Source organism: Psychrobacter proteolyticus (assembly GCF_003350005.1).
GTDB classification, from domain to species: domain Bacteria; phylum Pseudomonadota; class Gammaproteobacteria; order Pseudomonadales; family Moraxellaceae; genus Psychrobacter; species Psychrobacter proteolyticus.
Window position 1 is genome coordinate 1 of record NZ_QLKS01000007.1, and the last position, 90,364, is coordinate 90,364.

The window sequence follows — 90,364 nt, forward strand, 5'->3', positions numbered from 1 at the left end:
GTGGCTTGTTACGTTCAAACTTGGCCTTTGCCATGGGTATTTCCTCTTTTTTTGGGGTTCAAGACTTAACTCATATAAATATGATAATTAAGACGATTTTGACCACATTAAGATAATTGTTAAAAGGTTACACATACTAATGTGCAGATATTATAAGAAAATCGCGGCCAATAACAAGTCTTTTAACAAGTTATTGGCGTATTCTTTAGTGACAATACACAGACGTACTCTATATTGTCACTTTCAGTAAGTTCTATTTACTCGTCATCATCTTTAGAGTTGAACTTAGAGATGATTTCAGCAGCAACTGATTTTGGAATTTCAGCGTACTTTTGGAATTCCATTGAGTAAGTTGCACGGCCTTGTGACATAGAGCGCATTTGAGTGGCATAACCAAACATTTCCGCTAATGGTACTTCAGCACGAATCTGTTTAGTACCGCCAGGTAGATCTTCCATACCCTGTACCAAACCACGACGACGGTTAAGATCGCCCATGATGTCGCCCATGTAGTCTTCAGGTGTTTCAACTTCTACTTTCATTACTGGCTCAAGTAGCGCTGGATCAGCTGCTAAGAAACCTTTTCTGAAGGCCATAGAACCAGCCATCTTAAATGACAATTCATCAGAGTCAACGTCATGATAAGAACCATCATACAAGGTCGCTTTTACGCCAACTACTGGGTAGCCTGCAAGTACGCCGTTTTTCATGCGTTCTTGGATACCTTTATCAACAGCACCGTGGAATTCTTTTGGTACAGTACCACCAACAACTTCTTCAGCGAATTCATACTCAGTGTCGCCAGCTGGATCAAGTGGCTCAAGACGTAACCAAACGTGACCAAACTTACCACGACCACCTGTTTGACGTACGAATTTGCCTTCTTGTTCAACAGTGTTACGAATCGTCTCACGATAAGCAACCTGAGGTGCACCGATGTTTGCTTCAACGTTGAATTCACGCTTCATACGGTCAACAAGAATCTCTAGATGTAGCTCACCCATACCACTGATGATTGTCTGACCAGATTCTTCGTCAGTGTGTACACGGAACGATGGATCTTCTTTTGCCAAACGGCCAAGAGCGATTGACATTTTTTCTTGGTCAGCTTTGGTCTTTGGCTCAACAGCTAGAGAGATAACTGGATCTGGGAATTCCATACGCTCAAGAGTGATCACGTTGTCTTCATCACATAGCGTATCACCAGTAGTCACATCTTTCATGCCGACTAGAGCTGCGATATCACCAGTACGAATCTCTGCAAGCTCTTCTTGAGAGTTTGCCATCATCTGTACGATACGACCAACACGCTCACGCTTCATCTTAACTGGGTTATAAACACTGCTACCCTGCTTCATTACACCAGAATAAACACGTACGAAGGTTAAGTTACCAACGAATTTGTCGTTCATGATTTTGAACGCTAGTGCTGAGAAAGGTGCTTCATCTGATGCTTCACGGCTGCCTTCGCTTTCGTCTTTGTCATCAAGAATACCTTTAATAGCAGGTACGTCGATTGGTGCAGGTAGATACTGAATAACGGCATCTAGCATCTTCTGTACACCTTTGTTCTTAAAGGCAGTACCACAAAGAAGCGGGATGATTTCGTTATCGATAGTTAACTGGCGAATAGCACCGTGAATTTGTTCTACAGTCAATTCACCGTTTTCTAGGTATTCGTTCATCAACTCTTCGTTTGCTTCAGCAGCGCTTTCTACAAGGTGCTCGCGGTATTCTGCTGCTTTTTCTTGTAGTTCAGTTGGGATTTCGCGCTCATCATACTGCATACCTTGAGACGCTTCGTCCCAATAGATAGCTTTCATGGTCACTAGATCAACAACGCCTTCGAAGTCATCTTCTTTACCAATTGGGATAACCAATGGTACAGGGTTACCACCTAAGCGAGTTTTGATCTGTTCGATAACACGATAGAAATCAGCACCAACACGGTCCATTTTGTTTACAAATGCAAGACGTGGTACTTTATATTTGTTCGCCTGACGCCATACGGTCTCAGACTGTGGCTGAACGCCGCCTACTGCACAGTAAACCATGCAAGCGCCATCAAGTACACGCATAGAACGTTCAACTTCGATCGTGAAGTCAACGTGACCTGGGGTATCGATGATGTTGATACGGTGTTCGTCAAACTGTTTAGCCATACCTGACCAAAAACAAGTTGTTGCCGCTGAGGTAATAGTAATACCACGCTCTTGTTCTTGCTCCATCCAGTCCATAGTGGCTGCGCCATCATGTACTTCGCCAATTTTGTGGCTAACACCGGTATAGAATAAAACACGCTCTGTAGTGGTTGTCTTACCAGCATCGATGTGCGCTGAGATACCAATATTGCGATAGCGTTTTAGGGGAGTTTTACGAGCCATAGTGTTTTCCTAGGAAAAGTCGTGTATATAATAATGTATTGTGTCTCTACCTCATACTCTATGACAAAGCGTTCAGCTTCGTAATATTACTTACTGATTATTGAGCCTAATACGGACAAAAAAAGAGCAAATACTAAGAATAGTGCGGCATCAAATTTGGGATGCTCTCCAGCAAAAACTGTATTTGTTAAGAGAGACATCTGGATAGATGTCCGCCACCTCAGTCATCAATAAATAACATTTATATATGACCGAATGATGATGGCGGCATTCAATAGAATGAACAACAATGTAAGATTAAATGGCATGAGCCTCTAATCTCAAGCTACTATTAAAAAGTAGCTTAGAAACGGTAATGAGAGAATGCTTTGTTAGCATCTGCCATGCGGTGAACTTCGTCACGCTTTTTCATAGCAGCGCCTTTGCCATCAGCAGCATCATTCAATTCGCCAGCTAAACGCAAAGCCATTGATTTTTCAGAACGTTTAGCAGCAGCTTCAGCTAACCAACGCATAGCCAATGCAGTACGACGGGAGGGGCGTACTTCCATTGGTACTTGATAGGTTGCACCACCGACGCGGCGAGCTTTTACTTCTACCATTGGGCGTACATTTTCTAGCACTTCTTCGAAGAAAGATACTGGATCTTCAACTTTACGCTTCTCACTTACTGTCTCAAGTGCACCGTAAACGATACGCTCAGCAGTAGATTTTTTACCATCACTCATTACATGGTTGATGAACTTTGCAACAGTTTGGCTACCAAACTTAGGATCCGGTAGGATCTCACGGGCAGCAACGACGCGACGTCTTGGCATAATAAATTTCCTTATCTTCAGGAGTGTCTAACATTCACAACATCGACTACTTATCACTAGGATATAGCAGTGAGTTATCAGTTAGCCTTACTGCATGGTGGTATGTTTTAAGAGTAAATCCCAGATATATATTTATATAAAAGCGATATTACTACTGACACCAAACCCATGCACAGTTATTGGGTAGTGCAAAAAGCTTATCTAATAACGTTTAGTTATTAAACTTTAGGCTTCTTAGCACCGTACTTAGAGCGACCTTGCTTACGGTCTTTAACGCCTGCGCAATCTAATGCACCGCGAACAGTGTGATAACGTACACCTGGTAGATCTTTTACACGACCACCACGGATTAGAACAACACTGTGCTCTTGTAGGTTATGACCTTCGCCGCCGATGTAGCTTGATACTTCATAGCCTGAAGTCAAACGTACACGACATACTTTACGCATGGCAGAGTTAGGTTTTTTTGGCGTGGTAGTATATACACGAGTACATACACCGCGACGCTGTGGGCACGCTTCCAACGCAGGAACTTTTGACTTTTCCTTGATGGTTTTGCGACCTTTACGAATCAATTGGTTAGTTGTTGCCATAAGGCATCCTTCTCCCGTTTGGTATAAAACAAAAAAATGGGCCAATGCACCATCTATCTGACAATAATTGCAGATTTCGGGGGCACCCATTTTTAGGACAGTGTATTATAAAGAGTTGTTGCTGCTATTTCAACCACTTATGAATGGTTTCGCTTTACAACATTTGACAGATATGCATTCAGCCTCTCATTGTATCACTTTATAGATTTTTCGCCGAAAAATAGCGTAATAAATAAAGTACACAAAGCGAGCTCAAGCATCATTAAGAAAAGATGTTTAACATTGAAATGGTACTTGATAGTAACTAAGTGGTGGTATTTATCCTAATTTTCAAGTCGTGTTGCTCAATCAAACTAAGATAAATACCGTTGTACTTATGAATATATAACCCCACTAGCAAACAATATGACTATTACTTGGCTTTTTTATCAGACGTTTGCTTGTCTGAGTTTTTCTCACTGCTAGTTTCTTCTTTACTATTTTCTTCTTTATCAGTGACTTTTTCTGAATCACTGCTTTTTTCTTTGCGCTCTGTAGATTTTTTTGCATCATCCGTATCAGCCTTTTCTACTTTAGCCTCACTGCTACTGTCATCAGTAATAGCACGATTGGCCAGTTTTGCCTCTGGTGCAAAGGTCGCTTGAGCAACGCCAATAACTTCGTCGATCAATTGGCTGTTATAGTGCATGCCGATCGCTACTGCGGTGACAGGAATAAAACGACGAACCCATGATAAGTTGATCTGATCTAAATCTACACCTACCTGACTGGCGACTTTGTCTATTTGCTCAGCATAGAAATTTACATTTTTATTTTTTAGACCGAGATTTTTAAGTTCACTATGTAATCCGTTGCTCTGAGCATTATCGAGCAAACCTTTACCGATACCTAGACCAGCTAGTAGCGCTTGTTTTTCTTGCATCTTGCTCAGATCAGCGTTTGATAGTAGTTCGTACGCCATCTTGACGCCTTGCTTACCTGTCAGCGGCTTATTATATACAGCAGCAATCTGATAAACCGTCCGTAATGAAACCAGTAATAGCCATAATGTATCAGCGAGCAAACCTGGTAGACCTGCTAAACCTGTCAAACCACCCATCATTGCAAGTGCACGGTTTTGGTTAGCAATATCAGTAGCTAGCGCATAACGCTCTTCGTCATCTAAAGTAGCAATATTGGCAAAACGATGCTCATTAGGTAAATCTAGTTGACTCCAATTAGCAGCAAGTTTGGCCACTTGGGCAAATGCACCATCAACTGTCGATTGAAAAAAACTGTTCGGCACGACTTTTTTGGCGTATTTACCATAAGTAGCAAAGCGTGGTCCTAATAATTGCTGCGTAGCCTTCAGCGTTTGCTCACGAAACAAATCTTGTTGGTAATCTTCATCGCCTAGGTCTACTGCTTTATATTGATGCGGTTTGCCTGTTTTAGCGTTTACGCTATCAATCATAGCCCCTACACGCTCTAGATTGTTTCGAGTAAAAGATCCAATAGTATTGATGCTTTTAGAAAGAGTACTACGCTTTGCCATCGTGATGTCCTTAATATGATGAGTTGGTTTTTAATATAGTTGTATTTTAATATGATAGTTAATTATTAATAATAATGAATCTATTATCTTAGCCAGTTATCGTAACTGGTGTCAGTGCGAACAATGTTATTAGAATCACAAATTTTGTATCTAAAGTATAATTCCGTCCATAGTCAGTAGCTAGTCTTACTTCTCATCTCTTTACTCAAAACTCAGTCATAAGTGTTATTTTGTCGTTATTTTACACTTGTCCAAAGATTTCCAGTGCTTGATACGTTATCATGTGCCATAACTGAGAGCATAATTGTACACTGAATTTATATTGCCTCTGATAGACCGTTAACAGAATTTAGTTACCTAAATTCATGCTATCGTTATCTACATAGACTATTTTTTCATTATAATGCTCGAATTAACTCATAGTTAAACATCATATATAGATTTACCACGATTATTGCAACCAACTGCTAGCAAGTCGTTACTTATAAGGAATAGCATATGCGCCGCGTCGTTATTACTGGAGCAGGGATTGTCTCTTGTATTGGACATGATTTAGATACTGTCACCACTGCCCTCAAAGAAGGTCAGTCTGGCATCACATTTAATGATTCTTATGCTGAGCACGAGTTTAAATCACACGTGAGCGGTAGTATCAATCAATCAGAACTGGATACCAGTGGTATCGATCGTAAGCTGAAACGGTTCTTTAGTGACGCCAGTCTTTATGCTTATGTTAGTGCGCTAAATGCGATTGAGCACTCTGGCCTGTCACTTGATACTATCAATAACAACCCACGAGTGGGTGTAGTGGCAAGTTCAGGCGGCGCATCAACAGAAAACATCGTCAATGCTATCGATGCTATGCGCGAAAAAGGTCTACGCGGTGTCGGCGCAATGGCAGTACCAAAAACAATGGGTAGCTCAGTGTCAGCCGCTTTAGCAACCGGTCTCAAAATCCAAGGCGTCTCCTACTCGCTCGCTTCTGCTTGCGCGACTTCAACGCACTGTATCGGTCATGCTGCTGAGCTTATCCAATTGGGTAAAGCCGATGTGATATTGGCTGGTGGTAGTGAAGCTGAGCATTGGACGCAGTCTTGTATGTTTGATGCCATGGGCGCAGTTAGTACTCAGTATAACGACACACCAAAACTTGCCTCAAGAGCCTATGACAAAGACCGTGACGGTTTTGTGATTGCTGCTGGTGGCGCGATGGTGGTTGTAGAGAGTCTAGAGCATGCTCAAGCACGCGGTGCCAATATTTTAGCTGAAATCGTTGGCTACGGTGCCAGCTCTGATGGTGCAGAAATGGTTGCGCCAAGCGGTGAAGGTGCAGTTCGCTGTATGCAACAAGCCTTGGCTGAAGCGGGGCTAGAAAGTGTCGATTACATCAACAGCCATGGTACTAGTACACCACTGGGCGATATTACTGAGCTTAAAGCGATCGCTAAAGTATTTGATAATGACGTCAGTAAAGTACCTGCTATCAGCTCAACCAAATCAATGACAGGTCATAGCTTGGGCGCTGTTGGTGCACAAGAGCTGATCTATTGTCTACTAATGCTACAGGACGGCTTTATCGCTCCAAGTATCAATGTTGACAACTTAGATCCTGCTGCTGAAGGTTTCGATATCGTCACCGAAATGCGTGAAGCAAATCTTGAAACTTTGATGAGTAATAGCTTTGGCTTTGGTGGTACTAACGCTACGCTGATTATCAAAAAGTTTGACGCTTAACCCATGCTTGTATCAAATCACAATGCAACTGAGCAGACAGATTCTGCGCCATCGCCAGCTAGCAAACCTAGCTGGCGTTTTGGTGATTTGTCTGCTGCAGAACTGATGCCGCAGCTACAGCGTCACTTGCTCGCTCAAGATATTAAAGCAAACTGGCAACTTGTTTGGCTTAATAACGATGGTCGACCAGTAATCGGCTTACTCCCAAAAGTCAGCTGGTCTGTATATCCCAATGATGAGCAAGCGTCTAGTGACTTACCCAATATTTATAAGGTGATTAAAAGTTGCCGTGGCAATGGCGTGCGTCGCGATACTGAAGTAAATAGCGATAACAATAGTTATGCTAGCACGACAGCTTATATGAGCTATCTAGAATGGCAAGAGGAACTAATCGCTTATAGCAATACTCAAAAAGCCAATCACGACACGTCATATATCAATAGCGAAGAAAGCTCGAAACCCAGTTATCATCATGGGCTAATCGGTTTTATTGGTTATGATATTGCAGCTCTCGAACTAAGTCCTGCCGATAGGATTGAATTGGCAATGCAGCCGTCTGCTTCGTTGGGACATTATGATATTTATCTAATGCCTACAGCACATGCTGATACAGGTTGGGCGTTAAAGACTCATCTAACTAACGATGATGCTTCTGAGAATACCGATCATAAGACAAGCGATATTCTTATAAATACTCTTACCTCTTACCTAGACGAACTGGATCGAAAACTGTCTGATAAATATCTCAATCAACCACAGTTTGAAGATGCATCAAGTATCACTCCCCTAGTTTTAAGTCCTCGATGGAGTAAGCTTGATTATCAACAAGCATTTAATCGCACACAAGACTATCTACAGCAAGGCGACTGCTATCAAATAAACCTGACACAGAAATGGTCTGGCAGTTTAGCGCGCGAAAATAACGATGTTCAATCAGCCTTTTCGCTTATTAACTATTTGCCTGCGCTATATCGCAATACAAAAGCGCCTTTTGCAGGATATGTGAGCGTTGATAGCAATGATGGTGATTACCTAAATAGAAGCGACAGCTTTGTCGCAGACAGCAATCATTTTGAATTGTTAAGCTGCTCACCTGAGTTATTTTTTACATTCACTAGAGAAATCGACACTGGCAAACACTCTATTCGCACCAAGCCTATAAAGGGAACCATGCCGCGAGGTGTTACTAACAAGCAAGATGCTCTGTATAAGCAGCAACTGGTCAATAGCGAAAAAGACCGCGCCGAAAATGTCATGATTGTAGATTTACTGCGTAATGATTTGGGCAAATACGCCAAAATTGGCAGTGTGAAAGTACCACAGTTATTTGCAATTGAGAGCTTTAGCAACGTCCATCATATGGTGAGTACTATCACCGCTGAGCTAAAAGCTGATAATCATCCACTAGCTGTATTGTTTGGTAGTCTGCCTGCTGGTTCTATCACTGGCACACCAAAAAAACGCGCTGTCGAAATCATCGCTGAACTGGAATCTACGCCACGCGGTGCTTATTGCGGCACTATGGGTTATATGAATTTTGATGGTAGTGGTCAATGGAATGTACTCATTCGTACATTGCAAGCCAACGCTTTATCAAATGATGACTGTAATAAAGAAAGACACGTTAATCTATGGGCAGGTGGCGGTATTACGGTCGCGTCTGATTGTGATGCTGAATACCAAGAATGCTTAGATAAAGTAGGTAACTTATTATCAGTCTTGGCTCAGAATATGTAGCCTGCCAAAGTGAAATGTCATTACTAATTTAGAATTAAAAAAGCCTGCCAACGTTACGTTAGCAGGCTTTATTTTTAAGACTTATCGATAGTGCTTTACGTGATGAGTAAAGGGACTAACCTATTCACATTCTACATTAAGCTATCAATATAATTTTATTCAGCAACAACGCTAGCATCGACTTGCAAGGCTTTTAGCGCATCAATCAAACGGTTGTTCTGCTCTGCCGTACCGATAGTAATACGCAAGTACTCTGCAATACGCGGCTTATCAAAATGGCGAACGATAATGCCTTGCTCGCGTAACGCACTCGCGACAGCACTTGCATCGCCATCTTTTGGACGAGCAAAAACAAAGTTGGCATGTGACGGTAGGACCTTATAGCCCAATGTAGTCAACTCTGCTGTCAGCGACATACGTAAATCAATGACTTGCTGACGAGTTTGCTCAAAATACTCAGTGTCTAACACACTCGCAGTCGCCCCAGCCTGAGCCAACTTATCCAGTGGATAGCTGTTAAAGCTATTTTTCATCCGTGTTAGTGCTTCAATCAATGATGCATTGCCAAAGGCCATACCAACGCGCAATCCAGCAAGCGAACGTGATTTTGAAAAGGTTTGGGTCACGATAACGTTATCACACTCATTGATTAAACTCACCGCTGAGACTGGAGCGTCTGCATTGCTCTCATCTATCTGAGCAAAATCGATATACGCTTCGTCAATCACAATGACCGCATTAGAATGCTCACTCGCAAGTTTACGGATATCAGCAAGCGACAGCAGTAAGCCTGTTGGTGCATTAGGATTAGCGATGATAATACCGCTACAAGGCTGACGATAAGCATCAGGGTCAATGCTAAAATCTTCCTCTAGAGGAATCTGTACAAGCTCTACACCGAACGTCTGTGCATATACAGGATAAAAACTATAACCAATATCAGGTGATAACAGCGGACGCTCTTTTAGAAAGAAGCTAGCAAATACTAACGCCAAGACTTCATCCGAACCATTACCAACGAATACTTGATTGATATCAAGATTGTATGACTGTGCTAATGCAGCACGTAGGTCATTAGATTCAGGAGCAGGATACAAACGTAACTCATCAGCTTGCTGCTCCAAAACCTTGGCAATAGCCTCCCCTACTTTTGGCGAGGGTGGAAATGGGTTTTCATTGGTATTTAGTTTGCATAGATTGTCGTGTTGCGGCTGCTCACCTGGAACATAAGGTGATAAGTTGCGCGCTTTAGACGACCACAGTCTGGTGTCTATCTTTGACTCACTCATAAATTATCCTACTATTAGCCACAAAGACTATTAAAAATAAATATCAAAAGTAAAAGCTAAAAATTCAAAATCAATTACTGATAACGATAACGAGCTGAACGCGCATGGGCTTCTAAGTCCTCACGCTGCGCTAAAATATCAGCTGTCTCAGCCAAAGGCTTACTGCCGGACTCACTGCAATAAATGATGGATGATTTCTTTTGAAAATCGTAAACACCCAACGGCGAAGAAAAGCGAGCAGTGCCTGATGTTGGCAGTACATGGTTCGGCCCCGCACAGTAATCCCCAATAGCTTCAGGCGTATGACGACCCATAAAGATAGCGCCGGCATGACGAATATCGTTTAAGAGTGCGTCAGGGTTATCAACAGATAACTCTAAATGTTCAGGAGCGATACGATTGATAAGTGCCATACCTTCACTACGATCTTTTACCAATATCAGTGCGCCCCGATTTTGCAGCGAGTCACGCGCGATATCTGCTTTTGGCAGCTCAGTCAGTGCTTTTTCTATCTCAAGTGCTACTTCGTTGAGCTGCTCTTCACTAGTCGTCACAAAGATAGCTTGTGCAATACGATCATGTTCAGCTTGAGACAATAGATCCATCGCTAGCCAGTCCGCTCTATCTTGTGCTTCGCCTTCTGCATATACCAATACTTCTGAAGGTCCAGCAATCATATCGATACCAACTTGACCAAATACTGCGCGTTTGGCTGCGGCGACATATTTGTTGCCTGGTCCTGTAATTTTGTCCACGGCTGGAATCGTTTTAGTGCCGTAAGCTAAAGCTGCTACTGCTTGAGCGCCACCAATAGTGAAGACGCGATCGACTTGGGCCAAATGAGCCGCTGCCAATACTAACGGATTGAGCACGCCTTTAGGCGCTGGCACCACCATGATGACTTCAGTGACGCCAGCCACCTTAGCAGGAATAGCGTTCATCAATACTGAAGAAGGATAAGAAGCTAAACCACCAGGCACATAAATCCCAACGCGATCAAGTGGCGTTACTTTTTGACCCAATCGGTTGCCTAGCTCATCCTCATATTGCCATGTTTCTTGTACTTGGCGCTCATGGAATGTCTGTACCCGAGTTGCGGCTGTGGTCAACGCTAACTTTACTTTTTCATCAAGATTGGCAAACGCTTCAGCAAGCGCTTCTTTAGACAACTCTAACTCTTGCATCGAAGTTGCTGGATGCTTGTCAAACTGCTGAGTCAATGCCAACACGACGTTATCACCATCAGCACGTACTTGCGCGATGATATCGTCGACGGTATGTAATAATTCAGCATCATTGACTGTTTCAAAGGCAAGCAACTGTGTCAATTGACTATCAAAATCGGCATTTTGGGTACTTAACTGGCGCATGACCTAATCCTATATCTGAGCATAAAGTAGTGCTAAAAATGAACGGTTTGGAACTGAGTAAAGTAGGTTTATCTTTCAAAGTATTGCGACTTATTCGATGTCTTCTTGTCTGAATTTTACGGTGATTTTATGTTTTCGCAAGCTAAGACAACAAAACCAGTTTAGCACGCTACGTCACTCATAGCCTGCTAAACTGGTTTAAAAATTTGTATAACCGTGCTTTATTTTACCAATGACTTGCACTGGATGATTAGCTATTGGCGATACTATTTTTAAAGCTATCTAAGATTGGTTCTAGTAGTGCAAATTTGCGCTTATAGCTGACTTGATTGACGATCAAACGTGAGGAAACATCGCAAATGTGATCGCGTGCCTCAAGTCCATTGGCACGCAGTGTGTTACCGGTGTCGACCACGTCGACGATCAAATCGCCCAAGCCGACCAATGGCGCAAGCTCCATCGAACCGTAAAGTTTGATGACATCGACTTGTTGACCTTGGCTTGCAAAATAAGCACGAGCGACATTGACATATTTGGTCGCGATACGCAGGCGACGATTTGGCAGCGGTGCATCTTTCACACCCGCAGTCATCAGTTTACACTGAGCAATCTGCAAATCGAGCAATTCATAAACATGATTGGCACCATGCTCAAGCAGCACATCTTTACCCGCCACCCCAAAGTCAGCAGCGCCATGTTCGACATAGGTCGGCACGTCACTGGCACGCAAAATCAATACACGTACATTTGGATTTGAGGTCGGAAAAATAAGTTTACGTGAGGCTTCAGGATCTTCTAAAAGATCAACACCAGCTGCACGTAGTAGTGGCATGGTCTCTTCTAGAATGCGGCCTTTTGATAAAGCCAAGGTTAGACCTGAAAACTCATCGTTTACTTCGTTTAATAAACCGCTGGCTGGTAAAGATTTGCTTGTCTCAGTCATAATGACATCGTGTCCATGTGCAGTCCCCTACTCAAAGGGGAATTTTTAATTTATAACTTAATATGGGTAACAGTCGATATTGAGTCAATCAATACTAAGCGTTGGTATTAATACGCTCGATGTTCACGCCTAAGCTACGCAGCTTGTCTTCAACATGCTCATAACCACGGTCAATGTGGTAAATACGGTCGATTAAGCTCTCGCCTTCAGCAGTCGCCGCTGCCATTACCAATGACATAGACGCACGTAAATCCGTCGCCATTACTGGTGCTGCGGTAAAGTTTTCGACACCTCGTACTACCGCAGTGTGACCATCAACCTGAATAGACGCGCCCAAACGATTGAGCTCTGGCACGTGCATATAGCGGTTCTCAAAAATGTTTTCAATAAAAGTACTTGTACCGTCAGCTAAGCAAGCAATAGCCATAAGCTGAGCTTGCATATCCGTTGGGAAACCAGGATGTGGCTGTGTACGGATATCAACCGCCTTCGGACGGCCTTTCATCTGCGCGCGAATCCAGTCATCACCGCTCGTGATAGTTGCACCCATGTCTTCGAACTTCTCTAGCACTGGCGTCAATAATAGAGCAGATGTTTTTTTAGTCAATACATCGCCACGTGTCATCAAGGCACCAGCAAGGTATGAGCCTGTTTCGATACGGTCAGGGACAACTGAGTACTCACAGCCGTGTAGACGCTCTACCCCTTCGATGGTCATCGTTGATGTACCGATACCGCTTATTTTGGCACCCATTGCAACCAACATATTGGCCAAATCAACCACTTCTGGCTCTAACGCACAGTTGCCTAAGACAGTTGTACCTTTGGCCAATGCTGCTGCCATGATGACGTTTTCAGTACCGCCGACGGTAATCATATCAAATGAGAAATTACAGCCTAATAGCTTGCCACCTTTTGGCGCTTGAGCTTTTACATAGCCATTTTCCACACTGATTTCGGCACCCATGGCTTCAAAAGCTTTTAGATGCTGGTCAACAGGGCGTGAACCAATCGCACAGCCACCTGGCAATGAGACTTCAGCTTCGCCAAAACGTGCAAGTAACGGCCCTAGCACCAAGATTGACGCGCGCATGGTTTTTACCAAATCATACGGGGCATAAAAGTTATCGATACTCTTGGTATCGCAAGTGACGGTATCATCTTGCTTCTGGATTTTGATACCCATGCCACCGATCAATTCAATCAACGTTCGCACGTCTTGTAGTGACGGCACGTTATGCAGTGTCGTTGGGGTCTCAGCCAATATCATAGCTGCGAGTAACGGCAAAGCGGCATTTTTGGCGCCTGAGATGGTGACTTCCCCTGCGATACGACTACTACCAGTGATTAAAAATTGATCCATAAAGGTGACAACCTAGCGATGAGTATAGAAAATTATGAAAACCAGAACTACAACTCTCAACCATGCATATGGCCGATTCAGTAATATCCAGTCATATAGACAGCTATTTGATTAGCCTTTTGATTGAACGTCCCACTCAGCAGGCGTCAGCGCTTGGATATTGAGTGCGTGAATATCGCCACTCGCAATCTTATCATTAACTAACGCATATACTGCTTGCTGACGTTGAACCGCGCGTTTGCCTTCAAAGCTGGCATCGACCACGCGTACGTCAAACTTATTACCTTGGTTGGCAGCTTGAATAAAAGCGTCTGGGAAGTGAGTCTGTAAAAATGCGATCAAATCGTCAGCGTTCATGCTCATAGAATAGTCTGCCTTAAAGTTTAGAATAGGGTATAGATTTAAAGTGATGACATTATAACAAGAGTTTGCATATCTTACAGTACTGTCTTACTCAAGTGTGTTTAAGCATTGAGACAGTACTATAAATTAAACAGTCAAAAATCGTTGATATACATAGTAATAAGTTATTTGAGCGTTTTATCCAAGTACGTCAGCACTTGCGCACGCACATCATTGACCCAGCGTAGCGGCGGTGCCATTGCACCAATACTGGTTGCGTGACTGGCCCCTTCTATTTCGCCCGTTTCAACGGTGACGCCTGCTTCTTTAAACGCTTCTGTCATTTTGATTGTATTAGTCGCATGTACAATTTTGTCTTTTTCTGCCGTTAACAATAAATAGGGCGGCTGCGCACCTTTAATCTGACGATCTGGCATCACCTCATCAGGTGTGGCATTGGGTCCAAACGCTGTTGCACTACTGAACTTGCGGAAATCATAGCTATAAGGACCCGCAATCCCAATAACGGTTGCAATATCTATTGGCTTAATACCATAAGGTGCTAAAAAGTCTTCGTTGGCAACGGCTGCTACTGCATTAAACGCGCCAGCAGAATGCCCCATCACCGCTAGGCGTGACGGATCTGCATGGAGACTGGTCGCATTTTCAATACTCCAAGCAATTGCCTGAGCTGCATCTTTGACATAATCAGGATAGACATGCTCAGGCGCTTTACGGTAATTAATCACTGCGGTGACATACCCTGCTTTGGCTAAGCTCTGACCGACAAAGGCATATTGTTCTTTATTGCCGCTCTCCCATGAACCACCATGGACAAATACCACCATAGGATAGCTAGTGTTGATAGTACTCTGAGATTTCATTGCTTGTGCTAGCGGTTTTGGATAATAGATATCTAGGTCTTGAGAAGGCTGATCACCATATAAGATATCCTTACTTACCCCAACGCCGCCACTAGAAGTAATGCCATTGACGATAGCCAGCGGTGATAATGCCTGTGCGTTTTGCGTGGCTAACGCGATACTGCCCAATGCCAATATTGCCGCACCACCAAATCTCAACGTTCGTGTTTTCTTATGAGCAGGTTTATTGTGTATGCCTATATTACCAATGACGCTTGTTTCTTCATTTGGTTGTATATTTGCCTGTGAATCCTTCATGACCAGTATCCTATTATATTTATTTATCAATCAGTAGTAACAGACTCACAGCGATAATGGTTCATCCATTAGCCAATGATGTGTTTGATATTAGTATCGTTGGCTAATGCGCTGACTCTGCTACATTTTACTATTGATATAGTACTCACTGGCTGAAGATTTCTCGTGCCTTTACTGTTATCACTATTTAGGCTTATTGTGATTGACGTCATTTATCGCTTGGCGAACTAAAAGTTCTTATTGATTCTGATAAAGGTCGATATAAGGGCTTGAAGACGGCTGCGTAGTATTGGCCTCTTCTTCCGTTATGACAATAGGCGTTGCCGTGCTGATAGTAGTATCTTGGGCAGCTGGCGCTACTGCAGGATTGGCCAAATTATTCTCATACATGATGTCATCATTATTTATTTTGACACCTCTATCGTCGACGACAGTTGTCAACAATACCAACTCAGTGACTCCAACAGTACCATTGGCGATATCAATCAAATGACTCTGCTGAGTGGGTGTCATACGGCCCATAATATAGACCACGCCATTATTAGTAACGGCTTTAATTTGTGAAGCACTCACACCATCGCTAGCGGCTATTTTCGCCAGTAGCTTTGAAGTGATATAGCCATCATGAACTGTTGAGCTATACCCTTTTGACGCACTGACTTCCATCTCATTGTAGACACGGCGTACATCTGGCATAGAGCTAACGACTTTTTCTACTTCTGCTTTGAGCGTTTCAGTTGGCACTTCACCTGTGAGCAGTACTTCGCTATTGAAACTATCGATACCCATACGACTGGTTTGCTGCAAGTCTTCTTTTAGCCCATATACATTGATTTTGGCAGTATGTTCAATACTACGATCGAGCAGACGCTGCGGAATCGTGCGCTCAGTCATTGGCACGCCGTACGTTCCTTCTGTACTGTTGGTCAGATAGTTGGTGGCACAACCTGTACTGACAACGCAGGCAGCAATCATAATGCCAGTCGTAATACGGCGTGATGAACCAAAAATAGCAGTGCGCAAATGCATCCGTGTCATTATTTACCTCTTAAAACATGGTTGTGACAATTTTATAAATTAAGCAAATCTTAATCTAGGTCATATCTTCATTTTAAAGAAAACACGCTCTAGTAGTGACGAGCTAAACGTAGCTGTAAGCTAATACTGTATCTGATTTATAGAAAGTTGACTATAACCGCTACTTTACTTAATTTTGGCCATCAGCGGTTAGCTTTTTAGTAACGAACCTTACTTGTCAGATGTGGTTAAATGCTTCATTTGGCAGCATCTATCTTATTTACCCTATTACCATGCACTGGCTATAAAAGCATTTTGAATCCATTCTGGTTGATGGTCTAACGGCTCATTTCTTGAATTTGACTCATTCATCGTGTTGTAAGCAATGACATCAAACCGGCAATCATAATGAGCATACTCAGGATACTGCTGCAAAAAGGACTGTGCTGTCTTAATAACTTTGCGCTGTTTGCTTGCTGTCACGCTGAGTGCCGCATCGCCATAATTCGAGGACTTGCGCTGGCGAACTTCAATAAATACTAGTGTTAACCATGCTGAACCTGTCTCAATCATGACCAGATCCAACTCACCTACTTTTGGCTGTTGCCAATTTTGTGCGACCAACCTCAACCCTTGCGCTTGTAAATACTCACACGCCTGCTGCTCAAACCGACTACCTTGGCGTTGTTTTGGTGAGGTTAAGATTAAGGGCTTATGGTTCGGCATAAGGTTAATTGGTCTGATTAACATTTGAGAATTATCATAGCACAACATGCTAAACTAGCCACTTCTGCGCGTTCTACTCTCACAATCTATCGATTGCCTCATTCATTATTTGACTGAAAAACCATAGATAACGACTGTACATACTAGCGCACTATTATTTTTTCACGTCTTTTTAACCACCCGAGGTTTTCATGTCTACCCCTACTGCGATGCCAGCTTGTCTCTATATCGTTGCCACGCCGATTGGTAATATGTCCGACATGACATCGCACGCAATTGATGTCTTGAAGCAGGTCGCCATTATTGCCTGTGAAGACACCCGCACCTCAGGTAAGCTACTGTCACATTTTGGCATCGATACTAAAGGCAGTAAAGCTGACGAGACAAAAGACTCAGAGACTCGTCCTGCCAAAAGCAGTATCGAAAATGATGATACGACGACAAAGCAAAAAGGTCACAATAAGCTATGGGCCTATCACGAACATAATAGCGCCATTCAAACACCCAAAATTATTGAAATGATTGAGCAAGGTCATTCGGTTGCCTTGATTAGTGATGCGGGTACACCTCTGGTCAGCGATCCAGGTTATCAACTGGTACAAGCCGCGCATGAAGCTGGCGTGACCGTATCACCTATCGTTGGGGCTTCTGCTGCAATTGGCGCATTGTCAGTAGCAGGACTACCATCTGATCGATTTAGCTTTATTGGGTTCTTGCCTGCCAAAACGCACGGTCGTCAAAAACAGCTGAGCGATCTAATCGCACGTACCGAAACTTTAATCTTTTATGAAGCGCCGCATCGCATCGTATCTAGCCTAGAAGACATGGCAACGATATTTGGTGCAGACCGCGCGGTGACTTTTTGCCGAGAATTGACCAAGACGTTTGAAACGGTACACAAGAGCACCCTTGGCGAGTTGGTTGAATTTGTCAAAGCAGATGACAATCAGCAACGCGGCGAGATAGTCGTGGTCGTCGCTGGTATCGGTGTGGCAAAAGATACTGACGACATCAGCACTCATGATAAATTGCTACAGCGTTTGCTAGAGGACTTATCAGTCAAAAAAGCAGCCGCACTGGCCTCTGATATCACTGGTGTGAAGAAAAATGCGCTTTATCAGCGTCTACTAGAGTTGCAAGCAGACTAATTTTTAATAATAAAAAGATAACCATTTACAAATGAATTGAGGAGAGATAAGCAATGTACGATGTAATGGCAATAGGCAATGCGTTGGTTGATCACGAGTATGTGCTATCAGATGCGGCACTAGAAGAGACTGAGCTGACCAAAGGTAATATGACGCTGGCTGGTATTGAAGAGCAGCAGCAACTACTGGCTTATTTTAAGCTGGCTGAGATTGAGCCATCAAAACAAGCAGGCGGCGGATCAGCAGCCAACACCATGTTTACCTTTGCCAGCTTAGGCGGTAAGCCTTTTTATGCTTGCCGCGTCGGTGATGATGATCAAGGGGCATTTTACCTTAGAGACTTGCATGAAGCAGGTGTCGCAACTTCAGACAAATCTATTCATGCAGGCGGTGTGACCGGCTCATGTGTGGTTGCCGTTACCGAAGATGGCGAGCGTACCATGCAGACCTATCTTGGCACCTCAAGTGAGATTGTCGCTGACAATGTTGATTTTGACGCGTTGACTCAAGCAGATTGGCTATATATCGAAGGCTATCTAGCAATGTCTGAGAGCATCCAGCCAGCGATGACTCAATTACGTCAACAGGCCGGTATCTATAATGCCAAAATCGCAGTGAGCTTTGCTGATCCTGCGGTAGTAAAATTTGCCAAAGATGGCTTGCTTAATATGCTCGGCAACAAAGTCGCAGTGATATTCTGCAATAGCGAAGAAGCCAAGCTGTTTACGGATAAAAAACAAGTCAAAGCAGCGGCGCGTGCCCTGCTTGAATACTGCCAAACCGCAGTCGTCACTGATGGTGCCAATGGTGCGGTCATTGCCCACCAGCCTAATGATGAAGCAGAGGTTGAAGTCTATGACGTTGCAACCCCAGCAGTGGCCAACGTCATCGATACCAACGGTGCAGGCGATAACTACGCTGGTGCTTTCTTATATGCATTATCGCAGCAGTATAGTCTGCCAGAATGCGGTCGTCTTGCCAGCGAAATATCGGCACAAGTTATTCAGCAGTTTGGACCGCGTCTTGCCTCGCAGGACTATCGAGATATCGCGCAGCGCGTACTTTCTGCTTAATTGTTAAACACATCTGTTGAACGCAAAAAAAAGCCCATATCAAATCGATATGGGCTTTTTTTATATTAGACTTGCTTAAACAGTTTGCTCAACTTAATAAGCGCTTTTTATTAAGCAGAAGCTAATGCTTGGGCGAGATCGGCTTTAATGTCTTCGATATGTTCGATACCAATCGATAGTCGTACCATATCCGTACTAACGCCTGCATTTTCTAGCTCTTGCTCATTTAACTGACGATGGGTGGTCGTCGCTGGATGACAGGCCAATGACTTTGCATCACCGATATTTACCAGACGAGTAATCAGTTGCAGCGCATCGATAAAGCGCGCTCCTGCTTCTAGTCCGCCTTTTACACCAAAGGTCAAAATAGCAGAAGGCGTGCCTTTCATGTATTTTTTGGCAAGCTCGTGCTCAGGATGGTCAGATAGACCTGCATATTTCACCCAAGCAACTTTATCATGGTCACGCAGATATTCTGCAACGGCTTGTGCATTTTGCACGTGACGCTCCATACGCAGACTTAGCGTCTCCATACCTTGCAAGATACCAAAGGCATTTAGCGGGCTAAGTGCTGCGCCAGTGTTACGTAGTGGCGCAACGCGGGCACGGGCAATAAAGGCTGGCGCGCCTACGTCTTTTACGAAATTTACCCCATGATAGCTATGATCTGGCGTATTCAACAGTGGGAAACGCTCAGGATAGTCTCCCCAAGCAAACTTGCCACTATCGACAATCGCACCACCGATTGACGTTCCGGTTCCACTCATATATTTGGTCAATGAGTGAATCACGATATCTGCACCGAACTCAAAAGGACGGCATATCGCAGGTGTCGCCACCGTATTATCAATCACGACAGGCACACCGTATTCATGAGCGACATCACTGAGCGCTTGAATATCGACAATATTACCTAGTGGGTTACCGATACTCTCTGCAAAAACCATCTTGGTTTTATCATCAATTAAGTCACGAATGGCTTCAGGGTTTTTATGATCGAAGAAACGCACTTCGATACCTTGACGCGGCAATGCATGGGCAAATAAATTGTAAGTACCGCCATATAACGTCGATACAGCAACGATATTGTCACCTGCTTCACAAATGGTCTGAATGGCATAAGTAATGGCAGCCATACCAGAGGCTACGGCAAGCGCACCGATACCGCCTTCTAACGCAGCCACACGCTCTTCTAACACCGCGTTGGTCGGATTCATGATACGAGTATAGATATTGCCTGCTACTTTTAAATCAAACAAATCTGCACCATGCTGAGTATTATCAAACGCATATGAACTGGTATGATAAATAGGCACGGCGACTGCTTTAGTCGTTGGCTCTACACTATAGCCGGCATGAATCGCTAAAGTCTCAAGACGTTGAGGGATTCCTGATGATTGGGGCGTCTGCTGGGCTGCTTGTTCATTACTCATAATACATTCCTTTGTATTCATCAAAAGTTAATTATTAAAAAGTTAGCATTTAAAAGCCATTTCAAAAAAGCGATCTACTAAATCATAGCAATAAAAAAAGCCGAGTTCATCAGAACTCGGCTTTTTTGTTAAATATTATGCTTGGGCTGTTAACTGAACATCCACAGTATGCATGGATTTCAAGCTTTTATTTATAGTAAGCATTCTCTGTACGAGTATGGTCAGTCTCGTCAACCACTTGGGTCAACTCTGGAATTTGCTGTTTCAGCTGTACTTCAACGCCTTGACGTAAAGTCATATCAACCGCTGAACACCCTTGGCAACCACCGCCAAATTTCAATACAGCGGTTAGACCAATGCCTTCTTCATCAATCAGCTCAAGCAACTGTACGTCACCGCCATGCGCTGCCAAGCCAGGGTTGATCTCTGACTGCAATACATAGTTGATGCGCTCTTCAACACTGGCATCAGCGCCTACTTTAGGTACTTTAGAGTTTGGTGCGCGGAAAGTCAGCTGACCACCGAAGCGGTCTTTATTATAATCGATAACCGCGTCTTCTAGATAAGGTACTGACGCCGCCTCAATAAAGGCAGAGAAGTTCTCATACGTAAACCGCAAATCAGCGCTGTCTTCTTCGCCCGGCTGGTTATAAGCCATGCAGCACTCTGCACGCGGCGTACCAGGATGCTCAACGAAGATACGCACACCGATACCATCAGTATCTTGCTTAGATAACAAATCTGCTAAGTAGCCTTGAGCTGACTCAGTAATAGTGATGTTACTTTTCGCTTCGACTTGCTCAGTATCTAGGGCTGATTCATAGCCAGCAGTTTGGTCTATTTGGTTATCAGCTTGGTTTTGCTCACTCATAATGTTTCCTATGCGTTATGACACAAACGCTATATCTATTATGGCTACTGTGTCGTGAATTTGGATTTTTAAAATGTTTACGATTTATATAAGACATGCAGACTGGCAATGATTGATGTTTATTATTGTATGACATTGGCCAACATGAGTATAAAGTTTAATCAGTCTATAGCAGTCATTATACCTGAATCACGCATCAATTCCGACCACGCTACTGTGAATTGAACTGAGGCTATTGCAAATGGTCGTCATTGGTTTTTTTAATGATGCTAACAGGTCGCAAAGTAATTTCATATCTAGACGAGAAACCACAAACACGCTAAATGACTATGTTGGCTGCCAAGTTATTCTCTATATAAAGACAGCGGTGCCATTTATCAAGCGCACTCAGCATTTTCGATATGCCATACCGTTCACATCTAGTCCGAGCAAGTCATCTGGTTTTGACGTAGTATTGATAATTTGAATGATTTTGCGCAGTAGCGTTATGAGCATGGTAGCTTTTAATTGTCTTGTATAAACATCAGCTTGTATAAATATCGACTTGTATAAAGATTATGTGTTTTTTGGATAGGACTATTTTATGATGACACGGACGTTGCACCTAGTAACCACTAAGGATGATGAGAAAATTGCCGTTTGGAAAGTAGTTGATAATCCAGAAGAAGATACGATAGCTAACACGTCAAAAAACAGCCTGCCTGACATCACACCGCAAAACATATTTTTGACGCATGGTACGTTTTCTGACAAGCAAACTTGCCTCAAAATCGCCGAATATTTTGCAGGGATTGGTCATCATTGCTACATCATGGAATGGCGCGGACATGGTGATAGCTCACTACCGAAAGAAAAATTCAACTTTGAGACTGTCGCCACTTACGACTATGAAGCGACTTTTCGTTATTTCTTTGAAGAATTAAAGATCGATAACCTGCACTGCGTTACTCATAGTGGTGGCGGTGTTGGTTTGACCATGTTTCTCATCCAAAACCCAAGCTATATCGATAAGGTCAATAGCATCAGTATGTTTGCCTGCCAAGCTTTTGGGGCGGTACAAGACTCGACCAGCTACGTGAAAATCCTTACGGCCAAGGTACTTACTCGATTGGTCGGCTTCATACCCGCTAAGCAATTAAAGGTAGGCCCTTTTAACGAAAGCTACTATACGATGACCCAGTGGTACGATTGGAATTTGCGTAAAAACTTTAAAAGTAGCTTTTTGAAAAACGCTAATTTTGATAAAGGTAGGACGAATATAGACGGAATGGACGAAAGCATTAGTCAGCAGAAAAGTACTGGTGATGACTTTATCGACTATCGTCATCATATGGCTCAGATTACCATTCCTGTTTATTCTATCAGTGCAAAAGGTGATACCTTCATCTCCCCTACTCGCGGCTGTCGTTTGTTTTTTGATGGCTTTGATAATTCAACTAATATCTTTCGAGAGTACTCGCTCAGTAATGGCGATTTAGATGACTATACGCACAGTCGCATCATGATCAGTCGTAACGCAGCCACAGAGATTTGGCCAACGGTGACGGCATGGATAGAGAAGCATGCCCGTTAAAGCATATGTATCGATTGGACGGTTTCGATAATGACACACCCCTAAACATCTTTATACTTGTCAGAAAGTCATAGGCTGTGTCAGTATTAGCGTCATTAATTTTTAATCAATAAAAATAAGTCGTAGGAAGTTGGCGTCTATGAGTGAATTATCAGAGCAACAGTCAGATAAGCAAAACCTAGATCAAAAAAGCAGTAAACACTACCGTTATCTAGTCTTTATCGGACGCTTTCAGCCGTTTCATGCTGGCCACAAAGCCGTCATCGATGAGGCGCTAAAACGCTCAGACGAAGTGATTATGCTGATTGGCTCAGCCAACTTGCCACGCAGTTTACGCAATCCGTTTAGCGTCGCTGAGCGTGCCGCAATGATTAAAGGCGCTTACTCTGAAGAAGAAGCCGCACGCATTCACTGTGTTGGTCTAGACGATGCACTTTACAATGACACCCGCTGGCTACAGTATGTGCAAGCAGGTGTAAAATCTGTCACTGGTGACTTGCAGACAGATATTGGCTTGATTGGTCATTCAAAAGACAGCTCATCTTACTATCTGTCATTGTTCCCCAACTGGGACTCTGTGTCAGTACCCAGTTATCATAACTTATCAGCCACGCCGATTCGCGACAGCTATCTGATGGGTGCCACGCCGACGCCCGAGCGTACGCCCGAGTCAACACGCAACGTCCTCGATGCATTCAAAAAAACTGAAGACTATCATCAGCTGCATGAAGAAGCAGACTTCATCGATAAATACAAAAGACAATGGGAATCAGCACCATACCCACCTACCTTTATGACGGCTGATGCGTTGATTGTACAGTCGGGGCACATCTTGCTAGTCGAGCGACGTAGTATGCCAGGGCGCGGATTGTGGGCGCTACCGGGTGGATTTTTAAATCCAAAAGAAACGCTATTTGACGCTTGTATTCGCGAGCTGCGTGAAGAGACACGCCTCAAAGTCCCTGAGCCTGTATTGCGTGGTTCTTGCCACAGTCAGCATACTTTTGATGACCCGTATCGTTCAGCACGCGGACGCACTATTACCCAAGCGTTTTATTTTCAGCTCAAAAACGATCCGAAAGGTTTGCCAAAAGTAAAAGGTGGCGATGATGCGACCAAGGCATTTTGGCTACCATTGGCTGAGCTCGATGCGAAGATGATGTTTGAAGATCACTATGCGATTATTACTAAGATGGTGGGCTTGTAGTTCGCTAATAATCGTTTTTCTAGTAGTCTTTTTTAGTAGCTTTTCTAATAGCTACTTGAGCAAATTATTATCAATAACAGCTATCACTAAATATCGTATTAATAATTTGATACCAATGCCGATAGACGGCAATCAACCGCCGCCACCGTTCTTTCATTAAAGCATTTGCGGCATTTCAAAGCAGAGGAGTTCTGTGATGTATACCAGTAACCTAAACAATTTAATCTTAAATAGCGACAGCTATAAAACCTCACATTGGGTGCAATACCCGAATGGTAGCGAGTATCTGTCAAGCTACATTGAAGCGCGCAAGGGCGACTACGATGTGGTGTTCTTTGGTCTACAAGCCTTTATCAAAGAGTACCTAAGTACGCCTATCACTCATCAAGATATTGATGAAGCCGAAAAGGTGATTCAGGCGCATGGCCTAACCTTCAATCGTGCTGGCTGGGAGCACTTGATCGAAAAACACAACGGCTATTTGCCACTACGTATCCAAGCCGTAGCAGAAGGCAGCATCGTGCCCGTGTCCAATGTAGTCTGCCAAGTGATCAATACCGATCCTGAATTTTACTGGCTACCCAGCTATATCGAAACAGCGCTATTGCGTGCAATTTGGTATCCATCGACGGTCGCTAGTATTTCTCGCTATTGCAAAGACATTATCCGTCAAGCGTTAGAGAAGTCAGCGGACAATACAGAGTCCCTGCCTTTTCGCTTGCATGACTTTGGTGCGCGCGGTGCATCGAGCCAAGAAACGGTTGCGCTTGGTAGCTTAGCGCATTTGGTCAACTTTGCTGGTACTGACTCGATGACAGCGCTTATTGCTGCTAGTCGCTGGTATCAGATGGGTGATGATATGCCGGCATTCTCTATTCCAGCAGCCGAGCACAGTACGATGACAGCTTGGGGACGTGATGGCGAGACTGCTGCTTTTCATAATATGATCGAGCAGTTTGGCGGTAAGGATAAAGCCTTTTCGGTCGTTTCAGATAGTTATGATTTATGGAATGCCATCGACAATATCTGGGGCGACGCCTTAAAAGACGAAGTCAAAAATATGGGCGGTACCTTGGTCATTCGTCCAGACAGCGGCGAACCTACCAAAGTCGTCCGTGAAGCATTAGAGCGCTTGGCAGTGAAGTTCGGTACGACCGTAAACAGCAAAGGCTATAAAGTGCTACCCGACTACGTACGCATCATCCAAGGTGATGGCATCAGCTCGCAAAGCTTAAGCAAAATTATTGATGTGGTCATTAAAGCGGGCTTTAGCATAGAAAACGTGACGTTTGGTATGGGCGGTGGTCTATTGCAGCAAGTCAACCGCGACACCATGAGTTGGGCGATGAAATCTAGCGCTATTTGTATCGATGGCGCATGGAAGGATATTTATAAAGATCCTGTCACCAGCCGCTCGAAGCGCTCGAAAAAAGGACGATTGGCACTGGTAAAAGACGACAGTAGCCAGCTAACAACCGTCAAAGAAAATGAGATAGGCGATCCAACTGACAATTTATTACGCGATGTCTACGTCGATGGTCAATTGTTAATTGAAGACAGTCTTACGACTATTAGGGAACGTGCAGGATGGTAGACACTAATAAACTAACATCTATCGCAAAAGATGTATTATTTGCTCCCGTTTATCTTTATCAGGGGCGTAAAATCAAGCGTGAAACCGTCCGTTTGCCGGAGCCAAACGGCGAAAGGCATGGTATGGTTGATCTATCAAAAGCAGATATTAGACTGTCATCTAAAAACCAAGAAATGCTCAACTTAATGGTCGTGGGCGACTCAGCAGCAGCGGGCGTCGGTAGCCAAACCCAACAAGAGGCCCTGGTTGGTAATTTGATTCCGATATTGGAACAGAATGAGGTTATTCGATCGAATTTTACACAGCTCAATTGGTCATTACAAGCGACAACAGGTCATACCAGCTTTGATATTTTGCGCAGATTATATGTCCTCGCTACTCCTGACCAACCTATCGATGTGATGTTGCTAAGCGTAGGAGTCAATGACACGACGTCTAATGTCTCTGTGCATAAATGGCAGCAGCAAATTGAAGACATTATCAATATTGCACAGCGTAAGTTTGGTGTACGCGAGTTAATCTTCTTGAGCTTACCACCGATGGCGCAAATGCCTGCGATCCCTACTCCACTTAATAACTTTGTGGGGGCAAAAGCCTCAATACTTGATGAGATATTGCAGCAGGTCTGTGCTGCTCATGACGGTGTCAATTATATGGCAACTGACTTTGCGCGTATGATATCAGAGCATGGCAATGGTCAGCCTATTGATATTTCCGTGATGTTCGCCAGTGATGGCTTTCATCCTAGTAGCCTAATGTACGGTTATTGGGCACAGCAGATCGTGGAGAACATTACCCAACTATTAGACTCATCCGCTGCTCAGAGGGATTGCTAAAAACACGCAAATATTGATCTATCTACACAAAAAAACCGCTGAATAATCAGCGGTTTTTTATTGCTTAGCAAAACACATTTATACCATAAGTATAAATTATTCAGCAGCGTCTGCAGCTTTCTTGCTACGGCCACCAAATGCGCCAAAGCGTTTGTTGAAGCTTGCAACACGACCTTCAGTAGACGTTTTACGTTGCTCACCAGTATAGAATGGATGCGACGCACTTGAGATATCAAGTGGGTAGTATGGGTATTCTGTACCTTCGTATTCACGAGTCGCTTTAGTCTTAACGGTTGAACGAGTCAAAAAGAACACGTCCGCGTTCGTGTCATGAAATAAAACTTCTTGGTAGTTAGGATGGATATCTTTACGCATAATATACTCTCTAGGTCCGATGTATGTACAACGTCTAAATACAACACCATCGATGATGTATCAAACAAATAATGACATACGTAACTGAGGCACTAAGGACATTATAAGTATGGCAACTGCGTCACTAGCTTATTCCAGCACAAAGCACCACTCTTCTGCTCACTTAGCCTTTCCCCAGCGGGAAAATTAAACCGCGATTTTAACGGTTTTTGTCACCCAACGCAAGCCACAGTTATGATAGATATATGTGATAAGTTGTCACTAAAAGAGAAATAGTGTTGAGATGTATGAGTTAACCCAGTACAATATTTTGGTTAGTTAAATTAATCAATTATACAGATATATGTAGTTAAGCTAACGAGATTTAGCTTAACTACATATATCTATCGAACTTTTAGGTGATATGGCTAGTCAGTTTTCTACAAAAAATATCGCACTCTTTATTCATCGGTAAGCACAACTTCCCTAACACTAAATAAGGACTATTCAATGATAAACACTACAAAAGCCCTATTGATCAGCTCAATACTTTCTATCACTACCATGGCAAGCGCTGCACTGCCGACTCAGTGGCAACTAGATAACTCTCACACTCGTGTCGGTTTCTCAGTTGATCACATGGGATTTTCTACGGTCATGGGACACTTTAGCGATGTAGACGGTACCGTTAAATTTGATCTAAAGAACCCTAACCAAACCCAGCTGAACTTTGTCATTGATACAGACAGTATCGATACTGCTTGGGCTGCCCGTGACAAACATTTAAAAACGGAAGAGTTCTTTAACGTTAAAAAACACCCTACTATGAGCTTTAAATCTACTCAGGTTAATTTTGTAAATCCGCAGCAAGCAAAAGTAACTGGGGACTTTACTTTACTGGGTCAAACCAAGCCGCTAACTCTTAATTTAACGCTGAACAAAATCGATAACAGCCCTCTTACCAAAGAGCCAGTCGTTGGCTTCCGTGCTACTGGCACTATAGACCGTGCAGCTTATGGTATGACAGCCTACTCTGCTGGTATTACGACCAATGTTCCTATTCAAATTGATGGTGAACTGGTAGAAAAGAAATCAAAGTAATTCTTACCACGTTCTAATATTAGTATGTTTCAATAAAACCAAAAAGCAGCCCTATTATAAAGGCTGCTTTTTTCTCAAAAAATTGTTATACCGTACTATTTGGTTGGAATGACATGCCAAACGCCAAACTTGTCATCACCATCTTTGTCACCAACTTTTGTATCATTAGCATAGAAGTATAAAGGCTTACCACTCATTGCCCATTGATACTTACCATCTTCACGCTTGAATGCAGAAAACTGACCAGAAGCTTTAGCATTGCTTGGTGCCATAAATATCGGCCACACAACTTGGCAAGCTGCGCCGCAATCTGACTTATTCATTGAATCTTTATCATAAGTGTAAAGCGTCATATGGTTAGTAGCATCCACTAACATCCCATTCTTGCTAGTGACTGGCGCTGTATTACTGCTCGTTGCCTGTACTTCATGCGTACCCGACATATCATTTCCAACTACACTCTTTAGGGTTGTACAGCCTGTCAACGCTAGTACACCTGTTAATGCAGATAACATCATCATATTTTTCATCATAACTTCCTTGTAATTTTAGTCATATATTTTATAGCGGTAAGCTTGTTGTCGTTTAATTTATCAACCGTCCCTACTGTTAATTTCGACATTTGTAATTTTGAACAGTCATCAAAACAAAACCTACGCTTCTTGTTAAGCAAAATAAATATAGCATATGGCTTTATATTATCTTGGCAATCAACATACACGCTTACAAAAGTAATCGAATTTTACAAAACAATAAAACGAGCTTATTTTCGATTTCACAAGTTTGCCACCTCTTCTGTTTACTCTATTTCTAAACAGACTTATTCGTCTGTATAACTTCACACGTATAGCGCCTCGTTGACAAAAAACATGTATGTGCTTACGTATTTATCCTCATACTGCCTGTAGTTCTTCGTACAATAGACTTATAGAAGTGAAGAATGGCTAAACAATAGAAAAGATGACTATTGAAGTTCAGGTTTATGTGTTGAACTTAATTAGCTTCGCACGCATATCAGGAAAGATAAAACATTCAATACATATACAGAGCACGGCCTAATACAGATGCTATTAAGGATACAACGACGACAATGACTCAGTCTTTTGATAAAAACTACGCTCAACCCTTTAATCGTGACGATCATTCTGGGGTGTTGTCTTACGGGGCACAAAAAGATCAACCTAAAAAGCGTGTTGGTATTTTGGGCGGCGGTACTGCGGGATCGACGATTGCGATTCGACTTGCTGCGTTAGGATTAGAGACCTACTTGTTTGAGCAAAAAAAATCGCTCATTGATGGGCCTCCTATGTGTCATTTGCATGCAGGTGGTAACTTGTACCGTGAAATACCGGACGAGGATTGCGTGGCACTGCTCAAGCAATGTATCGATATTTTGCGTTTATATCCGCACACTATTGACGTTCGTCCTACTGTGTTTGCTGTACCAACACGCGACGAAGGATTACCTGAAGACTTACTACCACGTTTGGATATTTTGACTAATGCTTATCAAGAGCTGATCGAGCAAGATGCTAATAATAAAGTATTGGGTGAGCCTGAAGATTACTATCAACTTTATAGCCATGAGCAATTGATTGAGCTATCTGAACGTGAGCAAGTCGCTGTACCAAGTACGGTTGATGAATGGATGATTCCAGTCGCTAGATACTTAGATTTAAACAAGGTTAAATTTCCATTAATTGTCGTTCAAGAATATGGCTGGAACATTTTTCGTTTAGCAGCCTCTGCTAAGCTTGCACTTGAGGAATACGATAATGCACATGTATTTACCGAAACCGCTGTGCAAAAAGTCGTACCAGTAGATTGTGAGAATTGTACCAACGCTGACCATCATGTCACCAAATGGCGTATCGACTATCAACAAACCCATAGTCAAGAACACGCCTCTCAGCTTGAGTCTATCGAGGTTGATTATCTAGTCAATGCTTGCGGATTCCGCACTGGTGTCATCGATGATATGGTCGGTGTCGATGTCACGCGTATGGTTGAGTTCAAATCGTCTTATGTGACCCATTGGGACGATGCTGGTGGTCAGATACCAGAGATTATCGTCTATGGTCAACGAGGTACGCCAGAAGGCATGGCGCAGCTTACTCCCTACCCTGGTGGATACTTTCAGATTCACGGTATGAGCAAAGCCATTACTTTGTTTGATGATGGTCTTGTCGCATCAAGTACAGACAGTGCGCAGCCTAAACTGCCACAGCAATATGTGCACTATATTGAAGATGGTTGGGATAAAGCGCCCTTACAAGCACGTAGCCAACAAGCGATTGAATATGTCGCTGAGTTTGTACCGACATTTAACAGCGCGCGAACTGTTGGCAATGCTCTATACGGTGGGCAGCAGATTCCTGGACAGGATGATACCCTGCGAGTCGCTGATGTGAGCTTATACTCTAACATACGTTATGCCCGTGCAGAAAACGTCAAAGCATCCTCGACCTTGATTGCCGCTGATCAAATAGTTAGTGAGCTGACAGATCTAGGTTTGATAGAGAACGATACGCCTATGAATCGTAGCCGCTATGCCCATGAATGGTCGTACCTTGTCCATAATGATAGCCTCACGGTTGATGAAGTTGCACGTGAGCTTGCTGAGCAGCGTGGATTCCCGATAGCGATGGCTCATGTCAATCATAGTATTCGTGAAGTAGCATTGGACGATCTCACGCCTGCTGATCCCTGCTGATAGATTTTCAATAGATACAAAAAAGGAGCAGATCACCAAATTTCGGTTATCTGCTCCTTTTTTTGTAATGGCCCTTAATATTCTAACAGTTACTACTACTGATAAAGGTTGGTAAGTTCTATATACCTTAGCGATTACTACCAGCCATCTTTTCTGTATCCACAGCATCATCTATGGTCACTACTGTCTGTAACATATCAATTGCTTCGCTGATGGTATTGCACACCACTAGACGATCCAAATCTTGCTGCTTCATAAAGCCTTGCTCAGCCGTATATTTTAGATGCTCAATCATACGGTCATAAAAACCATTGATATTTAGAATGATCATTGGTTTTTCGTGCTGATATAGCTGACGCCATGTGGCGATTTCCATAATTTCTTCTAACGTTCCTAGCCCACCTGGTAGCGTGATAAAAGCATCTGCATACTCTGCCATAACAGTCTTGCGCGTGTGCATAGTGTCAGTCAGGTGCAAGCGAGTCAGCTGCTCATGAGCGATTTCGTGCTTGAGCATAAAGGTTGGTATCACGCCTACTGCCTCAGCATCACCTTTAATTACCTCATCTGCAACTGCACCCATCAGACCGATACTAGCGCCACCATATACTAGCCCCATGCCATTATTTGCTAAGGCACTACCTAGCTCACGTGCTGCCTGCTCATACACCTTATCATTGCCCAAACGTGAACCGCAATAAACAGCTACTAGTGGCATAGTAAGTATTGACTTATCGACTGCTTTTTCAATATTTGTAATGTCTTTGCTCGTGATTACGTCATAAGTATCATCGTTAATTTTCATTTGCATATAGTTTCCTTCATTTATCGGTTTGTTCTTTATTGAGTATTTATTATGTAGGACTAGCAACTGCCGACCTCTATTATTTACAGGGTGATGTATATAGTTTATATGACGCCCTAAGCCAAGCTATATAGAACTTGGAAGTCACATTTGCCCAACTGTCCCGTCCTTAATTATCTTAACATAAGCAATGCTACCACATAGTCACAATGATTTATCACTACGCAACGACTACACTTTCAAGATGAGCATTTATTGTTCATCATAGCCCGATATTCATTATCTACTAATAAAAATACTAAGGTATAGCCATGGATAATCACAATGCCTCTTCTACTGCCGAGCCATCAGTCTCTGTGGTTAATAGCAATCTCACTAGTAAAAGTAATATGAATGACGCGAGCAATACTGATACTTACTCATTAAGCATCATGACCGATCGCAACCAAGCATTGGCAGCCACTGTCTATCGCCCTAAAGATGCGACAAAAAAAGCAATCATGATGGCACCAGCCACAGGTATTAAGCGCCATTTTTATCATAATTTTGCGACTTACTTAGCAGAGAGCGGCTTTGGGGTGCTGACCTTTGATAACGAAGGAATCGGTGAGTCACTATCGACCGATCTGGCAAAATGTAGCGCTTCCTTGATCAGTTGGGGTCGCCATGACATGCCAGCTGTACTTGATGCCTTACAAGATGAGTTTCCTGATGCCTCTTATCATCTCATCGGTCATAGCGCAGGTGGTCAGCTCATTGGCTTGATGCACAACTATCAGGCGATTGGCTCAGTGTTTAATGTCGCTTGCTCGTCAGGACGTATCAAAAATATGGGCATGCCATATAAGCTCAAAGCCATGGGTTTTATGGATGCGTTTATTCCATTCACTAATTTAACACTAGGCTATACGCCGTCAGACAAAATCGGTATGGGTGAGCCACTGCCACGCGGCGTGGCTCGTCAATGGCGTGAATGGTGCAATGGTGCGGGCTATATCAAAACCGCATTTGGCAAAAGCATACACACACATTTCTACGATGAGCTCAGCATGCCGGCATTGTGGCTTGGCTTTAGCGATGACGATATCGCCAACAGTGAAAATATGGACGATATGATAAGGGTATTTACAAAAATGCCTGTCGAAAAGCGATTCTTAGACCCTGAGGATTTTGGACTAAATCATATCGGTCATATGCGCTATTTTAGCAGTAAGACCAATATCAAAGCGCCGCAGCTATGGCAAATGGCGGTGACATGGTTGCACGACCAACCATAAGCTTATCGTCATGTAGCCTCTTATATTAGCTACGTAACAAATCAAGTTAATTTTCTGCATTTTCTGCTTCATCCAGTTTTAAGCGTTTAGCCAGTGCCGAATACAGCGATGGCTGCATATTATGAATATTGCCTATCATCCATTTAACATAGCTGATAGGCACATCTTTGATCGGTTTGCCTTTATGCTTACCAAACGGCATCTTGTTCACAGGAGTCGCTTTATTAGAGATAGCATGTGCCGCTGCAAAATCTGTCGGCGCAATCTCTAGACGCTCGCAGCATGCTTGATACAGCAAATAGCACATTCGAGCATCGCCAAGCGCGTCATGAGCGGCAATTGTCATTGCACTCGCCTCACCTTTGCCCAATAACTGCTCGATACACTTAGACTGGCCGTAAGCGCGCCATTCTGGAAAAGCTGCCCGCGCAAGTCTCACCGTACAAATCAGCTTAGCAGAAGGACTGCCAATCACTCGCCAATCAAAACGTACGTTATGACCAATCAAGTACTCTGGCAATTCAAACTGCTCCAACTCAAAACGCTCAAGTCCAGCCACATCATCATCGGTAATACCATGCACCTTTATGACAATGGGTGAAATAGATCGACCACTGTTAAAGTATTTCATCCACTCAAAACCAGTTGCTACATTGATAGTTGCAACTTGGATAGGTCTGGGATCACTACCCTGATCTGTTTCGGTATCGATAACCAGTGCTGTTTCGCCCGTGGCAGAAATATCAGCAGGCTTAAAAGCATCATTCATAAAATATTAACCATCAGTAGCAACTGTCTATGCTCAGCAGAAATGTTAAGTAGATAAAACTATATTTGCTGTCTATATCCTTAACCATAAGAATAACTATGGGGGTAAAAACGATAGATAACAATGCGATACATACGTTGTTAGACGAAGCTTTTATAATAAAAACTCAAATGACATCAAATATATATGAGACATCAATGCTAGCAGATGGAAATAACCAACCTCCCAGACCTTATTTTTTTAGTCGTTTAATAAGCCTATTGATTAACGCTGTTGTATTGCTTGCACTGTTATTTGTCTTAGATAAGCTACTACCCAGTATCAGTCAACAAACGCAATCATTTGTGGTTGCCAAATGGCAGCAATTAAGTCTATTGCAACAAGAGCTACCAACCGAAAACAGCTTGCCCAGTCCACTACCAGAACGAAACCTGACAGACACTTGGGGCGCTGCACGTAGTCAAGGCCGCTCCCACGAAGGCATCGATATCTTTGCGCCGCGCAATACTCCCGTACAGTCGACCACGCAAGGCATAGTAAGCAAGGTTGGTGAGAACACATTGGGTGGGCGCGTAGTCGTGGTGGTAGGGCCTGGTGGCGCAGGACATTACTATGCTCATCTAGAGGACTATGCTGACATCTCCCCCAATGACTGGGTCAATCAGGGCGATGTGATAGGCTTTGTCGGTGATAGCGGTAATGCAAAAGGGACACCGACACACGTACATTATGGCATCTATATTAATGGCAGTGCAGTCAACCCTTATCCACTTTTGCAAAACAATTAGCGGATACAGAAAAGTATGTCGTTATCCTAATTTGAAGTCGTGATAGGTTTATATTAACCAAAAGATCGAAGCCGAAAAACCAACGCTAATACAGACCAGAAATCATATTAATTGGCTGTGACGGATCTGACGTAATTTGAGGGAAATACCACACTAAATGTCGATCCTTCCCCTTCTACTGAATCGATTTGCAATTGTGCTTCGTGCTGGTGTAGTACGTGCTTTACAATCGCTAGTCCCAACCCTGTACCACCTGTTGCACGGCTACGACCTTTGTCGATACGATAGAAACGCTCTGTCAAACGGGCGATATGCTCTGACGCAATACCGATCCCATCATCTTCGACCGCGAAACGGCAGCCATCAGACGTCCTTGTCCAGCTGATAGTAATATTGCCACCCTTTGGCGTATATTTGATTGCATTGATTACCAAATTGGATAGCGCACTATTCAAGTACATCTCTGACCCGTACAGCCCATCATACGTATCTATATGCAAATGAATGATGTGTTTGTACGCTTGGTTGTAGGCCTGTGCATCGTCGTAGATATTGGTCAGTAGCTTAGTCATATCTATATAATGCAGCTCGTGTGATTCTTCGATTTCAATCTTAGACAACAGTAATAAGTCGTTCACAATTCTGTTCATACGTGCAGTTTGCTGCGTCATCAGCTCAAAACCGCGACGCCATTGCGGCGGCATATCTGGCTGATCAGAGAAATTTTCTAGGTAGCCCATCATCACAGTTAATGGTGTTCTAAGCTCATGCGAGACATTCGCCACAAAATCCTGACGCATTTGCTCTAAGTGCCGCAGGCGAGTCACATCATATACAAACAGCAACTTTTCATCACCGAAAGGGGTCAGTTCGCACTTTAAGTAGCGACTAGGATCTCGCCATGATTCTATATGGACGCCATCGTTAGGTATCGTTGTACCTTCATAATACTGGCGGAACTCAGGTACAGTAATAAAGTCAAAGATGTTCTGACCTTTGTCCTCTGGCTGTAGCAGCAATAAGTCTTGTGCCGCCTGATTCCACCATTCTAGACCGTCATTATTGTTGAGCAAAATCACTGCATCGCGCAAGGCTCGTAGTGCACTGCCGATTTTTTTGAGTTGCTCTGCTGTACTTTGAGTAGATATTTGCTCTAGTAAAGCTGATTTCTCACGTTGTGCTGGCGCTATCTTGTCCATCTCTTATCCTTACCACTATCCGCGGCCTTTATATTGCTGCGGCATTATTTGTACAAGATTAACTTGGCTCAATCAGGCTAGAAAATCGGTAGCCTGTTCCACGTACCGTCTGTATCAATGTATCACAGTCATAAGGACGTAGTAATTTACGTAGACGTTTGATATGCACATCGATGGTTCGGTCTTCGATATATACATTGCCGCCCCATACCTGATCGAGCAGCTGCGTTCGTGTATAGGCGCGCTCAGGGTGACTCATAAAAAATGCCAATAGGCGATACTCTGTGGGGCCAACATCAACGATTTTACCTGCAGCTGTCACGCGCTGACTCTTGGTATCTAAACTTAACTGCCCAATTTCGATAGGTTTGTCGCTGCTCATTGCGCTACTGCGGCGTAGTACAGCTTTGATTCTAGAAATCAGTTCACGAGTCGAAAAAGGCTTGGTCATATAATCATCTGCGCCTGCATCAAGACCATGCACCTTACTGTCTTCTTCACTTTTTGCTGTTAGCATAATGACTGGTATTTCAGAGAGTAGCTCATCGTTTTTGAGCATGCGACAAAAATCCACACCGCTCTTGTCACCTGGCAACATCCAGTCTAACAGTATCAATGACGGTCTATGATCGACCACTTGCTGATGCGCCTCTGACACATCTGCCGCTTGCAAGCTATCAAACCCAGCCATCTCTAGCGTCATGACAACCATTTCACGAATCGCAGGCTCATCTTCAACAATCAAAATTTGCTCATTATACATAGGACATTCTCGGTGTTAGAGGACAAAATCTAGCATGTAAAAAGGCGATATATACTCACCAGTCTCTACCTATTAAACGGATTAATTATGACAGCTTGATGACACTCTAAAATCAGATTTCTAGTAAAAAATTGAGCGGCCCATCATTGACGCTCGACACTTGCATATCAGCACCAAACTGACCAGTTGCCACGTTCGGGTGCTTAGTTTTGGCATAGTCGACCAGTTGTTCAAATAGCGCTTGCGCAGCAGCAGGTGCCATCGCACCACCAAAGTCTGGTCGGCGACCTTTGTCTGTTTTTGCCATCAAGGTAAATTGTGAGACCAATAATAGCCCGCCACCGACCTGCTGAACGTTTTTATCCAGTTTACCAAATTTGACAGGATCATCGTCATTTTCAAAAATGCGATAGGTTAGTATTTTGTCAATCATACGCTGGGCAGCGGCGAAATCGTCTTCATGCCCTAAGCCAATATATGCCAATACCCCATGTTCAATCTCACCAATACACTGTTGATCGACGACCACACTAGCGTGCTTCACCCGTTGTATGAGTGCTTTCATTTACTGATTCCTTAACAGATTATGGCCATACAATAATATGCTGTCCATGATAAAATACCGTCATTAACTTAACTATTATTAGGGCGTGTTTGATATTGACAAATAGGTACTGCGGAGCGCTAAAACTTTTCCAGACAAGGCGTAAAACGACGATAATGCTCATGCCTTATTTAGATTTACAACGTAGTATGGCGCAATTTTAGCCACTGTCAGTGCCATGGTCGAATCTCCAACATGCCCCTATTACATTACACCTTATTTTGGTAGCCTTATTATGAATGTATTTACCACCTTACAACAGCTTGTGCCGCAGCAAAAGCTCAGTAAAGTCGCTGGGCGTTTGGCCGCCAGTCGCCACCCTTATGTCAAACGCACCTTTATCCGTAGCTTTGCCAAAGCTTATAATATCAGCTTAGACGAGTACGAGCGCCAAAGCCTTAACGCTTATGAAAGTTTTAATGACTTTTTTACCCGTGAGTTAAAAGAAGACGCTCGTACCATCGACGCTACTGTAAACGGCATCGTGAGTCCTGCGGACGGTATTATTTCTCAGCTAGGACAAATCGAAGACCATAAACTATTACAAGCCAAAGGTCGTCACTATGATGTTGGCCAACTACTTGCTGACAGTGAAGATGGCAGTTATTTCGCTGATGGTAGCTTTGCGACTATCTACTTGGCGCCTAGTAATTATCACCGTGTGCATATGCCATTTACTGGCACATTGACCAAGACTCGCTATGTACCTGGCACCCTGTTTTCGGTCAACAATACTACGGCGGCTAACGTGCCAGACTTGTTTGCGCGTAATGAGCGTCTGGTCTGTATGTTTGATACCAAGTATGGCAAAGCAGCTGTCGTAATGGTTGGCGCTATGATCGTCGCTGGTATTGAGACCGTCGCCACTGGCAAAATTGCTCGTACTGACGACATATTCGAATCTGATCATGACATGCAGTTTGCGGCAGGCGAAGAGCTTGGACGCTTCTATCTAGGCTCAACGGCTATCGTGGTATTACCAAAAGCAGCAAAGGCTGACTGGCTAGGTAGTATGCAAGCCAACAGCGTTGTGCAAATGGGTCAATTGTTAGGAATGGCAAACGCTCAATAACATGCTTGTATGAGAGTACTGAAAGTATCAGCCCAGTTAAGCGTAAATCATCATGCTTAGTTGGGCTTTTTTTATGCCTGCTACTTATGTAAATTTACGCATCAATCAGCCAGCCTTGCTGAGTTGCGTATTCAATATTATGTGAGAGCCAATCATGAATAGGAGGGAAGCTGTCTTTAATAAATGCATGCGCACCCGCCACTTGCGAGCGCGTAACACCAAGCTCAATCCATGTCTTACCATTGGTATTTAGATTGAGTAGAAATGGCAATAAGCGATCGACCACTCTGAGTAACTGACTCTCTTTGCTGCTTCCTGTTTCTTGCGCTTCCCAAACCTCGCTTAAATCACTAATGCCATTGCCTCGCTCACGTTGCAATCTGGCAATGCCTGCACGCTCTTCGACGTGTGCATCAGTACGCGTATCAGCATACAAAAAAGTATCGCCCGCATCAATCTCACCCAAATCATGTACCAACGCCATCTTCAGCAACTTTTCATGATTGACGTCTAGCGCAAATAATTCAGCAATCGACCAACAGGCCATCGCTAAATGCCAAGAGTGTTCGGCAGAGTTCTCTTTGCGAGTAGTCTGTGTCACATAGCTGCGGCGATTCACGCGCTTGAGCGCATCTAACTCCAATAAGAAATGAGTGACATCGTCGATGTGGATATGTGAAGTAGATTCGGAATGAGTGAGTGATATAGAGCTGACTTGCGACATTATTTTTCTCTGGTTTTCTTTAGTTATTGGTTTTAATGCTTATAAGTTCTAGCGATTTTAAGTTTCATTGCTCAAGGTATTATAGTTAGTTTGCTATCTAGCAATGGTTAAAAAACTATTACCGTTATCAAAAAATAGCGCTTATTTTACCAAGCGCTATCTATTATAAGTTAGAAGATAAATGGTTAAACTGAATCCCTATTTATCCAAGTCCTTAAGCACCTAAATATTAACCACCTACTTGATCAAATTAATAATGGTTTTGAACGCAGGATCTTCGCTGCTACGGCACAGCTCAAACAAGATTGATTCGACAGTGCTAATTACACCGCCCGCACGGCGAATACGACGAATGGCTTGCTTTTTATCATAAGGAAAACGAGAACCCACCGCATCCCCAATAATGACAGGTTGCATACCGTTGTCCAATAAATCCAGTGCTGTCTGCATAATACAGACATGAGCCTCAGCACCAAAAAGCAACACAGTACTACGGTTCTGCTGCGCTAGATGGTGCCATGAATCATTATTATCGCAGGCACTAAAGGTAACCTTTTCAAAGCTCTTGGCATTGTCTCCTTCGAGTACGTCGCGCAGCTCTGGCAAGGTATCGCCCAATCCTTTTTTATATTGTTCATTGAGCATGATTGGAATATTGAGCGCTTGTAACCCTTTGATCAAGGTAACGGTTTTTTTGACGATATTTTCGTGATCATAGATATGCGGCGTTAAGCGCTCTTGCACATCGACAATCATTGCTTGGGTATTCTCACGAGCGATTCGATAGGTGCGATCATTAATCATAGTAGACATAGTACACTCCTTGTACGGCTGACAGTTGCAACTAAAAACTATTTTAGAATTATCATAAACAGTGCCATGGTTCATCTTCCTCTTATTTAGTCATAGTTTCATGAATGCGTCAATGGAGATAATTTTTAATCGCCGTAATACTGTGTTTTTCGACTCTGTGATTTACTAACAACCATTAGTTTTACCCATAAAAAAACCTCTAGCCATGATGACTAGAGGTTTTTTATTAGCGAGTAGCTATTTATTAAGTGTTCAAATAATCTTGTTTATATAAATAAGACTAAACACGCTCAATAATAGTAGCGATACCTTGGCCAAGACCGATACACATCGTCGCTAGACCGATTTCAGTATCTGACTGCTCCATCGCGTTTAGCAATGTCACTGTGATACGAGCACCTGAACATCCTAGTGGATGACCTAGAGCAATGGCACCACCGTTGATGTTAACGATGTCTTGCTTATCAGATAGGTTTAGACCTTTTAATACTGATAGACCTTGAGCAGCAAATGCTTCGTTTAGCTCGATGGTTTGCATGTCATCGATGCTCATGCCAGCGCGCTTCAATGCTTTTTGGGTAGCAGGTACAGGACCATAACCCATGATAGCAGCATCACAACCAGCAACAGCCATACTACGGATACGGGCACGTGGCTTTAGACCTAGATCTTTGGCTTTTTGTGCGCTCATTACTAGCATCGCTGACGCACCGTCAGATAATGCAGATGACGTTGCCGCTGTTACTGTACCGCCTTTTGGATCAAACGCTGGACGTAGTTTTTGCATTTGCTCCATCGTTGCGTCTGGACGAATTACTTCATCAACCGTACATAGTTGCAGACGACCAGCAGCATCATGACCTTCGATACCGATGATTTCATTGTCAAAACGACCTTCAGTGGTTGCAGCCCATGCACGGCGATGTGACTCAAGACCAAACGCATCTTGCTCTTCGCGCGTGATGTTGTTCATACGACCTAGCATTTCAGCAGTCAAGCCCATCATGTTTGACGCTTTTGCATAGTGCTTAGAAGCAGCAGGGTTCAAATCAACACCGTGCATCATGCCGACGTGACCCATGTGCTCAACACCACCGATGATGAATACATCACCTTGGTTGGTCATGATTTGTGCAGCAGCAGTATGTAACGCCTGCATAGAAGAACCACATAGACGGTTAACCGTTTGGCCACCAGCAGTTTTTGGGATACCAGCTAGCAAACCGATGTTACGACCGATGTTCAAGCCTTGCTCTAGTGTCTGGTTGACACAGCCCCAGATAATGTCTTCGATATCATTGGTATCAAAGTCATTACGTTCTACTAGCGCACGTACTAGTTCCGCTGACATGCTGTCAGCACGTACATGACGGAACATACCGTTTTTGGTCTTGCCCATTGCCGAGCGTACGCCATCTACGATGACCACATCTTTTGGACTTAAAGTTGTCATACCATATTCCTTTTCAATTTTTATTGTCAGTGTAGTCAACCCAATTTACGACTATTACCTTGTTAATCACGCTCAAAGTACAATAGGTACATTTGCGCTTGATTTACTCGTACTAGCCTTAAACTGAACCAACTATAATCGTACGTTCGCTATTGGAGACGATTCATGTCTCAATTGCTTTCATGCAAAATAGCAAACGTACTGCACTTCATCCTAGTAATGACTGACTATTACGCTGTTGCGTAAAAAGTCTCGCCTGCGGCTGCCATGTCGCGAATCTTTTGTGGCGCTTCATAAGCTTTGCCAAGATGTGCGTATTTTTCACATAGTGCCAAGTAGTTATCTAGACCCATTTGGTCGACATAACGGCAAGGGCCACCACGGAATGGCGGGAAACCTACGCCCATAATCATCGCCATGTCGGCCTCGCTTGGGGTGCTTACGATGTTGTCTTCTAGGCAGCGAACCGTTTCGTTGCAGAAGGCAATCATAGTGCGATCAATGATTGCTTGATCGTCGAAGGTTTGCTTTTCACTGTCAGTCGTGGCTTTTAGCAACTCGTAAGTGGCTTCATCAGCAACTTTCTTTGGCTTGCCGCGCTTGTCCATTTCGTACTTATAGAAACCGATACCGTTTTTCTGACCCAGACGCTCATTGTCATATAGATGCTGGATAGCACCTTTATAATCAGGCTTCATGCGATCAGGGAAACCATCAGCCATCACTGCTGCGCCATGTACACCTGTATCTAGACCAACTACGTCGATTAGGTATGCAGGGCCCATCGGCCAACCGAATTTTTCCATAACTTTATCGACATGAGCAAAATCAGCACCTTGCTTAAGTAGCAAGTCAAACGCGCCAAAGTATGGGAACAATACACGGTTTACCAAGAAACCTGGGCAGTCGTTAACTACTACTGGCACTTTACCCATTTTAGAAGCAAGGGCAACCGTAGTCGCGATGGCTTCTTCAGATGATTTCTCACCGCGGATAACTTCGACCAATGGCATACGATGTACTGGGTTGAAGAAATGCATACCGACGAAGTTTTCTGGACGTTCAAGCGCTTCTGCTAGGAACGTAATAGAGATGGTCGAGGTGTTTGACGCTAGGATACAGTCGTCTTTTACCAAGCCTTCTACTTCTTTTAGTACCGCACGCTTCACGTTTGGATTTTCTACGACCGCTTCGATAACGATGTCAGTCTCAGCAAAATCACCGTAGTTCAAAGTAGGACGGATACGGCTTAAGGTTTCACCCATTTTTGCTGGAGTCATCTTGCCGCGTTCTACCATTTTGCCAAGCAGTTTGCTTGCTTCGCCCATACCAAGGTCTAATTGCTCAGACTTGATATCTTTCATGATGATTGGCAAGCCTTTGCTGGCTGCTTGATAAGCAATACCGCCACCCATGATACCAGCGCCTAGTACAGCGGCTTCACTGATGTCGTGTGCTAGTTTGCTGTGTTTTTTGGCCAGTTTTTTGACTAGCTGATCGTTTAAGAATAGACCGACTAAACTTTCTGCTTGTGGGGTTTTCGCTACTTTAGCAAAACCAGTAGCTTCCACTTCAATCGCTTTATCACGTGGTAAATTAACATGCTTTTCAATGGCTTCGATCGCGAGCGCTGGTGCCGGGTACTGCTTAGGATTGGCTTTGGCAAAGATCATACCTTTAGCACTGTTGAACGCCATTGCTTGCTCAAGCTGGTTTAGCTTAACTGGAGCCAGTTTCTCTTCACGTTTTGCTTTCCAATCAAGCTCACCTGAGATACATTTTTTGACTAGGTCAATTGCTGCATCTTGCAAGTCATCAGCAGGAACCGTCGCATCAACCAAGCCTAGTTTTAATGCTGCCAATGCTTTCTTTGGGCTACCAGTCGCGATCAGCTCAAGTGCGTTATCGATACCGATGATACGCGTACTACGAACTGTACCGCCGAAACCTGGGAAGATACCTAGCTGAGTTTCTGGCAAACCGATGATTGCTTTGTCACTCATGACACGGTATTCACAAACCAATGTCATCTCACAACCGCCTCCCATTGCCGCGCCATTGATAGCCGCAACTTTAGGGAATGGTAGGTCTTCAAAACGATTGAAAGCATCATTGACTTGCACGACCCAATCTTTGATCTCGCTTTCTGATTTTTTGAAAGAACCGACGAATTCTGTGATGTCAGCACCAGCGATAAACACGCCTTTGGCTGAAGTAACGATAAGACCTTTTACGTTATCGGCTTTTTCTAACGCACTAACTGCTTCACCAAACTGTTTGTTGGTTTCGGCATCAAATTTGTTCACGCTCTCATTTTCGGCGTTGTACTGCATGTTGGCGATGCCATCCTCTAGCATTGTCACCGTGATGCGATTTCCTTGGTATACCATTTGAAACTCCTTTCTATATAACGAAAGCTACGTTTTGAATTAAAATAAATAGCCAGTTACTGTTAGTAAAATGGGTAATAGCACTGTGCGCTTGTCATGTTATAAAGACAAACATATAACCAGCTCACAAGTGAAGATGTCTTTATTATCCAGCGTTCATCATGATGCACGTATTTTGCGTCTCTTGCATGACATCATATGACGCTTCATTTATATACTGCTGTTGCAGGTACTGATGTTCAAAATATTGACTGAGACTTGGTCTAACACTCGGTATCGACGATTGAACATCCTGAGAAAAAACCCAATAGGGTCACCATCAGACCATTTTCACGTCAATTAGTGTAGGGGATTATGCCCCTAACTGTCACAAGCTAATACCATACTCGCAAGTCACTCTTAAATCACTTGCAGGCATTTACCTTACGCTAAAAGTGTTTTAGTGAATAAATGTATACTGAATTGTTAATTTAGATTTATTTCGTGTTGTTGGCTCAATGCACGACATCTTTAGAATGACAGTCCGTTAGCGCTACTTAATAAGTGCCAATTGATCGATGCTACTTGGTCAGTGCTAGTTATTCAGTACCACTTTTCTATGGTAATAAAATTAACGTGCCAGCCTAGCTTGCTCTTTTATCAGAACATATTCAACCAGAGAGTGACATCATCCATCGGTAACGAAATCTTGTCGTTATATTGCAGCTAAGATTGCACTGTTTTTGAATAAACTTCAGCAGAAAAATGCAAAAAACAATCAATTGATACCGTGTGTCACATAAGCGATATGACCGATCATGCTACACTAATAGCGTTTTTTCCTTATCCCTAATAAGTTTTACTGTATCTCTGATAAATGGTTGGATTATGACTGTTTCCCTTACTTCTAGCACTACCTCTACTGGCGTTATCCCTTCTAACTTTGTCTCTTTTCAAAGCACTGAGCAATTCCATGGTGCTGTGCGTGCCCAATTAGCGCAAGATATCGAGGTCTTGTTTGCTTATGCCAAGCTGCCTAGCCCACTGGTAGATGCCTGCCGTTACGTAATGACGGGTCAAGGTAAACTGGTACGCCCACTGATGGTTGCCAGCGCTTTTGCCAGTATTAATAGCAGCAATAATGCACGTACAGACGAGCCTAATGACGATATCGATACTATCGATGCTGATCTGGACGCGCTACTAGAAAACGACTCAGACTATGATATGTCGCGCCGTGCCGCATTGGCGGTAGAGCTGCTGCATACTTATTCGTTGGTGCATGATGATTTGCCCTGTATGGACGATGATGAGCTACGCCGTGGGCAACCGACTGCGCATATCGCCTTTGATGAAGCGACGGCTCTGCTGGCAGGAGATGTATTGCAGACGCTAGCCTTTGAAGTATTAACCGCAGAGATGCCAACCTTTGCGCCATTTGATACAAATATTGCAAGTCAGCTCATGGCAATATTTGCGCCGCGCGCCAGACGCATGGTGTCGGGTCAAATGTTAGACCTCAATGCCGAAGCCAGTGTCAGTATCGCGCAGGATGATTTGGAAGCCATTCACCGTGATAAGACAGGCGCGTTGATTGAAGCAGCGATGCTCATGGGCGGTGTCTGTGCTGGTGCAACGGCTCCGCAGCGCATGGCACTACAAGAGTGCGCCCAACATATCGGTCTCGCCTTTCAAGTCCAAGACGATGTGCTAGACGTCACGATGACGACTGATACACTTGGTAAGCCTGCAGGTAGCGATGAAAAACTAGACAAATCTACCTACGTAAAACTGATGGGTGTCGATAATGCCACCAGTTATACGCAATCGCTATTTAGTGACGGACGCGCAGCCATTTCTCATGAACTAAATAGTCGTGAGCTTAACGACAATGAAGATGTTATTGGCACAGACAATGATGCGCTACTGGCACTGATTGAATGGCTCTGGTCACGTAAAAAATAGCTTGTCGAATAGCAGTCGAAAGCAGATATCGTAGTAAATTCCCTTACCCAAAACGGCAGTGAGTGGTCAACATGGACAGTTCCCCTACCCCGCGCATTTACCTCGGCACTGGCGGCTATAGCGACACCGACTTGCTCGGTACGCTGTATCCCACTGGCACCAAAAAAACCGATTTCTTACGTGAATACGCCAAACAATACGGCGCAGTCGAAATCAACAGCACATTTTATGCGCCCATCGGACAAAAAGCCTTTGCTGGGATGGTTGATAAAGCTTATACACAGGCAGACAGTCAGTTGAAGTTCGCCGTCAAGCTGCACCAAGACTTTACTCATGCACGCAAAGGCACGCCCGAGCACGCACAGGCATTTCTAAACGCCTTATCTCCACTTATCGAAGCAAATGCTTTAGCGCCATTATTGCTCCAATTCCCACACGGCTTTGATCGTACTCGCGAGCATCGACTCTATTTGGCCAATCTCGTCAGTTGGTTTCAAGACTATCCACTCGCCATTGAGTTTCGTCATAACGGCTGGCATACCCCGCAAGTGGTCGATAGCTTTCGGCAGCAAGAACTCATTTGGTGTAGCGTCGATTATCCCAAGGTTAGCGGACTGCCACCATCACGATTGATATTCACTGAACGCACTGGCTATCTTCGGATGCACGGTAATAACCTAAACTGGTGGGATGCGATGAGTGCGGCTGACCGTCATGACTATCGCTATAGTGAGGTGGAGATGCAGGACTGGGCGCAAGCGATTGCCAATCAGCGACAGCATTTTGATACGCTCTATATTTTCTTTCAAAACACCGTCAACGCCCATGCTTATTATAATATCGCGATGCTGCGAGAAGCGTTGAGTAAGTTTGGGTTTGAGGTGTTATAGGCCTAATAATACAATAATATATAGTTGAAACATTAGTCTAAGGATTGAGAAAAATGCCCCATCTACATGATATGGAAGAATTGATAAGTAGCATCGAAGACAATCAAGTTAAAGACTACATGAAAGAAGCTATGTCTTGTTATATGGCTAATGCGTATAGAGCTTGTATTGTACTAACATATTTAGCTCTTTTTGATGATATTGTTAAGAAACTCGGTGAGCTTGGTAAAGTAAATAAAAAAGCAAAAAGAATATATGATGAAGCTCAAAATAAAATTCATGAACAAGACGTTTATGAGAACTACTTAATTGAGCAACTAGCTTCAAACTCACTAATTCCTAAGCTCGACACTAGTTTTCTTAATATTCTTCGACAGCTTAGAAATAAGTCAGCTCATCCGTCTGGGCATAGTGCCTCAGCAGAAGAAGCTAGATTTGTATTCTATGAATCTATAAATCGTTTTTTATCTAAGCCTATACTTACAACCACTCAGTTGGTAGACGATATTTTAGCTCGCTTAGATGACAAACATTTTTTCCCATCAATGAATATAAGAAAAATATCTGATATCGTAAAAAAAGAAATATTGAATATTCATCACGAAACATTTCCGTACATTGTTAATAAACTTTTAGAAAAACACTTAAATTCTAGCTCTGAAGTCAAGAAGAATGCTGGTTTTTTCTTAACTGGACTTGCCTATCTGAAAGATGACAAATCATCAAATTGCTTGAGAAAATATGTCATAGATTCGAAATGTTCAGACTCAAAATGCTCACACCTGATACTACGAATAATATCAGCTAACGGTTCTCTGTTATTAAACTTAGAACCAGTTACTTATGATAGATTAAAATCCGTTATTTCAGAAAAAATAGAAAATATAGGTTTGACTGATAATGATTCGAAATTCTCTCATCCATCTATAGTGTTAAGCTCTATATTAAGAAGTTGCGGTGAAGACTTTATAATTACTCATTTCAAAAGTCAATTGACTCAACTCCTCCGAAAGAATATTTTTAGTCTCAGTTTCATCGCGCATATGTCCAACCATCCTAAAATAATAAAAATCTATTTAAGAGAAGCTGTTAAAAAAGCTGGGTCACTAGATTTCGATAAAGCAAACCACTTTTCTAGTAATATATTTGACATTGATAACTATCTAGCAGAATCGTTATCAGGTTCACAAGCTTTTTTAGTTATAGCTAATATATCTAAGGCAGCTGATAATGGCGCATACGAAGCAAAAGCACTACGAGCCTCTAACTTTTCTTCAATTCCCGAACTAAAGGAAATTATTGTTAAATATATCGAGTCTAACAAAGCAGAAGCTAAATCCATTTATGAAAGAGTTGCAGGAGATGATGAAGGCTTCGACATTCTAATAAGTAAATTTCCTTCAACACAAATAGATATTATCTAGCTCTAATAAAATATATTAAACCAAAAAAAGGACACCTCACGGTGTCCTTTTTTATCAATCAAATACTTAGTCGTTAAAGCTTATGCTTCAACGCCAGCATCTTGACCTTTATATTTTGCGTTTGCGTAGTCCCAGTTCACTAGCTTGTCTAGGAACGTGTCAACATAGTCAGGACGACGGTTACGGTAGTCTACATAGTACGCGTGTTCCCATACATCACAAGTCAATACAGCTACTTGGTCATGTGCAAGTGGAGTGTCAGCGTTAGCCGTTTTGGCGATTGACAATTTGCCACCGACTTTATCAGCAACTAGCCATGCCCAACCTGAACCAAACTGAGTCAATGCTGCGTTTTTGAACTCTTCACGGAACTTGTCGTAGCTGCCGAAATCTTCTTCGATTTTTGCTTTTAGATCGCCAGTAGGTTCGCCGCCGCCGTTCGTTGGCGTCATGCAGTTCCAGTAGAACGTGTGGTTCCATACTTGAGCTGCTTGGTTGAACATACCTTGCTTGCTGTCATCTTTAGCAGTCGCTACGATGATTTCTGGCAAAGTTTTGTCTTCTAGACCAGAACCTGGCAACATGTCTTTTAGCTTGTTTACATAAGCAGCATGATGCTTGTCATGATGATACTCTAGCGTTTCGGCACTGATATGTGGCTCTAGTGCGTCTTTTGCATATGGTAGGTCTGGTAAAGTAATGTTTGACATAATTATTTTATCCTTGCTGTTTAGCCGTTAGTTTATAAAAACTTGCTTATAGAAACTGAATTTTACGCTATTTTTACACCGCAAAAAACACTATAAAATAGCGGACTAAATTGGCTGAGTTTATTGTTTGAAATGAACTTTATCGCTTGATACACGGTACTGCTCAATACAATATCACGTATCATTATGAATCCAAAATTAACCTAGCGGTTACTTATTGCTATTATTCTTCGCCAAAAAGCCAAGTGTCTGACTTTATAGACTTTTATTAACTTAGTATTCACAAGCTATAAGATATAATTCACTGTAGCTTGGTATCTATTATAGCAATAGTGACCAATAATATCAGTTACCAAATGTTATAACCCGTACAATCTGTATAGCGATTGGTTATTTATTAAGCAGTAACTGCATTCACTCCAAACTCATGCGTTATCATTGTTAGTATAACTACTTCAATCGACAAACAATTTATCGATTAGCACTGCAGAAGATAAATAAAGCCTACTCGAATAATAGCTTTTCATCATCTTTATATAACGGACTGACTCTATGAGCACCACTGATACCTCGTTAACTGCTACCCATCCGACATCTGGCAACCAATGGGTACTGGCCAGTAACAATAAAGGCAAATTGGCTGAGTTTAAACGGCTATTTGCCGAAGCGAACTTGGACGTGACGATTGTCCCGCAAGGTCAGCTCGATATTGAAGACGCCATCGAGGATGGTTTAAGCTTTGTAGAAAACGCCATTATCAAAGCCCGTCATGCGAGCCGTATCAGTGGACTGCCTGCGATTGCTGATGATTCAGGACTGTGCGTGCCTGCACTAGGTAATGCGCCAGGTATCTACTCTGCTCGCTATGCTGGTGAGCACGGCAACGATAGTAAAAATAACGCCAAGCTCATCGCCGACTTGCAGCCTATCCGCGCAGAGAAGCCAGATACTCCGATCAAAGGTATGTTCGTTTGCGTACTGGCAATGGTGCGTCATGCTGATGATCCGCTACCGATTGTCGCCCAAGGATTATGGCATGGCGAAATTTTGGATACGTTACATGGTGACGGTGGTTTTGGCTATGATCCACTGTTTTGGTTACCTGATTTGCAAGCCAGTGCAGCTAGTCTGAGCGCTGCTGATAAAAACAGCATCAGTCATCGTGGTCAGGCAATCCAGCAGCTATTGGCGCAGCTACCTTTATAAGTACCTTATAGCTGTTCTATTTATAACTATCTACAAGTGCACTTGATACTCATAATACGTTTACAACCTTATCGCTGTTTCTTGTCCGTTATCTTATTTATTGATTATCAACATGGTCAAATCTTTATATAAAATTAAGCCATACAAGAGCAAGCAACATAAGGAAACATGCCATCAAAGAGATAATTTTTACTTTAATAAACAGATAGATTATACTGTTCTACTTTTAAAATTTTGTTGAAATCCGTTATTTGGCTGTATAATTCACCAAAAAGCGTTATTATGCGGTGCATTAACGGTTTATTATCGATATTTGATAGCATGGACAACCTCAGCAGGTTCACCTTTTGGTATCAGCGGCGATTGCTACTGGCACTGAATTTGACGTTGTGCGCTATCGCTATCCCCTATTTATTTCAACGGCAGCCCGTCGTACATGCCCGTAATTTGAGGCGCGGTCTGTCTATTACAATTTAACCCTAAGTACTATTTCATTAATCAAACGTACTACTTAATCCTAAAGGTGTAATTAACATGGCTACAGATTTACAAGTCACAACCAACAAGCTATCTAATAAAGAAACCCAGCTAACGGTTAAAGTGCCCGTTGAAAAAATTCAAAACAAAGTTGAAGGCCGTATTCGCCAAGTTGCGAAAACTGCCAAGATTGACGGTTTCCGTAAAGGTAACGTCCCTATGTCACACATCCGCTCTCAGTACGGTGCTGGCATTCAACAAGAAGTTATCAACGATGTCATCCGTGATACTGTATTTGAAGCGATCAAATCTGAAGACATCCGCGCTGTTGGCATGCCTAACATCGACGACGTAAAACTTGAAGACGATTTCTTGGTATATCAAGCCACTGTTGAAATCTTCCCAGAAGTTGACGTACAAGGTATTGATGAGATCGAAGTTGAGCGTCACACTGCACAAGTGAGTGAAGAAGACGTTGACACTATGATCGAAAACCTACAAAAGCAACGTGAAGAATTCGTTGAGAAAAAGGGCATGGCTGCAAAAGACAACCAAGTGACTTTTGACTTTGAAGGCTCTATCGACGGCGAAAAATTCGAAGGCGGCTCTGCTGAAGACTTCAAATTGGTTATCGGTAGCAACCAAATGATTCCAGGTTTTGAAGCTGGTATCAAAGGCATGAAAGCTGGCGAAGAAAAAATCATCGACGTGACTTTCCCAGAAGATTACCAAGCTGAAAACTTAGCTGGTAAAGAAGCTCAGTTCAAAATCAACGTAAAATTGGTTGAAAAATCTAAGCTACCTGAAATCAACGAAGAGTTCCTTGAGCTATTCGGCGTAAAAGAAGGCGGCGTTGAGAAGTTGAAAGAAGACGTACGCAAAAACATGGAACGCGAAATCAAAAACGCTGCGCGTAGCCAAGTTAAGCAAGCGACTTTTGACGCATTGCTAGAAAAGAACGAGTTTGACGTGCCAAACGCTATGCTAGAGCAAGAAATCGAGCGTCAACGCAACATGATGATGCAACGTTTCTCTCAGCAGTTCGGCGCAAATGCTGATAGCTTCGATAAAGACATGCTGCCAAATGAGCTATTTGAAGAGCAAGCACTACGTGCTGCCCGTCTTGGCATCATCGTTGCCCGTGTTATCGATACTAAAGGCCTAGAAGTAGATCAAGAGCGTGTAGAAACCTTCATCAAAGAAGCCGCTGAAAACTACGAAGATCCAGCAGAAGTTATCGAGTACTACACCAATGACAAGCAGCAGCGCGCTAACATTGAGTCTGTAGTACTAGAAGACCAAGTAGTAGATTACTTGATCGAACAAGGTAAAGTAACTGACAAAGAAGTTAGCTACCAAGACTTGCTAGCCGCTCAGCAACAACAGCAGCAAGCAATGTAATTGATACAACAAGCTGTCTTTTTAGATATGCTGTAGTCGGTTATCAAAACTAAAATGCGCCCCCGACCTTTTGATCGGGGGCGCATTTTTTATGGCGTTCGTTAACTAGATAAAATCAGCCACAACTATCGAACCTATAAACATCGTACTCGTACTATAAAGCGCGCCTTACACCAAAACAGGCGCAAATACGGCGCTCAATCCTAGCAACACCAACCCGCGCTGTAACCATAAGCTATCACTAAAGCGTTGCTGCAACTGCTGACTAACCAGCGTACCAACTGCATATAGTGCTAGCATCGTGACCATCATCCCTGCATAAAATCCTAGCTGACCACTCACGCCAGCATTTTCTGGTACTTCCAGCGCATGTGCCAACCCATGAAAGACGGCCAAACCACCAAAACCAAACAATGACAACTGCTGAATGCTTGGCGTGCGTGCTGTATGGGTCTGAGCAGAGAATACCTCTTGTCTACTTTTACCACTCATTAAAATCATCGCTAATACGACCACCGACAGTGATATGGCCACTTCAATCAGTCCAGATGATGCAGCAAATGCAATACCGCCAATCAGCACGCCAGCCGTGCCCAATATTGCACCCAATGACAATCCTGCTGTCAACGACATCATGCCTAAGCGCTGCTTTTGTAGCCCACAAAACAACATGCCCATGCCTACTGCCAAAAACAGATGATCAAGGCCAGTCACTGGATGCATCAGTCCTGCTTGCAACGTGCCTAAAAACGATGATGCTTGCGTGGTAGTCGAATGAATATGCCCTGAATGCGCCTGCGCCAATGACGGTAGCATTAGTGATGTCATCATCACAGCCGAACCAGACATGATATGACGAGCTGAGAGCACTTGTGAAAAGCGAGAGTTTTCGATGTGAAGACCTTTTGTACACTGTGTCATGCGGTTTTTCCTTATTCTTTATATTTTAATGGTAAAAGCTCATCTGCTCTTTAGGCAAGCATGCCATGTTCTTTAATAAAGGCAATAATCTCGTCTAGCCCATCACCTGTTTTCATATTGCTAAAGACAAAAGGTTTGTCACCACGCATTTTTTTGGCATCGCGTTCCATCACTTCCAGCGAAGCACCAACCATTGGTGCAAGGTCGGTTTTATTGATAATCAACAAATCAGACTTGGTAATGCCAGGGCCGCCCTTACGAGGTATCTTATCGCCTGCAGAGACATCAATGACGTACAAGGTCAAATCAGACAGCTCTGGGCTAAATGTCGCGGCTAGATTGTCGCCACCTGACTCAATGATAATCAACTCCAACCCTTCAAAAGTGGCTTGTAACTCAGCAATCGCAGTCAGATTAATAGAGGCATCTTCGCGGATAGCCGTATGTGGACAGCCACCCGTCTCTACACCGCGGATACGCTCAGCAGGCATGGCATCGTTACGGGTCAGAAACTCTGAATCTTCTTTGGTATAGATGTCATTGGTCACGACTGCCATATTGACCGTATCACGCAGGTTTTGGCATAGTCTTAATGTCAAAGCAGTCTTACCACTACCAACTGGCCCACCAATACCAAGGCGTAAGCACGATAAGGCAGAAGACGGTTTCTGGCTATCACTATCAGTTTGTACGTCTGATGCAGCGTGAGAATTTTTTGATTTAAGCGGAGTTAGAGACATATTAATTTCCTAAAACAGTTTGTATATTAATAAGTATAAATAGAAATAAAGGTACAGTTATGAGCGGAACAACCGACTGTATTGCTCCTCATGCATACTCGAGAGAATAGCCAAATTGGGTAAATTATTCGAGATATTAAGCGATTCATAGAGGTCTTGGCATAGCTGCTGACAGTCCGACTCTTCACTATTACCTAAAGTATTGGACGTGTTTGTCGACATAACTAGAGCATCAAAGGCCTGTTGTACATCATCGCTTAGAGCATCAACCTGAGCACCCAAATCGCTTTGTAATTGCCACAGAATACGCTGACCTGCCATTTGTCCTAGCGGCACTGTCTTCACAGCGGCGAGCACCATATTCTCTAATTGCGCAAATCCATAAGTAGTCATTGACTGCGCTAATGGTAGTTGCCAATGCTGAGCAATATGTGCAAATAGCGGTAAGTAACCATCTTCAGGTATTTCGGCCGGTATGCCAAGACTCAATACTTCGTTGAGCCAAGACACCATCGCCTGTGCCAACTGCTGCGACTCCAGTACAAACTCTTTACTCTCGAGACCAGCATGATAGTCGTGTGCTAGATTTGCCGCTAGTGCTTCATGACCTTGGCTGAGCGCGCACATTATCAGCCCTAATACAGGTAGCTCGTAGCCAATCACTGCAAGCGCTAGGTAGTCTTGCATAAATACAAGTGTACTGGCTTCATCAGAGACAACCCCTGATTCAATCGCTGACTCCACACCTTGCGAATAGGTATAGCTACCAATCGGCAAATTGCTCGATGCCAGCATCAGTAGCTGTCCAAGTTGGGCAGACTGAGTAGGTTGAGCACTGGTATCAACCATCATTTGAACGACCTACAGGCGTATCATGATGACTATGGCTATGTTGATGTCTGTGGCTGTGGCTTTCATCATGGCTATGACTTTCCTGATGACTATGAGAGTCACTATGTGAGTGTGCATGGGAGTGAGAGTGTCCTTGACCCGTTTGATAAGCGCCCGTCTCAGGCTCAAATGGCATTGACGTAGACTCGATATGTAGACCGAGGTTTTCTAACATTTGTGCAAGTACATGATCGTTTTCAAAATACAGGGCATAGCCTGCACTACCCTGATCAAAACTGTGGTCAAACATCAACGGCACATGACGGTTGCCCAAATGATAAGCGCCTTTCATTAGTAAAAAGTCATTAGCAGCAGTCACCTTAGTCACGGCTTGTGGCTTGGCAATGACTTGCATCAACTCTCCAGCTGCATTGATAAGCACATCATCGCCTTTTAAGACGCCTGTACGAGGCAGGTCAACACCGACCGCTTCGCCTGAGACAGTAATAGCTCTAAAGCGAGAATGCTGACGAGTATCAAAGTCTAATAGCAGGTAATCGTCGGCTTTATACTGTTCTGCCAATTGCGCTTTTTGGACATCGCTAGGCGTACTTAGACGGGTATTAAATATTTTCATTATTATTCTCTGGCTGTTGTTGCTCAAACTATTGGTCAATAGTATTGATGGTAAAAGTGTTGGGAATAAAGACACGATCTCATTCAAGAAACCAACTGACTATTGGTATACATGGTTTATGGCTCACTGTCCTAGAGATCCTATAAACGTGCATCATAAGCTCTAAAATAAAAAGTAACGCTGTGCCATGGGTAGTACATCAGCTGGCTCACAGGTGAGTGTTTTACCATCAGCGCGTACTTCATAGGTCTCAGGATTGATGTCCATATCTGGACAGTAGCTGTTAAAGCGCATATCGCTTTTACGAATTTTACGAATACCGTATACTGGCTGAATGACTTTGGTCAATCCAAGCTGTTTATCTACTTGTTTGTCGATCGCCGCTTGCGACATAAAGGTAATGCTAGTTTGGGCAACCGATTTTGGATATGTCGCAAACATAGGACGATAATGCACTGGCTGGGGAGTAGGAATAGAGGCATTGATATCACCCATCGGTACTGCAGCGATGAGCCCGCCTTTGATGATGCACTCAGGTTTTACCCCAAAAAACTTGGGCGACCATAGCACCATATCTGCCCATTTACCTACTTCGATTGAGCCGACCATATCGCCAATACCGTGAGTAATCGCAGGATTTATTGTATATTTTGCGATATAGCGCTTGATACGGAAGTTATCGTTGTCCGTGCTTTGGTCATAGTCTGTCAAAGTAATGTACTGTTGCTCATCTTCAATGGTCGCTGTTGCATCTGGCGCCAGATGGCCACGTTGAACTTTCATTTTGTGCGCGGTTTGCCATGTACGGATGACCACTTCACCCACTCGCCCCATCGCTTGTGAGTCACTACTCATCATCGAAATTGCGCCCAAATCATGCAATATATCTTCTGCGGCGATGGTTTCTTGACGGATACGGCTCTCAGCAAACGCCACATCTTCAGCGATAGCAGGACTCAGATGATGACAGACCATCAGCATATCGAGATGCTCATCAATAGTATTGACAGTGTATGGGCGCGTTGGGTTGGTTGAAGATGGCAGCACATGCGATTCGCCAATCGCCTTTAGAATATCGGGCGCATGGCCACCACCTGCCCCTTCAGTATGAAAAGTATGGATACAGCGGTTTTTAAAAGCAGCGAGCGTACTTTCAAGATAGCCACTTTCATTTAAAGTATCGGTATGAATGGCCACTTGCACATCATAGTCATCAGCAACGCTCAAGCAGTTATCGATGGCTTGCGGGGTTGTACCCCAATCTTCATGTAGCTTTAGCCCCACAGCACCTGCTTCGATTTGTTCAGCAATGGGTTCCGGTACACTTACGTTACCTTTACCCAGTAGTCCAATATTCATAGGAATGCTATCAGTAGACTTTAGCATCGAGGCAATATGATACGCCCCTGGTGTACAGGTAGTAGCGAGCGTTCCTTGAGCTGGCCCTGTGCCACCGCCTAGCATTGTAGTCACCCCTGACATCAGCGCCGTCTCACACTGCTGGGGCGCGATAAAGTGAATATGACTATCGACGCCACCTGCTGTCAGGATTTTGCCTTCACCAGAGATGATTTCGGTAGCACCGCCAATAGGAATATCGATGGCAGGCTGGATATCAGGATTGCCCGCTTTGCCAATGGCACTGATACGACCATCCTTGATACCGATATCCGCTTTATAGATGCCCGTATAGTCAACGACCAATGCATTGGTAATAACCGTATCGGCAACTTCTGCGCCCAGTAATTGTCCTTGACCCATGCCATCACGGATGACTTTACCGCCGCCAAATTTAACTTCTTCACCTTTGATTTCGACAGGCTTGCTGCTACTTTCACCACTTTGTGACGTATCCGCTTGATCAACAGCCGTATCTTTATGACTGGTTAAATCCGCCTCAACCTGTAGCCAAAGCTCGGTATCGGCTAAGCGAACTTTATCGCCTGTGGTAGGACCAAAATGCTCAGCATAAATACGACGACTGACTCGCTTTTGCGAAGTAGCAGTTGCCTTTTTATCAGTGGCGCTCTCTGATATTTTGTCGGGATGAGCTGCGCCCATGACACGCCCCGCAAAACCATATACATCTTGCTTGCCAGCGTATGCTACCAATTCGACTTCCCGCGATTGGCCCGGCTCAAAACGTACGGCGGTGCCAGAGATAATATTGAGACGAAAACCTCGAGTTTGCTCTCTCTCAAAACTCAAGGCATCATTGACTTCATAAAAGTGATAATGCGAGCCGATTTGGATAGGTCTATCACCAGTATTACTGACACTGATGGTCTGCACCTGTCGACCTTGGTTTAAGATAATATCGCCATCTTGGATATGGTATTCGCCTGCTTGCATGGTAGCCGCCTTATTTTATAGTGAGCATTTCAGTGCTATAACAATGGTATACAGCGTTACACGATGGGATTATGTACCGTGACCAGTTTGGTGCCATCAGGGAAAGTCGCCTCGATTTGCACTTCATCTACCATCTCTGCGACACCTTCCATGACATCATCAGCAGATAAATATGTAGCGCCCTCACTCATCAGCTCGGCAACTCTTTTGCCATCTCGTGCGCCTTCCATCAGCAGCATACTGATATAAGCGATAGCTTCGGGGTAGTTAAGCTTAACACCGCGATTTTTGCGACGTTCAGCCACCATACCAGCCGTAAATAGCATGAGCTTGTCTTTTTCTGTTGGGGTCAGGTGCATGACAATTCCTTGTTGTACTTATCATTATATTTATAGCAGATTAGAGGTTTTCAAAGCATATGATATCGATTAAAAATAGTCGCAATATATCTTAATTTCATTATTAAAAGTGGCCGTATTAGGTGTCCCAAATACGTGGACGACAAGGCTCAAGTTGCCACCAATGATCTCGCAAGACTTCTCTCAGCTGATAAAACGCTTCAAAACAACCACGTACATCTGAGCCAATATAGCGGATATTGATCGCTTGGCAATTATGAGTGCAATAGACAGGCAGGTGTGCTTGAGCAATGACTTGGCGCAATGCGGATACGGTATTGTCTAGATAGCGGGTTAATGACTGCTTGATAGTTGCTTGGGCAGTTTCAGTCGATTGCGTAGTCTGTGATGCGGAGAGCGCAAGATTGTCATGGACGTCGCTTAAGCTTGGGACTGCCCAAAACGATCCATAAATATGCTGGTTCGCTAAGCCTAAATTTGAGGTAAACCAGCGATTTTGCGCTGCCTGCGCCACTCGCTCAGCAACGATAACCTTACCATCTCGGTAGATGTTCAATCCAGTATGATAACGCCCTTGCAAAAACTGCTCGTCGTAAGCTTGCCGTCCAAATACGCTAATCTCCCATGTCAGTAGACTAGATGAATCCGTCAAATCAAAGCGGCTCACTGCATGCATATTGGCTTCGTTATAAATGATACTCTCTTGCGGTAGCCATTCTAAACGGGTATCTGCTGCGAGTTTGGCCTGTACATGTTGGCTTGCATAGGCAGCTATCTCGTCTTGGCTCATACTTTGGTGAGCAACGTCGCTGCCCAACGGAGCTTTATTTTTTTGGCTGACACTGTCTTTGCCGTACCACTTACCTGCCCCTGGTGTGGTGATAACAGCATGGCTACCACTATCCAAACTTAGGTCTATGGTCAGCGTATCGCCGCCTGCGATACCAGCTGGCGGGTACAACATCAGTATGTGACAAATACCCTGCTGCACGCTTTGCTCAGGATATAGAGCACGCTGTACCATCAAGGCACCCGTATGCTTACGATGATAAAGCCGCGTTTTTGAGTTATCAGCCGTACCCTCTTTGTCCGTACTTATACTGTTAACAGTGTCAAAGCTTAATGCTAAAGAAGAGGCCCAACTCATTTTATATACTCATTTACCAATTAAATATGTTTCAGTATTTTATGTGACAACTACCATTTGCTATGTGTTAAGAACTCTATTGCCAATCGTTAATTACAGTTCATTAACTACAGTAATGTCAGAATAGTAACGAAGGAATACAGCGTACACCATTTATCGTGCCCAGCGCACCATGATAAATAAAAGCGTCAATGTTTTTATTGATACAAGCATTGTGCCAACTCTTGATAGCAGGTAACCAAATAAGAAACCTTAGCAACTCAAAACTTTGATTTGTCTGCGCTTTTTTCTATTTAACTTGAATGATAAAAACAACACTATATTTCCAACTATTTTATAAACATTTTTTGAGCCTTAGTTATTTATAAACTCAGCAGATATTTGCACCAAAACAGTACATTGTGTCCATAACAGTGCATTTTTTAGCATTATTTTTAACGCAATATTTTGTGAAGATGATTAGATAATCAAAAGTGCTAAACGCATAACTATTTGCAGACTTAGTCAGTAAGATAGGTGGATTATAGGGCTATTAATCAGGTATTCTATGTTAAAAAGTCAGGTTAGACGTGATTTAAGCTGTTTGTATCAATATAAATACTATCAATATCCGTAAGACTTGATAATAGATAAGACAATGTCTATCTGCTTCTAGACATACTTTTAGACGTATTTTTAGTATAAGTTTCAATATAAGCAATGAGTCCTAGACATATCGGAGGGTCACTTTTTCACCTATTTTATGCACAAACCAGTTTTATAGGCTTGAATAGTGAGCGCAGTCCCCTTATAAACAACCCATTAGTCAAAAACTACCAGACAATAAAATCACTCAATCCATTTTTATTTTATACATTTATCGATAGGACTTTTCTATGACAGATTATGATCGCATCACTGCCAACCCGCATTTTGATATGCTGATGAGTGCACACAAAGAAGTACAGACCACACAAGCGGCTTTAGTACCTATGGTGGTTGAACAGTCTTCACGCGGTGAACGCTCGTTTGATATTTTTTCACGCTTATTACGTGAGCGCGTTATCTTTTTGACCGGTCAGGTTGAAGACAACATGGCTAACCTTATCGTTGCCCAGTTGCTATTCTTAGAAGCTGAAAACCCTGACAAAGATATCCATTTGTATATAAACTCACCAGGTGGTTCAGTAAGCGCTGGCTTGGCTATTTTTGATACCATGAACTTCATCAAACCTGAAGTATCTACTATCTGTATGGGCGGTGCTTATAGCATGGGTTCATTCCTATTGGCTGCTGGTCAAAAAGGCAAGCGCTACTCACTTGCTAATGCTCGTGTCATGATTCATCAGCCTTCAGGCGGCGCGCAGGGTCAAGCAACCGATATCGAAATTAATGCTCGTGAAATCCTTAAAACTCGTGCACGTCTAAATAGTATCTTAGCTGAGCGTACTGGTCAGCCAGTAGAAAAAATTGAAAAAGACGTTGAGCGTGATTATTGGTTAGATGCACAAGAAGCCAAAGAGTATGGTTTGGTTGACGAAGTATTAGAGCGTCGCCCTGAATCTTTGTAATCTAAGCATTAACGTGATGCCTCTTCCTTGAGAGTGCAATCATAAGACCTTTTATAGTTTATTTGCCGTACAGTAAATCGTTATCAATGTCATACCTGACCTATTGAAAGGTATGACATTGAATGAATACGATAATCGACATACTACAAATAAACTAACCAGTTTTAAATTTTAGGAGCGCCTTTTATGGCAGAAGATAATACCCCGCAGTGTTCGTTTTGCGGCAAAGCCAAAAGCGATGTACAGCAACTGATTGCTGCTGACGATGCTAATATCTGCAATGAATGTATCGAACTATGTACTGACTTAATCGCAGACAGCGCAGAGCACGGTGATGATGATAGCGAAGTAGATACTTCTTGGGTCAATAAAAAACTACCAACGCCAAAAGAGCTGCGTGCCAAGCTTGATGAATATGTCATCGGTCAGGACGCTGCCAAAAAAGCATTGGCTGTTGCCGTCTATAACCATTACAAACGTTTAAAAGTTAGTCAGACGCTAGCCAACGACAGCAAAAAAGCCAAGATCGGCGCTGACGATGCAATGGTAGAATTGGCTAAGAGTAATATCTTGCTAATCGGTCCAACTGGTTCTGGTAAGACGCTACTTGCGCAAACCTTGGCTCGTCTGTTAGATGTGCCTTTTGCGATGGCTGATGCCACGACCTTGACCGAAGCTGGTTATGTTGGTGAAGACGTTGAAAACATCGTACAAAAGCTCCTTCAAGCCTCTGACTATGATGTGGCCAAAGCTGAGCAAGGTATCATCTATATTGATGAAATCGACAAAATCAGTAAAAAAGGTGACAACCCATCTATCACGCGTGATGTGTCAGGTGAAGGCGTACAGCAAGCGTTGCTAAAGCTAATCGAAGGTACGGTGGCTGCTATCCCACCGCACGGTGGTCGTAAGCACCCGCAGCAAGAGCTGATCCAAGTGGATACCAGCAACATTCTAATCATCGTTGGCGGCGCGTTTGCTGGACTTGATAAAGTCATTCAGCAGCGTACTGAAAAAGGCGGTATTGGCTTTAACGCTGATGTCAGCTCAAAAGACGATAGCCGTCGCAGCTCAGACTTGCTACAAGAAGTCGAGCCAGAAGATTTGATCAAATTTGGTCTGATTCCTGAGCTGATCGGTCGTCTGCCAGTACTTGCGGCACTGCAAGAGCTAGATGAAGCGGCCCTAGTACAAATCCTGACCGAACCTAAGAACGCACTGGTAAAACAGTACAAGTACTTGTTTGACATGGAAGGTGCTGAGATTAGCTTTACTCAAGAAGCATTAGATGCCATCGCCAAAAAAGCAATGGAACGTAAGACAGGTGCTCGTGGTCTACGTTCAATTGTAGAAAACGCCCTGCTTGAGACTATGTATGAGCTACCTTCTATGGAAAATGCTAAAACTGTAATGGTTGATGCGGACGTTATCAATGAAGGTAAAGTGCCGAAAATTGCTTAAGTTATAATTAATATAAATAGTCCGTTATCATTAACGGACTACTAGAAAAGCGTCTAGCTAGATAAGCTAAGGCGCTTTTTTTATGCTTATGATTTACCTAGCCTACCTATTAGATAATTCGTCTAGTGCAAAGTTGATGAACTTAATTTTATTGAATACAAAATGACAGTAGCGTTTATCAATGCCCAGTAGACCACATCACAAATCATGCTAATGTAGGTAGTCTGTTTTAACCTTTATTATATTGCTGTATTCCACCGTCTATGGCACCTACAAATACCCCTTATTAATAAGACAAAGGATTGTTTATTATGTTCAACCATGTGACCGCTATGGCGACTTCATTGCGCCAAAACTTACCATTTTCTTCTAACCGTACCTCATTGGATGACTCAGACGTTGCATCCTACTATCGCAACCATGTCGCTGCTATTACAGGTGCAGGCTCCGGAATGGGACGTAAGCTAGCCATTCATTTAGCAAAAATGGGCTGTCATGTGGCATTATCGGATATCAACCCTGAACAGTTGGCAGCGACCAAACAGTTACTTGCCAGTTATGATGTCAACATCACCATGACGGTACTAGATGTTTCAAACAATAAAGCTGTGGAAGCATGGGCTGATAGCGTAATGGCAGAACATGGCAAAGTGAATTTTATCTTTAATAATGCAGGCGTAGCGCTCTACTCTACAGTGGAGGGTATGAGTAATAGTGAGCTTGAATGGGTGATGAACATTAACTTTTGGGGTGTGGTTTACGGTACCAAAGCGTTTTTACCTTTGATCAAAAACAGTGTAAAGCAGAGCCAGTTTGGCGAGCATGGTCATATTATTAATGTCTCAAGCCTCTTTGGCTTGACGGCTCAACCATCATATTCTGCTTATAATGCCAGTAAGTTTGCTGTACGTGGTTTTACAGAAAGCTTGCGTCAAGAGCTAAATATTCAGAACTGCGGGGTATCAGCAACCTGTATTCATCCGGGCGGCATCAAAACCAATATTGCTAACAGCGCGCGCGGTAATGACAGCGTTAGTGAAGTTGGTATGCATGCTGGTGACAAAGCCATTAGAAATTTTAACAAACTATTGAAGTTCGATGCCAGCGAAGCAGCTTGGATTATTTTACATGCAGCAGCGACCAATCAGCAGCGTTGTTTGATCGGTAACGATGCTAAAATGGTTGATGCAATTCAGCGAGTATTCCCATCGCATTACAGTCAAGTGCTAAACGGCCTCAATCAATTATCACGTAAATTAAAACCGCGGCGCGCTAAGAAACCTACCACATCCCCTTAATTAATATATCGTAAAAATCTCAATAAAAAGTGCCTAAACGTTGATGACGTTTAGGCACTTTTTATTGAATCTCTAATCTCTATTACAAACTCAATTATTAGAAAATAGTATACAATTCATTTATATATTATATATTAGTATATAATATATATTGTCACATTCCTATTTTTCAGATCTTTTACCGTTATAATGCTGAAAAAATTGGGGATGTCGTTGTCATTAGACTATAAAAAACACGTGAGTGTACATTTGCATATTTTTTCATAATAAGGATATTCTAATGAAAAAACTTCTAACAGAGAAATGCTTTACCTCTATCTTTATGACAGCTGTTTTCGTAGTTGGGGCTTTTGGTATAACAAGTTGCAGTGAAAAGAAAGTTAAGGCTGTTGACCGACTTGAAGAAGCAGAGGCTTTAGCAAGAGTGCAAGCACTTGAAGCACGTGCTGCTGAACTCAAAGATAGTATTACTTCAAAACCAAGTAAAAAATTGACGATTAGCATGCCAGATGAGTCCACCATTCCGAATGATGAGTATGGAGCAGCTGTACGCCGAGGCATGCAACTCGCTAATCATACATATAGAGAATTACCTAATAATGTGGGCAATAAACTTAACTGTACCAGTTGTCATTTGAATAATGGTTCAGAGGCATATGCAGCTCCATGGAATGGCTTACCTGGTATCTTTCCTATTTATCGTTCGCGTGATGCCCGTGTCAACTCACTACAAGAACGTATAAACGGATGTTTTCAGCGTTCGATGAACGGTACGCCATTAGAGATGGATTCAGATGATATGAATGCATTTATCTCTTATATGACATGGTTATCACAAGATATGCCGATTGGCGTCTCATCAGAAGGTCGCGGCTTTGTCACAGTTGATAGTACGCTTACACCGGACCCTATCAAAGGTAGGGCACTGTTTTCCAAAACCTGCACCACCTGCCATGGTGAAAACGGGGAAGGCCAATATAATGAGGATGGGACTTACTTATACCCCGCAATAGCGGGAGAAAACTCCTTTAATGACGGGGCGGGTATGGCACGTACATACAAGGCCGCTTCTTTTGTCAAAGGAAAAATGCCTTTTGGTCAAGGGAACACTCTCACAGATCAAGAAGCCATCAATATTGCCAGTTATTTTACCCATTTGCCTCGGCCTGTGAAAGCCAACAAGGATAAAGATTGGCCAAAAGGTGGCGCACCAGTTGATGTGCGCCGCTAGATTAGTCACAAACAATATCTACTTGTCATTTTATATAAGGGCCCAGTTATTTGGTAACTAAGCCCTTATGTATTCATTAATGATGACAGACTAAGAATTCATAGTATGGAATTCATAGTATGGAAGCCACCCTATTACTTTTAAGGCAGCTTCATATCACCAGCGACCAACCAGCCCATACGGCGCATGATGTAAGCCACTAACCCTGCAATCACCGCAGGTAATATAAACATCAATAGAATAATCGCTGTCCATAGTTGACCGGTGCTCATGATTTCTTGTGATGCCTCAATAACCCCAAACACACCGACCAAACCAGCAGTACCCATACCCGCCCCTGTCGCGGTACAAGCTAATCCAAAACCAACGGTCGCGATAGGCCCAACGATAGCGCTAGCAATAACAGCAGGTAGCAGAACGATAGGCTTTTTGAGCACATTAGGGATTTGCAGCATACTGGTACCCAAGCCCTGAGAGATGACGCCACTAATGCCATTGTCTTTAAAACTGGCAACAGCAAAGCCAATCATGTGCGCAGCACAGCCAACTACTGCAGCCCCGCCAGCCAAACCGCCGAGTCCAATAGCAATACAAATGGCCGCACTTGAAGTTGGCAATGTCAATAAAATACCAACAACTACAGCAATAACGATACCCATTAAGAGTGGCTGTAATTCAGTAGCGGCATGAATACCCTGACCGATAGCTGCGACCCCTGCTACGATAGGCGGATTGAGCAGTGCGCAGACTAATAGCGCGACGCCGCACACCACTAAGGGCACCAATAGAATATCAAGCTTCGTCTTACCAGCGACCCAAGTGCCAGCACGATAAGCAAACACAGAGGTCAAATAAGCACCGATTGGATTACCCGGCAGTGCTACAAAGGTTGCAGGCCCACCTATTTGCGGCGTAAAGAGCGTGCCTGCCATTAGTGCTTCGGAGTGGGCACCAAGCATACCTGCCACAAGGCAGCTAAGCATCACTAGCGTTGGCGCTTTGAGATAGTAAGCGATACCTACGCCGATACCAGCACCCATCAATATCGAGGCAAGCTTTCCGACCGCGACCAATGCTGGCAAATCTAACCAGCCACCGATTTGCGAGATAATTAGACCTGCGATCAACGTGACAAATAGCCCTAAAGCCATACCAGTAAAAGCATCAATAAAGTACTTTTGAAAAAATATTTTAATGACGCCTGCTTGCGGTGTTACTGAGTTAGATACTGTCATAACCATACTCTTAATGGATGTTTAATAGGGTAAAACAGCTAGAAAGCTTTTGATAAAATAAAGAGATAAAAAAAGCGTCATTACGACGCTTTTTTTGATAAATACAATAACTGTAAACAACTGAACCTAGCGACGCTGTTCAACAATAATAGAGTCTATACCATTGTTTTGTAAGCGCTGCTGCGCCGTCGTTACTGCTTGACGGTTATTCAGCGGACGTGAGATGACTTGATAAATTGGCAAGCCATTACCCGTCGTGTTTTTGACCACTCTAGCATCGACACCCGCCATCAGTACTTGCGCACGGCGACGATCTGCTTCATCTGCATCACTAAAACTATTGATCTGCAAGATGTAGGTCGCCGCAGGTTTGGCAGCTTGGATACTTGCCTTACCTGCTGCGGTATTGTTATTACGGGTTGTAGAGTTGCCAGTGCTAGCCGGTGGCGTACCATCATAAGTTGCATCTTCTTCAACAACAACGATATCTTCACTAGACCCAGCATTATTAACACCAGCAGGTTCGACAGTCGCATTTTCCGAACCACCGAAGCTGCCTGTATTTTCTATACTGCCTGAATTACCCTCTGGTTGGGTCACGACGACATCTGGTTCAAACGCACCGATATCACCTATTTGATCATTATCAATATCAACAATATCTTCATCAGGAATGGTTGCCATCTCTTGATTAGGTAAAATATCGTAGAACTCATAATCACCATTGTCGGTATCAGTATCCACACGTGGCTGTACTTGGCGATCAGGGTCGTTCTCAGCACTACCATCAGCGGGGCTGAAATTGAATAATGGTGAGAGGTAGATAAATACCCCAATCATAAGGGTCAATATGGCCCCAACAAACATCCATAATAAGCCTGATACGCTACTTGATTTGCGCTTTTCTGTTGCGCCTTTAGGTTTTTTGGCTAGCATGGATCTCGTTCTCCCTACTGGATTTAACTATCATCATCGAATTAATGCTATCAGCTGTCTATACTTATGTCACATGTTAGAAAAGCACTACATGCTAGACGGTGCAGACAAGCCAAGCAGACTAAGCCCATTCGCTAATACCTGTCTAACGGCTTTAGATAAACGTAAACGTGCTTGCATTAAGTCTAGCTCATCTTGACTTGGTGTTTCACCTGATGTCAGGCTCATAGGCAAGATACGATTGGTGTCATACCAACCATGGAACAATGCCGCTAGCTCTTTTAGGTAGTTGGTCAAGACGTGCGGCTCGTAACCAGTCGCTGCACGAAGTAACGTCGCTGGATATCCTGCTAACAGTTTGATCAGCTCATCTTCATTTGGTGCACTTAGTAAGTCTTGATGTGCCAAACCCACGGTATCATCTACGGTCAAATCGTAGGTTGCCAATTTTTCTAACACACGGCAAACACGCGCATGAGCATACTGGATATAATACACTTGATTATCTTTGCTTTGTGATTTGGCAAGTTCTAAGTCAAAATCAACATGCACTTCAGGCTTACGCGCTACGTAGTAGAATCGTGCAGCATCGTTACCGACTTCTGCACGTAGCTCACGCAAGGTCACAAACTGACCAGAACGCGAAGACATTTGTACCTTTTCACTACCGCGCCATAATGCCACAAACTGTACAAGCACCACGTCAAGGCGTTCGGCATCAATCCCAAGAGCCAATAGAGCGGCTTTTACGCGTGGGACATAACCATGGTGGTCTGCGCCCCAAACGTTAATGACTTTATCAAAGCCGCGATCAAACTTGTTTTTATGATAAGCGATGTCAGAAGCAAAATACGTCGACTGACCATTGGCACGGCGTACAACACGGTCTTTCTCATCGCCGAAATCAGTCGATTTAAACCAGATATTGCCATCTTTTTCGTATAGATAGCCTTTGTCATCTAGTATCTGTAGGACAGGCTCAATCTCGCTATCGATAGATCTTTCGCTAAACCAGCACTCGTAGCTCACACCAAAGTCGTTTAAGTCGTCTTTGATATCCGCCAAAATACTGCTCAATGCTGCGTTTAAAAATAACGCGTAGCTGTCACCTAGCAAAGACTTACTATTGGCAATCAAGCCATCAATATGTGCTTCTTTATCACCTGAGATGACGGTTTTTTCGCCATCAGCATTAATCTCAAACTGAGCATCTTTTGGCACATCTTTGGCAACGTCTGCGAAACTATGTACGTAGCTATCGCCATGCTGTGTTTTTAGCGTTTGGGCGATGTCACTGACATAATCACCTTGATAGGCGTTAACTGGGAAAGTTATCTCTTCACCATTTAGCTGTAGATAACGCAAATATGTACTGGTGGCTAAGATGTCCATTTGACGACCAGCATCATTGACATAATACTCACGCGTGACGTCATAGCCGATGGCTTCTAGCAAGTTAGCGACACTCATGCCAAATGCAGCACCGCGACCGTGACCGACGTGCAGACTTGACGTTGGATTGGCAGAGACGAATTCAACTTGGACTTTTTGACCGTCAAACTGATTACTCAAGCCAAAGCGATCTTGCAACGTAAAGATATCGTCCAATACAGAAAACTTAGCTTCCGAGTTTAAAAATACATTGATAAACCCTGGTCCTGCGATTTCTACTTGGCGAATGTCTTGATTGTCAGGCAATGCGCTGACGATTTTTTCAGCAAGTTGACGCGGATTGGCCTTGGCTGCTTTCGCTGCCGTTAGTGCGATATTACTGGCAAAATCACCGTGACTTAAATCTTTCGTACGGGTAATTTGACTGTTATTTTGCCAATCGCTTGGTAGCGTACCATCTGCTTGTAGGGTTTGAATTGCATCATTAAATAGGGATGCAAGCGTATCAATTTGGGCTTGTGACATAGGAATTTGAACTCAATTAAATAAACAACAAAAACGGTGCGAATGCGAGCAATCGATAACGGCTTATTGTAATAGCGACCGACATTGCAGGGATAGAATAATGTAAAAAGATAAGTAACCTGTAAATATAACAATCTTTGCGCTTTATTGCACCATTTGCGCCAAAATTAGCACTAAAATCTTACCGTTATCAGGATTTGGGCTGACTAATATCAATGACGCAAAACTGATAAATAACTCATAACGTGAATTGTAGCGTTACTGTTGCTCAATACTGGGCAGTCGTTTATACCTGACTGCTTCCACGTTATAATAATGGTTTGTACGGCTCTTCTAAAATATAGAAGACGCGTTACTACTCTATTATAGGATTACGCCATGTTTGCTATTGCCGCCAGTACTGTCACCAGTTGGGGACTGTACGTCTTGTTGCCGATATTCATCGCTTTCTTGTTTTTTATTATGTGGGATATCTCTAAAAAGTCTGATGCTGGGCGCGCTGGTACTTTTTGGATATTTCTAGCCCTAGGCGCAGGTTCTGTTGGTTTTATCCTTAAGATAGTCATGGAAGTCGCTTTTAAGCGGTGGTTGATTTAGTCATCAACCTCTATTTCCCGGTTAATTGCACTTTATACAGCCTTCATTTGAACCGAAGTTAAAACAAAGAGAAATACTAGAATTTGAGTTTATCTATTACTTTTTGGCAATCAAAGTCGCACGCATGGGAGCAGGATATCCTTCGACGGTCTTAGTAGAATCATTAGGATCTAAGAAATCTGCTAACGAATGATAGGTCATCCATTCGGTTTGTCGTTGTTCCTCAGTCGAGGTGACTGCTACATCGACGCAGCGTACATCTGAAAATCCTGCTTTCTCTAACCAGCCAATTAATGCCGACACCGATGGTAAGAAATAGACGTTATTCATCTGCGCGTAGCGGTCGTGCGGCACCAGTACAGTATTGGCATCACCTTCAATCACTAATGTCTCAAGTACCAACTCACCACCTTTGATCAACTGTCCTTTCAGCTGTTGTAAATGCTCAAACGGTGATTGGCGATGATAAAGTACGCCCATGCTAAATACAGTATCGAACAGCTGACTGTGCTCAGGTAACGCTTCAAGCGGTACAGGAATATAATGCGTCCGATAGCTGCCTGTATCACTAGCATCTGCGGCACCAATGAAATGACGAATCGCCATAAATTGATGATAAAACAAGCATGACGGATCAATAATAATAACCGTATCTGCGCCCGCCCCTGCCATGCGCCAGCCGTGATAACCAGAGCCACCGCCTACATCCAATACGCGGCGACCGTCTAATCTACTTAAATGCGGCGCAACACGTTTCCATTTCCAATCACTATGCCACTCGGTATCAATCTTAATACCTGACTCATCATCGCCGATTTGACCGCCAATTTGAAATGGGCCTTTACGCCACGGCATCAACTGCTTTAATAGTGCTGTTGTTTGTTTGCGCTGAGACTCATTTAGATCTGCCTCAATCGTCAATGTATCACTGTTTAGATCGACATGATTGACAGCTAAGTTTGGCAAACGAGCGACTGACGCTTGGTAGGCAGGCGCGTGCGCATAGTTAGCTTTGTCTTTTATATCACCTAACCACGTTGGTAATCGTTTAAGCCACTCATAAGCGCTCGGCTGCTGCTGTGCCAGCTCTAATAGGGTTAGATATAGTTCACGTTCGGCGTTAATGATAGTGTCGTTGAGCATAAAAGCAGGTTACCGTGTTGATTAAGAAATAACTGTGTTAAAAGTAAGAATTATTTAAACGCCACAATAGAGACAAAATTTAAAAACTGAAACCATGTCAGATGACGTTTAAAGCCAACTTGATCTAACCGTGCATGATGCTCATCTAATGTGTCAGTAATCAGCACATTTTCTAATGCATTACGCTTGCCGCTAATCTCCATCTCGGTGTAGCCATTCGCACGTTTAAAGTCATAATAACGCTCCACCAACCACGCATCATATTGCTCATCAAACGCATGGGTTTTTTCAGTCAGTACCAATATGCCGCCTTCACTTAATGCCGCATAAATCTTCTCTAATACCGCGACTCTATCAGCAGCTGGCAAAAATTGTAACGTCAAGTTCAAAATCACCATATCGCACGGCTCAAGCTCAACATTGCGGATATCTGCTGTAATTACTTCGATATCGTGCTCAGGATAATTCTCACTCAATAACGTGGTCGCCTCGGTCGTCATCGCTGGTGATATATCAATTGCTTTAATCTGTAAGTCTTGTGGGTCGAACTCACCAGCTAGCGTCATGCTGGCTGCACCCAGTGAACAGCCCAAGTCATAAACACGACTAACACGCTGACCGCTATCGCTCTGCTGGCGATACTTGCAATGACGACGAGCAAATATGGGTAGCATCGCCAATACCTGTCCATAACCGGGTACACTGCGGCGAATCATATCAGGGAAACAAGCCACCACTTGCTCATCAAACGAAAAGCGTGCGGCCTTATCCAGTGGCGTGGTAAACGGTTTATCAAATAGGGTGTCATGTTTGATAGCAGGCTGGGATTGGCTCATGGGACGACTCGTTTTTTAGAATGGAACTGAAATTAAGAATTACTGGATGACTTTTGCTTAGCAGTTTTGCTTGTCATTATCAGTTGAGGACTAAGTAAGATAGCAAAAGCCCATTATAACATTACTGTTTGTTACTTATCGCCTTTGGCTTGCCTGCTAAGCTGAATAAATAGTGCCAAGGGTAATGAGACGTTTGAAAGAAGCATTGAAAAACGAGAGCATCACTACCAAATATAGCGCTTGACCCATATTTATAATAATAGGAAAAAATTATGCAAACGATCGTATTAGGTGGCGGCTGCTTCTGGTGCACCGAGTCCGTGTTTTTATCGGTAAAAGGTGTGCAATCTGTCGTCTCAGGCTACATGGGCGGTGATGCTGTCTCTGCTAACTATGAAGCTGTCTGTAGCGGTACGACTGGCCATGTCGAAGTCATCAAAGTCGAATTTGATGACTCTATTGTCCCGTTAGAAGTAATACTCGATGTCTTCTTTGCCACGCATGATCCCACCACGATGGATCGTCAAGGCAATGACGTCGGTAGTCAGTATCGCAGCGTGGTCTTTTACACCGAAGACAATCAAAAACCGACCGTTGATCGTACCATTAATAAATTACGCGATATGGGTGTCAATGTAGTGACGGAAGTACATCCTGCTGTTGAATTCTATCAAGCAGAAGACTCACACCAAGATTTCTTCAACAGAAACCCAGGACAGGCTTATTGCAACTTTGCAATACCGCCAAAGCTTGCCAAACTGCGTAAAGAATTTAGCAAATATATGGTTAGTTAAATGAGGGTTCGCTAAATTGAATAAGACATTATTTATTCAAAAAGTTTCTTAGCCTAATGTTGGATACCAGCCAAACACTTATACTATAGGTGTTTGGCTTTTTACTATTTATACATTTGACATAACCAATCAATATTATTAAAGCTAAATCTATATATAAAAACTTGCAAATAGAGGATCACAGCATGAACCCTGAGTTTTGGCACAAACGTTGGCAAGAAGGTCGCATTGGATTTAATCAATCTATGGTCAATCCATTATTGATTGAGTATTTTAACCGCCTCAATCTAACTGCGGGTAGCCTCATTTTTGTGCCGCTTTGTGGTAAATCTATTGATATGGTTTGGCTAGCGACGCAAGGCTATGACGTGGTGGGCGTTGAATTGGTTGAAACAGCCGTACAAGAATTTTTTGCTGAGCAGAACATCCAACCTACCGTCTATCAACAGGCAGACAATCCAACGATTAAATACTATCAAGGCCAGTTGTCGGGACAAACCATCACTTTATGGGTCGCTGATATCTTTGTACTGACTTTTGAAGATATTGGCTCTATTGATGCAGTATATGATAAAGCGGCATTAATCGCCCTACCAGACGATATGCGTGTGAGATATAGCGAGCAAGTGCGAAAACTTAGTAGCGATAACAGTAAAGTTAATGGTGCTAACAATGAAATAACACCGCAGCTTTTACTGACACTAAATTACGATCAGCGTAAAAAGAATGGACCACCCTTCTCTATTAATGGCGAACAACTAGAGCGATATTATAGCGCTCACTACCAAATCTATGAGCTAGCGAGTGAGCCTTCTTCTATAGGTTCTGCACCTGATATCACCGTCACAGAACAGGTTTGGCTATTGAGCAGTAAATAAAAAACTCATGTAACCTTTAACAAGCGGCTAAATGGCAATGGAGAAATTGAATGAAAATGATAGTCGGTCTAATGAGTGTAATTGCTATTCTGCTAGTCGCTCTAGCCGGCCCATTGTACAAGTTTGGCGTTGTAGAATTAGGCACTGCGTTTACAGGGTTTAAATTTGGGGTATTTACTGGTATTGCGGCATTAATACTATTAGCCATACAGCTATTGTTTAAACGAAACACGGCGAGTATTGGTAGCGCGTTAATCTCGGCAGTGCTTGCTATCACTGCCATTGCCATACCACTCAGCATGATGAATACCGCCAAAAATGTACCGCCTATTCACGATGTTTCTACCGATTTGGTGAATCCGCCTGAGTTTGTTGCGATTGCACCACTACGTGCAGATGCACCAAATCCCGTAGCGTACGCAGGCGCAGAAGTGGCTGAACAACAACGTACTGCCTACCCTGATTTGCAAACATTGACCTATACTCAATCAAAACCTGAACTGATCGAAGCAGCTAAACAAGCCATAGAAAATTTAGGGTGGGAGCTGGTCAATATTGATACCGACAAAGGCATCATCGAAGCGACAGAGACGACTGCTTGGTTTGGTTTCAAAGATGATGTGATCATTCTTGTGACTGACAACGATAGCGAGCGCTTGGTCGATATTCGCAGTAAGTCACGAGTTGGACAGAGCGATTTGGGCAAAAATGCGGCGCGGGTTCATAGCTTTATTGAAGAGTTGGATGGGGCTTTGGGGGAGTAGTTATTTTCGAAACCTCGAAACCTCCTATAACTTATTTAGTCAGTTTTTTGACAATATATTGAAGCTCACTTCTTTGCCCTTCATCAGGTAGACATGTTAAAAGCATTTCAAGAGCGTATTCATTTGTTATTTCTATGGGAGGCTTATACGGTAAGTCATAACCAAAAACCTCACTCATCATAGTGAACAAATCTTTGCGGTGTCTACAGGCTTTACGACTATTTAGATTCAACATTTGAATAGCGTCACTACCACGTTTACTATCGGACTCTAACTCTCCTGCAAGATTTAGTTTTATCTCATCTTCACATTCATTCATAAGCGGTGTTAAAAGCAGTTCTTGGCTGCCTTTTGCGTTGTCACACTGCTTAGCAGTTCTACAACTTAATAATAAATTATCGTAGTCAAAACACTTATGTGGATAGTCGTTACGGCTTTTTAAATGTTCAATAGTCGTGTTTCCATTGCCAAGACTTTTACAGCAATAACAGCAAACTCCATTCTGTTCATCATATAGCTGCTGACGCAGAGGGGCTTTGATATCCTCTGGAATATTGCCCCAATTCTCAGTTTTATACTTTTTAAAACCCTTTGCTGTCTCAACAGGAATTGAACCTAACTTATCAATCTTCTGCATGACTAGACTCATCTTTATGGTTATTTGCCAGTTTAGATTGAGCCAAGAGCAAGCGACACTTCAATAGTTCTAGATGGTCAGATGGCAGTTTTTCAGATAGCTCTGTTATACAAGTATCTGCTGTCACATAATCATGCTTACTGATAGCACGGCGAATAATAGTAAACTGCTCTTCCACTTTACTGTCTCGGATATCCACATCAAAGATTTTAGTGAGCACTGTATTGGCATCCTCACCATAGACATTAGGCATTTCTGTCAATTCACCATCATCCAACGAATATAATAAAATATCGTTACGATCACTGATAACATGTGGCGAATGTGTGGTTAGAATAAATTGAATATTTGGAAAGGTAGCGACCAGTTTGTCAATCAAGTCGTGTTGCCACTTTGGATGAAGATGCAAATCCACCTCATCAATCATCACTACGCCTTCACCGTCTAATGGATTCGCTAGGCTTGGATTAAGAATTGCTAGACGGCGAGCTATATCACCTACTAAAGCTAATAAAGACTTTTCACCCTGTGACAACTGATTAACATCTAACTTTTCGCCATCCTTTTCCACTATCATGGTAGCAGTACCTTTACGACGGATATAAAAATCAGTGAACCCAGTAAAATACTTCAGGGCGCTTTTCACAAAGAATAAAGGTAAGTCTCTAGCAATGTCCTCGCTATGCTTTTGTAGCTTTTGCACTTCATGTATTTCTTTTTCTATTTTATATTTAGATTCCTCTAACATCTCTAGACCAATATTTACTTTGTCTTCTTTAGAAGACTTAAGCTGACTTAAAATTTTCTTAACTTCATTCAAAACTTTTTCATTTTCACTATTTAATCCTTCCAAAATACTTTCAGTTGATACTTTTCTTTCATTTTCAATATCTTCTGAATTTCTAAACCAATCTAGAAAATTCGAGAAAACTATAGAGTTTGAGTTTAAACAGTTTTTATAAGCATCCAACTGATCATATTGGTATGAAAAAATATCCTTCTGAATTTCAACTGACATTGTCCTATTGACTGAATAGAAAGTTATAAGAGGTAAAGAATACTTATCTTCTTTAGTTAGGTTTGAGCGAAAACTTCTGACAGTTTTACTTAACAACTTCATATAATTACTCGAAGATTTAAGACGTCCATCTTTAACAGAAGTAATACTCCAGTCTGCATCTTCTTCTAATCCATAAGGCATTGGATTGTTCTCGTTAAAATCAACCCTTATACTAGCTTTTACCTCGTTCTTACCATTATTTATATAAGTTTTATCAATATTAAAACCATCTTCATCACTAGCAAGTTTTGCTACAAACCAACTCAAATTTGTCGCCAGTGCTTGCAAAACTTGTGACTTACCAGCCCCATTATTACCCACAATCACAGTGACATTACCCGTCTTTTCAGAAGTTGGTGCAAAGTCTATGTTTAAGTCGTCAAAGCGACCGTAGTTTTGTAGTTGCAAACGTTTGACTTTCATTGTTTACCTTATTTTTATAGGTAGTAAATATTGAAAAATTTTACTAATTTCTATGGTGATGCTTATCAGTCAGTATAGCAACTTAAAACACAGCTGAGGAATGCTATTGTTTTGAGAAAAAGCCTAAACTCATCTAAAATCCTCTTCTAATCTCACGGCAGCGTCAATTTATCGTAACCATTTATAACCTTGGTACTGCGACAGCTTTTCTTTACTGTTTAGATTGGTTACTCTACGTTAATATCATTTTTTGCCTTTCGATAACTATTTTAACGTTTATAGGATATTTTCATGCGTTTAACTCCTTTTTCTACTTTGTCGCTGCTTAGTGTTGCTGTCGGCATCAGCCTTGCTACCACTGCTCAAGCCGCGCAGCCGCCAGCACCTGATTTATCCAATAGTGAGTTTCAGCAGTGCTTGGACAATCTAAAAAACTCTAGCAAGTTTAGCGGTGTTGATGGTTATACCTTTAATAACTATCGCCCAAGCCAGCCTGATCCTAGTGTCATTCAGTCACTGAATTATCAACCAGAGTTTCAAAAAGACGTCTGGGACTATTTATCAGCATTGGTAGACAAAGAGCGTGTCGAGGACGGTATCCGAGCCAAACGTCAATGGGGCTCTACACTACGTCAAATCGAATCGCGTTATGGCGTAAAAGCTGAGCATGTGCTCGGTGTCTGGGGCGTAGAATCAAACTTTGGTCAAACGTTAGGTAAAAAGCCATTATTTGAGTCTTTAGCGACATTATCTTGTTTCGATCGTCGTCAGAGCTATTTCCAAGGTGAGTACGCCAATGCGCTAAAAATCGTGCAAAACGGTGATATCGCACCAAATGATATGACAGGCTCATGGGCAGGTGCCTTCGGACAGACACAGTTTATGCCGAGTACTTTCTTAGAATTGGCAGTAGATTTCGATGGTGATGGACGTCGTGATTTGGTCAATAGCGTACCTGATGCACTCGCTTCTACCGCAAACTTCTTGGACAATCGCGGCTATCGTACTGGTGAGCCTTGGGGCTATGAAGTCAAACTACCTGATGGATTTTGGGCCGCTTCGAATCGTAAAGACAAAAAGTCGATAAGCCATTGGCGCGACCAAGGTCTAACGTTGGCTAATGGTAGTCCGTTACCGTATGACTTGAGCAGTGCAGGCCTATTACTACCAGCTGGGATGGAAGGCCCTGCTTTCTTAGTTGGTAAAAACTTCGACACTTTTTACTCTTATAATGCCTCAGAGAACTACGCACTGGCGATTGCACACTTATCAGATCTAATCACTCGCGAAGACAGCAGCAAAACAGACTTTATCACTGCTTGGCCGACCGACGATCCTGGTATCAGCCGCCAGCAGGCTAAAGATATTCAGCAAGCGTTGCTCAATGCCGGTTATGATATCGGCGGTGTAGATGGCATCATCGGAGACAATACTCGTACCGCTATCCAGCAATACCAGACTAGTCGCGGTATTTTCCCAGCAGATGGACGCGCAGGCCAAAAGTTCTATCGTGCTATCGTTGGTAATGCAGCACCCAGTCAAGTCCAGTACGGTCAGCCAGCAAATAGCCGACCTTTGAACCCTGCGCCTGCCGATCGTATGGGACAATTGATTCAGCAACAGACCACTACACCTAATAGCTATTCTTCTCAACCATCGACAAGTCCTTCAACCTCTACCAATACGCGTTATCGCCGTGTTGCTAGTGCCGATGGTACGATCAAGCTAGTCCGCATTGACGAAGGGTCATAATACTGTACCGAATAGTTCTACCGTAAATCACTAAAAAAGCCACGCTATGATTAGCGTGGCTTTTTTATGTTTGATGCCTAGTGAAGACCTTCACCTATCACATCGATATTTCAAGAAAGATTTAGACAATAGGTGGCGGATTTGGCTTACCGTTGTCACCGTCCCAGTTTTCACGAGCGTTATCGTCTAGATCAGCAGCCGTTTTTGGCTCCCACTTGCCATTTTCTTTCCAAGTCGCATCACCCCAGTCTTCATCTTCTGCTTTTCTATCCAAATCCTTGTAAGCTTGGCTTGGATCGATGCCGCGGCGTTTCATATCTGCCACTTGTTCTTCTAGCGTATGAAATTGATCAGCGTCATGCATGCTTTTCTCTAGACCATCAAGCTCTCTTAATAACTCGTCATTTTTAGCGTTACTCATTGTGCGCTCTCCTTAATCGGTCAATATTATATTACGTTTTATGCATTTTTAATTTTAATACAGTTTTTTTCTAAGTAAGATTAGTATCTGATGGTTCTTATTATCACGAGTCTTGAGTCGATTCACAACCATTGCCGCGTATGCTTTGTATTACAAAACGTAGTCACTATTTCAGAAAAATCTTTATAGAAGGTATAGTTAGGCATAGTTATAAGTATTACCTACTAGTCTTGTTTACTCGTAGTAGATATCTGATCGTGTAGTAAGTTTTTTGCGTAGAAAGTTAGCTTCCAAAGTTCTTGCGATACGCGGGTGCCATAAGTCACTAACTGTATCCAGTTTGCACTAACCAACTGACGTTGCAGATTATCCATATCAGTTTGAGAAATTTGACAGCGCGAAACCGCATGGACATTGGGTCTATCTTTTTTGATATCAATTTCAGCTTTTGGAGCGATCAAGCGATTGATGGTATTTTGAAGGCCATAGCTCGAAAAGGTAGAGGGTATTTTAATCAAAGCGGTTAATACCTGTTGCCAAGACAGTTTCATAACTCTTGTCATATCTCTTAAGTTCCCACCTTCGTAGGCTTGGGCACTATATTGAATCTCGAAAGTTTCTGTCAACACAATTGACTTACTAATATGGTCAACCACAAAAGCTTCGTCGGTTGTGATTTCTTTCTCGACACTCTTATTCTGGGGAGAAAGCTCAGTAAGTCTTTCTGCAACCGTCTGATTACTAAACTTAATTAGCTCATCGTTAGCTCTTATCCATCCACCCGTTATTTTATGACTTGCTAGTATATTATAGTAAGCCTGGACAAGTAATGATTCGATATCATCTTCTGTATCATAATAATATATTTGGTTGTCTTGTTTAGTTACTAATCTGATGAGTTCTTGGAGTTGGCGACTAGCACTTGTCTCTTGATAGTTGTTCTTCACCAAGATAATAAGAGGCTTAAGTTTTGCTTTGGCACTGAGATAGCTTAAATGCATCTGACTCACACCATTTTTTTGTACTGTCCCATAGCTATCTCCAATGACCATGAATACATAATTACAAGCATCGATACATTGTCGGCCGTATAAGGACGCTTTTGGCAGTTTACTAGACACATCATATGTCAGAAAAGCACGTGCTTGAAAAAATATCGCCAAGGTATCTAGAACTAACAATTGGTCATTGTCAGCACATATAATATGGATATGATAGCGACGATTTGGCACAATTACCTCTAAACATAGATGGTGACATAAAAAGGATAGGATTTAAAATAGAGCACAAAAATCTTGTCTTTCTCAGCCTAGCACAATCTTTAGTTAAATAAATGCACTCAATTTATTTTAATTAGGCAAGTCTATATACAAGTTATTGATAGAATTGATTTTGATAGTGTCTAGTCACAGTAGTATTGCAATGCCATGTCTTCACCAAGTAAGTGCTCAACTAAAGCGCATAGTTTATCACTATATTTAGTGGCATGAAAATTTAATGGTGCTCTAATAATGGTATTTCTTTTGCTAGTTTTTTGTGTCCGATTTCCTTGTTTGTCGCTCATAAATGATGCAGACAGATTATTTGCCATCAGTAGCTGTTTGACGCGTTCGGCAATCGCTTGACCCGAATCAATAACTTGTATTGATAGCTGCTGCTTTAGTATCTCGTCTAATAAGAATGGCTTAAAAAATGGATAATGTGTACACCCCAACACTAACTGATCGACACCTTCATTAGCAAATACTCGTAGCTGTTGACGCAACCGTTCCGCTGTCGGGTCTTGGTCTGACATACCTGCTTCTACCCAAGGCACCAATTGCGGATCGAAATACTTGGTAACCACTGTACCATTAGGCTTTGCAAAATTGTTAATAACGTCATTTAATAATAGGCCATTTAAGGTTGCCTTAGTAGCTAGTACCGCTACGTGACTGCTTCGACTCGCCAATATAGCAGGCTTTAATGCGGGGACCAGACCCACAATAGGTATATGCGGATAGCAGCGTCGGGCGGTATCTAGCGCATATGCTGAGGCACTGTTGCAAGCAATAACAATCAGCTTACAGCCTTGCTGATGTAACCACTCTACGGCCTTTAGGGTTAGTGCTTCAATATCTTCGCTGTCGCGATTACCATAAGGTACATTTAACGTATCGGCATAATATACATAATGCTCAGTAGGCAGCTGCTGTGCTAAATGCAAATAAACAGACAAACCGCCAACACCAGAATCAAACACCCCAATGGGCGCGCTACGGTTTTTATCGCTTACAACTGTATTACCAGCATGTTTATTGACATCTACTAGATCAATAGCTTTGAGACTCTGATCAACAGATATATCGACACACGGTCTGAGCTTTCCAACTGTCTGGTTTTTGATATCCATCTTTATGCTAATGCCATTATCATATTATTCATCAATTTCATTACCCAGTTAAATGCTTAAATGCGCTATATATGTTGCGTGTATGACGTTACTCTACGTCGGTTCTCTATCGACTACCTTTATACGGTAATGATTTTTTAAACCAATAGATAATAAGGCGACATTATAAAATTATAGCACTCATCGGCATACAGCAATTAGTAGATAAATATAACCCCTAATCAGTAGGCATCGATAATGAGTAAGACTGGCCACCACTCTGCAGCGTTAATATCGTCTTACCATTTTCTTCTGATAACACTCCAATTTCAGTCAGGTGATAAAAAGTATTACGGCCGACAAGCGCAGTCAACCCATTTCTGACCATCATGTAAGGGCGTACCTGTTCTGTAGATGCTAAGTCCTGAGGATCTGCAACATCGTCAGCGGTACTCACTTGATTCGCTTGATCGCTGTTATCAAAGTCGCTGTCATTAGAATCGCTCTTATTAGAATTATACGCCTTTAATACAATCGAATGCTCATCGTCTAAGCGAACCACATCCCCTGTCGTCGTTGTAAACTCCAACCAACTCACATCATTTTCATGGACAATACCAACATCATTTATCAGAAGTGGTGCATCTTCAACTTGGATACGGATTTTCTGTACAGGGGTCTTGAGGAAGTACTCAGTAGTGCCATTATTTTCTTCTTTCCATAGTATTGTAGCAAACAAGCTGACCAATGACTCACGGGTCATTTTCCCGCCTTCATGCCACCACTCTCCGTTTGCCTTGATAGTCAAATCCATATCAGCAATATCTTCAGGATGCCATTTTTCAAGCGGTGGTATCGCACGCCCTTCGCGAGTCCCTTTAGCAGACTTAATATACTGGCTTAGTGCATCCAAATTATCTAAGTCATCTAGGCTAAAAGGCTTACTGGTTGGGGCTTTAGTCAGTTTTTCATGGCTGTCTTCAACACTATTATTATCGTTATTCATTATTAATCCCTTTATTTAGTATTCAAAGTTTGGCTTATCTATTATTACTATAAATTTTAGTTTCAGGTATGATGAAACTTTATCGTTATAACAACCTCATTTTCTTAACATTACCTTAGCATCGATACTCATAAATGCGTATCGTGTTTGTAGGACTTTTCTTTTATAATGAGTAACGATTTTTTATTGAAATGGTCAAGTGGGTGTTGTATTGATGACACATCTTACGTTATGCGTTGATATCCTTAGATAAATTGGTATTAACCATGACGGGTCAATTGATGCCGCAAAGACAGTTTTATCGGGCAGCCATATGTCTGAGTGACGTTAGCGCCGCAAGTCTATTATTCAGTTGTTAAGCTAATGATGCCCTGAGATAAGCCACTAAAAGTTTAGGAGTAGGTATGCAAGAGCAAGACAATCAAACGCCAGTTATCGATGGTAATACTGTGAATGCTGACGCACCAGTAGCGACAGAGACCGCAACGCTAGATCAAGCAGAACCAGTCGTAGAGCCAGTTGCCGCAGAACCTGAAGTCGAACGCGAATCAATGGAGTTCGATGTCATCATCGTTGGTGGTGGACCCGCAGGTCTGTCTGCTGCCATCCGTTTGCGCCAGCTCGCTATTGAAGCTGGTAATGATGAGTTTATGGTTTGTGTGGTCGAAAAAGGCTCTGAGTTTGGTGCCCATACGTTGTCTGGTGCAGTCATCGAGCCACGCGCTCTAAATGAGCTAATCCCTGACTGGAAAGAAAAAGGCGCACCGCTTAACGTGCCAGCGACAGAAGATCGTTTCTATTATTTAAACTCCGCCACACGCTCAACTAAAGTGCCTGACTCTTTGATTCCAGGTCCAATGCACAACGATGGCAACTATATTGTCTCGCTAGGTAATGTCGTCCGTTGGTTAGCCGTACAGGCAGAAGAGCTTGAAGTCATGATGTTCCCAGGCTTCCCTGCCGATGACATCTTATACAACGACGACGGTTCGGTCAGAGGTGTATTAACGGGTGATATGGGTGTGGCCGCCAATGGTGAAGCCAAGCCGAGCTTTGAGCCTGGTTATGAGCTCCTTGCCAAATACACTATTTTTGCCGAAGGTAGCCGTGGACATTTAGGCAAACGCTTAATCAGCCGTTTTGATCTAGATAAAGACTCTGATCCTCAGCATTATGGTATCGGTCTAAAAGAGCTATGGGAAGTTGAGCCTGAAAAGCATGAGCAAGGTGTTGTCATGCATGGTCTTGGCTGGCCATTGACTGAAACTGGCTCTACTGGCGGCTGGTGGTTATACTTTGATGAAAACAATCAAGTAAGCTTTGGTCTTGTGGCTGATTTGTCTTACCATAACCCATATGTCTCGCCATTCGATGAAATGCAGCGTCTAAAAACGCACCCTATTATCAAAAATGTTTTAGAAGGCGGTAAGCGCATTTCTTACGGCGCACGTGCGTTGACCAAAGGTGGTCTAAACTCATTACCGAAGTTCACCTTCCCCGGTGGCGTGTTGGTAGGTGATGACGCTGGTTTCTTAAACCCAGCAAAAATCAAAGGCACACACACTTCTATGAAGTCAGGCATGCTCGCAGCCGAAGCTATCTTTGAGGCGCTGCAAGCTGAACGTCAGCATGATGAAGTGGTTGCTTATAGCACAATGTACAAAGAGTCATGGTTGTATCAAGATAACTATGAGTCGCGCAACTTCTCACCTGCGATTCACCGTATGGGTCTGTTCATGGGCGGCGCTTTCACCTTTATCGAGCACAACTTGCTAAAAGGTAAAATGCCATTCACTTTGCATGACAATATCCCAGATTACGATCAGTTGGAGCGTGCTAATCATGCTTATCAACCAACCTATCTTAAGCCTGATGGTAAGCTGGTATTTGACAAGTTATCGTCAGTATTTATCTCTAACACCAACCATGCAGAAGATCAGCCAACGCATCTAAAACTTACTGATCCAACGGTACCTATCTCAATCAACTTACCGTTGTACGCTGAGCCTGCACGTTTATACTGCCCAGCTGGTGTGTATGAAGTGGTCAAAGACGCTGAAGGCGCTAAGTTTGTCATCAATGCGCAGAACTGCGTGCATTGTAAGACCTGTGATATTAAAGACCCTTCACAGAACATCACTTGGGTAACGCCAGAAGGTGGCGGTGGTCCTAACTACCCAAACATGTAAATCAGGATAATTCTGATTTAATCTGGTACAGTTAATATCATTAAAACTGTGCTCCAATAAAAACCGCCTTTCTCTTAAGAAGAGAAAGGCGGTTTTTTAATGCTTAGAACAAGCTATTTTTACCAATTAATGCTGCTTAATCTGTCCAAGCATCACGGTTGGCTTCATCTCTGAGTTTTACAAAGTTATCAGGATCAAACTTAATCTGATCACCTGTTTTACCCTCTTTTACCTGACGCTCATAGTCACGTAGTATTCTTAGCGCTACAGGAGACAAGAGCAAAATTGCGACTAAGTTGACTAAGGCCATCAGACCCATAGACAAGTCAGCGAAGTTCCATATGGCAGGTAGACTAGCAACCGAGCCGATAAATACCATACCTAATACTAGGAAGCGGAAAATCATGATCATTACTTTGGCATTTTTGGCACCAGAGATAAACTCAAGATTTGACTCACCGTAGCTATAGTTGGCGATGATAGACGTAAATGAGAAGAAGAAAATCGCAATCGCCACGAACACCACACCTAGGTCACCCACATACTGTGATAAGGCTAGCTGAGTTAACTGAATACCTTCTTGCTCGACATTAGGATCGACTACGCCAGACAAGATGATAATCGACGCAGTCGCGGTACAAATGATAAGAGTATCCATGAATACACCTAGCATCTGCATAAAACCTTGCACTGCTGGGTGATCAGGGTGACTCTTTGCCGTTGCTGCAGCATTCGGCGCTGAACCCATACCTGCTTCGTTAGAGAACAAGCCGCGTTTGATACCGTTAATCATTGCTTGCGCAATACCATAACCAATGACACCGCCTGCCGCTTGCTCAAAACCAAATGCTGATTTTACAATCAACGCGATCGCTGCTGGGAATTGACTAAAGTTAGTCACGATAATGAATAGTGCTAGCAAAATGTACAAGATAGCCATCACTGGTACGATTTTACCCGCGATACGAGCTACTGAGCGCAAACCACCGAATACCACTGGCGCTACCAGTACTACCAATACCAAACCTGTCATCCACGTTGGCACACCAAAGGCTTCATTGGTCGCTTGAGCGATGGTGTTTGACTGCACGCCATTGAATGCCAAACCAAAGGCCACTAACAAACATAATGAGAAAAACACGGCAAGCCAGCGTTTGCCTAGACCTTTTTCGATGTAATAAGCAGGGCCACCGCGGTACACATTATCGTTGTGCGGTACTTTGTAGGCCTGTGCTAAGGTTGACTCGATAAAGCTGGTCGACATACCGACCAGTGCCGTCATCCACATCCAGAATACAGCACCTGGTCCACCTAGATAGATTGCAATTGCCACACCTGCCAAGTTACCAGTACCAACACGCGCGGCCAGCGACGTCATCAATGCCTCAAACGAGCTAATACCACCATCTTTGCGTCCTTGATTGGACACGCGTAGCAACTTCCACATATGACCAAAATGACGAAATTGAATAAACCGTGTCGCGACGGTAAAGTAAAGACCCGCACCAATTAGTAAGAACATCAGCAATCCATACCAAGGGTTACTAGCAATCAGCCAGTCATTGTTACCCCAGATAATACCGACACCATAATTTACGATGTTATTAAACCAACCTACTATCCCTTCGTTCATAAGGGCTCCTTATTCATTCTTTATATGCATTACTTAAGTTTCATATCGATATCATATTTTGGTCGCCGTGGACTGTAGAAGCCTTTGCGCAAAATACCTGATACCAAAAAGACACGTGCATGATATAGATATTGAGCGACATGCGACCATCACTTTTACTTATCGATCTCATATAACTATTTTTAAAATAAATAATGATTATATTTCATCTTATATAGAATGGATTAGGTGATAATTTAACCGCATAAATTCACGGTTGCCGTACTGTTTCCGTGACGTTAGGTTTTTTAATGAATGTAAATAAAGCTAATTTTTATTAATTTATCTATCACTCATGCGCAGTAGTTTGCAATTAACTATATTAAACCGTGCTAATATGAATTCTATATCCGTTTAGACTGTTTTATGGTTATCGAAGCTATCAAGCAGTACAAGAAGCTATCAGGCAGTACAACAGGTTAGCGCGTTAAAAAGATTAAAACTCTTGTCAGGAAGACGAGATTGTTAAAAAGACACTGGATAGTCCACCCTTCTGTCTTCCTCAAGAAACGTTATTTTTGCCATTCGATGGTTTAAGTCAATGCGATGCTTAAATAGTTAACTACTTTTATTTGAAGTAAAGAACTACCGAGCATTAAACGTACTATCACGCATCATCGTTTTCACTATATAAAGCAGTACCTGATTATTTTTTATCCGTATTATGGTAAGAAATAATTGCAGTTCTTTTTATATTGTTGGTATTTTTTAGGGAAGACAAAAGGAGTTGTCCTATGAAAGATCATAACGATCCATCCGGTTATTGGCGTGCCAATGTCCGTCTCATCTTAGGTAGCCTAGTAGTTTGGGCACTATGTTCTTATGGTTTTGCTATTTTATTGCGTCCTCTTTTAGCCGGCATCAAAGTCGGCGGCACTGACTTGGGCTTTTGGTTCGCCCAGCAAGGCTCCATCGGGGTGTTTATCATTTTAATTTTCTTCTACGCATGGCGTATGAATAAGTTAGATAAACAATATGGCGTAGATGAGGAATAGACCATGAGTCAGTATTTAGTTAATATTATTTTCGTAGGCCTATCTTTCGCTCTGTATTTTGGTATTGCGATTTGGGCTCGGGCTGGGACAACCAGTGAATTTTATGTGGCAGGCGGCGGTGTACATCCAGTAGTTAACGGTATGGCGACAGCTGCTGACTGGATGAGTGCGGCATCTTTTATTTCTATGGCAGGTTTGCTTGCTGCTGGCGGTTATGGCGCATCAACCTATTTGATGGGCTGGACAGGTGGTTATGTACTACTAGCCATGCTACTGGCTCCTTACTTACGTAAATTTGGCAAGTTCACGGTGCCTGACTTTATTGGAGATCGCTTTTATTCCAAAACAGCTGCAATGATTGCCGTGGTTTGTTTGATTATTGCCTCTACCACATACGTTATTGGTCAGATGACAGGTGCTGGTGTCGCATTTTCACGCTTCTTAGAAGTAGATAACAACACAGGTCTTATTATTGCTGCGGTTGTTGTATTCTTTTATGCAGTTCTTGGCGGTATGAAAGGGATTACCTACACGCAGGTTGCGCAGTATGTGGTTCTGATGATTGCTTATACCATTCCTGCTGTCTTTATCTCACTTGAATTAACCGGCAATCCAATTCCAGGTTTGGGTCTATTTTCAAACCATATCGAATCTGGTGTACCTATCCTAACCAAGCTGGATCAAGTCGTGACCGATTTGGGATTCACAGCATATACGGCTGACGTACCTAACAAACTAAACATGGTGCTGTTCACTTTATCACTCATGATTGGTACGGCTGGTCTACCTCACGTTATTATTCGCTTTTTCACGGTTCCTAAGGTTGCCGATGCACGTTGGACAGCTGGTTGGACGTTAGTATTTATCTCGTTATTGTACTTCACGGCACCTGCTGTTGGCGCAATGGCACGTTTAAACCTTATCGATACTATCTATCCACAAGGTGTTGCAGAACCTGCTATCGACTATGACCAACGTCCAGATTGGATGAGAACTTGGGAAGATACTGGACTGATTAAATATACTGACCTCAATAACGATGGTCGTATCCAGATGTATAACGATAGTGGACTGGGCGCTGCAGAAGTTGCTCTAACCAATGCACAGACTGAAGGCGTTGACGTAGGCGCTGCGACGACTGCGGTTGAAACAGCACGTGCTGCACATGACCTCGAACTTGATGGCCGCTTTGCAGATGCAGGCTGGGCTGGTAACGAGCTCGACGTTAATGCTGATATCTTGGTATTGGCTAACCCAGAGATTGCACAACTGCCATCTTGGGTAATTGGTTTGATCGCCGCAGGTGGTCTAGCCGCTGCATTATCAACTGCTGCTGGTTTATTGCTCGCTATCTCGTCAGCAATTAGTCATGATTTAATCAAACGAAACCTCAATCCAAACATTACTGACAAAGGAGAGCTCAAGGTCGCACGTATTACGATGGGTATTGCGATTGTGGTTGCTACTTACTTAGGTATGAATCCACCAGGGTTTGCGGCACAGGTAGTTGCATTAGCATTTGGTATCGCTGGTGCCTCCCTATTTCCTGCACTAATGATGGGTATCTTCTCAAAACGTATCAACAACCTTGGCGCGATCGCTGGTATGTTGACAGGTTTGATTAGTATCTTGGTTTACATCTTCGTCTTCAAAGGTTGGTTCTTCATCAGCGGTACTGCCAACTTCCCTGATACAGCGGAGTACTGGCTATTTGGTATCTCACCACTATCATTCGGTGTGATTGGTGCCCTGCTTAACTTTATCGTTGCATTCATCGTCTCTTATGCGACCAAAGCGCCACCGCTACACATTCAAGAGTTGGTTGAAAGCGTTCGCTCACCACGCGGTGCAGGCGGTGCGGTCGACCATTAATTTGACGAATGATGATATGTCTTCTGTTACTATACACATCACTCACTGGCAGCCACTGCTGGTGAGTGATTTTTTATCTAATACTTATTAAAATAATAGTTAGATTATGGTTTTGCTTTGTCCAATTGAACATACCTGACTAAAAGTGCCTAGCGCATTAAGGAATATTTTATGCTTTTTGAGTTTATCGCTACCATAGCTGCCGCATTTGGAATGGCTGGATTGGCACTGATCATAACTCACCTCTGTAAACTGTCAGGTAAGCGCGCACCCAAATGGTTAATCCCCTTGTTTGCTGCGATTGGTATCTTTGGGTTTCAGGTACATCAAGAATACAACTGGTACGGTCAGCAAGTCCGACAGCTGCCGGATGGTGTTGAGATCGTAAAAACTGCAGAAAGTACAGAATGGTTTCGTCCGTGGTCTTATGTTAAACCGCAAGTCTTGCGCTTTATTGCGGCAGATACGGGCAATGCTAGCATGCATGCTGACAATCCAGACATGCATTTAGTTAATTTGTATCTGTTTGAAAGACGCAGAAGTGTGCAAAAGGTCTTACAGGTAATAGACTGTACTACACCTGCACGAGCAGACTATGTGATACCAGAAAAAGGTAGCACGCTCACGGTGGATGAACATGTTAAACAGACCACTGCATGGCGAGAGCTGACTACAGATGATCCTCTATTTATCAAAATCTGTACTGATGAAAGCGCACAATCCAATAACGCTTAGTACGGTTATGATTATGCTGGTTCATTGAACGCTGATATCCAGTTGCTTTTAATAGCGTTGAGACGCGGCTGAATAAGTATGTTTTGAATTGGCGCCCAGCAATAGCCCAGCGCACAAACCACCAAAATGTGCCGCAAACGAGATACCTTGTTGTGGCATCAATCCTTGCTTAATGGTCAGCCAATAACCAGTTCCCATGACGATACAAGCAATCAGATAACCCCAACGCCGCGCAAATATAGCCCCGCCTATCATATAACCTAACATTGCAAAGCAAAGCCCTGATGCGCCAATATGGATAGAAGATGGCGACCCGATAACCCAAGTAACCAGCCCTGATGCAACCACCAGTTTAATCACCGTACGATAAGCATTCTTCTCAAACAGCCCAAACAAAAATAAAATCTGTAATAACGTCACCGTATTGCCAGTCAAATGAGACAAATTGCCATGCATAGTCCACGAAGCAAATACCCCTATCATACTACCTACATCTAAAGCACGTGGCACGATACCAAAGATGTTCCACATACCAAATAAAGCCACTTCATTTAGAAAAAACATGCCCCACATCGGTATAAGCACAAAAGCATACAGTCCAATGACCTGCTTTATTCGCACGACAATCAAGTTAAGCAACTGCTGCCAATTCATATACCGTCCTATTCTTATTACCTAGATTTTTTATACCTACTTAATGATTTACAGCAAATAGTGGGTGCACAACAGGTTTGAACGACAACAGTGATGCATCCTCATCAGCAGTGAGATAGTTGTTACTATGCAATAATGACGTCGAATGATACGGAACCAAGGCCGTAGGAATAAAGCGACGTGCTGCATCAATGTGTTTGATTGAATCATCAAAGAAGATATGCGGCGCAAATGTTCTGAGTACCGCGGTTTTCTCTAGCCCTCCCAAAAAAAACGCCATATCAACATTCACGCCCCACTCTCGTAGTGTCTTGATAGCACGTAAGTCAGCTGGCGCATTGCGCGCTGTCACCAGCGCAATTTTTACTGGTGAATATTTTAGACCAGCAGGTAGGCGCTCTTGCAGATTTGACAATTTAATTAACAATTCAGCATAAGGGCCTTTTTCAATTGGCAAATCACGCATTTGTACTTCACGATCATGAAAAGCTCGCAACCCTTTTTGTTTGTATAGCAGTTCACCTGAATCATCAAAAAGTACCGCGTCACCATCAAAGGCAATGCGCAGCTGCTCAGTATCCAGCTCATAAGTATTGACAGGCGTGGCGTCTAGTATGGCACAGGCACAGATATTGGCATCCGTAACTTGCTGAGCATCCTCGCGATTGGTGGTCAAGAACAGAGCCACATTAAAGTCTTTGATATAAGGCGCAACAGGGCTACCTGAAATAAAAGCCGAACGGGAGATATTGATATCATGTTCTAGAATTGCATTAAGCACCTGAATACCTGTATCTGGACTACTTTTTGACACGATAACGACTTCGACCAATGGTGTTTCAATGTCTGAATCCTGTCCATCGCTATTATCAGAATACTTATTTAGATTTAGTAACGCTTTAATCAGCGGATAACCTGCACCAATATTCAAGGGATCATTTTCACGCTCGGTCATGTACTCCCTAAACTCTTTTATAGCATTTGTAGGCCGTTGCTCTAGCAGCTCTAGCAAATAGTTTTCTGATTCAGTCAAATCAAAAAGTGCCGTCGCAGAAATTGCGACGATAAGCGTATTACTAAAATCGACAGCCATGACTATCTCTACTTATAAAGTTATATAGAAAAATGAATGAAAACCAGTTTACTACATTCATAAGCCTTTATAACACTAAGAAAAGTTACCATTATGCAGCGTCACAGATTGTAAGTTTCTAAAACATCCTTCTCTTAGTGCTTAGTCAAAATATCAGCCAATAAAAAAGCCACACTGCTGTATTAGCAATATGGCTTCATACAATAACGTTACAC

Annotated in this window: 78 protein-coding genes; 31 read left to right on the forward strand and 47 right to left on the reverse strand. The window is 43.0% G+C overall.

The genetic code is table 11. From position 1 onward, the window contains the following. Positions 1-257 precede the first annotated feature (257 nt). From fusA to DXK30_RS11690, 4 genes are all read right to left on the reverse strand, one after another. Positions 258-2,384, reverse strand: a complete 2,127-nt coding sequence (fusA, locus tag DXK30_RS11675; RefSeq protein ID WP_057761733.1) for an elongation factor G — start codon at positions 2,382-2,384, stop codon at positions 258-260. Positions 2,385-2,727: 343 nt separating this feature from the next. Beyond that, the gene (gene rpsG / locus DXK30_RS11680; protein ID WP_057761735.1) at positions 2,728-3,201 is read right to left on the reverse strand and encodes a 30S ribosomal protein S7; all 474 of its coding nucleotides are present in this window, start codon (positions 3,199-3,201) and stop codon (positions 2,728-2,730) included. Positions 3,202-3,419: 218 nt separating this feature from the next. Further along, positions 3,420-3,794, reverse strand: a complete 375-nt coding sequence (gene rpsL, locus DXK30_RS11685) for a 30S ribosomal protein S12 (RefSeq protein ID WP_011281154.1) — start codon at positions 3,792-3,794, stop codon at positions 3,420-3,422. A 412-nt stretch (positions 3,795-4,206) separates the two neighbouring features. Further along, positions 4,207-5,328: an EcsC family protein gene (locus tag DXK30_RS11690; protein WP_114701828.1), complete on the reverse strand. Its 1,122-nt coding sequence runs from the start codon at positions 5,326-5,328 to the stop codon at positions 4,207-4,209. Positions 5,329-5,826: 498 nt separating this feature from the next. On the opposite strand from DXK30_RS11690, the gene DXK30_RS11695 reads away from it, so the two are divergent. Both DXK30_RS11695 and DXK30_RS11700 read left to right on the forward strand, forming a co-directional pair. Next, positions 5,827-7,062: a beta-ketoacyl-ACP synthase II gene (locus DXK30_RS11695; RefSeq protein ID WP_102091614.1), complete on the forward strand. Its 1,236-nt coding sequence runs from the start codon at positions 5,827-5,829 to the stop codon at positions 7,060-7,062. Between the two features lie 3 nt (positions 7,063-7,065). Continuing rightward, a complete protein-coding gene (locus DXK30_RS11700) occupies positions 7,066-8,799 on the forward strand; it encodes an anthranilate synthase component I family protein (RefSeq protein ID WP_114701829.1) in 1,734 nt (577 codons plus the stop codon). Positions 8,800-8,954: 155 nt separating this feature from the next. Here the strand turns inward: DXK30_RS11700 and hisC are convergent, their stop codons facing one another. The 8 genes from hisC to DXK30_RS11740 form a co-directional block, all read right to left on the reverse strand. Next, complete coding sequence (hisC, locus tag DXK30_RS11705; protein WP_114701830.1) at positions 8,955-10,088, reverse strand: histidinol-phosphate transaminase; 1,134 nt, start codon at positions 10,086-10,088, stop codon at positions 8,955-8,957. 74 nt (positions 10,089-10,162) lie between these two features. Beyond that, positions 10,163-11,458 carry a histidinol dehydrogenase gene (gene hisD, locus DXK30_RS11710; protein WP_114701831.1) on the reverse strand — a complete coding sequence of 432 codons (1,296 nt, stop codon included), beginning with the start codon at positions 11,456-11,458 and terminating at the stop codon, positions 10,163-10,165. A gap of 250 nt (positions 11,459-11,708) precedes the next feature. Beyond that, the gene (hisG, locus tag DXK30_RS11715; RefSeq protein WP_101205353.1) at positions 11,709-12,401 is read right to left on the reverse strand and encodes an ATP phosphoribosyltransferase; all 693 of its coding nucleotides are present in this window, start codon (positions 12,399-12,401) and stop codon (positions 11,709-11,711) included. A 94-nt stretch (positions 12,402-12,495) separates the two neighbouring features. Continuing rightward, on the reverse strand, positions 12,496-13,764 hold the full coding sequence (gene murA, locus DXK30_RS11720; RefSeq protein ID WP_114701832.1) for a UDP-N-acetylglucosamine 1-carboxyvinyltransferase: 1,269 nt from the start codon (positions 13,762-13,764) through the stop codon (positions 12,496-12,498). A gap of 111 nt (positions 13,765-13,875) precedes the next feature. Continuing rightward, positions 13,876-14,121, reverse strand: coding sequence for a BolA family protein (locus DXK30_RS11725; RefSeq protein WP_179799518.1), 246 nt, complete (start codon positions 14,119-14,121; stop codon positions 13,876-13,878). A 170-nt stretch (positions 14,122-14,291) separates the two neighbouring features. After that, the gene (locus DXK30_RS11730) at positions 14,292-15,287 is read right to left on the reverse strand and encodes an alpha/beta hydrolase (RefSeq protein ID WP_114701833.1); all 996 of its coding nucleotides are present in this window, start codon (positions 15,285-15,287) and stop codon (positions 14,292-14,294) included. Positions 15,288-15,524: 237 nt separating this feature from the next. Further along, positions 15,525-16,325 (reverse strand): BON domain-containing protein, encoded by an 801-nt coding sequence (locus DXK30_RS11735; RefSeq protein WP_114701834.1) that lies wholly within the window; start codon positions 16,323-16,325, stop codon positions 15,525-15,527. A 267-nt stretch (positions 16,326-16,592) separates the two neighbouring features. Next, positions 16,593-17,078 carry a YraN family protein gene (locus DXK30_RS11740; RefSeq protein WP_114701835.1) on the reverse strand — a complete coding sequence of 162 codons (486 nt, stop codon included), beginning with the start codon at positions 17,076-17,078 and terminating at the stop codon, positions 16,593-16,595. Between the two features lie 143 nt (positions 17,079-17,221). Here DXK30_RS11740 and rsmI point away from each other — a divergent pair, with 143 nt between their 5' ends. Continuing rightward, a complete protein-coding gene (gene rsmI / locus DXK30_RS11745; RefSeq protein WP_114701836.1) occupies positions 17,222-18,178 on the forward strand; it encodes a 16S rRNA (cytidine(1402)-2'-O)-methyltransferase in 957 nt (318 codons plus the stop codon). A 53-nt stretch (positions 18,179-18,231) separates the two neighbouring features. Then, positions 18,232-19,251: an adenosine kinase gene (locus DXK30_RS11750; protein WP_114701837.1), complete on the forward strand. Its 1,020-nt coding sequence runs from the start codon at positions 18,232-18,234 to the stop codon at positions 19,249-19,251. Positions 19,252-19,361: 110 nt separating this feature from the next. Here the strand turns inward: DXK30_RS11750 and DXK30_RS11755 are convergent, their stop codons facing one another. After that, entirely contained in the window at positions 19,362-20,684 is a 1,323-nt protein-coding gene (locus DXK30_RS11755; RefSeq protein WP_390178044.1) for an O-acetylhomoserine aminocarboxypropyltransferase/cysteine synthase family protein, read from the reverse strand. 187 nt (positions 20,685-20,871) lie between these two features. After that, positions 20,872-21,555, reverse strand: coding sequence for a Fe-S biogenesis protein NfuA (gene nfuA, locus DXK30_RS11760; RefSeq protein WP_114701838.1), 684 nt, complete (start codon positions 21,553-21,555; stop codon positions 20,872-20,874). 583 nt (positions 21,556-22,138) lie between these two features. Here nfuA and DXK30_RS11765 point away from each other — a divergent pair. From DXK30_RS11765 to DXK30_RS11780, 4 genes are all read left to right on the forward strand, one after another. Next, entirely contained in the window at positions 22,139-23,128 is a 990-nt protein-coding gene (locus DXK30_RS11765) for an alpha/beta fold hydrolase (RefSeq protein WP_114701839.1), read from the forward strand. Positions 23,129-23,267: 139 nt separating this feature from the next. Beyond that, the gene (locus DXK30_RS11770) at positions 23,268-24,335 is read left to right on the forward strand and encodes a bifunctional nicotinamide-nucleotide adenylyltransferase/Nudix hydroxylase (protein WP_114701840.1); all 1,068 of its coding nucleotides are present in this window, start codon (positions 23,268-23,270) and stop codon (positions 24,333-24,335) included. A gap of 196 nt (positions 24,336-24,531) precedes the next feature. Then, entirely contained in the window at positions 24,532-25,929 is a 1,398-nt protein-coding gene (locus DXK30_RS11775; RefSeq protein ID WP_114701841.1) for a nicotinate phosphoribosyltransferase, read from the forward strand. Further along, positions 25,923-26,765: an SGNH/GDSL hydrolase family protein gene (locus DXK30_RS11780; RefSeq protein WP_114701842.1), complete on the forward strand. Its 843-nt coding sequence runs from the start codon at positions 25,923-25,925 to the stop codon at positions 26,763-26,765. The genes DXK30_RS11775 and DXK30_RS11780 overlap by 7 nt, the downstream gene beginning before the upstream one ends. A gap of 96 nt (positions 26,766-26,861) precedes the next feature. Here DXK30_RS11780 and DXK30_RS11785 read toward each other — a convergent pair whose 3' ends face one another. Beyond that, positions 26,862-27,140: a type B 50S ribosomal protein L31 gene (locus DXK30_RS11785; RefSeq protein WP_114701843.1), complete on the reverse strand. Its 279-nt coding sequence runs from the start codon at positions 27,138-27,140 to the stop codon at positions 26,862-26,864. 489 nt (positions 27,141-27,629) lie between these two features. On the opposite strand from DXK30_RS11785, the gene DXK30_RS11790 reads away from it, so the two are divergent. Next, a complete protein-coding gene (locus DXK30_RS11790; RefSeq protein ID WP_114701844.1) occupies positions 27,630-28,220 on the forward strand; it encodes a YceI family protein in 591 nt (196 codons plus the stop codon). Positions 28,221-28,315: 95 nt separating this feature from the next. Here the strand turns inward: DXK30_RS11790 and DXK30_RS11795 are convergent, their stop codons facing one another. Next, entirely contained in the window at positions 28,316-28,753 is a 438-nt protein-coding gene (locus DXK30_RS11795) for a COG4315 family predicted lipoprotein (RefSeq protein ID WP_227670809.1), read from the reverse strand. A 557-nt stretch (positions 28,754-29,310) separates the two neighbouring features. Between DXK30_RS11795 and DXK30_RS11800 the strand changes: the two genes are divergently transcribed. Next, positions 29,311-30,933 carry an FAD-dependent oxidoreductase gene (locus DXK30_RS11800; protein ID WP_114701846.1) on the forward strand — a complete coding sequence of 541 codons (1,623 nt, stop codon included), beginning with the start codon at positions 29,311-29,313 and terminating at the stop codon, positions 30,931-30,933. A gap of 127 nt (positions 30,934-31,060) precedes the next feature. On the opposite strand, the gene DXK30_RS11805 is transcribed toward DXK30_RS11800, so the two are convergent. Next, a complete protein-coding gene (locus DXK30_RS11805; protein ID WP_114701847.1) occupies positions 31,061-31,744 on the reverse strand; it encodes an LOG family protein in 684 nt (227 codons plus the stop codon). 305 nt (positions 31,745-32,049) lie between these two features. Here DXK30_RS11805 and DXK30_RS11810 point away from each other — a divergent pair, with 305 nt between their 5' ends. After that, positions 32,050-33,015, forward strand: coding sequence for an alpha/beta hydrolase family protein (locus DXK30_RS11810; protein ID WP_201637781.1), 966 nt, complete (start codon positions 32,050-32,052; stop codon positions 33,013-33,015). 46 nt (positions 33,016-33,061) lie between these two features. On the opposite strand, the gene DXK30_RS11815 is transcribed toward DXK30_RS11810, so the two are convergent. Continuing rightward, positions 33,062-33,784 (reverse strand): putative quorum-sensing-regulated virulence factor, encoded by a 723-nt coding sequence (locus tag DXK30_RS11815; RefSeq protein WP_114701848.1) that lies wholly within the window; start codon positions 33,782-33,784, stop codon positions 33,062-33,064. A 197-nt stretch (positions 33,785-33,981) separates the two neighbouring features. On the opposite strand from DXK30_RS11815, the gene DXK30_RS11820 reads away from it, so the two are divergent. Next, positions 33,982-34,572: a M23 family metallopeptidase gene (locus DXK30_RS11820; protein WP_114701890.1), complete on the forward strand. Its 591-nt coding sequence runs from the start codon at positions 33,982-33,984 to the stop codon at positions 34,570-34,572. A 107-nt stretch (positions 34,573-34,679) separates the two neighbouring features. Here the strand turns inward: DXK30_RS11820 and phoR are convergent, their stop codons facing one another. The 3 genes from phoR to dtd form a co-directional block, all read right to left on the reverse strand. Beyond that, a complete protein-coding gene (gene phoR / locus DXK30_RS11825; protein WP_114701849.1) occupies positions 34,680-35,771 on the reverse strand; it encodes a phosphate regulon sensor histidine kinase PhoR in 1,092 nt (363 codons plus the stop codon). A 58-nt stretch (positions 35,772-35,829) separates the two neighbouring features. Then, positions 35,830-36,534, reverse strand: a complete 705-nt coding sequence (phoB, locus tag DXK30_RS11830) for a phosphate regulon transcriptional regulator PhoB (protein WP_057761786.1) — start codon at positions 36,532-36,534, stop codon at positions 35,830-35,832. A gap of 112 nt (positions 36,535-36,646) precedes the next feature. Next, a complete protein-coding gene (gene dtd / locus DXK30_RS11835) occupies positions 36,647-37,099 on the reverse strand; it encodes a D-aminoacyl-tRNA deacylase (RefSeq protein WP_114701850.1) in 453 nt (150 codons plus the stop codon). A gap of 274 nt (positions 37,100-37,373) precedes the next feature. Between dtd and asd the strand changes: the two genes are divergently transcribed. Then, positions 37,374-38,210, forward strand: coding sequence for an archaetidylserine decarboxylase (gene asd, locus DXK30_RS11840; protein WP_114701851.1), 837 nt, complete (start codon positions 37,374-37,376; stop codon positions 38,208-38,210). A gap of 94 nt (positions 38,211-38,304) precedes the next feature. Here asd and DXK30_RS11845 read toward each other — a convergent pair whose 3' ends face one another. From DXK30_RS11845 to fadB, 4 genes are all read right to left on the reverse strand, one after another. Then, a complete protein-coding gene (locus DXK30_RS11845) occupies positions 38,305-38,934 on the reverse strand; it encodes an HD domain-containing protein (protein ID WP_114701852.1) in 630 nt (209 codons plus the stop codon). Positions 38,935-39,171: 237 nt separating this feature from the next. After that, the gene (locus DXK30_RS11850; RefSeq protein ID WP_101205330.1) at positions 39,172-39,747 is read right to left on the reverse strand and encodes an isochorismatase family protein; all 576 of its coding nucleotides are present in this window, start codon (positions 39,745-39,747) and stop codon (positions 39,172-39,174) included. A gap of 280 nt (positions 39,748-40,027) precedes the next feature. Next, positions 40,028-41,200: an acetyl-CoA C-acyltransferase FadA gene (fadA, locus tag DXK30_RS11855; protein WP_057761795.1), complete on the reverse strand. Its 1,173-nt coding sequence runs from the start codon at positions 41,198-41,200 to the stop codon at positions 40,028-40,030. A gap of 230 nt (positions 41,201-41,430) precedes the next feature. Next, positions 41,431-43,590 (reverse strand): fatty acid oxidation complex subunit alpha FadB, encoded by a 2,160-nt coding sequence (gene fadB, locus DXK30_RS11860; protein ID WP_114701853.1) that lies wholly within the window; start codon positions 43,588-43,590, stop codon positions 41,431-41,433. Positions 43,591-44,457: 867 nt separating this feature from the next. On the opposite strand from fadB, the gene DXK30_RS11865 reads away from it, so the two are divergent. The 3 genes from DXK30_RS11865 to DXK30_RS11875 all read left to right on the forward strand — a co-directional run bounded on the left by DXK30_RS11865 (position 44,458) and on the right by DXK30_RS11875 (position 47,848). Further along, entirely contained in the window at positions 44,458-45,534 is a 1,077-nt protein-coding gene (locus DXK30_RS11865) for a polyprenyl synthetase family protein (RefSeq protein WP_114701854.1), read from the forward strand. A 71-nt stretch (positions 45,535-45,605) separates the two neighbouring features. Further along, entirely contained in the window at positions 45,606-46,424 is an 819-nt protein-coding gene (locus DXK30_RS11870; RefSeq protein WP_114701855.1) for a DUF72 domain-containing protein, read from the forward strand. Positions 46,425-46,477: 53 nt separating this feature from the next. Continuing rightward, positions 46,478-47,848, forward strand: coding sequence for a hypothetical protein (locus DXK30_RS11875; protein WP_114701856.1), 1,371 nt, complete (start codon positions 46,478-46,480; stop codon positions 47,846-47,848). Between the two features lie 80 nt (positions 47,849-47,928). Here the strand turns inward: DXK30_RS11875 and DXK30_RS11880 are convergent, their stop codons facing one another. Then, positions 47,929-48,558, reverse strand: a complete 630-nt coding sequence (locus DXK30_RS11880) for a superoxide dismutase (protein WP_114701857.1) — start codon at positions 48,556-48,558, stop codon at positions 47,929-47,931. Positions 48,559-49,110: 552 nt separating this feature from the next. Here DXK30_RS11880 and rdgB point away from each other — a divergent pair. Continuing rightward, the gene (rdgB, locus tag DXK30_RS11885) at positions 49,111-49,764 is read left to right on the forward strand and encodes an RdgB/HAM1 family non-canonical purine NTP pyrophosphatase (RefSeq protein WP_114701858.1); all 654 of its coding nucleotides are present in this window, start codon (positions 49,111-49,113) and stop codon (positions 49,762-49,764) included. Positions 49,765-50,298: 534 nt separating this feature from the next. Beyond that, positions 50,299-51,642, forward strand: a complete 1,344-nt coding sequence (gene tig, locus DXK30_RS11890; protein ID WP_114701859.1) for a trigger factor — start codon at positions 50,299-50,301, stop codon at positions 51,640-51,642. Between the two features lie 168 nt (positions 51,643-51,810). Here the strand turns inward: tig and DXK30_RS11895 are convergent, their stop codons facing one another. The 7 genes from DXK30_RS11895 to DXK30_RS11925 form a co-directional block, all read right to left on the reverse strand. Beyond that, complete coding sequence (locus tag DXK30_RS11895; RefSeq protein WP_114701860.1) at positions 51,811-52,563, reverse strand: HupE/UreJ family protein; 753 nt, start codon at positions 52,561-52,563, stop codon at positions 51,811-51,813. Between the two features lie 50 nt (positions 52,564-52,613). Continuing rightward, positions 52,614-53,303: an urease accessory protein UreG gene (gene ureG / locus DXK30_RS11900; RefSeq protein ID WP_102091744.1), complete on the reverse strand. Its 690-nt coding sequence runs from the start codon at positions 53,301-53,303 to the stop codon at positions 52,614-52,616. Positions 53,304-53,360: 57 nt separating this feature from the next. Further along, a complete protein-coding gene (locus DXK30_RS11905; protein WP_114701861.1) occupies positions 53,361-54,155 on the reverse strand; it encodes an urease accessory protein UreF in 795 nt (264 codons plus the stop codon). Then, on the reverse strand, positions 54,145-54,771 hold the full coding sequence (gene ureE, locus DXK30_RS11910) for an urease accessory protein UreE (RefSeq protein WP_114701862.1): 627 nt from the start codon (positions 54,769-54,771) through the stop codon (positions 54,145-54,147). The genes DXK30_RS11905 and ureE overlap by 11 nt, the downstream gene beginning before the upstream one ends. 162 nt (positions 54,772-54,933) lie before the next feature. Then, positions 54,934-57,123 carry an urease subunit alpha gene (gene ureC / locus DXK30_RS11915; RefSeq protein WP_114701863.1) on the reverse strand — a complete coding sequence of 730 codons (2,190 nt, stop codon included), beginning with the start codon at positions 57,121-57,123 and terminating at the stop codon, positions 54,934-54,936. Between the two features lie 56 nt (positions 57,124-57,179). Then, on the reverse strand, positions 57,180-57,482 hold the full coding sequence (gene ureA, locus DXK30_RS11920) for an urease subunit gamma (RefSeq protein ID WP_057761815.1): 303 nt from the start codon (positions 57,480-57,482) through the stop codon (positions 57,180-57,182). A 118-nt stretch (positions 57,483-57,600) separates the two neighbouring features. Then, positions 57,601-58,629 carry an urease accessory protein UreD gene (locus tag DXK30_RS11925; RefSeq protein ID WP_114701864.1) on the reverse strand — a complete coding sequence of 343 codons (1,029 nt, stop codon included), beginning with the start codon at positions 58,627-58,629 and terminating at the stop codon, positions 57,601-57,603. Between the two features lie 923 nt (positions 58,630-59,552). Between DXK30_RS11925 and clpP the strand changes: the two genes are divergently transcribed. The 4 genes from clpP to DXK30_RS11945 all read left to right on the forward strand — a co-directional run bounded on the left by clpP (position 59,553) and on the right by DXK30_RS11945 (position 64,169). Further along, positions 59,553-60,179, forward strand: coding sequence for an ATP-dependent Clp endopeptidase proteolytic subunit ClpP (gene clpP, locus DXK30_RS11930; RefSeq protein ID WP_197411852.1), 627 nt, complete (start codon positions 59,553-59,555; stop codon positions 60,177-60,179). Between the two features lie 186 nt (positions 60,180-60,365). Then, positions 60,366-61,640, forward strand: a complete 1,275-nt coding sequence (gene clpX, locus DXK30_RS11935; protein ID WP_057761822.1) for an ATP-dependent protease ATP-binding subunit ClpX — start codon at positions 60,366-60,368, stop codon at positions 61,638-61,640. A 311-nt stretch (positions 61,641-61,951) separates the two neighbouring features. Next, positions 61,952-62,938 (forward strand): SDR family NAD(P)-dependent oxidoreductase, encoded by a 987-nt coding sequence (locus DXK30_RS11940; protein WP_114701865.1) that lies wholly within the window; start codon positions 61,952-61,954, stop codon positions 62,936-62,938. Positions 62,939-63,362: 424 nt separating this feature from the next. After that, the gene (locus DXK30_RS11945; RefSeq protein ID WP_227670827.1) at positions 63,363-64,169 is read left to right on the forward strand and encodes a c-type cytochrome; all 807 of its coding nucleotides are present in this window, start codon (positions 63,363-63,365) and stop codon (positions 64,167-64,169) included. Positions 64,170-64,309: 140 nt separating this feature from the next. Here the strand turns inward: DXK30_RS11945 and DXK30_RS11950 are convergent, their stop codons facing one another. The 3 genes from DXK30_RS11950 to argS all read right to left on the reverse strand — a co-directional run bounded on the left by DXK30_RS11950 (position 64,310) and on the right by argS (position 68,257). After that, positions 64,310-65,404, reverse strand: a complete 1,095-nt coding sequence (locus DXK30_RS11950; protein WP_114701867.1) for a PTS transporter subunit IIC — start codon at positions 65,402-65,404, stop codon at positions 64,310-64,312. Positions 65,405-65,530: 126 nt separating this feature from the next. Continuing rightward, positions 65,531-66,340 carry an SPOR domain-containing protein gene (locus DXK30_RS11955; protein WP_114701868.1) on the reverse strand — a complete coding sequence of 270 codons (810 nt, stop codon included), beginning with the start codon at positions 66,338-66,340 and terminating at the stop codon, positions 65,531-65,533. Positions 66,341-66,427: 87 nt separating this feature from the next. Next, positions 66,428-68,257, reverse strand: a complete 1,830-nt coding sequence (gene argS, locus DXK30_RS11960; RefSeq protein ID WP_114701869.1) for an arginine--tRNA ligase — start codon at positions 68,255-68,257, stop codon at positions 66,428-66,430. A 378-nt stretch (positions 68,258-68,635) separates the two neighbouring features. On the opposite strand from argS, the gene DXK30_RS11965 reads away from it, so the two are divergent. Beyond that, the gene (locus DXK30_RS11965) at positions 68,636-68,854 is read left to right on the forward strand and encodes a DUF2788 domain-containing protein (protein ID WP_114701870.1); all 219 of its coding nucleotides are present in this window, start codon (positions 68,636-68,638) and stop codon (positions 68,852-68,854) included. A gap of 96 nt (positions 68,855-68,950) precedes the next feature. Here the strand turns inward: DXK30_RS11965 and cmoB are convergent, their stop codons facing one another. Both cmoB and cmoA read right to left on the reverse strand, forming a co-directional pair. After that, positions 68,951-69,997, reverse strand: a complete 1,047-nt coding sequence (cmoB, locus tag DXK30_RS11970) for a tRNA 5-methoxyuridine(34)/uridine 5-oxyacetic acid(34) synthase CmoB (RefSeq protein WP_114701871.1) — start codon at positions 69,995-69,997, stop codon at positions 68,951-68,953. 50 nt (positions 69,998-70,047) lie between these two features. Beyond that, positions 70,048-70,833, reverse strand: a complete 786-nt coding sequence (gene cmoA, locus DXK30_RS11975) for a carboxy-S-adenosyl-L-methionine synthase CmoA (RefSeq protein WP_114701872.1) — start codon at positions 70,831-70,833, stop codon at positions 70,048-70,050. Between the two features lie 272 nt (positions 70,834-71,105). On the opposite strand from cmoA, the gene msrA reads away from it, so the two are divergent. The 3 genes from msrA to DXK30_RS11990 all read left to right on the forward strand — a co-directional run bounded on the left by msrA (position 71,106) and on the right by DXK30_RS11990 (position 73,269). Beyond that, on the forward strand, positions 71,106-71,627 hold the full coding sequence (msrA, locus tag DXK30_RS11980) for a peptide-methionine (S)-S-oxide reductase MsrA (RefSeq protein WP_114701873.1): 522 nt from the start codon (positions 71,106-71,108) through the stop codon (positions 71,625-71,627). 185 nt (positions 71,628-71,812) lie between these two features. Continuing rightward, positions 71,813-72,505: a thiopurine S-methyltransferase gene (tmpT, locus tag DXK30_RS11985; protein WP_114701874.1), complete on the forward strand. Its 693-nt coding sequence runs from the start codon at positions 71,813-71,815 to the stop codon at positions 72,503-72,505. Between the two features lie 50 nt (positions 72,506-72,555). Beyond that, positions 72,556-73,269 (forward strand): DUF1499 domain-containing protein, encoded by a 714-nt coding sequence (locus DXK30_RS11990; protein WP_114701875.1) that lies wholly within the window; start codon positions 72,556-72,558, stop codon positions 73,267-73,269. Between the two features lie 31 nt (positions 73,270-73,300). Here the strand turns inward: DXK30_RS11990 and DXK30_RS11995 are convergent, their stop codons facing one another. Further along, complete coding sequence (locus tag DXK30_RS11995) at positions 73,301-73,906, reverse strand: retron system putative HNH endonuclease (RefSeq protein ID WP_162799533.1); 606 nt, start codon at positions 73,904-73,906, stop codon at positions 73,301-73,303. Beyond that, entirely contained in the window at positions 73,893-75,389 is a 1,497-nt protein-coding gene (locus DXK30_RS12000) for an AAA family ATPase (RefSeq protein WP_114701877.1), read from the reverse strand. The genes DXK30_RS11995 and DXK30_RS12000 overlap by 14 nt, the downstream gene beginning before the upstream one ends. A 291-nt stretch (positions 75,390-75,680) precedes the next feature. Between DXK30_RS12000 and DXK30_RS12005 the strand changes: the two genes are divergently transcribed. Then, on the forward strand, positions 75,681-77,141 hold the full coding sequence (locus DXK30_RS12005; protein ID WP_114701878.1) for a lytic murein transglycosylase: 1,461 nt from the start codon (positions 75,681-75,683) through the stop codon (positions 77,139-77,141). Positions 77,142-77,262: 121 nt separating this feature from the next. Here the strand turns inward: DXK30_RS12005 and DXK30_RS12010 are convergent, their stop codons facing one another. From DXK30_RS12010 to DXK30_RS12025, 4 genes are all read right to left on the reverse strand, one after another. After that, positions 77,263-77,562: a hypothetical protein gene (locus DXK30_RS12010; RefSeq protein ID WP_114701879.1), complete on the reverse strand. Its 300-nt coding sequence runs from the start codon at positions 77,560-77,562 to the stop codon at positions 77,263-77,265. Positions 77,563-77,786: 224 nt separating this feature from the next. After that, complete coding sequence (locus tag DXK30_RS12015; protein WP_114701880.1) at positions 77,787-78,794, reverse strand: DUF4062 domain-containing protein; 1,008 nt, start codon at positions 78,792-78,794, stop codon at positions 77,787-77,789. Positions 78,795-78,964: 170 nt separating this feature from the next. After that, positions 78,965-79,954, reverse strand: a complete 990-nt coding sequence (gene murI, locus DXK30_RS12020) for a glutamate racemase (protein ID WP_114701881.1) — start codon at positions 79,952-79,954, stop codon at positions 78,965-78,967. A 217-nt stretch (positions 79,955-80,171) separates the two neighbouring features. Then, the gene (locus DXK30_RS12025) at positions 80,172-80,939 is read right to left on the reverse strand and encodes a DUF1285 domain-containing protein (protein WP_114701882.1); all 768 of its coding nucleotides are present in this window, start codon (positions 80,937-80,939) and stop codon (positions 80,172-80,174) included. Positions 80,940-81,343: 404 nt separating this feature from the next. On the opposite strand from DXK30_RS12025, the gene DXK30_RS12030 reads away from it, so the two are divergent. Further along, on the forward strand, positions 81,344-83,128 hold the full coding sequence (locus tag DXK30_RS12030) for an electron transfer flavoprotein-ubiquinone oxidoreductase (protein ID WP_390178045.1): 1,785 nt from the start codon (positions 81,344-81,346) through the stop codon (positions 83,126-83,128). Between the two features lie 136 nt (positions 83,129-83,264). Here DXK30_RS12030 and DXK30_RS12035 read toward each other — a convergent pair whose 3' ends face one another. Next, on the reverse strand, positions 83,265-84,761 hold the full coding sequence (locus DXK30_RS12035) for an alanine/glycine:cation symporter family protein (RefSeq protein ID WP_114701883.1): 1,497 nt from the start codon (positions 84,759-84,761) through the stop codon (positions 83,265-83,267). Positions 84,762-85,534: 773 nt separating this feature from the next. On the opposite strand from DXK30_RS12035, the gene DXK30_RS12040 reads away from it, so the two are divergent. From DXK30_RS12040 to DXK30_RS12050, 3 genes are all read left to right on the forward strand, one after another. Further along, positions 85,535-85,795, forward strand: a complete 261-nt coding sequence (locus DXK30_RS12040; RefSeq protein ID WP_057761855.1) for a DUF4212 domain-containing protein — start codon at positions 85,535-85,537, stop codon at positions 85,793-85,795. 3 nt (positions 85,796-85,798) lie between these two features. Then, positions 85,799-87,667 (forward strand): sodium:solute symporter family protein, encoded by a 1,869-nt coding sequence (locus tag DXK30_RS12045; RefSeq protein WP_114701884.1) that lies wholly within the window; start codon positions 85,799-85,801, stop codon positions 87,665-87,667. Between the two features lie 171 nt (positions 87,668-87,838). Continuing rightward, entirely contained in the window at positions 87,839-88,402 is a 564-nt protein-coding gene (locus DXK30_RS12050; protein WP_114701885.1) for a hypothetical protein, read from the forward strand. Positions 88,403-88,450: 48 nt separating this feature from the next. On the opposite strand, the gene DXK30_RS12055 is transcribed toward DXK30_RS12050, so the two are convergent. Then, positions 88,451-89,056 (reverse strand): rhomboid family intramembrane serine protease, encoded by a 606-nt coding sequence (locus tag DXK30_RS12055; RefSeq protein ID WP_114701886.1) that lies wholly within the window; start codon positions 89,054-89,056, stop codon positions 88,451-88,453. Positions 89,057-89,096: 40 nt separating this feature from the next. Next, complete coding sequence (locus DXK30_RS12060) at positions 89,097-90,149, reverse strand: 5'-nucleotidase (RefSeq protein ID WP_114701887.1); 1,053 nt, start codon at positions 90,147-90,149, stop codon at positions 89,097-89,099. Between the last annotated feature and the right edge of the window lie 215 nt (positions 90,150-90,364).

Excerpts from the sequence above, each read along its gene's own strand:
- fusA (WP_057761733.1), bottom strand. The coding sequence starts at position 2,384 with ATGGCTCGTAAAACTCCCCTAAAACGCTATCGCAATATTGGTATCTCA.
- rpsG (WP_057761735.1), bottom strand. The coding sequence starts at position 3,201 with ATGCCAAGACGTCGCGTCGTTGCTGCCCGTGAGATCCTACCGGATCCT.
- rpsL (WP_011281154.1), bottom strand. The coding sequence starts at position 3,794 with ATGGCAACAACTAACCAATTGATTCGTAAAGGTCGCAAAACCATCAAG.
- DXK30_RS11690 (WP_114701828.1), bottom strand. The coding sequence starts at position 5,328 with ATGGCAAAGCGTAGTACTCTTTCTAAAAGCATCAATACTATTGGATCT.
- DXK30_RS11695 (WP_102091614.1), top strand. The coding sequence starts at position 5,827 with ATGCGCCGCGTCGTTATTACTGGAGCAGGGATTGTCTCTTGTATTGGA.
- DXK30_RS11700 (WP_114701829.1), top strand. The coding sequence starts at position 7,066 with ATGCTTGTATCAAATCACAATGCAACTGAGCAGACAGATTCTGCGCCA.
- hisC (WP_114701830.1), bottom strand. The coding sequence starts at position 10,088 with ATGAGTGAGTCAAAGATAGACACCAGACTGTGGTCGTCTAAAGCGCGC.
- hisD (WP_114701831.1), bottom strand. The coding sequence starts at position 11,458 with ATGCGCCAGTTAAGTACCCAAAATGCCGATTTTGATAGTCAATTGACA.
- hisG (WP_101205353.1), bottom strand. The coding sequence starts at position 12,401 with ATGACTGAGACAAGCAAATCTTTACCAGCCAGCGGTTTATTAAACGAA.
- murA (WP_114701832.1), bottom strand. The coding sequence starts at position 13,764 with ATGGATCAATTTTTAATCACTGGTAGTAGTCGTATCGCAGGGGAAGTC.
- DXK30_RS11725 (WP_179799518.1), bottom strand. The coding sequence starts at position 14,121 with ATGAACGCTGACGATTTGATCGCATTTTTACAGACTCACTTCCCAGAC.
- DXK30_RS11730 (WP_114701833.1), bottom strand. The coding sequence starts at position 15,287 with ATGAAGGATTCACAGGCAAATATACAACCAAATGAAGAAACAAGCGTC.
- DXK30_RS11735 (WP_114701834.1), bottom strand. The coding sequence starts at position 16,325 with ATGACACGGATGCATTTGCGCACTGCTATTTTTGGTTCATCACGCCGT.
- DXK30_RS11740 (WP_114701835.1), bottom strand. The coding sequence starts at position 17,078 with ATGTTGTGCTATGATAATTCTCAAATGTTAATCAGACCAATTAACCTT.
- rsmI (WP_114701836.1), top strand. The coding sequence starts at position 17,222 with ATGTCTACCCCTACTGCGATGCCAGCTTGTCTCTATATCGTTGCCACG.
- DXK30_RS11750 (WP_114701837.1), top strand. The coding sequence starts at position 18,232 with ATGTACGATGTAATGGCAATAGGCAATGCGTTGGTTGATCACGAGTAT.
- DXK30_RS11755 (WP_390178044.1), bottom strand. The coding sequence starts at position 20,684 with ATGAGTAATGAACAAGCAGCCCAGCAGACGCCCCAATCATCAGGAATC.
- nfuA (WP_114701838.1), bottom strand. The coding sequence starts at position 21,555 with ATGAGTGAGCAAAACCAAGCTGATAACCAAATAGACCAAACTGCTGGC.
- DXK30_RS11765 (WP_114701839.1), top strand. The coding sequence starts at position 22,139 with ATGATGACACGGACGTTGCACCTAGTAACCACTAAGGATGATGAGAAA.
- DXK30_RS11770 (WP_114701840.1), top strand. The coding sequence starts at position 23,268 with ATGAGTGAATTATCAGAGCAACAGTCAGATAAGCAAAACCTAGATCAA.
- DXK30_RS11775 (WP_114701841.1), top strand. The coding sequence starts at position 24,532 with ATGTATACCAGTAACCTAAACAATTTAATCTTAAATAGCGACAGCTAT.
- DXK30_RS11780 (WP_114701842.1), top strand. The coding sequence starts at position 25,923 with ATGGTAGACACTAATAAACTAACATCTATCGCAAAAGATGTATTATTT.
- DXK30_RS11785 (WP_114701843.1), bottom strand. The coding sequence starts at position 27,140 with ATGCGTAAAGATATCCATCCTAACTACCAAGAAGTTTTATTTCATGAC.
- DXK30_RS11790 (WP_114701844.1), top strand. The coding sequence starts at position 27,630 with ATGATAAACACTACAAAAGCCCTATTGATCAGCTCAATACTTTCTATC.
- DXK30_RS11795 (WP_227670809.1), bottom strand. The coding sequence starts at position 28,753 with ATGATGAAAAATATGATGATGTTATCTGCATTAACAGGTGTACTAGCG.
- DXK30_RS11800 (WP_114701846.1), top strand. The coding sequence starts at position 29,311 with ATGACTCAGTCTTTTGATAAAAACTACGCTCAACCCTTTAATCGTGAC.
- DXK30_RS11805 (WP_114701847.1), bottom strand. The coding sequence starts at position 31,744 with ATGCAAATGAAAATTAACGATGATACTTATGACGTAATCACGAGCAAA.
- DXK30_RS11810 (WP_201637781.1), top strand. The coding sequence starts at position 32,050 with ATGGATAATCACAATGCCTCTTCTACTGCCGAGCCATCAGTCTCTGTG.
- DXK30_RS11815 (WP_114701848.1), bottom strand. The coding sequence starts at position 33,784 with ATGAATGATGCTTTTAAGCCTGCTGATATTTCTGCCACGGGCGAAACA.
- DXK30_RS11820 (WP_114701890.1), top strand. The coding sequence starts at position 33,982 with ATGCTAGCAGATGGAAATAACCAACCTCCCAGACCTTATTTTTTTAGT.
- phoR (WP_114701849.1), bottom strand. The coding sequence starts at position 35,771 with ATGGACAAGATAGCGCCAGCACAACGTGAGAAATCAGCTTTACTAGAG.
- phoB (WP_057761786.1), bottom strand. The coding sequence starts at position 36,534 with ATGTATAATGAGCAAATTTTGATTGTTGAAGATGAGCCTGCGATTCGT.
- dtd (WP_114701850.1), bottom strand. The coding sequence starts at position 37,099 with ATGAAAGCACTCATACAACGGGTGAAGCACGCTAGTGTGGTCGTCGAT.
- asd (WP_114701851.1), top strand. The coding sequence starts at position 37,374 with ATGAATGTATTTACCACCTTACAACAGCTTGTGCCGCAGCAAAAGCTC.
- DXK30_RS11845 (WP_114701852.1), bottom strand. The coding sequence starts at position 38,934 with ATGTCGCAAGTCAGCTCTATATCACTCACTCATTCCGAATCTACTTCA.
- DXK30_RS11850 (WP_101205330.1), bottom strand. The coding sequence starts at position 39,747 with ATGTCTACTATGATTAATGATCGCACCTATCGAATCGCTCGTGAGAAT.
- fadA (WP_057761795.1), bottom strand. The coding sequence starts at position 41,200 with ATGACAACTTTAAGTCCAAAAGATGTGGTCATCGTAGATGGCGTACGC.
- fadB (WP_114701853.1), bottom strand. The coding sequence starts at position 43,590 with ATGGTATACCAAGGAAATCGCATCACGGTGACAATGCTAGAGGATGGC.
- DXK30_RS11865 (WP_114701854.1), top strand. The coding sequence starts at position 44,458 with ATGACTGTTTCCCTTACTTCTAGCACTACCTCTACTGGCGTTATCCCT.
- DXK30_RS11870 (WP_114701855.1), top strand. The coding sequence starts at position 45,606 with ATGGACAGTTCCCCTACCCCGCGCATTTACCTCGGCACTGGCGGCTAT.
- DXK30_RS11875 (WP_114701856.1), top strand. The coding sequence starts at position 46,478 with ATGCCCCATCTACATGATATGGAAGAATTGATAAGTAGCATCGAAGAC.
- DXK30_RS11880 (WP_114701857.1), bottom strand. The coding sequence starts at position 48,558 with ATGTCAAACATTACTTTACCAGACCTACCATATGCAAAAGACGCACTA.
- rdgB (WP_114701858.1), top strand. The coding sequence starts at position 49,111 with ATGAGCACCACTGATACCTCGTTAACTGCTACCCATCCGACATCTGGC.
- tig (WP_114701859.1), top strand. The coding sequence starts at position 50,299 with ATGGCTACAGATTTACAAGTCACAACCAACAAGCTATCTAATAAAGAA.
- DXK30_RS11895 (WP_114701860.1), bottom strand. The coding sequence starts at position 52,563 with ATGACACAGTGTACAAAAGGTCTTCACATCGAAAACTCTCGCTTTTCA.
- ureG (WP_102091744.1), bottom strand. The coding sequence starts at position 53,303 with ATGTCTCTAACTCCGCTTAAATCAAAAAATTCTCACGCTGCATCAGAC.
- DXK30_RS11905 (WP_114701861.1), bottom strand. The coding sequence starts at position 54,155 with ATGATGGTTGATACCAGTGCTCAACCTACTCAGTCTGCCCAACTTGGA.
- ureE (WP_114701862.1), bottom strand. The coding sequence starts at position 54,771 with ATGAAAATATTTAATACCCGTCTAAGTACGCCTAGCGATGTCCAAAAA.
- ureC (WP_114701863.1), bottom strand. The coding sequence starts at position 57,123 with ATGCAAGCAGGCGAATACCATATCCAAGATGGCGATATTATCTTAAAC.
- ureA (WP_057761815.1), bottom strand. The coding sequence starts at position 57,482 with ATGCACCTGACCCCAACAGAAAAAGACAAGCTCATGCTATTTACGGCT.
- DXK30_RS11925 (WP_114701864.1), bottom strand. The coding sequence starts at position 58,629 with ATGAGTTGGGCCTCTTCTTTAGCATTAAGCTTTGACACTGTTAACAGT.
- clpP (WP_197411852.1), top strand. The coding sequence starts at position 59,553 with ATGAGTGCACACAAAGAAGTACAGACCACACAAGCGGCTTTAGTACCT.
- clpX (WP_057761822.1), top strand. The coding sequence starts at position 60,366 with ATGGCAGAAGATAATACCCCGCAGTGTTCGTTTTGCGGCAAAGCCAAA.
- DXK30_RS11940 (WP_114701865.1), top strand. The coding sequence starts at position 61,952 with ATGTTCAACCATGTGACCGCTATGGCGACTTCATTGCGCCAAAACTTA.
- DXK30_RS11950 (WP_114701867.1), bottom strand. The coding sequence starts at position 65,404 with ATGACAGTATCTAACTCAGTAACACCGCAAGCAGGCGTCATTAAAATA.
- DXK30_RS11955 (WP_114701868.1), bottom strand. The coding sequence starts at position 66,340 with ATGCTAGCCAAAAAACCTAAAGGCGCAACAGAAAAGCGCAAATCAAGT.
- argS (WP_114701869.1), bottom strand. The coding sequence starts at position 68,257 with ATGTCACAAGCCCAAATTGATACGCTTGCATCCCTATTTAATGATGCA.
- DXK30_RS11965 (WP_114701870.1), top strand. The coding sequence starts at position 68,636 with ATGTTTGCTATTGCCGCCAGTACTGTCACCAGTTGGGGACTGTACGTC.
- cmoB (WP_114701871.1), bottom strand. The coding sequence starts at position 69,997 with ATGCTCAACGACACTATCATTAACGCCGAACGTGAACTATATCTAACC.
- cmoA (WP_114701872.1), bottom strand. The coding sequence starts at position 70,833 with ATGAGCCAATCCCAGCCTGCTATCAAACATGACACCCTATTTGATAAA.
- msrA (WP_114701873.1), top strand. The coding sequence starts at position 71,106 with ATGCAAACGATCGTATTAGGTGGCGGCTGCTTCTGGTGCACCGAGTCC.
- tmpT (WP_114701874.1), top strand. The coding sequence starts at position 71,813 with ATGAACCCTGAGTTTTGGCACAAACGTTGGCAAGAAGGTCGCATTGGA.
- DXK30_RS11990 (WP_114701875.1), top strand. The coding sequence starts at position 72,556 with ATGAAAATGATAGTCGGTCTAATGAGTGTAATTGCTATTCTGCTAGTC.
- DXK30_RS11995 (WP_162799533.1), bottom strand. The coding sequence starts at position 73,906 with ATGCAGAAGATTGATAAGTTAGGTTCAATTCCTGTTGAGACAGCAAAG.
- DXK30_RS12000 (WP_114701877.1), bottom strand. The coding sequence starts at position 75,389 with ATGAAAGTCAAACGTTTGCAACTACAAAACTACGGTCGCTTTGACGAC.
- DXK30_RS12005 (WP_114701878.1), top strand. The coding sequence starts at position 75,681 with ATGCGTTTAACTCCTTTTTCTACTTTGTCGCTGCTTAGTGTTGCTGTC.
- DXK30_RS12010 (WP_114701879.1), bottom strand. The coding sequence starts at position 77,562 with ATGAGTAACGCTAAAAATGACGAGTTATTAAGAGAGCTTGATGGTCTA.
- murI (WP_114701881.1), bottom strand. The coding sequence starts at position 79,954 with ATGGATATCAAAAACCAGACAGTTGGAAAGCTCAGACCGTGTGTCGAT.
- DXK30_RS12025 (WP_114701882.1), bottom strand. The coding sequence starts at position 80,939 with ATGAATAACGATAATAATAGTGTTGAAGACAGCCATGAAAAACTGACT.
- DXK30_RS12030 (WP_390178045.1), top strand. The coding sequence starts at position 81,344 with ATGCAAGAGCAAGACAATCAAACGCCAGTTATCGATGGTAATACTGTG.
- DXK30_RS12035 (WP_114701883.1), bottom strand. The coding sequence starts at position 84,761 with ATGAACGAAGGGATAGTAGGTTGGTTTAATAACATCGTAAATTATGGT.
- DXK30_RS12040 (WP_057761855.1), top strand. The coding sequence starts at position 85,535 with ATGAAAGATCATAACGATCCATCCGGTTATTGGCGTGCCAATGTCCGT.
- DXK30_RS12045 (WP_114701884.1), top strand. The coding sequence starts at position 85,799 with ATGAGTCAGTATTTAGTTAATATTATTTTCGTAGGCCTATCTTTCGCT.
- DXK30_RS12050 (WP_114701885.1), top strand. The coding sequence starts at position 87,839 with ATGCTTTTTGAGTTTATCGCTACCATAGCTGCCGCATTTGGAATGGCT.
- DXK30_RS12055 (WP_114701886.1), bottom strand. The coding sequence starts at position 89,056 with ATGAATTGGCAGCAGTTGCTTAACTTGATTGTCGTGCGAATAAAGCAG.
- DXK30_RS12060 (WP_114701887.1), bottom strand. The coding sequence starts at position 90,149 with ATGGCTGTCGATTTTAGTAATACGCTTATCGTCGCAATTTCTGCGACG.